This window comes from Paenibacillus oryzisoli, assembly GCF_001653565.1.
Lineage (GTDB): Bacteria > Bacillota > Bacilli > Paenibacillales > NBRC-103111 > Paenibacillus_E > Paenibacillus_E oryzisoli.
Genome location: NZ_LYPB01000090.1, coordinates 64,759 through 180,101 on the forward strand (window position 1 = coordinate 64,759; position 115,343 = coordinate 180,101).

Consider the following 115,343-nt stretch of genomic DNA (forward strand, 5'->3'; position numbering starts at 1 on the left):
GACAACATAACAAGACAACATAACAAGACAACATAACAAGACAACATTACCATTACTGCGCAAATTTGGGAGAAGCAAGATTAGTCCGAAATTTCCGAATTAAAATGAAGATTATTGGTGGGAAATCGCTAATAGTCCTAATTTACCCAACTAAATTGCCGATTCTCACTCGCTGAAGGTAATTTGGTCGATTTAGTTGGGATATTTAGGACTACTCGTACTTAAGAGTGGAGTAAAGTGAAATTAGTTCGGAAATTCCTGACTATTTGGTGTCAAGGGAGTAAAGTAACCGGCCGAAAGTCGAAAAAATCGACTTACACGTACCCAAGAGCGCCGCGCTGAAGCCGAAAGTCAAAATGCGACCTACACTCTCCGGAAATCACCGAACGTAGACACCTATCCGCTAACTTCGATTAAATCATGCCCTTCTGCTCGCTTTATCTACAAACACTTAAAATCATTGTGAATAAAACTAAGTGAAATGATCGGATTATACGGATTATATTTTCGTGAATACTGCCGGATTAATTTCGATTAATCCTAATATCTAAAATGTTTATTCCATTTTGGAGTTAAGTGGGGTATAATTGATTTACCATACAAATGGGCTAAAGGAGGAATCCATATGCGAAAGCATCACTTACATCTTTGTTTGGATATATTCTGGACATTTCTTAAGATCGGACCATCCACGTTTGGCGGCGGCTATGCCATGATTCCCGTTATTGAGCGGGAAGTAGTCGAAAAGCGAGAGTGGGTCAAACAAGACGAGATTTCCAACATCATATCCATAGCAGGTTCTGCTCCTGGTGGGATCGGTATCAATGCATCGGCATTTATTGGCTATCGAATGGCTGGTATCTCTGGTGCAGCGGCAGCCGTCATCGGCATCGCTTTACCAACATTTCTAATTGCGTTAACACTTAGCATTTTCTTGGTTTTCATGCAGGCGGATCCGAAAGTTGTGGCCGCATTCAAAGGCATTCATGGAGCAATCATTGGACTCATCGTGTTAGCGGCATATAATATGGCTCGTTCGGCGATTTTTGATAAAACGACATTAGTTACGGCAATTAGCACGGTAGCGATTCTGTTGCTGCTTCCTATTAACCCGCTCTTCATGATACTCATCGGTTTATTTATTGGTTTTGTTTTTGTCAAAGTGAAAGAAACGTTTGGCTTCCAAATTAGCTTGGAAAAAGGCAAAGAACCTGTACACACCTCCTATAATGGCTACACCTACTACGATTATTACATCGCGGATGGGATATGAGAGGGGGGGCGAAGTAGATGGTGTTATGGGAACTCTTTATTACTTTTTTGAAAATAGGATTCATGTCATTCGGCGGCGGTTATGCGATGATCCCAATTATTCAGCATGAGGTCGAGCAGCATAAATGGATGACGACAGAGCATTTTGCTCAGAGTGTAGCGGCGGCAGGAATGTCACCTGGGCCAATTGCAACGAATACAGCAACGATAATTGGCTACAAAGCAGATGGCATTCTTGGTGCTCTAATTGCAACGATTGGCATGGTATTACCGTCTTTAGTTATTGTAATTATCATTTCTTCTTTCTTTTATAAAATAGTTCAAAGTAGAGCGGTGCACACCACGTTTTATGGGTTGAGACCGATTGTAACTGGATTAATTGTCTATGCGGCCATTCATTTTGGCTTCTCGGATCGTACGCAACAGCTTTTTTCGTGGGAAGTTTTGTTCACTGTAGGAATCGCGGCTGGCGTGTTTATCGTTGTCCAAAAGTACAAATGGCATCCACTTGCCACGATTGTATTGTCGGCACTCGTCGGAATTGCTATATTTAGTTAACTGCATATTAACGAAAGTGAGAGGACGACAGTTATGGAAACGAATAAACCAACATGCTGCTCAGCCAGCCGCGCGTCATCCGATCAACCATCAGCACATCCCGAAGCGATAATGTCAGTTGAAACATTAGGGACGGCTCGCCAAATTGACAAAGATGGCATGATATTCATTCCTGGTGGAAAATTTCTAATGGGAACGGATGATCGTGAAGGTTTCCCTGCGGATGGTGAAGGACCGGTACGTGAGATTAACATAAAACCCTTCTACGTAGACGCTTGTGCAGTTACGAATGCAGAGTTCAATCAATTTGTTGATGCGACGAATTACCAAACAGAGGCGGAATCCTTTGGCTGGTCATTTGTTTTTCATTTGTTTGTGTCCGAAGCAACGGCAGCGCAAGTGCAGAATAAAGTCCAACAAACTCCATGGTGGTGGGTGGTGGAGGGGGCCGATTGGCTGCATCCGGAAGGCCCCGATTCACACGTTGAAGATCGCTGGGATCACCCCGTTATTCATGTTTCATGGAGCGATGCGATGGCTTATTGCAAATGGGCAGGCAAACGTCTACTGACAGAAGCCGAATGGGAATTTGCCGCTCGCGGTGGATTGACCCAGAAGCGCTATCCTTGGGGAGACGAGCTTAAGCCAGGCGGAAAACATATGTGTAACATTTGGCAAGGGAAGTTTCCTGACAAAAACAATCAAAGTGACGGGTACGCAGGAACAGCACCTGTCAAAGCATTCGAACCCAATGCATTCGGCTTATATAACGTGGCAGGCAACGTGTGGGAGTGGTGCTCTGATTGGTTCAGTCCTAATTATCATGTGAAGGGATCAAAGGACAACCCTGTAGGCCCTCCATCTGGAGACACGCGCGTTCTTCGTGGCGGCTCATATTTGTGTCACCGTTCCTACTGCAATCGTTATCGTGTTGCTGCACGCAGTAAAAATACACCAGACAGCTCAACCGGCAACATTGGATTTCGATGCGCGGCGGATGCCAAGTAGTTGAACTGAAAATCCACCCATCCTTAACGGATAGGTGGATTTTTGCTGTGTATTTGTATGGTGGTCGTGATAGTTTTAACTGTAAAAAGTACAGTTATTTTCCTGGGAAATCAAGTGAAAATTGACTTAGATGGAAAATGTACATTTAAATTTCCGGTAAAATATGTTTTTACAGGAAATGTTGATGTTAATTACATATTTTCCATATATTTCAATAAATAACTCTAATTTGACTGAAATAAATGTAGGTTTTCCATCTATCTGAACGGAGGAGTAGAAGTGATTCAATCGAGTACAGAGCCAGCTAGTTTGGCCCACACAGATGGCGTGTTCCATCTATCTGAACGGTGGAGTACAGCATCCTACTCCTCCCCGCGGTCCCTCCGATTAGCCAGCAGCAAGAAGCCGAATGAAATGGCAATGATCGCGCCGGCCCAGCACCAGGCTAACGTGTGATTGCCTGCCTCGACCGCGATGTAGATGGCGGTTGGCAACGTTTGGGTGCGATGCGGAATATTGCCCGCAATCATCAAGGTGGCGCCGAACTCGCCGAGTCCACGCGCGAAGCCAAGGATGTACGCTGCACGGACCGAGCGCCACGCGAGTGGCAAGGTGATATACCATAGCACCTGCCACTCGTTAGCTCCCGCGGAGCGCGCGGCGTACTCAAGATCTGCCTTGACCGAGGCGAAGCCGGTCTTCATCGTTTGATAAACAAGGGGGAAAGCGACAACGATCGAAGCGATCACGGCCGCCCCCCAGGTGAAAATAATTGATTGATGGAACAAAGTGTCCATCACAGTGCCAATCCAGCTCTTCTTGCCGAGCATAACGAGCAAGATAAATCCAACTACCGTAGGTGGCAGCACCAGCGGCAGCATAAAGGCCGTCTCGATCAAAGACTTCCCACGGAAGCTCTTCCTATTCATTAGCCATGCCGCATATCCGCCGAGTGCCAGAACGAAGATGCTGGCAACCAATGCGACTTTCAAAGACAGCATAATCGGTGAAACAAACTCACTCCATGTGATAGCGTCCATCGCTATTGAGGCATTGTGAAGCCGAATTTCACGAATATGTCTTGTGCTTCTTTACTTTTCAAAAAAGTGTAAAATTCAGTTGCTTCTTTGGTATGTTTGCTCGCTTTGACAATACCAGCAGGATATTCGATTGGTTTGTAGGATTTGGGATCGACGGTGAAGGCAACTTTCACCTTCGTAGACGTTAACGCGTCTGTTTTATACACGAAGCCTGCTTCTGCATTCCCAGACTCAACATAGGTAAGGACTTGACGGACATCTTTGCCTTGCACGATTTTGGCTTGCAGCGGATCCCAGAGCTTCGCGTTCGTTAAAGCTTCTTTGGCATAGGTGCCGGCGGGTACGGTTTGAGGCTCGCCGACAGCAATATGCGTGACACTAGGTCCAGATAGATCTTCAAGCTTTTGCACATTCGATTTGCTTTCTACGGGAACGATGACCACCAAGCCGTTAAGGAGCAAATTACTTTGCTGTGATGCATCGATGAATGATTTATCAACGAGTTCTTTCATGTTTTTGCTAGCAGCAGACAGGAAGACATCAGCTGGAGCGCCTTGCTCAATTTGCTGTTGCAGGGCGCCGGAAGCACCGAAATTAAACTGCAGTTTAATGTGTGAATGTGTCTTCTCATAGTTGGTTTGAATCTCTTTCATGGCATCCGTTAAACTGGCTGCCGCTGAAATGGTTAGTTCGACATTGGATTGTTCCACTTGCTTGGCACATCCTGTTGCTACAGAACAAGAGATAATAAGAAATAGCATAGAACGAAACATAACATTTTTTAACATAGGAACCCCTCCACAACAAATTATTTATCTATTTAATTATAAATAGTATGGTTTAGATATAAATAATTATAGTTGATCATCATAAGAACGTAAATAACTAAAGTTTGAATTACCTAGGTCTTGCGCTTATGATAGAAGGAGACATCGACGTATGGAGGAAAATGATGACAAGCGACATATCCTATACAACGGAAGACATCTCCAAACTCCTGAAAATCTCCAAGCTAACGGTCTATGATTTGATCAAGAAAGGGGATCTCCCCGCTTATCGCGTTGGCAAGCAAATGCGGGTAGATGCAGCGGATCTTGAGGCTTACAAAGTACGGGCCAAAAGCGGCCGAGGGGTTGCAATCAAGACCGAGCCCAAAGAAAGCGTTCCAAGTCAACCGCATATCACAACAAAGACCGCATCGCAGCATGCCATTGTCATAACCGGTCAGGATGTTAGTTTGGATATTTTGGCCAAACATTTGGAGAAAAAAGCCCCGCAGATCAGACCACTCCGCTCCTACGTCGGCAGCTTAGACAGCCTAATTGCAATGTATAAAGGTGAATCAGACATAGTCAGTACGCATTTATTGGACGGTGACACTGGTGAATATAACATTCCCTATATTCGGAAATTACTGATTGGATCTTCCTATGTTGTAGTGAATTTGGTTTCTCGTGCAGCAGGTTTATATGTTCAAAAGGGGAACCCTAAGCAACTTCGCGGCTGGGCAGATCTCCAGCAACCCCATTTACGGCTTGCAAATCGGGAGAAGGGCTCTGGTGCACGCGTCCTCTTAGATGAGCAACTTAGACTTCATGGCATCCCTAGTCAACTAATGGTAGGGTACGAGCAGGAAGAATCTAATCACATGGGTGTCGCAGGGAAAGTGGCACTTGGCGAAGCGAACTTCGGAGTAGGGATTGAGAAGGCGGCTTACATGGTCGGGGGGGTGGATTTCATCCCATTAATTAAGGAACGCGTAGATCTTGTCATGTTGAAGAAACCGGAGAATCTGGCATGGATTGAAGCTGTTAAAGAGGTACTGCAGTCAGAAGCATTCCATCATGAGCTTCGACCGATTCAGGGCTATGATCTTTCGCAAACGGGTCGGATTTTATTTGAAACCTAAGGGGGAAATGACATGTCGAAGAAACTAGGTATTAGCTCGTTAATATTGTCAGCAATCGCATTAATAAGTGCATTAACGATCCCATTCATTGTACATACGGGAGGCGATATGGCCAAATGGATTGCAGGATTGCTTATTTTCAGTGAGGTTACCTTCTGGACGGGGGGCATTGTATTAGGCAAAGAGGTCGCCAAGAAATACAGGAGCTACCTTAACCCGAAAAACTGGAAACGGAAGAACGATCCAGTTCAGCCAGTTCAGGTGTCCACCAAACAAGACGACGTATAAAACGAGGCTGTCGCAAAAGTCATTCTAGACTTTGTGAAACAGCCTCGTTTTTTCGTTTATGACCGATAGGGTATATACCTGCTTCGCAATTACAGGGGTTCAGCCTCTTTTTATTCTTTCGCTAACCATCTCTCAAGAGGCAGACGATACTGTGCTCGTCAGCTCTTTACGGAAAATTTCGACGAGACTCTCTGTCGCCAAGCTGAAGGTGCTGGCATTCATTTTGCGAAGTAAGCCTGTGACTAAACCGGAATCCAAATCGTCAATTGTGTTAAGAACCGTGCCAGGCGGCGTTGGTGTTGCAGAAATGACAGGAACAACGGCGATGCCGAAATTGGCTTGCACATAATATTTAAGCGCGGCCATATTGCCAATCTCCATGCCGGAGAAGGGGCTGCCGCCATTTTCGAGCAATGCATTCTCAAGCTTTTGACGATAAGGGCATTGTGAATTCGTAATTAGCAGATGCTCATGCTGCAAATCCTGTAACCGAATGGTCGGTTTGGAAGCTAATGAATGCGTTTCAGGGACGAGCAGTGAGAGTCTTTTGCTGAAAATAGGTTCGAAGGAATGGTCCAATCCCGTATTAGGCGTCGAGCAAATGGCCATATCAATGCTCCCCTCATGGAGCATTTGACCAAGCACTGTCGTGTTGCCAATGTGAATGGAAATCTTCACTTTGGGATGCTGACGCAAGAAGGGACCAAGCAGCCACGTTCCAAAAGTTTAACCCCCAGATCACTTTCAAGCTTCGGTATATGCAACGTTACGGTCGATGTCCATTTAATGATTTTGACTGGAGCGTATATCCGTTAGAAGAACCTTTCCCGGACCTCGGGGATTTTGGGGCTCGCATTTGTTGCAAATTGGGCGTAATTTGGATGCTTTAGGTGTGAAGTAAAGGCCGGTAAATAACGTGTGGAATACCAATAGGATGACGGATAGGAAGACCGAAACATGACCAAAAGAGCAATAGGATGAGCGATAGAGGCATTTTCTGGGACAACAGAGGGGTGCCTTTTTTCTTTTGTCCGCATTTCGGTTATACTAACAGGTGCAGAAGAGAAAGGGGCGGTACGATGTTTACTATTACAACCTACACCGTAGAATTAGTTCGAGATCCTTTTGGGATTTTGACAGGACAACGCTATGAATTTATCATCGATATCGAAGTTGAGGAAGATGATGAGCTATATTCCGAGAGCGGTCTATATATTCGAGCGATCTACAATGTAACGGAAGAAACGTCAGCACTTATGAAATACGAGTTGTATGAGAAAACGACCGAGCTTTATCTGGATTTTGACCTAGAAGACGATGAAGTTGCCGTCGTGGAAGCGTTCTGTAAAGAGCATTACTTGGAAGGTAATGAATAAGGGGGAGCGAAGTTAGCTCTTCTTTTTTTTATTAAAAGATCAGGCGAATAGATGGATTTCCTGTAGTTAATTCTGCTGGAACTGCGCGAATTCAGCGGATAAATGGATTTTATACAGTTAATATTACGTATATGGCGTCAATATGTGTTTTGGGGGAGAATTAACTACATAATTTCCATTTAAATGGAATTATCGCTAGAAATACAATTGAATAGCTGTATATTTTCCAGTTATTCTCGGTTGTTGAATCTAACTAACCCCAATTACCCGAATACGCGAACGAAGTACCAAAACACTAAAACACAGCACTCAAAAAGCCAAATAAGCCATCTCTAACGACAAACTCAGCTACTCAAAGAGACTAATCGCACACCAGACATATCTACTCCAACAGACTAATACCACTACCAAACTCATCTACTTAAAGAGACTAATCGCACCACCAGACTCATCTACTCCAGCTTCCTATTAAACGCAAAAACCTGCACAATGGCAGGCTTTGCATTTCACATACTATGCAATTGTTAAAGTGATTTAAGTTAGCCTTGCAGTATTGTCTCAATGCCCTTCAGCACATCATCTGTCAATTGAATGCCGCTCGCGTTGCAATTCTCAACAACCTGCTCCGGTCGGCTTGCACCAACAAGTGCGCTGGATACGTTGTTTTGACGCAGGATCCAAGCGATTGCCAGCTGGGATACTTTGATTCCTAATTCATCGGCGATGCCGGATAATTGAGCTACCTTATGCAAGGAAGCTTCATTCAGCTGCTTTTCATCCCAATTTTTACTGTTTGCACGGCTATCCGCTGCAATTGGCTGTCCTGCACGGTATTTACCGGTCAGCAGTCCTTGGGCAAGTGGCGAGAAGACAACCTGTCCGAAGCCTTTGGATTCACCGAGGGGGATAATATCTTTTTCGATATAGCGGTTGAACATATTGTACACAGGCTGATTCACGATTAGCTTATCTAGCAAGAGCCGATCCGCAATGGCGTAAGCCTCCACGATTTGCGCAGGAGTCCACTCGCTCACGCCGATATATAGCACTTTGCCTTGCGTAACGAGATCATCCAACGCTCGCAGTGTTTCTTCCAGCGGTGTTTCCGGGTCAAAACGGTGACAATAATACACATCTACATAATCTGTATTCAGACGACGAAGACTTGCTTCTGCTTGTTCTTTAATATGCTTACGGGAAAGACCGCGATCGTTTGGACCTTCACCCATTTTACCGAATACTTTAGTAGCGAGTACATAAGAATCCCTCGGATAGGCGGCTAACACTTTCCCCATCACCTGCTCGGCTTCACCGCGCTCATACACGTTAGCTGTATCGAAAAAGTTTACACCTAGATCATAGGCTTGCTCAATAGAACGAACCGCAGGATCTTCTCCCACATACCCGCCATAGGTGAGCCAACTGCCTAGACTGATTTCACTCACTTTGAGTCCACTATTGCCCAGTTTACGATATTGCATGCTGAAATGCCTCCTGCTCTAATATGGAATGTGTACGCATCGCGCATTGCGTATGTACATTCCTATTATAAAGAATTCAGGAGAGATACGTAAGGACTGAAAAGGAGGTAAGTAACTTACCTCCAGGTGGGGATGCCGGAGAATTACGGCAAAAAGAACAATTAATGTTTCGCGGTAGATGCAGTAGGAAGCTCCACGATGAACGAATGAAGCATCAGCCACGAATTGTTGCTGGCGCTCGTAAGCTTCGCGCATGGGAACCATGGTTTGTCGTGACATCCAACTGCTGAATAAGATAACCAGCGCAAGGAACAAGAACGTAATTCCGAGTAGCGCAGCCAGTAGTTTCATGATTCAGGAAAATAAAGTTTGTTAGTGATTTTTACTTTAGTAAAGTGAAATATTATTAAAACGTTGGAGCAGGTGGTTCGTCTATTTTCATACGGAGTAAACTATAAGGCTTCTGCCGCAGGTCATATCCATAATGAAATCTTGCCTGCCGATGTAATTGGTTCACGACGAAATATAAATATTGATCTGGACCAATCGAAAAAGTATCCGGCCATAAAATTCTAGGATCATGTGCGATCGTTTCCATGTTGCCATTCGGCAATATCTTTCGAATACTGTTGTTTTCGTAATCTCCAGCATAAACGTTTCCTTCTGCACCAGTGATCATGCCATCTGAAGCACCTTTTTCTCCCCAATACTTCACGTTATTCTGTAAATTCATATCCGGTATCGTTCGGTCTCTTAGGACTTCCGTTGAAATCGAGTACAGATGTCGACTGGAGAGTGGACAAAAATATAAAGTCTTGCCGTCCGGGGAAATCGCTATTCCATCAGAGGCCAATCTAAAGGGTGAAGTAGATCCATCTTTGTTTCGATTCATCAGGATTTCACCTTCAACTTTCGGTAAAAGAAAGGGATCTGGTGAAGTCGAATTTGCCCCGTTTAACCGTCTCCAGGCATAACCTGTTTCTAAATCAACGACAATAATGGCACCCGGTCCTCGGGAAGACGAATCCGTTATATAAGCATAACCTGCTTTGCCGACACGAAAATCAAATCGGACATCATTCAGATAAGTAGTTGGCAGGACAACATCCTCAGTAAATGTAAATACCCTTCTTATGCTATTTGTATTTAAATCTACAGCGACTAACTTCGCCCCCCCTTTGATGGGTTCTGAGAAATTAGGAGCCCCCGTATCCAATACCCAGAGCGTTCCCTTTCCATCAGCAACGACACTTTGGACACTAATGAAGGATGTTGTGATATTCGATTGCCTTATCAAATTAGCGTCTAAACAAGGATAAGGCTGTAATGTACCGAGTACGATTTCAGCCACCGCAAATTTAACATCATCTCCCCATTTTGGAAAGCAAATAAAAATGCGCCCAGTTTCAGAAACAGTAACGCCTGTAGGCATGGCCCCGTAAAATAGAAAAACCACTTCAAACTTACCGAAATACTTTTCACTCGGCAACATCATTTGTATTAAATCCTCCTCTACAGGTTCGAACCACTATCACCTATATATGACTGAATGTGGTTCAAATGCCTGGATAATATATATTTTATTATCCGACTGCCGCATCGCGTTGTGGTGCTGAAGAACGTCGGTATTTTAACGACAAACACGTAATAAATAGGAAGCAGAAGAAATAGGGAGGCCCCTTAAGAGCCTCCCTTTCGCTTGTCATGATTCGCTGCGCACTCTCCGAAGATTGAGAAACCGGATGATATGATCGTAAGAATCAACAGTACCGCCATTTGTGGTTCTGACCTTCACCTTATTCATGGGATGCTCCTAACCTTCAGGAGAACTAAGTCATCGGGCATGAACCGATGGGGATCGTAGAAGAAGTAGACTCCCATAAAAAGATAACAAACTACATGATGCAGCGGGGCCAATACCATCCCTAACATATATCAGAGCAAATTCACCTCGATTTGAAAAATATTAATACAATAAGGGCAGACACGCTCCTCACTTATTTTTGACCTATTTAATATAATCAATTATCGGTTTGAGTGCCTGATAATCTTGGTGAAATTTTCTATATACACGTCAAAAAGCCCCCAACTTTTCTTTAGATGAGGGTTGTCCTATAACGATCTCTATTTTCCTTGATATACATCCGGACGGTCTTTGCTTGTTCACGAGAATTTAACTACCTTGTTCTTTCCAGTCGTTTTGGCACGATACATCGCTTCGTCCGCTTGTTTGATGAGCTCTTCGGCACTTAGTCCGTTCTTGTACTTGCTATATCCGATACTAGCGGTAACGATCGTTTCCTTTTCAATGCGACTGCGAATACGTTCAGCAAAGGTATCCATTTTCACACTCGGATCAGAGACAAGCACAACCATTTCTTCACCGCCGTAGCGACCGGCAATCCCGCATTCTTCCGCTTCATCTTTCATAATTTGCGCAACCTGTTTGAGTACATTGTCACCCATTTGATGCCCTTGTGTATCATTCAGTTTCTTGAAGTTATCAATGTCACTGAACAACACATAGACAGGCAAATGGCGCTGTACATGTTGGGTAACACGATTGTAAAAGAATTTACGATTATAAAGGCGTGTGAGACCGTCTGTAATGGATGAATTATAAATGGCTTGCATGAGTTCAACAACACGATCAAAAAGCAGCATAAATAAGAGGAAATAAAAAATGATGGGCAAGAGATTTTCTGCAAAAGTAAGGACATGCTGCGCGTGATCGTAGATATAGATATTGACCAAGCGTACGGATTGATAGGTGAAATAGATCGTTAAAGCTAACTGGTATTTAAATTGTTGAGATATATAAGGTGGAATGGCATAAAAGCAAATAAAGATGAGCACGAAAACATAAAGATCGAACCCTATTGCTTGCAACAGTCGAACCTGATGCGGGTTTCCGTCATAGAGCTGAGGCACAATGAAGTGCAGCATCGAAACGACAAATCCCATCACGATCAAGCCGTAGAAAAATATGTACTGCTTCCGGTTCGTGCGATTATATAATTGATATATCCCCATATTTATAAGTACAAACGAAATAATGTTGAGCATGTTCAGAATATAATCGGTCAGACTCGTTTCCATGTCGTTAATTTTAAAATATAAGTGAGACAAATACTGAATCCCCACAAAAATGAGCGATATTGTCATAGACATATACGCTTTTTTGCGCCGGTCGAGGAACAAGCGAAGGGAAATGACGAACATGAGAGCAACGATGACAACGATGATGGCTTGCGATAAAAAGGCTGCTAAATCACCAAAAAACAAATCCAAAACGTTCATATGTTCCTCCAAGATGTCCTATTTTTCGCCATGATTAGACTCTATTATAAAGGAAAAAGCGGCGTTCGGATAGAACATTTGTGCTGTTGAGGTTGTGTTCTCTTTTCTATTCGTCTGACACAAGTTACAATAGGTATTGGTAAGCTCAAGGATTTGGGAAAGGGGCTCATGCAATGAACATATTGCAAGCATTGTTTTTCCCCCCGGAACAGCCGGGTGGGGTATCATCCATGGTTCCCTATATTTTGGAACGATTTAATAAAAAAGGTTGGGAAATGGAGCTATTCTCGCTTCCTAAACGTATTCGTGGCAAGGGAAATGAGGATGTGTCTTTCGTAACATTCGATTGGCGGAAGTATGCCGGAAACCCAATTATCGATAAATACATTCAAACCTATAGGGATTATGTATGGTGGACAAAGCTCAGAATTTCGAAAAAATTTGATATTATACATGCCCATCATCCGATTGCTGCACTGGTTATGAAACAAATTTATCCTGATACACCTGTTATTTTAACCATTCACTCCAGTTTTGAGCGAGAACTGATTTTAAACGGCCGTATTGCTGAAAATGGGATTGAGCATCAATTCCTTACCCAGATTTACGGGGAATTGGAAGCTAGGGTCGATCAGATTATTACGGTTTCTAATTCCTTTAAGCATTACATCGGCGAATATGTTCAAGATAGTGAACGTATAGGGGTTATACCGAACGGCTTTGATGAGAAGCGTTTCCGTCCGATTTCACACGAGAATGCGGTCACACAATTCATTACCGTCTGTCGTTTAGTTCCCGCCAAGGGCTTGGATACCTTGCTGATTGCTTGCGGCGAGTTGAAGAAGCGCGGACATCCATTTGTTCTGCATATTATTGGTGATGGTCCGAGCCGTGAGGAACTTGAGAAATTAGCCATTGAACATAATATTTACGAAGATACGATTTTCTATGGGTATATGCTTCATCCGGAAGAGTTCATGCCATTCTTCGATGTGTTTGTACTGCCATCTCGCGCAGAGGCCTTCGGGTCTGTATTCGCGGAAGCAGCGCTGTGCTGGTTAGCTTTGATCGGTACGAATGTTGGTGGAATCGCTGAGCAGATTGAGCATGGACACAATGGCTTGCTTGTACCTGTCGGGGATGCGATGGCGCTAAGCCATGCCTTGGAGAAAGTCGTCATAGATCCTAGCTTCCGCTATAATTTGGCGCGAGCGGCATGGGAGAAGGCGAAGAAAACCTACTCATTGAATCGTGTACTTCGTCAATTGAAAAGCGTGTATGAGCGCTATCAAATAACGGAGCAAACGAAAGAGGAAGAGGCGGGTCAACAGGAATAAAGTTGGTAAAGGAAGGCGTTAGAGCCATGAAACGACTGCGGTTTATACATGCTGCCGATTTGCACTTAGATAGCCCATTTAAAGGCATGTCGGCGCTTCCTGAACGGGTTCGAGAGCGAGTGCGAGAATCGACGTTCGAGGCCTTAAAGGAACTTGTGGCGCTTGCGATGCAAGAGCACGTGGATTTTGTATTGATTAGCGGGGATGTCTATGACGTATCAGATCGTTCGCTGCGGGCACAAATTCGTTTCCAAAGAGCAGTGGAGCAATTGGCGACGGGAGGCATTCCTGTCTATATTATTCATGGTAATCATGACCCCGAGGATGGACGTGCCGCCAAGTTGGTTTGGCCAGCAGACGTTCATTTTTTTGCGTCTGATCATGTAGAGACGTTACAGGTTGTAAAACAAGATCGTGGCATAATTGCCGAAATTCATGGAATTTCCTATGGAAGCCCAGTTGTAAGTGAGAATCTTGCCCTGAAGTTTAAAAGAGGACAGGATCAAGTGTGTCAGATTGGACTCTTGCATACGAATGTGGATGGGGACCCACATCATGATAATTATGCCCCGTGCAGCAAGCAGGATTTAATCGATGCCGGCATGGACTACTGGGCACTTGGACATGTACATACAAGACAGATTATGAACGTAAAGCCAGCGATCGTCTATCCAGGCAACATTCAAGGCCGAAGTATACGGGAAACAGGGCCTCGCGGCTGTTATCTCGTTGATATGGACGAGCAGGGACGTGCAGAGCTTATTTTCCAGGCTTTAGACACCGTTCGATGGTATCAAGAAACACTATCAGTGATCTCAATTCCATCGGAACAAATGTTGAAAGATTGCTTAGGCGAGGTATTGGATCGTCTTCGCCATGATGCTAACGGCCGAGATGGCATTGTGCGTATTGTATTGGAAGGTCGCAGCAGCATTCATGAACGTCTGCGCAAAGGCCGTGCCCTGCAGGAATTAATAGATGAATTAAGGGAAGACGAAGTGGAACGGGGCAACTTCGTGTGGATCGAATCCATTGAAGATCGAACGGCCAGCGAGATTGATCTGGCTGCTATTATGGAAGAAAAGAGCTTCTTAGGTGATCTGCTAAGGTATGCGGCGGCACTGCAAGGGGACGAATCAGCCTTGGAGAGCTTCGCTGAAGAAGCACTGGCAGCAGCCATGCAAGGACTGCCTCAGTCTGCTGGCAATCCAGCTGCCGCAACGCAGGAACAACTACGCGAATGGCTGCGTTCCGCAGAAGTGCTTGTGGCGGATCTGCTAACTACGGATGGAGGGGGAGCTGGATGAGAATAGTCGCCATACAAGTCGATGGATTTGGCTCCTTGCGCAATCGTCAGCTGCAGACCGATAGTGCGTTGACTGTATTCTACGGCGCCAACGAAGCAGGCAAGAGCACACTCATGGGCTTCGTGCGAGCGGTGCTGTTCGGCTTTCCGACGCGAACGAATCGGGCGGAGCGTTACGAACCGATGGGCGGCGGCGCCCATGGGGGCGCCCTAACCCTGCTCGATGAGCAGGGTCAGCGCATCCGCGTCGAGCGCTACGACGCGCCCGCCACAGGCGGCAAACGAGCCTCTGCGGGGCTCGTTAAGGTCACATTCACCGATGGCACCATCGGTGGCGAAGAGGAGCTGAACACGCTGCTGGGCGGCCTCTCGGCCGACCTCTACCGCAGCTTGTTCGCTTTTGGTTTAACCGAGCTGCAGGAGCTTCGCTCCCTGCAGACGGACGAGCTCAGCGGCTATCTGTATAGCGCTGGGCTCGGTGTAAGCGGCTCGGCCATCATGGAGGCCGAGCGCAAGCTGACGGCGCAGGCCGACGGCCTGTACAGACCCCGCGGACGCAATCAGGAGATGAACCGTCTCCTGAAGGAGCTCGAGGGTCTGGAGCAGTCGCTGCGCCGCAGCCGTGATGGGGCAGCCGACTACGATCGGCTGCAGGAAGAGCGCAGCGCCGCGGAGGCGCGCGCAGCTGCCCTGGAGGTGCAGCAGGAGGCGCTGCGCGCGGAGCTGCACAAGCTCGGCCTGGCCGGCAAGGCGCGCAGTGGCTGGCTGCGCTTGCGGCAGATCGGCCGCGAGCTGGAGGGCCTGCCGGCCAGGCAGGGCTTCCCGGAGCAGGCCACGGCAAGGCTGGAGGCGCTCGAGGCCGAGCTGGAGCGCCTCCAAGCGGAGCGCGACAAGCTGGAGCTTCATGTGCAGAGTATGCACAGAGATAAGGCTGCGCTCCTCTTGGAGCCCCAAGTACTCGCGCATGGGATCGAGTTGAACCATTTACTGGAACAAAGCGCTACCTATGAGGAGCATAAGCGACAGTTGGAACAGCTTGAGGTAGAAATTGCACACCAACGGTCTCACGTGGATAGAGGGCTAGCTAATTTGGATGTGCAATGGGATGAAACCGATGTCACATCATTCGCTGTGACGATTTCACTTCGCGAACAAGTGCGTACGTATAAAGAGCAATTCCGCAATCGCTCCGAACTCGAACTGCGAATGGATGCAGAATTGGACAATTTACATACACAAGTTAATCGCGCGCAAGAGCAGGTAAGTTATCTTGAAGCAGCATGCAAAGGCATACAAGTAACCTCGGAGACGATGGAAGCGGATCCCTATCTGTTATTACAGAATTTGGCTTCGGATTATGCGCGTTGGCAGCTAGTCACAAGTCAAAGATTACATCAGCAAGAACGTCAGGCTGAACAACATCTATACTTGCAGAGTCTTGAAGATGCAGCGAAAGCTGGTAGAGAAGCAACGCGTGCATTTCGTCAACGATTGATGATAGGGGCAGGCATTCTAGCGCTGGTTACTCCTTTCATAATCGGATGGCTGGGAAACTGGATTACAGCCCTTTGTGTTTTCCTTATTTTCGCAGGGGTGACGGGCTATATCTGGTGGATGGGTCGCCAAGCGGAAGGAAGCAGAGCATCTCGTGCCATGCCTTCTACCATGGCTTCTACCAATGTGCAAGATCAACGTATCGAGCAGGAGCTAGGACAACTGGAACACCGCATTCTGGAGCAGGTGCGTCAATATGAGCAAGTACAGGATCAGCAAGCCCATCTTCGAGAAGCTGCTGCTGCTTCCGAATATTCAAAGTCTGGATCCTATAGATATACTAGTATATCGATTCAAGACCTTCAGCCGCAGCTGGATGCTTGGTTCCGAGAGATTGACAAAGGTAAACACGCGCATAGTGAGCAGCTCCGTAAGCTGGAGAAATTAAGGGATGCACGGGAAAATCTACTCCTGCTTCTGGGGCAAGTTGAGCAGCGATTGCGTCATGCCGAAGACGTGAGAAAAGATACGCTCCGGGTACATACGGCCTGGGAAGAATGGCTGAACCAATTAGGCGTAGGCTCCCATTTATCGACAGATGCGCTTCTAGAAACGATTGGAGTCATCGAGAAGGCTCAGGATGGACTGCGTCAACTTCATAAACTGATCTCCAAGAGAGACATGTTAGCCGAGAACGTTCGTATTTTTGAAGAAACCGTTCGAGATCTTCTAGAATTGCCTCCATCCAGGCAAGATTATTTGTTTGCATTGAAACGATGGAAAGAAGATGAACAGCGGCAGCGTGTGCTTATTGCAGAACATAGGCAATTAGAACAAGGGATTGGCGAGTCGGAGCAAGCGCTTCTGTTAGCACAGCAGCATATGGAACGGACACAGGCACGTCTCCATCAACTTTTACAGGAAGCCACAGCGCAAGATGGCGAGCACCTGCGAATCATGGAACGGGAACTGCTCCAACGCAAGAAGCTGGAAGATGAAGGTCGGGTACTCGAATCCTCCATGGAATCGTTAGTAAGCCGTTCATTCATGGCAAGCTTTGCGGAGATGATGGAATCTCAAGGCGAAGAGGATCTGGCCCTGCAAGCTGTTTCACTGCAACAGAGGCTATCGCAGACGATTGCGCAAACGAATGAACTCAGAGAGATCATTGGCAAGCTTTCGGGCCATATTGAGAAGCTGGAGCAAGGGATGGAAGCAGCGAATCTGCGTATGCAAGCAGAAGGAATTCGAACGACGCTATCTCAGCAAGTGAACCAGTATGCGGTGGCATCATTTGCCGCGCTCCTACTGAAGAAGGCACGTGATATCTACGAAAAGGATCGTCAACCAGGCGTGCTTCTGCGGGCATCTACGTATTTTGCTATGATGACGAACGGGGCATTCGAAGCTGTTAAGGCCCCATTTGGCGAACAACGCTTAATAGCGGTAAGGTCAAATGGACAGCAAGTGGAGACGAATGTACTCAGTCGTGGGACCGCTGAGCAATTATATTTATCCATGCGATTTGCGCTTGTAGAAGAGTATGGCGGCAAAGCTATTTTACCGCTGGTTTTGGATGATATTCTCGTCAACTTCGATGAGGAACGGATGGAAAGTTGTTTGCGTGTTCTCGCTGATGTAAGTCAGCGTCATCAGGTGCTGCTCTTTACCTGTCATGGCCATGTACGTGATGCGGCAGCACGTGTAATTCCTAATCATCTATATATTCAATTATAGAAAGCATGGGATCGGAGGCCTCAAACATGGAAGGAAACGATAAGCGGAAAGACCATCGAGAAATTTCCTATCAAGTTGGATGGAAAAAAGGTAAGATTCAGTGGAAAGAAGGAGCGTCTGACGATCTCCGAGCTGATAAAGACAAGCAAGAGGATGGAGAGCTGGATAAGAAATACCTGCAACTGTTATGGTTTCCAGCGATGAAGCTTCCACACATAATGATCCTTCCGCTGCTTTATGCACTCCCTGTCATTAGCTTTGTCTGCACGTTACTGCTCATCTACGGCTTGCGTAGGCACTAGTTCAAGGTTAGATGGAAGGAGGGGTTAGGAATGAATTTGTTTTTAGCTATGCTTGGTGCTGTGGTCGGTCTATTCGTGACGGGGGCCGGCATCTATACCGCTTGGAGTGTACATCAGTTATGGAGGCAGCAAGCTGCCTCGCCAAGAGCCATCGGCCAAGCCCAGATTGCGGCTACCTATTTCGCCAGATGGACGATCATGGATTACTCCGTTGTTGGTTTATTTATCATTGGACTGCTGCTCATGGTTGCTATGTTAGTGGCTGTTGGTAGAGATCATACCGAAATTGCGAATTTTCATTGGGGTTATTTACTGACAGGCATTATCCTCGCTGGGATGGGGATGCTGCTATTGTCCATACGGTTGATTCTCGTACTCAGCTTCCCGCTGGGCAATACTTTACAACGTACTCCGACGGTTACGCCAGATCATCAATACGAGCCAAACGACACTCACCACACCAAATAGCGGGTATAAAGCGGTTAAAAGCGTTTTGAAACCGATGTGGCTGATGGCATAGCTGAGAAGTAAAATGGCGATGAGCAACAGTTTGGGAGGGATCTTAATCCGCTGCTGGAGCTGCATGGATAAGCCATAAGCATCCCCAATAAAGGTCGTGAATATTTCGCCATATATAACGAGTAAATAAGCAACTTGTGGGAAATAACCGAGTTTCGTCATAATATTTCCCATCGGAATTTCGAATTGGGCGATGCCCGGCATTTGTGCTGAGAGGGCATAATGTGCGGCAAGTAGAAGCAATCCTATGCCTGCACCTCCAAGCAAACCGCCCCAATAGAGCACGGAGCGATCGCGAATCGCGCCTCCCATTGGCACGAGGACAGCTTGCGCCATGGCCAAATTAAAGGCTGTGTAGAGAAATGGTGCAAACCAAACACGGACAAGCGAATCATCGCTTGACATACGCAGCCAGTTGCCAGACGTTGGCGAATGCCAGGTGTACACTACAATGACGAAGCTGAAGAGCAGCATAATTGGGACCACGATGGAGTTGACGGTCATGATCGCTTTGATCCCGCGCGTTAGAATGACATAAGAAAGTACGAGTGTGATCAGAAGCCCTGTCGTGTACGAGAGATGAAGCTGTTCTTCAAAAACGGTACCGGCTCCTGCTAACATGACGGTTGTAATGCCAAAAAGAACGACCATCATAAACAAGGAGATCCATTTCCCAATTTTTTCGCCAAAAAGAACTTTATTTAAATCCTCATAGGATTCTGCTTTCATTTCATGTGCCATAAGCATGAGTTGTATGCCTATCCATATGAACAACACGGTTGATAGAGCGATTGTTAATGTAGCTAGCGAGCCATAGCGAGTGAAAAATTGAAGAATCTCTTGCCCGGAAGCAAAGCCAGCCCCAACAACGGTTCCGATATAGGTGAAGGCAACACGGACAATCTGTGCATGATTTCGCATATATTGCCTCGCTTTCTTTCGTTTGATATAGTACAAGGTATGTTTGTACATAAGCTTGCATGACTGTTAGATAGGACGAGATTTGTTTAAGCCCTATTCCACAGCTACGAGGCATGTGAAGTTAAACTCAGGAGAGTGTGAGTTGTGAAGGAATTCCTGTTTGATTTTATTAGTCAATATGGCTATGTTGCCTTGTATCTCTTGTTGTCCGCTGGGATGCTTGGTGTTCCGATTCCTGATGAAACCTTGATGGTCTTCATCGGCTCTTTGACTGCTTGGGGAGGTCCTTTCGACTTCGGCCCCACACTAGCTGTTATTTATGCAGGGACAATGACGGGCATGACGGTTAGTTATTTCATCGGTCATCGTGTAGGGAAACCGTTTCTTAATCGGTATGGCAAATGGGTGAAGCTGACTCCAAGCCGAATCGAGAGAGCGGAAGGTTGGTTTAAGAAATACGGATTGTGGACGGTTTTCTTCGGTTATTTCGTTCCTGGTGTACGTCACTTTACTTGCTATCTATCAGGCGTAAGCGGTGTAAAGTTTTATAAGTACATTTTGTATGCGGGAACCGGAGCCTTGCTCTGGTGTACGACCTTTGTCACGCTGGGGAGATTTATTGGCAATAACTTTGAAAGTTTTTTACAATTGTTTCATACTTATATGGGAATTTCCTTATTCATTTTGGTCATACTAGCTGCTATTGGCACCTTGATCTACCTTCGGTTTCGCAAACATCACATTGTTATCCTGAAACGAAAACCAAAAAAAAGACCATGAAATTCAACCTCTAAGGCTGAATTCATGGTCTTCTGTTTTAATAAATGTTTTATGAATTTGCAAAAAGCTTAATGGACTGGATCGTGTTGTCATGCGGATCAATATCGATCTTAAGCAAAGTGCCTTGCGCTTTGTAAGACAGCACATAGGTAGATTTCGAATCAGGCTTGCCTAGGATGGCAATCGCATCCTGCTGACTTTGGCCTAATCGCAAGCCATGCAATCCTGGATCAATGTCAACCGAGTGCACATCTACGAATTCAAGTAACCCTTTACTATTGAAACCTACCGAAAAGTCGTTGAAATCGTAAACCTCGATGTTGTCTTCTTCCATGACGAATTGCTTCTTCACTTTACCAAAACGCTCCAACACCGAAGCTTTCGGAGTTCCAAGTTTGAGTCCCATTAAGGTCGGCTTTTCTTGCTGATAAGCATCCTCGGCTTTAACTTTTGGCTTAGATGTGGGTTTAGGACTTGTGTAAACTTGCGATGGCGAAATATCGTCTTGATCTACTTTGGTGATGCCCGCCACTTGAGCCTCATGTTTCGTGCTATCGTCTATAGCAGGTGTTGAAGTTGGCGTTGCGACGATAATCGGAGCTGTCGTTTCCTGGTTTAGCTGTGCAGGCACATATGTCGATGTTGCGTCTATGGTTGCCTTTGGAGCAGGAGCAGATGATTCTTGGCATCCAGTTACCAAGAATGATGCAATTGCAACAGGCATACATCCTACAAGAATGGGTTTTATTAGGTTGTTCATTGCCATCTTTCCTTTCCTCCGAAGAGTAGTTGAAGTGATATTTATTAGTAGTACTAATGATACTGTTTTATCGAAGGTTTTCAATGCATCTTCGTGCCTAAATGTGAGCAATTCTAGAACGTATTCCAATTGCGTGTAATGCTTATATATATATAGACACCATGGGAGCCCAAAAAGTTTCAGTGTTTTTGTTATTTTCCAAATGGACTTGAAAGAGGCAGGAGCAATATGGTAACTTACTCATAATAGATTGCAATAGGGGGCCGATTTCATGGAGTTATTAAAACAGCGGATCTTAGAGGTCGGCGTCGTTGCTTCAGATCAAGTACTTAAGCTTGATGCCATTTTGAATCACCAGGTAGATCCTGTTCTCATCATGGAGATGGGGAAAGAATTTGCAAGACTGTTTAGAGAAACGAAGCCAGACAAAGTATTGACTGTGGAATCATCCGGTATTCCTATTGCGTATACGACGGCATTGCAACTTGAAGTTCCTATGGTTTTTGCTCGTCGCAAGAAGACGTTGACGATGGATCAAGATACGTATAGTGAACGAGTTCCTTCTTTTACCAAAGGCATTGTTACGGATATTATGGTGTCTTCGCATCTGCTGGGAAAAGGGGAGCGCATCCTGCTGATTGATGATTTCATCGCCAACGGGGATGCTGCGCGCGGCTTAATTCGTATTGTGGAAAAAGCGGAAGCAGAGCTTGTCGGAGTTGGGATTGTTGTTGAGAAATCCTTTCAAAATGGCGGAAAATCCATTCGTGAGCGTGGAATCCGCGTAGAGTCACTTGCTCGAATTGCATCACTTGCGAACGGGAAGATTACTTTTGACTGATTTTACATGGCGAGAATGACTTCCCTGAAACCGATTTATCCTTTATAATGGTTACAAGGTAAGAGAGGAGGCTGACATCTATGGGTATCGAAAATGGTTCCATTGACTATTTCATGACAAAGCTAGGGGAAGCAAAGACTCACTTTGAACGTGCGCTTGATTGTAAACATACAGAGTTTGATGATCTGTATCCGTATATGATTGAACACCCGCAATTTTTCTGGTATAAGCGTTATGTAGCCTGGTCCGAGTTGTTAACGATCGTGAAGCTTTGTACGGAGCTAACCATCGAGTGGGAACAGCAGTTCTCTGTTGCACAAGCGGATTATATTAAGAAACGTGTGATGTCAAGCAAAGTCCTTGATTTCTGGTTCGAAACGAATGATTCGAAAGAGCATGTAAGTTAATAAACCATATATGACAAAAGGCCAATGAATTCCTCCAGGAATCTTGGCCTTTTTATTTTGTGTTCATTGCCACTAGATGCCGTTTTCCAAAACATTCATAGTTTCGATATGCCGTTTGGTTTGTTCAGAACCAAGGCGGTGCAGCATACGATATACTTCGGTTAAATAGTAATCATATTCCTGATTGGTTTCATTGGAATAATATACTTTCCACGGAAGCCAAGAAGTCGCGTAACTGCCTTGAGACGAATTGTCAGTTTCCTCAAAAAGCTCCTGAAGTTTGGCGATATCATCTTCAGTTGCGGATATTTCAAATTCATAATCAAGTGCTGTGCTATCTTCCAGTACTTCTCCCGTGCCTACATTGATGTAGTACGTTCTCTTCTCCATTGGAATGTCCCCCTTACGGTAGGCATGAGCTTCGTTTGTGCCTTATCGCGTGCCTCGTCCTCGTTAAGTTAACCGAAGATGTAGGGATTTATGTAAAGTTTCGCCGAATGGTAAATTGGTGTATGCTAACTATGTAGAAATAATATTTGTGATACTTATGATGGAGGTGCTACATAGATGATTACAGAAGAACAATTGGATCAATACCGCGTAGATAGCACATTGCTGCGGGTTATTCGAGATGTAAGTCCTGCGAACGATGTCCGCGGCATTGTCGTGGCTTGGGATGATGAGACGGTTCTTATTCGCAAAAAAAACCGGAGAGTCGTCAAGCTTGCCCGCGGATACGTGTATCAGCCTTATGAGAATGAAAGGCCGCCAGCGTTCATGTTGCCTCAGGAAACGATAACGCCGGATGATCTGTCCGATGAGGCTGAGTGACGGCGAGGGGGAGCGCGAGTCGACTTCCGCTAAAAGTTTGATCCCAGGTGTTGGGATGAAGCAAGTAGTATCGCCCTTCGGCAAGTATATGGCGATTACAAGTGACACTCCAATGAGGACATTAAATTCCTCTCCTTGGGGTGGAGGTTACGGTCTCCATAGGGTGTTGATGAATCGGCAGGTGGACAAGACCTATAACGAGACCGATCCGTTGTTGGAGATGGAGGCTTTCATAGCCCGAGAAGGACTCGATCCACAGGATACGGCCGGAATGCTCACCGCGGCTTGGGTGAACGATGTTGGATTCAACGAGTTAGCTTGGCCGCTGGAGGAAGAGGAAAGTGCGAAGTCGGAAGATGATGCGGCATCTGTGGGCGAAACACTTCGTGTATCCGCCTGGGTGACAGTCGGACTGGGGAATAAAGCACGAGCAGGTGCCATGCTGCCTGCTTCCTCGCTCTATCCTGGCACGATCAACACGATCGTCGTTATTGAGGGGCGACTGACAGACGCTGCGATGGTGAATGCAGTAATTACCGCCACCGAAGCTAAGGCAGCTGCTCTGCAGTCTATGAACATTACGATCAACGGCCAAATCGCAACAGGCACATCGACAGATGCTGTGTTGATCGCAGCAACGAATCGAGGAACGACATACCGCTATGCAGGTACGGCGACTACGCTGGGCTACTTGATTGGCAGGACGGTCCATGAAGCTATCCTAGTTTCTGGACAGTTGTACGAGCTTGCGATGAGCAGACGCGCTGCGGCGCAGTAGCAGGGGCAACGTGCTTAGGCAAGCTGTGGAGAAGATCGGGCGCTCCTGCGGTGAAACACGTGCTTACAGCAGGGAAAAGTGAGAGCCTCGCGCACCCTCGCCGCTGCATAAGTGCTCATGATGCTCTTGAACTTATGAGTTCATGAACTCATGATACAAACAGAGAGTGTACGACAGCAAAAAGAGGGCCACCCGCCACATTACTGGCGTAGGCCCTCCATCCCTAGTTTGCTTAGGTTACGTTCTGCGGAACACACCGAAGCCTAGACCAGTCGCTAGCGCGTCGATATCAGAGAGATCGTCATCTTCATTCTCGTTTTTGAAATTAGGATCGTGAACGATCCCCTCTGCTTCGCCCTCGGTCAAATGACGCTGATTGCCTGTATATTTCGGCTCTAACGCTTTGATTTCTTCTTCATCCATAGATCATACCTCCTTTGGGATTAGGTTTAGGAAGTCGTCATGGAATTATACCTCAGTGGCAAAAGTTTGATTGACGCGCTTTTGCGTCACATGGTATATTAATTTTGTAAACGCGATCATGGCGGAATTGGCAGACGCGCACGGTTCAGGTCCGTGTGGGCTTACCCCCGTGGAGGTTCGAGTCCTCTTGATCGCATACACGAACACCTTTTTCTGGCCTACCAGAAAAGGGTGTTTTTCATTTCCATGTCCTTTTCAATGCCTATATCCATGTCTATATCAAAATCTATGTCCAAGTCTATAAGTATTTCTATATCTGTATCTTTACTTATATCTTTACCTATAAACATATCCTACACCCACACCCAGTAGCGATTTTCATGAATTTCAATTATAATACATAAGATAGATTGTACATTTTTTTATATCTAAAGGAGCTGAATGGCATGGATAGAACAGTTACGATCACACAATCCGGCAGTTTTGCACATGTGCTTCAAACGTTTGCCATTTCTCTACTGGTCTCATTTCTTGGCACATTAATTGGTGCAATGGTTGTACCGCCATCCATGGTGATGCTATTCATCATTGCAGAGGTCGCGATGCTGGTAGCCGCTATCGTAATTCGAATTCGCGGCAAGAATATTGGCTATGGTTTTCTCTATGCATTTACAGCCATTTCGGGTGTGACACTATATCCGGTTATTATGGCGTACGGCGGACAACTTGGGGCAAGCGTGGTATCGGGTGCTTTTTTTGCAACGGCAGCGATTTTTGGCTCTTTGGCCTTCTACGCGCACCGGTCCCAACGTGATTTCAGCTTCTTAGGCGGTTTCTTGTTTGCAGGAACCATAGGACTTGTGCTCATGAGTGTGCTGGGTATGTTCTTACATTTTGGATCCATGATGAATTTGGTATGGTCCATGGTGGGTATTCTGATCTTCAGCGGTTGGGTACTCTATGATGTAGCTCAGTATCGCAATGGTGTGGCGGCAGAGGCTGTTCCACTTGCTGCATTGAATATTTATCTCGATTTTATCAACTTGTTCCTGTATATCTTGCGTTTCATCGCGTCAATCGCCGGAATCAACAGAAACTAAACATCGCATCTAGATGCGATGATACAAAAAGCACGATGGCTCCAATCACCGGGAAGGTGGGGGCGCATCGTGCTTTTTTAACGCTGTTTGGCTAAGCTTTGCCGGACAGCTTTTTCGTATGAAAAAAAGGAACATCTCCTCGAAAGCTGCGATTGATTTCCAGCAGGGTATAGATCAACTGGGTCAAATCTGTATGGTTCATACGAATTATTAGAGGTGCTGAGTCCCTTTCTGACTTGATTCGGATCTCCAGTTTGAGATTGACTTCATCCATGTAAATGTCGAGCTGCTCGGTTGCAAGCATTAGTTCCCACATTCAAACCAACACCTCTTTCTCTCTCTAGTTACTCTAGCTTATGTGCGTTGGACGAGATTAGAAGCATATGCAACGATCCGGCCATAGGCTTTTTAGGGAAATAAGCACGATTTCAGCTCTTGCCTCATACAATTTAATGATCCTATTTGAAAGAGGTGAGAAAACCTATGGCAACTTGTAGCACATGGATGTATAAAGGGATTTCGCCTTCCGTATTCAGAGCACTGCAGCAGGTAGGCAGGAGGCAGGGGTTTGCCATTCCGAACACAGCATCAGGCAAATTTACGATTTCCGTCGTCAGCATGAATGTTGGCTTCCAATACGCCTGGGATACGAATGCTCAAACGTTGCTGTTGCAATGCGATAATAAGCCCATGCTGTTAGGCTGCGGAACGATTAAATCGTTTGCTGATAAAATTATTGCGGAGAGCGGCGGAAAACCTGGTTGAATGCCAACGAGTGAGCGGCCGGCCACCTGTCTTCGTGTAGTTTAAAGCCCTGTTGCGCTGGTTACAATAAGGGTAAAAGGCAGGTGGGCGTATGGCAAAAAGCGACGATCTTGTGAAGTACATAACAGAGCAAGTCGTTACCTATATCGACACGCCGAAGGAAGTGCGTCAACAAGCCAAAGCGTCCATGAAGGAACAACGTGAGGGTTGGCAAACGCGTTGGTTTGGGATGCTTCCTTTAGCGACGCGGATGCTGTTCGGAAGGTCAAAGTCGAGAAAATGAGCATGCTACATGTACGCAAAGTGGCTGGTCCCTTGTAGAATCTTCTACTTGTGACCAGCCACTTTGCATTGTACAGCAGGTATAGTTACGATCTCAATTCCTTAGCTTCCTTCTGTTCCGTCCTCTATGGATATATCTTCCCGAGCATCAACGAAGGATCGAGTAACACATATCGCGGGCCATCGTGTTCGAGGATCAGATAGTTATCCCCATATATCCATTGTTGGTAACCTGTCACAGTCAACGGCATCGTTACTTGATCCCCATATAACTTGGTAACGTAGGTTAGATCATCTTGCTTCTCAAGAGCAACCTGGAGCTCAGGCAGAGAGGTTATTTGCAGCGGAGTGCCTGTAATCCAGGGTAAGCGCTCATATGGATCAAAAGAGGGGCGTATCAGAGTCTGAGAAGTACCATGCGATAAATCGGAAGAGGAGCTGGTATCCATCGCCATGCGGGGCGTAGGATCTTCGGTAAGCGGGAGTAACTCACCGGACTTGGCGTCGAGATAATAGGTCTCGCCACCCAGCGCTATTTTCCAAACAGAAGTAAGGGTATCCATATATAAGCGGTCTTTGGTGATCGTATCATTTGATACAAAATCGTCGTATAAGGTAGCAGAAGGGATGAGTTCCTGTTGTATCAAAGAGCGATACAACGTAGCCAGGCTAAATAAAGGAGCGGGGCCTGTCCCATATTCGGTCAAACGGAAACCGCCAGCGTCGGTAGCATGTACGATCATGTAACCTACTTCGTGACCTTGATCGGTGAGTATGACAACCCAGCCATGGGTGCCAGGTCCAAGGGAATAACTGTTCCAACGTGCGTGCAGCCAGCCTGCAAAGCCATCTTCTTTCGCAAGTATGGCTTGCCATGAACGGATCGTGGAATCGAATGATGATGTACTCGTCAAATTAGGTGTTGGTGTTGGAGCTGTTCTAGTAGGTTCATTCACTTGCGCCTGAATAAGGCTTGTCCCGCCTATGGTGTCAACTGCTGAAGTGTGTAAGGGCATAAAGCCAATACTGCACAAAATGATACAAGTGACTGTCCAAGTGGTCCACGACTTCATCTTCGTTCACCCCCCTCTCGCTAACCTCTTAGTGTATGTGACTATTGTAATGCGTATGCTTTAAAAAGAATGTTAGAACCTGTTGCGGATTATTTGCGAGGTTTTAGCGACTTGCGTCAGTTTCTGGTTGGCATTCGACTCGCATTCAAGTGAAAGAGTCCGCCATTAATGATGGATACAGCAATCCGTGGCTTATGCTGCCAATCGATCTCTTCCAAGCGATTCCGACATTGTATTTCGATCTCGTCTCTTTTGTCAGGTTCTGCTGCTAGTAGAAGGCCGTTATAGTAACTCTCCACACGATCAATTTCACTGCGATGCCGGGCGTTCGCTTCATCAGCCCACCGGTGGTCATAGGTGCTGACTTTGCGCTCAAGCGTCATCTCTAGGGCATTAATCGCCTTCGGGATCGAGATCGTATCCGGCAAAATGTGACTATTCGCAGGAAGCTTTGGCGATAGGCTTTTCGTAAGCATCCCCTTATGAAAATGCTCGCGAATTTCACCGGTGCCCAGCTGAATAGCAAGGGAATGAATTTCTGTTCGCTTCCGGTCACAGAGAAGTTCAACCTTGTAGTTCACACAGAGCCACGTATTATAGACGAGGGATGCATGAAACGTCGCCCCTGTCGGAAAGGGCTCCTCGAATAAGTGAATGAATCGACCGCGCTCGCGGACGATGCCGAATATCTGATCAAGTCGCCGGCTGCCGAAAGTGACATCGTCCTGTGGAACTCGGGCCGCGATGGTCGTCGGAACGAAACCGAAGTAACGACCTAGTATGCTGTCCGGCGCACTGCCTGCTGGAGCACCAGGACCTGGCGCTCCAGTAACGCCTGTCCCTGGGGGACCGTAACCAGTGGATGGAGGGCTTTGGACAGCGGTCAAGTTACCCGATTTGGGCTTCGTTTCGAGTTTCATTTGTTCCGGATCGATCACGAATTTGTACGTCATCGTTTCTGCTGCAGCACCAGTTCGTTCAATAAAACTCCAGTAGTAGGGACGGCCGGTCATTTCCCGGTCAGCATCGGGAGAGAGCTTAACCGTTACAGAAGCAGGTGTTTTCTCAAGAATCTGACAGTCGTAGGCTTCAAGAAAACGCATCACGAACGAATGGATATTTCGCTTATTCATGGACTGACCTCCACACCTTGTGATCCGCCTACAGCATCAAGGATATCTTGAAACTTGGCGCCGTATTGCGGATTATGTTCAATCTCTTCTCGTACTTCGGAAATGGAATGCCCGAGCTCATCAATTCTACGACGGATTTCCTCGCCAGAACCGGCTTCCATGACCATGCGGAACAGGGATGTTTCCAGCGAGCCGCGTTTCTCGATTTTCTCCAGAATCGTATCCAACTGACCAATAACTAATTCGAACATGTTAATCTTCTCGTGCAAGAGTGAAAGGATATGTTCTTCAATGGTATTCCTTGTGGATAAGTTGTAGATGTTCACATCATGTGTTTGTCCAAGGCGATGCACACGACCAATCCGTTGTTCTACGCGCATAGGGTTCCACGGGAGATCGAAGTTGATCATGTTGTGGCAAAATTGGAGATTGATGCCCTCGCCACCCGCCTCGGTCGCGATAAGTACTTGTACCCGATTTCGGAACAAATCCATCATCCAATCTTTTTTGCCGCGATTCATGCCTCCGCGATAGGGAACAGCCGTAATCTTATGTTCTTTGAGATAGTTCAATAAATACTCTTGCGATGCCCGATACTCCGTGAAAATAATGACTTTATCATTGATGTCTTGGATGAGTCGCATCGTGGTTTCCGCTTTGCTATTGGACTTTATACTGCGAATAAGCTCGACAAGCTCCCAGATTTTGGGGCGAACCGGGGAGTCCTCGGCTGTCTTTTTAAATAAATTCACCAACGTAATGAATACAGCGTCTCGCGAACTGCACACTTCACGCTGAAGCGTAATCATCGAAAGCATAGAGCTGAGATCGCCGCCACTTTCGGAATAACGCGTTCGTACGAAATTCGTTACACCATCATATAGCGCTTGCTCATCATCCGAGAGTGTGAGCGGGATATTACGCACGATCCGCTTCGTATAATGAACACCTCCGTCTCCACGACGGTTGCGGATCATTACTTTGGAAAGCTCCTGCTGCAGCTGAATCTCATTCTTCGGCGTACGCTTGCCAACTACGAAATTGCTCTTGAAGTTGTTCTGCCCGCCAAGCTGACCTGGTTTCAGCAACGTAATCAGGTTGTAGAGCTCTTTGAGATCGTTCTGCACAGGCGTAGCTGTGAGGAGCAGGCAGTACTTTTTGCGCAGCTCGTTGACGAAGGTGTAGTTGGTCGTTTTCTTATTCTTCAGCTTGTGCGCTTCATCGACGATGAGCATATCGTATTCCAGGCCCATCACAATCTCGCGATGCGGGTCCCTTTTGGCCGTATCCATCGAGGCGACAATGATGTCCGCCTGCTGCCACATATAGGCTTTCTTATGCGCAACAGCAGGAATGCCGAATTTGGTGTTCAATTCCCGAACCCATTGCAGCACAAGGGATGCGGGTACAAGGATGAGCGTTTTGCGGACCAGACCGCGGATCATGTATTCTTTTAAAATTAAGCCAGCCTCAATAGTCTTCCCAAGTCCTACCTCATCGGCCAAAATCGCCCGTCCACGCATCTCGTTGAGCACACGTTTCGCCGTATCAATCTGATGCGCCATAGGTTCTAGCGTCCCTAGATGCGCAAGGCATTGCATATCATCAAACGTAGAAATAAGCCCCGATTCTTCCGATTCGTAGGCAAGCTGATATAAGGTCCAGTCATCCCAGGGACCTCCTCCACGTACACGATTGTCCAGCTCGGTAAACCAGTCCCTCTCAAAATGCATATCCAGCTGTTTATGAATGGGGCGAATGTTCTCTTGCTGATCATGTTGACGCATGGCAGTGCCCTCCTAAAAGTTTTGCGTAGCAAAACTAGCATCGTAAGCATACGCTACGTTGTGATTCTACGCGTATCCTCGTAAATGTCGAATACTTGTTAGTATGTCCAGAGAAGAATCTTTCATAACTTTCTCATGTAAGAGTTTTACTGGGGTTGTGCCCGAGGTCGAACGCGGAACATGAATATGATATGATAGAGGTTAGTTTTGGAAAAAGGTGACGTTGTACAAGAAAGGAAGAGGAGTATAGATGATAGCTTGGCGATTTATACATACAGGAGATCGATCTCCTGCTGAAAATATGGCTTTGGACGAAGCAATACTTACCGCACACAGTGAGGGCAAAGTTCCGCCAACGGTGCGTTTCTATGGCTGGAACCCTGCTACGTTGTCTATTGGTTATTTTCAAAAAGCGGCAGAAGTGGATCAGGAAGCAGTAGCGAATGAGGGAATTGGCTTTGTGAGACGGCCTACAGGCGGCAGAGCTGTGCTGCACGATAAAGAACTAACATATAGCATCATCGTAGCTGAAGATTATCCAGGCATTCCCCGCAATGTGACGGAAGCGTATCGAGTGTTGAGTGAGGGGTTATTGCAAGGTTTTCGCGCGTTAGGACTTGCAGCAGAAATGGTGCAGCTCGCGAGCGATGAGGAAAAAGAGAAATACGCCTCCGCTGGCTCTGCGGCATGTTTCGATTCACCTTCGTGGTACGAGCTTGTTGTAGAAGGTCGCAAAGTCGCGGGCAGCGCGCAGGTGCGGCAGAAAAACGTGGTCTTACAGCACGGCTCCATCCTGCTGGATATGGATACGGATCAACTATTTCGGATGCTGCGCTTCTCGAACGAGAAAGTGGCCGATCGCATGAAACAAAGCTTCCTGAAGAAAGCGGTGGCGATTAATGAATTGCTGCGCGCACAGGGGAAGAAGGAAGTGACGATTGGCGAAGTGGAGGAAGCGTTTCGACGTGAAATCGCGCTAGGGCTTGGGGTTGAGCTAGTTGAGTCATCCTTGACGGACTATGAGGTAGAACTGACGGAGCGGCTTGTTGCTGAGAAATATGGAACGGATGAGTGGAATTTGCGACGGTAAATTCGTGAAGGGTTAGCGAGTTGAATAGATGGAATTTATACAGTTAGATGCATCCATCTACATAAAAGGACAGCCCTCAAGTAGAAGAATCTACGCAAAGGGGCTGTCCTTTTCAATTATCCAAGCACAACGCGGTCATCCGCTAACTTATTGCCGCTAATGTGTTCAAACTCACCTAGCAGCTGCGCTACGGTGAGGTCTTTCTTCCGTTCCTCGTTCACATCCAGAATGATGCGGCCTTTATCCATCATGATCAGGCGATTGCCGAGACGAATCGCTTGCTCCATATTGTGCGTGACCATGAGCGTGGTCAACTTCATTTCCCGCACGATTTCCTCGGTCAATCGTGTGATCAGTTCAGCCCGCGCGGGATCGAGCGCGGCGGTGTGCTCATCCAGCAGCAGAATCTGCGGCTGGGTGAACGTTGCCATGAGCAAGCTGAGGGCTTGGCGCTCGCCGCCGGAGAGCAGCCCCACCTTCGCGCGCAGACGGTTTTCCAAGCCGATGCCGAGGCGCTGCAGCTGCTCTAGGAACAGCGCGCGCTTCCGCGCGTTGGTGCCGAAGCTCAGCCCGCGCTTCTTGCCGCGGGCGAACGCCATGGCGAGATTCTCCTCGATGGTCATTCGAGGAGCCGTCCCCGCCATGGGATCTTGAAAGACGCGGCCGACCCAGCGGCTGCGCTCGTATTCGGGCAGATGGTGAATGACTTCACCATCGATCCTTACTTCGCCGGCGTCCGGCGTCATGACGCCGGAGATGATGTTCATCAGCGTCGATTTACCGGCGCCGTTACTGCCGATGACCGTGACGAAGTCACCGGGCTTCAGGGTTAAGTTAATGCCGATGAGCGCGATTTTCTCATCGGCGGAACCCGGATTGAAGAGCTTGGAGACATGCGAGAGCTGCAGCATTAACGCTTACCTCCTTTGTTCATTTGCAACGCGAGCTCGAGGAGCTCGGCGGAGCGTTTCTTGGCATTCGCTTTTTGTTTCAATGCTCGCTGCACGGACGGAAGAACGAGCGCGATAATAACGATAATCGCGGTGATTAACTTCAAGTCTGACGCTTTCAGCCACTCGACGCGAAGTGCTAATGCGACAACAATCCGGTACACGATAGACCCGAGTACAGCCGCTAGTGTCGCTTGGAAAACCGAACGGGCGCCAAATATCGCTTCCCCAATAATGACGGAAGCTAGTCCAACCACGATCATCCCGATACCCATCGAGATGTCGGCAAAGCCTGATTGCTGCGCAATGAGCGCACCGGATAGTGCGACTAATCCGTTCGATAAGCTTAAGCCAAGAATCGTTGTACGGTCCGTGTTGGCACCGAAGCTGCGAATCATGCGAGCATTGTCTCCTGTCGCGCGCAGCGCTAGGCCAAGGTCGGTGTGGAGGAACGCATCGAGCAATAATTTGAACACGATGACAATGATCAATACAACTACAATTGGCGACATGGAGGTAAACAAGGTATCTACCCCAAGAAGCGAAATGTTCGGCTTGCCCATGATGCGCATGTTAATGGAATACAAGGCAATCATCATGAGAATTCCGGAGAGAAGTCCGTTAATTTTACCCTTCGTATGAAGCAATCCTGTGCAAGCGCCAGCAACAAGTCCACCTGCAAAAGCGGCCAAACAAGCAAGAATCGGCGAGTAACCATTTGCGATCAGAATGGCAGCAATGGCACCACCTGTTGTAAAACTCCCATCTACCGTAAGATCGGGGAAATCAAGAATACGAAATGTAATATATACACCAAGCGCCATCAATGCATAGAGAAGTCCTAGTTCGACAGCACCCGTCATGGAATCCAACATAAATGTCCCCCCTTACTTTGAAAAAAAGGGATGAACGAAAGTGACGTTCACCCCTTTAGTGTCTGACTATTACTGAATAATGTTTTTCTCTTTATCTTTTACAGCAGCTTTCATTGCATCTGTTACTTCAATGCCTTGTGCTTTCGCTGCTTTTAGGTTTAGGATAAGATCCATTTTGTCTGGGACGGTTACTTTCATGTCAGCAGGTTTTTTACCGTTTTTCAAAATATCAACAGCCATTTGTCCTACTTGGTAGCCATGATCATAGTATTTGAAACCAACTGTAGCGAAAGCTCCTTTTTCAACGGTGTCACGGTCACTGGAGAAGAAAGGGATTTTCTTGTCGTTTGCAATTTGAATGATACCATCCACACCGCTAACAACTGTATTATCCAGTGTAATTAAGAAAGCATCGACGCGACCTACTAAGGATTGCGCAGCTTGCTTGACTTCTGACGTATTCGTTACAGGTGCTTTCACAAGCTTAATCCCGTGTTTGGATAGGGATTCTTCTGCATTTTTTGCCATAATCACCGCGTTAGGTTCTCCCTCATTGAGGACAAGGCCAACGGTTTTAATTTTAGGCATATTAGCTGCAACGAAATCCATCAATTGGGCAATCGCCATGGGATTCGTATCGGATGCACCGGATACATTGCCGCCTGGCTTATCAACATTGGTCACGATCTTAGCTGCAAGTGGGTCTGTAACAGCTGCAAAAAGAACCGGAGCCTTCTTCACTTGCTGAACAACTGCTTGTGCCGATGGCGTTGCAATACCAAGCACGAGATCGTTGTCAGCGGAAGCTATTTTTTGAGCGATGGATAGGTTATTCGGTTGATCACCTTGTGCGTTGTTGAAGTCAACTTTCAAGTTCGTGCCTTCTACGATGCCCGCATCCTTAAGTGCTGCCAGGAAGCCTTGGCGTGTCGCATCCAATGATGGATGTTCGACAATTTGCGAGATTGCGATCTTGTACGTTTTGGATGCGGCTGCCGAAGCTGCCGGAGTTGATGATGCTGCGCCGCCTGCTGCAGGTGTTGGCTCCGCTTTTTGAGCGCAACCTGCTACGACCATTAATGCTGCTGATAATACGAATGATACGAGTGCTTTCTTTTTCAACTTGATTACCCCTCTCGTAATTCACACTTGTTGCTTGGACGCATTGCTCGCCCACCACTTTAACGCTTTTGTTAAGCAAAGTATGTAGGTGCGAGGTGTCCAAGTTCATTTATAATTAACCATAGTTTAATTGGGGCATAGGGTTTCCGTCAATTGTTTTATCCGTATTTGTGATTTTTCTGTAAACATTTGGGTGGGGCTGGGATATAAGGATTTCATTTGGAGAGAGGGATATCCAGATAGTTATAGAAGAGAGCAACCTTCGAAGTCAATGGAGAGGACTAAGGTTACTCTTGCATGTGTTTGGGAAGTGTCTGGCCCTGCTACTTGAGAAATGTTCTTTCGAATTCAGCTTGCAGCCGCTGGGTCGTTGAACCGGGTGTTCCCGTACCGATTGATTGTCCATCAACTTGAAGAATTGGCGTGATTTCTACTGTTGTCCCTGTGATGAAGGCCTCGTCCGCTTGCAGAAGCTGCTCGGTCGTGAAGGGTTCTTCTTTCACTGGTATGTGTAAAGCATGAGCTAATCTAAGTACAACGGCACGCGTAATTCCATGCAAAATCAAGTGATTCGCAGGATGCGTATAGAGCACCTGATCCCTCACCATCATCAGATTCGAAGCGCTGCATTCGGTGACTGTGCCGTCTCGATGTAAGACGACTTCTTGCACGCCATGATCAAGCGCAGTTTGTTTGGCAAGAATGTTAGGGAGTAGATTTAAGGTCTTGAGGTCACATCTGAGCCAGCGAATATCAGGTTGCGTCACAGCTTGTATGCCATTATGAATCGAAGCTAGTGGACGTTTCACTTCAGAGCAGTAAGCCAGTAAAATCGGCTCAGCCTGTGTTGGAAAAGGATGTGCGCGAGGAGCCTCCCCACGCGTGATTTGCAAATACACGGTGCCTTCGACGAGGCTGTTGTGTTGAATGAGTTTATTCAATATAGTCAATATTCCATCACTTGTATGTGGTAAAGAGAGGCGGACTTCACTCGCTGTTCGTTCAAGCCGCTGCATATGTGCGCCACACTCATAAATCTGTCCATTGTAAACGCGAAAAACTTCGTAAATCCCGTCTCCGAAATAATAACCGCGATCATCCGGTGAGATTTGGATGTCTTGTTTATGTAGGAATTGGTTTTTATAAAAATACATGCGGCATGCACTCCTTTGGAATAAAATATTAATGGAACATATGTTCTAAATTGTGCTCTGTTGTGGTATCCTACTAATAGGTTAACAAAGGTTGAGAGACGCGTCAAAGCTAGCAATTCTGTGACCAGCGTGAATTTGGTTCTTTTGCCAATGGTGCATCCATATGTTGTGTAGTATAATGATTTGGCACTACCAGATATTGAGAATTGTTGGCTAATGACTCTTGTAGGGATTATCTTAATTGCAGCTGAATTTGCACTTTAATTGGGAGGCTTATGTTCATGGGGAATGTGTATGAGAGTAAGAAGCTAACAGGATTGAGTGAGAAAATCTTTCTAGATCGCTATGCACTTAAGAATGCGGACACAAGTCATGCGAAAGTGGGAGACACCGTTCTTGTATTGACAAAGGATGATCCGAAGTTCCCAGCCAAAGAAGTTGGCGAAATTATTAGTCGTGAAGGAAATACCGTGAAAGTTCGTACACGCAGTGGGGAAACCGTGGAATCTGCCGTTGAGAAACTAACGTTAAATATGGAGAAAACACCAGAAGAAATGTGGGATCGTTTGGCAGGAGCAATGGCTTCTGTGGAGAAAACACCGGAAAAGCGTCAGGAATGGACAGATAAATTTCGCTATATTTTAAATGATTGGAAGCTTGTACCTGGTGGTCGTATTGCAGCTGGCGCGGATGCGAGTGACGAGTTGACGTTATTCAATTGCTACGTGATTCCTTCTCCTAAGGATAGCCGCGGTGGCATTATGAATACATTGACTGAAATGACGGAAATCATGTCGCGTGGAGGCGGAGTAGGAATCAATCTGTCCTCGCTTCGTCCAAGACGTTCTGTGGTGAAAGGCGTAAATGGATCGTCCAGCGGGGCTGTCTCGTGGGGCGGATTATTTAGCTATACGACGGGATTAATTGAGCAAGGCGGAAGCCGGCGCGGTGCGTTAATGCTGATGATTAACGATTGGCATCCGGATCTGGAGGATTTCATTACGGTGAAGTCCACGATGGGACAAATTACGAACGCGAACTTATCCGTATGTGTCAGCAACGGGTTCATGAAAGCAGTGAAGGAAGATCTGGAGTGGGAACTGGTGTTCCCGGATACGACGGATCCAGAGTACAATGACCTGTGGGACGGAAATTTGGATGCGTGGAAGAAATTAGGCAAAGCTGTTAAGCCTTATCGCACCGTTCGCGCGCGTGATGTTTGGCATTCGATCATTGAGTCGGCTTGGAAATCAGCAGAACCGGGCGTCGTGTTCCTGGAGTATTACAATCAAATGTCGAATAGCTGGTATTTTAACCCGATTATTTGTACGAATCCGTGTGGGGAACAGGGACTTCCAGCATGGGGTGTTTGTAATTTATCAGCGATTAATCTGTCGAAGTTCTATGATGCGGAGAAGCATGATGTGGATTGGGAAGAGCTTGCTACCGTCGTGCGTTACTCAACGCGTTTTCTTGATAATGTGATCGACAAAACACCGTATCATTTCGAAGAAAATCGAGCAAATCAACAAAATGAGCGTCGCGTAGGACTTGGTACGATGGGTCTTGCGGAGCTTATGATTCTGTTGAAAATACGATATGGCAGCCCTGAATCCCTCGTGTTCTTAGACAAGATTTATGGATTTATGGCGAGAGAAGCGTATCTGGCTTCATCTGAGATTGCAGGCGAGAAGGGATCTTTCCAAGCCTTTATCGAAGATAAATTTATGGAAAGCGGCTTTATGCGCAAAATGACAGAAGTATATCCTGAGGTCGGTGAGGCCATTCATCGGAATGGCATGCGTAACGTTACCGTTATTACACAGGCACCAACCGGAAGTACAGGAACGATGGTTGGCACATCGACAGGGATCGAGCCTTACTTCGCATTTGAGTACTATCGTCAAAGTCGCCTAGGCTTCGATAAACAGTATGTGCCGATTGCGCAGAATTGGAAGGATGCGAATCCAGATCAAGATCTGCCGGACTATTTCGTCACTTCGATGAGCTTGTCCGCTGAAGATCATATTCGTGCACAAGCTGCCATTCAGACTTGGGTAGATAGCTCCATTTCCAAAACGGCGAACTGCCCTGCTGATTTCACGGTTGAAGAGACGAAGCGACTTTATGAATTGGCTTACGATTTGGGTTGTAAAGGCGTGACCATCTATCGCGATGGCAGTCGTGATGTACAGGTGTTGAGTACAAGTTCGAATTCAGATAAAAAAGAAGAAGTGAAGGCTGAGGTACAGCCGGAGGTTGCTCCAGTTGCAGTTGCAGCAGAGGCTGTAGTGGAGAAAGAAAGTTTGGCTTCCATTTCTGGTAAGTTAGCCCTAAATGTGGATGCGAAGACGGAGCAAGTCTTCGATAAGCAATATAAGCGCCGTCCGCAAATTCTGCGTGGCGCTACGTATAAAGTGAATACCCCATTCGGTATGGCGTACATTACCATTAATGATATGAACGGAACGCCAAGCGAGATTTTCCTCAACGTAGGAAAAGCAGGGTCTGATGTGTTCGCGATGTCCGAAGCACTCGGCCGCGTGTGCTCCTTGTTCTTGCGTTATGGCGATCACGGTGACAAAGTGAAGCTGCTCGTGAAGCACTTGAAAGGCATTGGCGGCTCCGGCGCCATCGGTTTCGGCAACAACCGTGTAGAGTCGATTGCAGATGCGGTTGCCAAAGCGCTCGAACAGCACGACGAAGTGATGAGCGAGCCTGACGACGCGCGGAACTACGTGACCGCGACGAGCGAGGTTGTGGAGGCAGCTCCGGCGGCAGCTGCACATAGCGGGCACTCTGCTCCGAGCGCGACGAGTGTCGCGGCGATGGACCTGTGCACGTCGTGTGGTTCCGCTTCGCTAGTGAATAGCGAAGGGTGTAAGAATTGTATCAACTGCGGGTATAGCAGATGTAATTGATGAGAATCCAGGGCGGGGGCCCTGGATTTTTTTTTTGAAATTCCATAATTCACTGGAAAAGACAATAGTAAAGTAAACGCAGCACAGCGCATACAAGCTATTCTGACAGCTATTGTTGTAAATGCGAAACGGATGGTGAAATTAGGGAACATCGAAAATAGCTTAGAAAGGAGCCTCGGCTCCTTTCTAGATGACAAAAAAGTCGTTGTGCTTTTGCTCATAGCAACAAAACAACGACTTTTTCAGTGCTCTCCCATGTGGTACAGGCTTTTTTGCTTGGAAGTATCGATATTGCTATAGGTTTAAAGCTATTCGTTTAATGGATTGTTATTCAGATTTTTCAATCTCAAAAAAATTATTGTCCATTAAAGTATGATAAGTTTTTAATCTTTTCATAATTTCAGAAATATGTTCTACTTCCTCGTTTGTTTCATCAATGTTACCGATTAAGAAAGTACGTACGCCTAAATCCATATACTTGCACAAATAATTCGAAACATCTGAATAACTTCCGACAATATATGGATCATCAACCTTATTTCCAGAGAGATATGCTCCCATCCAATAAACATCATCATATATTTCTTGCGATAATGCTAAGTTTGCCATCAGTTTTGTATTGTGAGATGAAGATTTCCCTCTTATTTTTGTAATCATTTTACCATGTCGATCTTGAATATATTTTGAATTTGCAATTTCCCATGCTTTTTCAGAACTATCCCTAGTAATAATGGAAATGCGTATAGCTAGGTTTAGTTCTTTTTTCTCGATTTTCGGTAGATATAATTTTTTGAATAATTCGATTGGATGTGGCCTTAATAAGGCAGTATCTGCAACTTCATGTGCTAGAAGTATACTTTCATCTGAAGAACCCGGGATAAAAATTTCAGGCATTAAATGAGCAGGAACTGACGCTCGGGCATCTAAATTTGAAAATTTATAATAATCTCCATGGAAATTAACTTCTTCATCTGACGTTAAGAGAGTTTGAACAACATTTATGTATTCACGGAGTCTAGCGTATTTTGTTTTCGGATCAATCGATTCATGCATTGCCTTAATTTCAGATTCATAAACCCCAGTAACGAAATTCAAACAAACTTTACGTTCATATAATGTCGCTATTGCTTTTACAATTTTGGCAGTGGTCACAGGCGGCATATAGTAGGGCTGGACTGCTACTATAAGTACTAAATGATCTGTACTATTTAATACTTTTGTTGTAAGGATCCAAGGATCAAATGAATGATTAAAAAAATATATTAACGATCCATAAAAATTGTATTTCTCAGATAGTTTACTTATATTTTCTATATCTCCAAATTCGCCGGAAATCGTATGCCAACTTGGGATTTCTGTGAAAAATCTTAATTCGCTTGCCATCTGGATTCCCCTTCCTCCGAATTAAGCTCATTTGTGCGAAGAACGTCGCTCAACAAACCGGGTGTCGACTCTGATTTTGGATGTTATTTCTAGTTCTACTTCGATAGATTCAATAACTAAATCTACAGCTACTTGAGCCATTCGCTGCTTTTCAACATGGATAGTTGTTAACTCAGGTGAAATGATTTGTGATTCCGTAATGTTATCAAATCCAATAACGGAAACATCCTCAGGTATCCGTATACCAAGCTCAGTTAACGTCTTCATTGCACTAATAGCGATATAATCACATTCGCAAAAAAGAGCAGTTGGCAGGTTACGATCTGTATCTAAGTAAGATTTGATTTGGGCTTTCAGATCATCCTGCGATGAAAGCATTGTAGGTGCCACAGAAAAGAAGTGTTCAGGCTTGATCTGTATATCATATGCCTTCAGTGCTTCCTGAAAGCCTTCTTTTCGCTCCTCGAAATTCTGGAGATGAACATTCGAAGCTATATATCCGATTTCACGATGCCCCAATTTGCATAAGTGAGCCCCCGCTTGATAAGCACCCATCCTATTATTGATCCCGACAAAATGAACAGGTAATGTATCAAAGCAGTTGTCAAGTACGACAAGACGAGGGCCTAACCGATTTGCAATATCCAATATATCGACTGAGGTTAGGTTAGTACCAAGTAGAATGACACCATCACTTTGATTTTCCTCAGAAAACACCCGAATTTCTTGTTCGAAGTAGGCCATATTGATGGTTGAAAAAAGTAAGGAGTAACCTTTGACTCGACATCGTTCTTCAATGAAATGAATCAGTTCTCGAAAGAAAGGTTGTTGGTAATACGCTTCGAGGACGATCCCTGAATTCGTAAAGACCAAAAATGTTAAGGATTTCACAGAGCCTTCATTGGCTGATAATTTCGGCTTGGGTGTATAACCGTTTTCTCGTGCGATTTCAAGAACGCGCTCTCGCGTTTCATTGCTTATTCCAGGTTTTCCGCTAAGTGCAAACGAAACAGCAGATTTGGACACGCCTGCTAGTTTGGCGATATCTTCCATTTTCATATTAATTAATCCCCATTCGCTAATACTGTTTAGTTAGTTTAGTTTATAATAAATTTACTGATTGTACAATGGGAGGCATAAATGAAACTAAAAATTATATAAAAATTAACTAAATAAAAGCTAAAATTGTAATTGACGCCTGAAAAATGCCGTGTTAGATTTGTTTTACGTTATAAAAATTGAAAATTAACTAAACTTATTAAAAATTTGTTTAGTTAATTCAGCTGGATTCAACTAAACTTAAATACTAAACAAAATGGAGGCATACAATTTGAAAAAGTTAAAACTTGGCTACGCACCTACAAGACGCTTTGTCTTTAGTGCAGAAGACGCTTTTAAGTACAAAGTACTTATTAAGGAGAAAATCCAAAGCTTTGGGCTCGATATCGACATCGTGGATCTTGAGGGAATTAATTCTGAAGGTCTTTTATACGACGACAATATTAATGCTGACCTCATTATCGAGCGGTTTCGTCAGGAGAAGGTTGATGCTGTTTTCTTCCCGCATTGTAACTTCGGTACAGAGGATACCGTTGCACGTGTAGGTAAAGCGCTAGGAAAACCTGTGCTCTTATGGGGCCCGCGTGATGAGGCGCCCCTCGAAGACGGGATGAGGCTTCGCGATACACAGTGTGGTCTATTTGCTACTGGTAAGGTTCTGAGACGTTTTAATGTGCCGTTTTCCTATGTAACGAATACACGTGTGAACGACCCTGTGTTTGAAAGAGGGTTTTCGAATTGGATTTCAGCGGCTAATGTTGTTCGTCAGTTCCGCGCACTTCGCATTCTGCAAATTGGCCCAAGGCCATCTTCGTTCTGGACAATGATGTGCAACGAAGGCGAGTTGTTGGAACGGTTTGGCATAGAGCTTTATCCGATTACACTCGTAGATATTCAGCGAGCATCCAAGCGTGTTGAGAACGGGAATTCCTCTGAATTAGCTCAAGCTATCGATTACATTAAAGCCAAACTGGATTGGACGGAGGTGACGGAAGCGGACGTAAGGCGGATCGCGGCATTAAAAGTCGCGATGAAACAATATGCATTGCAAACAGGCAGTACAGCAATTGCCATTCAATGTTGGTCTTCTTTACAAGAAGCTATGGGGATTATGCCTTGCTTAGCAAATGCCATTCTGACGGATGAACAAATTCCAGTAACCTGCGAGACAGACATACATGGGGCGATTACATCGGTCATGGTGCAAGCTGCTGCTATGAATCAAGCGCCAACTTTCTTCGCTGATTTGACAGTTCGGCACCCGGAGAATGCCAATGGTGAATTGCTCTTCCACTGTGGTAACTTCCCAGTATCACTTTCCGTGGAAGAGAAGCCTAAGCTTCGTAAGCACTTTTTGTTCGATGATCATGCTCCAGGAACGCATGAAGGAGAAATCAAAGGCGGCGGTATGACGCTGGCTAGGTTTGACGGAGATCATGGCGAATATCAACTGTTTCTTGGGCGCGCTCAAGGTATTCAAGGGCCGTATACACGAGGTTCCTATGTATGGGTAGAAGTAAATGATTGGCCGCTTTGGGAAGAGAAATTAGTCAAAGGACCTTATGTGCATCATTCGGTCGGGATTCATGCGAACGTGATCCCATCTCTATATGAGGCATGTCAATATATTCCGGGGCTGACACCTGATCCTGTAGATCCAACAGAAAGTGAAATTCAAGCATGGCTGCGAGGCAAGGGTTTGTAAGGAGGAGAAAACACATATGGAAATCAAAGCGCTGCAAGCCAAAGCAACACAAATCCGGATGGATTTACTGCAAATGATTGCGACTGCCAAAACAGGCCATACCGGCGGCTCTCTTAGCAATACAGATATATTAACTGCGTTATACTATCGCATTATGAACATTGATCCTAAGAATCCAAAAGCGGAAGATAGGGATCGGTTTATTTTGAGCAAAGGACATTCCGTAGAATCTCTCTGGTCAGTACTTGCCGATCGAGGATTTTTCCCAAGAGAAGACCTCGCCACATTCAGCCAATTTGGAACGAAGCTTATTGGTCACCCGAACAACAAAGTGCCTGGAATCGAGATGAACACAGGTGCTCTCGGCCATGGATTGGCAGTCGGGGTAGGAATGGCACTTGCTGCTAAACGTGATGGTGCGTCCTATCGGACTTTTTGCTTAATGGGGGATGGTGAGCAAGCGGAAGGCTCGGTTTGGGAAGCAGCTATGGCAGGCTCACATTATAAATTGGATAATTTAATTGCAATTATTGACCGGAATCGGTTGCAAATTAGCGGGTCAACAGAAGAGGTAATGGGGCTGGATCCCCTTGAAGATAAATGGGCAGCATTCGGGTGGCATGTTGTTTCAATCGATGGCAACGATATGAAAGATTTGGTGGATACATTTGCAACAGTTCCAGCAGTAGCCGGTAAGCCAACATTAGTCATGGCGAACACGGTGAAGGGCAAGGGCGTTTCCTTTGCGGAGAATGTTCCTCACTGGCATCATCATGTACCGAATGAATTAGAGTTAGGGAAAGCGCTAGCAGAGTTAACTGCTGCTTTGGAGTTATATGAACAGAAGGGGGAGGTACGCTAAATGAACACAATCCCTAACCGCCAAGTCATTTGTGAAACACTGCTCGAGCTTGCTAAAGATGATCGTGACATTATGGTGCTTGCTAGTGATTCAAGGGGATCAGCAGCGATGGCACCTTTCGCTAAAGCATACCCAGATCAATTCGTAGAAGTGGGTATCGCAGAGCAAAATATCGTGGGAATATCCGCAGGACTAGCTCACAGCGGTAAAAAGCCCTTTGTGACTTCCCCAGCTTGCTTTCTGAGTATGAGGAGCATTGAGCAGATCAAAGTGGACGTTGCCTATTCGGGAACCAATGTAAAGTTGGTTGGTATTAGCGGTGGAGTTAGTTATGGCGCATTGGGAATGTCTCACCATTCTGTGCAGGATATTGCTGTTGCACGTGCCATTCCAGGATTATCGGTTATTTTGCCCTCTGATCGACATGAAACAAAACGTATGACAGAAGCGCTCGTAAATCATAACGGCGGCGTTTACATTCGCATAGGCCGTAATGCTGTTGAAGATGTGTATGAATCTCACGATTACGAATTTATTATCGGGAAGTCCGTAAGGATGCGAGAAGGAACAGATATCACCATCATTGCCGCTGGAGAAACGGTTCGTGTAGCACTTGATGCGCATGAAGCGTTAAAGCAGGCTGGCGTGTCATGCAGAGTCATCAATATGCATACCATTAAACCCCTGGATGAACAAGCAATTATACAAGCTGCCAAAGAAACAGGACGTATTATCACTGTAGAGGAACATAGCGTTCTTGGCGGACTAGGTGCAGCCGTAGCTGAAGTTGTTGTTCAGAATCATCCGGTTGCCATGCGTATTATTGGCATTCCAGATGAACCCGCGATTGCTGGCAAAAGTTCTGAAGTATTCGAGCATTATGGAATTAGCAAAAATAATCTTAAACAAATCGCGTTAGAAATGCTCGGTAAACAGGAGTAAGTATGACGAATAAAACATATATGTTGGCTATTGACCAAAGTACATCTGGAACGAAGGCACTTATCATTGATCGTGAAGGTGCCATAATAACGCGTAGTACGGTTTCACATACAACATTCTATCCGCAACCTGGATGGGTTGAACAAGATCCGATGGAGATCTATAACAATGTCAAACGCTCAGCACATGAAGCTATAAACTCCGCTGGGATTGGTTATGAGGCTATTGCCGCCATGACGATTACGAATCAGCGTGAAACAGCTGTCATTTGGGACTGTGTGACGGGTCTTCCCGTCTATCATGCCATTGTATGGCAGTGCCAACGGACAGCAGATCTGTGTGCGGCTTATAAAACGGCAGGTGCGGAGGATGGGGTACGATCCAAAACCGGATTAATGTTGGATCCCTATTTCTCGGCTGCAAAATGGCAATGGATTCTTCATCATGTGGAGGGCATCCAGGATAAGTTGGCCGCAGGACATCTGCGGGCTGGAACCATGGACAGCTGGTTAATATGGAAGTTGACTGACGGTAACGTACATGCAACGGATTTCACGAATGCAAGCCGTACATCCCTATTTAATATTCATACTCTAGAATGGGATGAAGAACTTTGCAACCTATTCGAGGTTTCGATTACCTTGCTTCCTGAGGTTAAATCATCAGATGATATTTTCGGATACACAGAAGACCCTACTTTATTTGGCGAAAATCGTATTCCCATCACCGGTGTCATTGGAGATTCTCAAGCAGCCCTTTTCGGAAATCAATGCTTCGATATTGGGATGGCTAAAGCGACCTATGGCACGGGGACGTCCGTGTTAATGAATGTGGGTCATAAACCGGTTAAAGCTGAGAACGGATTAGTAAGTGCAATCGCTTGGGGAATAGAAGGCAAAGTAACGTATGCCGTTGAGGCAGTTATTCGCACCTCAGGGGATTGCATTTCATGGGTGCGTGATAACCTTGGACTTTTTCGTACTTTCGACGAAATGGAGGCATTGCTTCAAGAAGCGCCAGATAGTGAAGGTGTGTACTTAGTACCGGCCTTCGTTGGGCTCGGAGCACCCTATTGGGATTCTTACGCTAAGGCTTCAATTACTGGAATGAATCGAGGAACAACCAAAGCTCATATCATTCGAGCAGCACTTGAAAGTATCGCTTATCAGGTCGATGATGCTGTTCATCTAATAGAGAATGAAACCCATGTTGAACTTCAAGAATTGCGGGCCGATGGTGGAGCTTCTGAGAATGCAGGCTTGATGCAATTCCAATCCAATCTACTTGGCAAGAAAGTCGTTAAATCAGATGTTGCTGAATTATCACCTATGGGTTCTGCGTATATCGGTGGTGTCGGGATCGGATTCTGGCACTCTAGGGATGAAATAAGGACTGAAAAATCGATTTATCAGACTTATTTGCCATTAATTGAACCCGAATTGCGCGATGTGTACAGGGCAGGATGGCATAGAGCTGTCGTTTCGGTATTGAGAAAGAAAGAGTCTTGAGCGTTGAAAATATGAATTTATTGTTTGCGCTTACATCGATCTTAATAATGTTCGTTGATTTTTAAGTTTTTATCACTATTCATCCCAAGCGCACATCTATACAATATAAGTATAATGTCCAATTGGAATTCAGGGATGGTCAGACATGGGATTTAGAGCCAATACCAAAATGACATCACTTCAATCGGGCTGCTTGATGCAAAGGATGGCCGTTGAAATGAAGAATTTCAGGATTGTAAAGAAAATGGCGCTAGGATACCTGTTGCTTGTGATTTTGCCAATTATTGTATTCGGCTTTTACTTGTACAATCAGTTCTATATGGATGTGACAACAGAGTTTTCGGAAGGAAAGCAGAAGCTAATCATACAAGCTGGCGAGGGGTTCCGGTCGAGTCTGAACCAGGTGGAATCGATTCATGATCTATTCATGAACAATCAGCAGTTGATCGATTATCTTAGTGGCTATAATTCTTCAGAGCAACAATCTGTTTATAACTATCTCAAAGACATTCGCCCCCTATTTTTCTATGCGCAATCGCACCATAAAGAGATTTCTTCTATTAAACTGTATAAAACAATGAATGAAGTCCACCCAGTCTCCGGCGAACTTGAGGACCTAGGCCAAATGGATAAGAAGCCGCTAGGAATGCTAGGCAATGTTAAAGCAGATAAAGGTGTCTGGGTGCGCAGCAGCGGAGCCGACACCACTGAACTTCCGAACCTGAGCTACTATCAACGTGTTTATAATAACGGTTATACGAAGCTGCTGGCTGTTCTGGAGATTGTAACCAATGATTCGTTGCTGCGAAATTTTCTCAAAGCGGTCGATGTCAATCAGAACATGCAAGTACAAATTGCGCAAGGCGACGATACCGTCTACCACAGCGGTGGCATCGGGCTGAACGACAAAGATGTGGCAAACTTGCTGGCTATGGCCAAAGAAAGCAATCTAGGTTACGCCTATTTGCGCAAGCAGAGAACGCTTGTGAACACGTTGACGATCCCGGAGCTGTCTACGACGTTCTACTTTTTCAGTAAAATGGATGAAGTATTCGTCGACATCAGGACCAAGGTGCTCTTGCTCGCACTTACGTTATTAGGATCACTGGCTGTGCTGACAGGGATCTATTACGCGACGGCTTCCTCTCTCGTTAGCCGAATTCTTGGTTTGGCAAAGCATATGAGACATGTGGATGAAAACAAGCTCACCTATTACGAGGTAGGAACGTCGAATGATGAAATCGACTTTCTGACCCGATCCTACAATTCGCTTGTCCAACGAATTGACGATCTGTTAAATACCGTTCATAAAACCGAGCTCATGAAGAAGGAGGCGGACTATCTTGTGCTGCAAGCACAGATCAAGCCTCATTTTCTTTACAATACGCTTGAATCGATTCGTATGCTGGCAGAGATCAATAACGATCAAGAAGTGGTCGATGCGATATATACGTTTGGCAGGCTTCTTCGATATACGCTAAATTCGGGAGATAACGAGACGCTGCTGACGCACGAAATCGATAATGTTCAGCATTATTTCGATATGCATAAGCTGCGCTTGTTGGATCGGCTGCGCTTCTCAATTCAGATACAAACGAATATCGATGATATTCGCTGTCCGCGATTTATTTTGCAACCAATTGTGGAGAACTGCATCCATCACGGCATCGGGCGCACTCGCAAGGTTGGGGTGATTGATATCGTCGTTAGACGAGAAAACGCTGAGCTCCTGATTAGTGTCTCCGACAATGGACCCGGCATCTCGGAGGAACGTTTGGGAATAATTCGAGGCGTGCTTGGCAACGAGTTGGATCGACAAGCTCTCCAGACCGAGAATTCCGGTCACGGTTTATATAATGTCAGCGAACGCATTCGTGCGTTCTACGGCGGTCAAACGTGTATGATGATTGAAAGTCGCGAAGGAGAAGGCACGACATTTACATTGAAGCTTTCAGTACCTGAGGGCATGACGATGCTGAACGCTTTAAGTTAGGGGGAGGAAAAATATGGATCATACTAGAGATGGTGTTTCCGGTTTGCCCGATTTTGAAAATTTAACTATTTTGCAGCGAAACGCAGAGCGTCCCAGAGCCACTTCAATCCCGTTTGCAAATGCACAAGAGGCCTTCGTGAACGATCGAACGGCCTCCCCTTATTATCGATGTCTGAATGGGGAATGGAAATTTAATTACTCGGAGAACCCGTTCGAAACACCGGAACGGTTCTATGAACAAACATTTTCCTGCGAGGCGTGGGAGACAATCCCGGTTCCATCGAATTGGCAGTTACACGGCTATGGCGTGCCCTTATACAGCAGTAGCAAATATCCGTTTCCGGTTGACCCGCCGTTTATTCCGAAGATGAATCCGACGGGTTGTTATGCTCGGATGTTTACCATCCCTGACAATTGGCTCGATAGATCGGTCATTCTCGCGTTCGACGGTGTAGATGCGGCTTTTCATTTGTGGGTGAACGGAGAGGAAGTCGGCTTTGGTCAAGGCAGCCATAATCGCATGGAATTTGATATTACCTCATATATCCAGTCTGGGGAGAACAAGTTAGCTGTACGTGTTTATCAATGGTCCACAGGCAGCTATCTCGAGGATCAAGATAAATGGCGGCTGAGCGGGATATTTCGGGACGTATATTTGCTATCCGTTCCTAGCGTACATATGTTCGACGTTCGCATTCGAACTCGTTTAGACGAGACGTACCGGGAAGGTTTATTGGAGCTTGCCGTCACTTTAAGGAATCGATCTGATAGATGGGGGGAGGCTAGCGGCATTCGTGCGGTTCTGCTCGGATCGGCTAATGAACTTGCAAGCGCAACGCTTGCAACCGATGCGCTTGCTCCTCATGCGGAAGCTGTTGTCCATGCTGAATTTTCAATAAGTGATCCAGAGCTGTGGTCGGCTGAGCAGCCTGCGCTCTATACGCTCCTACTGATATTGAGCAATGCGGAAGGTCATGTAGTAGAAGCACATCGCTATACAGTGGGATTTAGGGATGTGAAAGTGGAGGCCGGATGGCTGCTCGTCAACGGCATGCCGATCATCCTTCGCGGAGTGAACCGAAATGAATTCGATCCAGATCTCGGTCATGTGACGACGATGGAGGCGATGGTTCGTGACATTACGCTGATGAAGCAACATAACATTAATACCGTTCGTTGCTCTCATTATCCGAATGATGAGCGCTGGCTTGATCTGTGCGATCAATATGGGTTATACGTTATCGATGAAGCGGATTTGGAGACGCATGGTTGTGTATTTCTCGGTGAGATCAGTCGTTGGATTAACAATCCTGACGAGAAGACGGCTTATGAAAGCCGACTGGCCGAGGATCCTGCGTGGAGGGAGGCATTCTTAGACCGGATGGCTCGTCTAGTCGAGCGGGATAAGAACCATCCTTCTATCATTGTCTGGTCCCTTGGGAATGAGTCGGGCTATGGCGGCAATCACGATGCCATGGCTGCTTGGACGAGAGAGGCGGATCCGACGCGTCCGATTCATTACGAACGGGCTAAGGATGCACCGATCGTTGACATCATCAGTTCCATGTATCCTTCCGTAGACATGCTGATCGCCGAGGGAGAGAAGGAGGAGTCACGACCTTATCTAATGGTTGAGTTCGGGCATGCGATGGGTAACGCGCTTGGCAATCAGAAGGAATATTGGGATACCGTTTACCGATATCCCCGGCTTTGTGGCGGTTTGATTTGGGAGTGGACCGATCTCGCAATTCGCCGCCGTACAAGTGACGAAAGTCTTCAATACGCCTATGGTGGCGATTTCGGTGATGAGCCTCATAGCGGCAATTTCTGCATTGACGGGTTGCTGTTCCCCGACCGCAGCCCTAAGCCCGCTTTAATTGAATTCAAGAAAGCGATCGAACCGGTCACTGTCACTCCGGTACATGCAGAGCAAGGCGTCTTACGGATAGTTAATCGGTACGACATGGTTTCGCTGAAGCATCTTGCTATCCATTGGCGTGTGTATCGTGACGGAATCCTACTAGAGCAAGGAGAGCTTGCGGCGCTGGATATTCCGGCAGGAGGAGAGGATCTCGTCACGATTCCTTTTAGCACGCGCCCGACGGATGCATGCAGTGAATACTGGCTGCATATCAGCTTCGTCTTGCGCGATTCCACGGATTGGGCGCAGGCAGGCCACGAGGTGGCATGGGCGGATATGCCTCTTAACAATTCGGCTTGTTCGGAGTCTGCCGCCGAAACGCATGCGTTAGCCAGAGTGTCAGCTGCAGAGAACGATCGATTCATTCGCATCGACGGTGACGTCTTCACATTGGCATTCGATAAACTGAACGGAGAAATAACGTCCTGGGATTATAAAGACGTTTCTTTGCTTTCGCAAGGACCTCGCATCAATTTGTGGCGGGCACCGATCGACAATGATGTCCATCTAGCGAAGCAGTGGCGTGAAGCAGGGTATCACGAACTTGACGCCTACGTTCGCAGAGTAGAGTTATTGACGCAAGAGGACCACTCCGTCATTCAGATTAAGACAGATTCCGTGCTCGGCGTAAAAGGAACCCGGCCATTATTCCAAATCGAGCAGCTATATACGATTTACGGCAACGGGGAAGTGAAGCTGGAGAACAGGCTTGAACCGTTGAAGGAAGGACTGCCGCCTCTTCCCAGAGCAGGTATTCAGTTCACGATGCCGAATCGATTCGAACGCTTCGCATGGTTCGGCCTAGGTCCACACGAATGTTACGCCGACCGCAAATCCAGTGGAAAGCTTGGCATGTACGAAGGGACAGTCGATGAGCAATTCGTGCCTTATATCATGCCGCAAGAGAGTGGAAGCAAGGCAGACGTACGCTGGGCCACTGTCACGGACGTAGACGGCTTTGGACTCCATATTGCTGGAGCGGGGATACCGCTCGGGCAAGTTGGTGCAAGCCGATACTCAACCAAGGATTTGAGCGAAGCCAAGCATCATTCTGATCTGATCCAACTGGGCGAAGTGGAAATTAATGCCGATTGGAGACAATCGGGTATTGGCAATCATAGCTGCGGCTATGCCCCAACCTTACCGTCTTATCTTCTTGCCCCAGAATTGACGGAATTTACGGTTCGACTGAAGCCATATTCAAAGGCAGGGAATGCATGATGGATATCGCCAATTGCTTGACACCGTATAAATGGAAGAAGCCTGTGCTTGTCGGATCCGGCGCGAAAGGGGCATTTGACTGCCACGCAGTTGATTGCCCATTCGTGTTTAGGCACAATGACTGTTTTTACATGATGTATGTCGGTTTTGATGGAACTGGCTATCAAACGGCATTGGCTACAAGCGTTGATCTGCTGAATTGGCAGCATCTGTCGACCATATTGACCAGAGATCAAGAAGGTAACGCATGGGATTCTCGCAATATTGCAGGTACATGGATGTTACGTGACAATGATATCCATGGTCCAGGCTATTTGAAGAAATGGAATGGCAAGTACTGGTTAGCCTATCATTCTTATCCGGGTGATGGTTACGAAGCGGGATCTGCCAAGATTGGGCTTGCATGGACAGAAGACGGCAGCCTGATGAACTGGAACCGCCTGGAGAATCCGATTCTCGTGCCCGAGGAGGGCGGGGAATGGGAGAAAGGCGGGTTGTATAAGGAATGTCTGTTGGAACATGAAGGTACTTTTTATTTATTTTACAATGCGAAGGATAAAGATGATGGTGTTTGGATCGAGCAGACGGGTCTAGCGACTTCGAAGGATCTTGTCCAATGGACGCGCCATTCGCATAATCCGGTTCTTCAAGTGACACCGAACGCATGGGACAGCGGATTCGTTAGTGATCCCTGCGTGCTGCTGGACGGATCGCGCTGGGCGATGTTTTATTTTGGATTTAATTATAAGGCGGCACAGGAAGGGATTGCGCTGTCGGATAATTTGCTGGACTGGCGCAAATATGAGGAACCGATCATTCGGATTGGCGATGGCCATGCGATCGATTCCGTTTTTGCTCATAAACCGTCGGTTATTAGCCATAACGGGATCTTGTATCATTTCTATACCGCATGCAGGCGCCCGATGGAAGGCGATGCGACATGTAATATCTTTCCTGAATTCCGCACGATTGCGGTTGCGACATCCTTGCCGCTCGCGATTGGTTCTCTGCGTACAGAAGGCAGACCTAATCCGATCGGCCTTGATGAAACGAATCCTCGCCTGGGCTGGTCGTTCCTTGATCAATTGCCGCTGGCATTTCGTCAGAAGGCATATCGGATTCAAGTTGCGACGAGCTATGTGGGACTGATGAATGGCGATGCGGATTCATGGGACAGCGGAGTGGTCAACAGCGGAGATCATACGGCTATTCCTTACAAGGGTACTCCGCTGCAGCCAAGGCAGAGGTATTATTGGAAGTTAAACATTGTAGATGAAGCGGGGACGCAGTATGACAGCGTAGTGGCCTGGTGGGAAATGGGGCAGCTGGACAGTCGAAACTGGCAGGGAAAATGGATCGCCAATCCGGACCTGACCGAGGAAACGAAAGGAGCGTCCCTCTTTCGGCGTCACTTCAATGTCGAGCATAAGGTTGCGCGTGCAAGGGTGTACATTAGCGGGCTTGGTCATTATGAATTGCTGTTAAACGGTAGGAAAATCGGCGATCATGAGCTTGATCCTGGCTGGACGAACTATGACCGTACGGTACTGTACACGACTTATGATATAACATCGCAGCTTAAGTCGGATGAAAATATCGTTCAAATAGAGCTGGGGAACGGCTTCTACCACGTTCCTGGCGGAAAGTACGCGAAGTTTAAGGATTCTTTCGGTACGCCTACATGTCTGGCCGATATCGTCATTGAGTATACCACTGGCGCTTGCGAGTGGATCCGTACGGACAGCAGCTGGCAGGCTAGTCATAGTCCACTGCTGTTCACCTGTATGTACGGCGGCGAAGAATACGACGCGACAAGAGAAGATGGGAACGCTGCTTCATGGTATCCTGCCGTTGAGATCGAGGGGCCTTCGGGCAAACTTATTGCGCAATCAGCTCCGCCGGTTAAGGTGATGCGTACATTCGAGCCTAAGTCAATTTCCAATCCCAAACCTGGCGTATATGTGGTGGATCTAGGCCAGAACTTCTCCGGGTGGCCGAGGATTCGAGTCAGCGGAGCTGCGGGCTCGAAAGTTGTATTGACTTGTGCCGAGATGTTGACGGAAGAGGGCTTAATCAATCAGAAGTGGACAGGGTCCCCGAGCGAGTTTATTTATATCTTAAGTGGCAACGGTATGGAGGAATGGCGTCCGAAGTTTTCATATACTGGCTTTCGTTATGTGATGATTGAAGGCGCAATTCCCGAGGCTTTCAGTTCCCAAGGAGAGTCTTCCTTGCCGGTGTTGTATGGCATTGAAGGAGAAATGCTGTATCCTGAGCTAGAAACCGCAGGAGGATTCGAGTGCTCAGATCCACTGCTTAATCGGATTCACGAAATGATTACGATGGCGATACTTAGCAATACGAAGAGTGTATTCACGGATTGCCCGCATCGAGAAAAGCTCGGTTGGCTAGAGCAAGTTCATTTGATGGGACCCTCAATTATGTTCAACTACGATGTTGAAGCGATGCTGAAGAAGGTACTGCAGGACATCTCCGATGCCCAATTACCCGATGGCATGGTGCCGACGATCGCACCGGAGTATGTCGAGTTCGGTGATACACTCAAAATATTCCGTGACGCTACGGCTTGGGGCGGAACGTATATCTTAACCCCTTGGGAAGTATTGCAACGGTATGGCAATATTAATTTGATTCAGAAACACTATCAGGGCATGAAGCGATATCTGGCATATCTAACGGAGAAGTCGGAGGGGTACATCATCACCGAGGGGCTGGGCGACTGGTATGACATCGGTCCGGCAGGACCAGGACACTCGCAAAATACGCCTATACCTTTCACAGAAACAGCGATCTATTATGGTATGTCCGTTGTCATGCAGAAAATAGCAGCATTGCTGCACGAGCAAGCGGATGTGCAGCAATACGAGCAGTTGACCGCATCCATCCAAACAGCATTTCAGGAGAAATACTGGGACGAACAGGCAATCAGCTACGCAACTGGCAGTGACACTGCGCTTTCCATGCCGATCGCGATTGGACTGGCTCCCGAGCAGCATCAAGCTGATCTGATTGAGAAGCTAGTGCGGCAAATTACCGAACGCGGCTATCAGACTACAGCTGGCGATGTAGGCTATCGTTATCTGCTGCTTGCACTTAGCCGGGCTGGCAGATCGGATGTCATTCACCGGATGTCGCAAGTTACGGAGAAGCCAAGCTACGGGTATCAAATCGCGCATGGAGCCACGACGCTTACCGAAGCGTGGGATGGACCGACAGTAGGCAAGTCGCAAAATCACTTTATGCTGGGACATCTGGAGGAATGGCTGTTTACGGGTTTGGCAGGTATAGATTTCCGCTATGATACAGAAACGGATCGTTACAATATCATGATTAAGCCCTATATGCCGGGTGATATGAAATGGGCTGAAGCTTGGCAGAAGCTGCGGCCAGGGTATGCGAGAGTGCGCTGGGAGAGAGATGAGAAGGATGAGCTATCGATCAGCGTAACAATTCCGCCAAATGCCAAGGGGATCGTGTACGTGACGAAAGCTATCTGCGGGCAAGATGAGCAGGCGGTATTGCCGAGAGGTGTCAAAAAACTTCGAGACGAATTGAATGATGCGGTTTTTGAGATTGGATCTGGCAGCTTTATTTTTTACAAACAAAACGTGAGTATCGTCGAGTGATTTCCGCTACAAATGCGAGCATCCGCCTTGCTTATCAGATATTGAATCGGTATCTGGCAAGCAAGGTGGATTGTTGTTGTTGAAACCTAGGATTGGACGGGAGCGGGCGATTTAAGCCCAAACAACAGATCATAATCCCACTTCATTTTTCTCAGATAGTTAAAATATTCCTCTTCCAGCGGGTGCCCCTGAGTCCAAGGTTTCCGTGGGCCACTGAAATGAATGATCGCAGGGGCGATATCCAAACGCAGCAGTAACAGATGACCTGTTGTATAGTTCCATTTGGGATCGAGCGAAAGCCGACTATCATACAATATCGCATTCAATGCGTCTTGGTCCATATGTCGTATTTTGTCAGGATTGTTGTTCAAGAAATCCCAAACGCGCTGCGCAACGTTTTCTTTTCTCCACTTCTCGAGATTGATAAGCAAGACGCCTGCATTAAAATACCCATATTGTTCCGGGATGGACAATATGCTCATCCGATTGTCTCCGAACGCCCATTCTACGGCCCCCAAATTATAATCGCTGATGTCGATATTCCACAGATCATAAATATTTTCCTTGATAATCGTATCTGGATCGATATAGATCACTTTCTTGACATCTTGACTTAACAATTCGGGGATGTGAATACGGAAATAAGCTTCCAAACTAATATGCGGCTGCTCGACTAATCCCTTATACATGGACCGGTCGACAACGACATAGTGAATCTGCAAAGGATAGTCCTGAGTGGCATCATTTAACGTATTCATGACTCTTTCAGAGAGTCCGCTGTTCAAGATATATAGATTTACCTTGTAATCCAATTTCTTATGTTCGAATAACGAACGCAGCATGACAGCTAAATGCCTGCAATATTCGTCACTAATGGCTGTTACGATATGGATAGCATTCATCTTGATCTCTCCCTGAATAAAATTTATGAAACAGGTTCTTCTGTGTGTTGATTGGACAGCACGTCTAGTAATAGTACAAGTAGTTTTTTTTCATTTTCCATGATGGAAGTAAGATTTTTGATGATTCGATCCAAGTTCAGGGAATGACTCGTGAACTCATACTTAAGGTTATAGGCTACATTGATTTTGCAAATTTTGTGCAATTCTTTATAGCCGTCAATGACGGCATTCAAATTGGAAACTCCGTGATGATCTCTTAAATAGGTTAACCGATGCACCATGAGCGATTTATGCTCCATCAGCATATGAAAGGGGCGGTAATGGGACCAGGTATTCTGAGCCTTCACCTGTTCCACATGTTGGAGCAACTTGTCGTAAATGGAGATGCCGTATATTTCATTGCAGCTAAACGTGTTAATTCTTGAATCGGAGTTCAGCGAGAATAAATAGTCATTGATTTGATCACGAATGGCGGATATGTTTAGCAAGAATCTTGGGGCTTTTTTGTTGTATAAAAAGAGTTCAACTTTGCCGCCCATTTGAATGTTTACATCATACCGGGCATTCGTTTCATAATAGGCCTTGTTTAGTTCCTCAAATGTACAAGTGGAGGTAGCATATTGACCTTCCCCAAAGCCATTATCGGCGACGAGGAACGTTTCTGTGTTTTTGTCATAGCCATAAATAAAAATGGCGTGGCTTTGATTAAAGTTTGAGTTAGATAGATGTGTATGATTGAGGCAGGTTTGCACATATTGATCGTCATCGATCGCCTTGATGACAAAATCACTGAATTTATTTTCAGTGAAATACGTATCAATCACTTTTTTGCCGATGGATTCAATAATCACGTAGGGACATACTTTTTTTAATACAGGGGAGTAATGTTTAATTGGAAAGGAGGTGCCATTATAATTTCTCGTTATGAATTGCAACTGGATAAAGTTCGTATACACCCAGGTGTGAGACTCTTCGTAATTTAACAATATCGATAACAGATTCGCTTCGTCAGGACAAGTACTGAGGAGAGGCTCAGTTCTTGGCAATACTTTTCTGTTGCTATCCATATGGTTCACCTCGTAGTTAAGGTTTACTAGTATCATAGCATGCGATTATGGCATTCGGCAGTGATGAAAATTACAATGTTAGAGTAATAAATAGTAAGATTGTTCATTTGTTTTCAACATTGACTAGAAAATTTAATATTGCTACGATCACAACATAAGAAAGATCAAGCATAATTTCCAGAAAAAAGGGGGTGTGAAATTGGTTGTGTGTAAACGCTTTCCTTGAAGTGGACGATGCTTCTACCCAGTATAAAAAGAGGTGAAATGACAATGCCGGAAAATGCGATACACTCGAATTTTCTGAAAGGTGATACGGTTGTTGGAAGAGTCAATAACTGCGTTGAAAGAGCTGTTTATTTAGCAGCAAAGCAAAATTATACAGGCGACCATGCCCATTTAACCAAATTGTTTGTAGGCGATTTGACATACAAGCTTACAACGGATCACCAGGGTGAACATATTCGTATGTATAGTGACGAATTAAATTTTTCTGATGTGATTGCGATTAATCATGTGTTTATCAATAAAGGGGATTCAGTTAAAGCACTTTCGGAAATCGAAAATTACTTAAGTAATGGCAAGTATGTACTCTTAAGAACAATCACGTCGAGACTTCCATTTTTTAAAAGATACAATAAACATTATCAGGTTAAGGAGAGTGACTATACTAGGCCAGGACATGTCATCCTTTTAATTTGGCATGATAAAGATCATATCTATTACGTGGACAGTCCTAATGATTTACATGCTGAAAATTATATACCGTTTCCGGAAAACCATGAAGTTGGCATGATCAATAAAAAAGATGTGATGGATGCGTTACATCTTTTGGCGAGTCTTTTTACAATTGATGTGAATAAGGAGAACTTACATGACTTCATCACGCATTCACATTCTGATTATGTAACTCGTATGATCCAAGAGAGTGTGCGGAAATACCGATCCTCCGACGTCGAGAAAACTAACACAGGCTATACCTATACAAACAAAGAAGCTTGCTTATTCTTAAGTGCATTGACACAGGAGCAACCGATTCTGTTAAACGATGAATTTAAACGGATTGAACAAAATAAAATTCTGATCGGTTTAAATTTAGTGCAACAGAGAAGGCAGATCCTAAGCGAATATTTAATCAGTGATTTCCCATTTGAATCTAAAAACAATGTACTGGCAGATCTTGAGACAAGCATTGAGGCCATTGAAAGTACGAAAATGTTCATGATGCATAATATGCTCAAAGGTCATTGGGCGTTTGATTCTATCTATACCGGTTTGTTGGAAAATATCATCCGTGCCGAAGATAACTTGTATGATGCGCTAGCAAGTAATTATACATAAAACAGGAGGTTATTTATGGATGCTGTTAATAAAATCGCGGATGTGATTGTGATTAAAGTGAAACAGCTATTAGAGTTTCAAGAGGACATCGACTTAGATGAAGATTTAATTGCACTGGGCTTAAATTCTATGGATTTAATGGCTTTGAGTGTTGATCTGGAGGATATTTTCAATATTGATTTTAAACCAGAAGAACTACTATTCAAAAACTTTTCTTCGATCAGAAAACTATCCGGCCTAATCGAGAAAAAAATGAATGGGTAGACTATGTTGGTTGTTCAGCGGTAATGAAAAAATAGAAGGAGGAACTGATTCATGGAGGATGGACGCAAATCCGCAGCCATAACTGGACAGGCGTTGGTCACAGAGACCGGCGTATGGGCTGCGCTTCAAATCTATATCGTACAACTGGCTTCCATCGTATTTTTTGTTGGGCTATCCCCCATTTATTACCTTAACCGCTATGATCTCTTACGTCTTAAGAAAAAGATGAAGAATCCCTTTTATACGAGTAAATTTGTTCGATTTATGTATAAGCATCCGATTATCTATGAAATTGAGCTATTGCTTCAGAATTTTCCGAAGCCTTCACGTGTATTTGATGTGCTGCCCGAAATGTCAGGCGAGGTGCTGCAAGTAGGTTGCGGACCTGGATTGCTGAACAAATATTACCGCAACAATACGAACATTCACTTTACGAATTTGGATGTGAATCTGCCATCTCTGAAGCTGGGTAAGCGCATGGGACGATTCGACAGTTATGTACATGCGGATATTTGTAAAGCTCCGTTTCCAGATGAAAGTTTCGATGTTGTGTTGTTTGCCCGTTGTTTTCATCATATTCGCCGTACGCGCAAAGCGTTGGAAGAATCCTTGCGTGTGCTGAAGGCTGGAGGTATCGTCATCGTTGCCGATCCAGTGTCGATACAGAAAACGAGTGCAGACGAGAAAATGACAGGAGCCTATATGATTAATTCTTCGATCGACGGCGTTGTCTGGAAATTCACGATAGAAAGTTTGAAGGAACATATCCTCCAAAATATGCCAGACGGTTTGGTACTGGAATCCGTGATCGAAAAGCGGCTGATTCATATGACGAATTATAATTTCAAATACCCTAATACGGATGTTGTGATGATATTGCGTAAACGGGAGGGCCATGATGAATCGTAATGTGACGATACTGTGTTCAGGCTTCGGACTTGGCTTTTATATACCAGGCATACTTGTAGCTAGAGGACTTGAGAAATTCGGCATATCAAGTGATATATATGTGTTTGAATCGGTACTGGATCCAGAGAAGCAGCGTCGAATTGATGACAGTAAAGCAGCTTATCACCATCATTTTGCTGCGGCCCAACTGGCAACCAGGCTTCCTAAGGATATACGTGACAGCATTGATGCAAGGGCTGCACAGCAATTGATTGAACAATGGGATCTTGAGGAACGCGAGCATTTCATCGCATTATCCGGGAATTGGGTATATATTCTCGATTTGTATCGAGAGCATCGCATCAGTAAAGGTCACAGAGCACCTGATGTTGATCTGCTGTATGTCGACTCGGACTACTCACCTTCTTGGAGAAGTATGAAAAAGTTTGTTTCGGACTTCAAATCCAGATACCGAGAGGTCTGGCTATACCGTGCTGAGATTGGAGAGATCGAGCGCTGTATTCCGATTGGAGAAGAGGAAACGGTACCGTATGACAACCGTAGGCTGAGCTATGTTGTACATGGCGGAGGGTGGGGCATTGGCACTTACCGGAACGAGGCCGAGGAGCTTGAACGGCTAGGCATTGCATTGGATATTGTCGCCTATCTGGAGGAAGAAGCAGGGCAAGAAATGAATGGCAACCGCTGGTTTATGAATGATCCGAAATGGAAGGCTTGGGAGACATCTCCTGGTAGTACGCCAGGCTTCCCGCCGTTTGCCGAACTTGTGCCAGATGAGACGCCTGTATATAAAGCTCCGCTAGAGCATCACGGATTGTATGGTATTATCCGTCAGGCCAGCGGGATTATCAGTAAGCCGGGAGCAGGAACCTTAATGGATTCGCTTGCCTCAGCAACGCCGCTTATCATGCTGGATCCATTCGGCAGTCACGAAGCCCATAATGCAACCTTATGGCAAAAGCTTGGCTTAGGTATCTCGATGGCCGACTGGAAAGCGGAGGGATATTCGCGAGAAGCGCTGCGTCCTCTACATGAACGGCTGCTAGCTGCCAGAGCGAATGCGAAAGATTATATCGAGGAGTATGCCCATGCTTTTGCGGCATTTAACTCGTAACGAAAGGGGAAGTGAAGGATGAACGATCCACAGTTAGCCGGGAATGTCCTCTGCCTGGGCCCGCTGTCTGCTTCAGATGTGCTGCGCGAGGACCTGTGCCACATGTTTGACAAGTTTGGCTCGATTGCCCAATTTCATGAACGAACGGTCGTCCTAACCGGAGGAGCAGGTTTCCTCGGGTATTACTTAACGCAGTTTTTTCTAGGACTCAAGTCGCACGGTATCCGCCTGCGCAAGCTTGTGCTGCTGGATCGCTTCCTGTTCGGAGAGCCCGAATGGATCAAGTCGGCACGGAGCGGACATGACGAACTAGAGGTTCATGTTTACGATGTTGCAAATGATGAGCTAAGCTCTTGCGGCTCTGCCGTGTCCGCAGACTATGTGCTGCATATGGCCTCAATCGCTTCACCTACTTTCTACAGACAACATCCACTCGAGACCATTAAAGCGAATGTGTACGGTCTCGAGCGATTGTTGAACTTCTACAAGCAGTCGGATACGCTGCGAGGCTTGCTGTTCTTCTCCAGCAGTGAGGTATACGGCAGTCCTTCGGCAGATGCGATTCCTACCCCTGAGACCTATCTAGGCCAAGTACCAAGTATCGGTCCACGAGCCTGCTACGATGAGTCAAAGCGACTTGGTGAAACATTCTGCTATGTGTATGCGACATCATTCGGTCTGCCCGTTCGAATTGTCCGTCCGTTCAATGTGTTCGGACCTGGCATGCGGCCGGAGGATCGCCGATTGCCGGCGGACTTTGCACGCAATGTGCTGCAAGGGGAAGATATCGTCATCTATTCGGACGGTCGTCCTTCACGCACGTTCTGCTACATCGCCGACGCGATACCCGGCATGTTGAAGGTGTTGACTCACAGCGCGTTCGACACCTTCAACATCGGAATGGACGCAGAGGAGCTGTCAGTTGCAGGGCTGGCCTCCATCTATGCCGAGGCAGGCAAAGAACTGACAGGGTATCGTGGCGTCATCCGTATGGAGCAAGCCGCCGATCGCGAGTACTTGACCGATAATCCGCAGCGGCGATGCCCTGATTTAACCAAGGCACGCCAGGTACTCGGCTATGCACCCGACATAAGCGTATATGATGGGGTTCGACGTTATCTGTCGTTTCTTCAGGATGCGGCAGGTGTTCGATTATGATCGCTGTCATAGGTTTGGGATTTGTCGGTCTGACGACGGCGCTAGGCTTGGCAACGCAAACAGGCAGGCTGGTGTATGCCTACGATTCGAATGCCAATCTAAGGGCGAAGCTGAAAAGCGGGGAAGTGCCGTTTCATGAGCCAGGACTTAAGGATAAACTGCATGAGTTGCTTGGAAGCGGTCTGATCATTTGCGATACGCTGGCCGAAGCGCTTGAACATACCTCAATCATCTTTTATTGCGTCGGTACACCGAGCCGCCCTGACGGGGCAGCGGATTTGGATGCGCTGACAGGTGCGATTCGTCAATCGCTTCCGCTGCTGAGGAAGGATAGTTACTGTACGTTGGTGATCAAGTCGACCGTGCCGCCAATGACGACGACAGATGTTCTCGCACCTCTGTTAAAGAACTCCGGTCATATGGTCGGCGAGTCCGTTGGACTTGCACATAATCCGGAATTTTTGCGAGAGGGGCGGGCATGGCAGGACTTTATTCATCCCGATCGGATTGTGATCGGAGCATGTGACGCATATAGTATGCGTCAGCTTGAGCAACTGTATGAACCGTTTGGTGCTCCTGTGCTTGCCGTGTCGCCTGGGACTGCAGAATTCACCAAAATGGCCTCCAACGCACTGCTGGCAACGATGATCAGCTTTTCCAACGAACTGGCTGCGCTTGCAGAAGGCAGCCCGGAAATCGATATCTCGCAAGCATTTCGGCTGCTTCATGCGGATGGGCGATGGCAAGGAGGGGGGATGGCGAGCTATGTGTATCCTGGTTGTGGTTTCGGAGGATACTGCCTGCCTAAGGATACCTTGTCCCTGTACCGATACTCCCAGAAGATAGGACGTGAGTCCACACTTCTTGGAGGGGTGCTGGCGGTGAACGTCCGCACGAAGCGGGCATTTGCGGAGCGCGTCGTAGCTGCAGCAGGGCCTAAATCTAAGGTTGCCGTGCTTGGTCTGGCGTTCAAGCCAGGCAGCGACGATGTGCGCGAGACGCCAGCAGCCGATATTATCACACACCTACTAGAGCTTGGTGTTACCGATATTGTTGCCTACGACCCGCTAGCCATTTCACGATTTCGCGATGTTTACGGTTTCCCAATCCGCTATGCGCACTCATTAGAGGAGGCGCTGGAAGGACGCGATCTGGCCGCTCTGGTGACGGCTTGGCCGGAGTTTACTGCTCGGCAGTTGCTGTTCGAACGTGTGCAGGTAATCGACGGTCGATATTGCTTGGGAAAGAGGGAATTCGTGTTGCCAACCCAATTGAGGAGGAGTTAGTCGAGATGGAACAGATAACAGGAGGAGCTACAATGGAAAAGAAAATTGCTGAAATTATTGCTGAGATGAAGGAAGATCCTTCCTTGGCTGAAACACTGTCCGCAACTTCCAGCATTACAGAAGATGCAGGATTGGACTCGTTGCAGTTAGTCAACTTTATTCTCCGTATCGAAGATGAGTTCGGAGTCGAATTCGATTTCGATGAGTTTGACCTAGAACATCTCAGTTCAATCGAGGCCTTTTGTGCATTCATTAGAGAGCGAGAATAAGATGGAGAGCTTGCGCGAGACCAAGAGTCCTCTAGCGCTTAGCGGCGTATTCAATGCGGAACGGTTTTGGCGGGAGCAGGGATTGTCGAAGCTGCCTCAAGTTGCAGACAAACAAGCAGAGCGAATTGTAGGCTTGATGGATGAACTTATGTTCAGCCTATCCCGCTCGGGCGATTATGTGTTGACGAGTCAGCCGATGCATGGTGCGCATTTGGACTATCTCGCTTCAATCGGATTTGATTTTACGAATGTCATTTGTGATACGGCAGACGAAAATATGGACATGATGAATCTTCCTAAGTTGCCGTTTAATTGTACGTTCAATTCATTCGCTGTGCTTCCCCACCATAAGCAACTGTCAGAGTTGCTGGGGATTGTGTACAGCGAGCCGGAGAATGAAATCATTCGGTGGGTGAACGGCAAACATTATTCCACAGATATGCGTTCAAGGCTAGGAATTCCTAATCCTGCGCGCATAGCAACTAGCTCAGAGGAATTGCAAGAGATGGCGCTAGAGATGCTTAAGGAAGGTCCCATGCTGATTAAGGACGACTACGGCGTATCTGGCAAGGGTATCATTCACGTATGTGAAGAGTCAGTGCTTCGACGTATTGCCAGCTTTTTGGCTGCACAGGAGAAGAAGGGGTGTCATACTCGTCTGATCTTAGAGCCCTTACTGCCGAAGACGTTAGACTTTTCCACCCTATTCCATCTCTCGGAGAAAGGTGATTTCCGGCTGGTATCCGTGCAGCAGATGATCAATCGTGATTTTGCTTTTCGCGGTATTGTAACACCAAATGATGCCTTCCACATGGAGCTAGAAGCGATTGGATACCTGGAACTCATGGAACAAATCGGAAAATCGATGTATGCGGATGGCTACTGGGGAGATGTTTGTGTAGATTCGATGCGGCTTGAGGGAAATGAATGGATGCCGATCGTGGAGATTAATGCACGCAAGTCGATGAGTCATATGAAGAATGGGATTGATGCATTCGTTGCCAGGCATGGCATGCAATCTATGTTAACGTATTACAGTATTTCTTATACGCATGAGCCATCGTATGAACAGATTCTCGATTGCCTCCGTCGTGAGAAGTTATTATGGGATCCGAAGTGTGGAATGCCTGGTATCGTGCCGTTGTCGGCCAATACTTTACTTGCGGGCAGCGCGCTCAATGTACCAGGAAAGGGCCGTTTGTATGCGGCGATTGTCTATCGAATGGAAGAAGAGTGTCTAGTAGTGGAGACCCGTCTTCAAGAGATATTTGCGGAACTAGGACTCCATATATTGAATTAAATCTGGCATACACATAGGGAGTGATGAGAATGAGTGAAGCAAAAATGGAGGCACAATCGACTAAACCGACTTTTGGAAACTCCGCCCCGCGTTGGATATTCCTGCAACTGCTGGAGAGCTGTAATCTGCGTTGTAGAATGTGCTATGAATGGGGAGAAAGCGGTGCATACAACGAGAAGGCGATTTTGTCTAAGTTGGATATAAACGTCGTTAAGCAGATTGTCGAATCGTGCAGTCACGCAAAGCCATTTTATGATCTATACGGTGGTGAGCCACTGATGTATCCGCACCTCGAAGAGTTGTTGGCATTGATTACTCATTATGGAAGTACAGTGCAAATGCCGACAAACGGGACGCTGCTAGCGAGCAAAGCGGAAATGCTTGTCAAGTACAATGTTGACCGCATCTGGGTTTCGCTGGATGGACCGGAGGAATTCAATGATGAGCAGCGAGGAAAGGGCGTTTTTGCGAAAGCAAAACGAGGTATCGAAAAGCTGTATGAAGCCAGAGAGGCAAGACCCGAATCCAATATGGAAATTGGCCTCAACATGGTTGTGACGCCTTCTAACCATAAGCAGATTACCCGTATGTTTTTTGAAAGCATCGACTTATCTAAGCTTGATTGTATCAGTATTGAAATGCAATCGTATCTAACCGAGGAGAATCATAACCAGTATGTGAAGCTGCTGGAAGAGAAATTCGATGTCAAAGGCGCTCCGATTGCCCGTGGGTTTGTACAAGATATCAGTAAATTTGCGGATATGGACTTTGAAGGGATTTTCAATCAAGTGCAAGCTGTCAAGGAAGAGTGTGATCGTAGGGGAATCTTCGTGAATTTGTATCCTAAATTCAATACAGTTGAAGATATTCGCAAGTATTTCACTGCCAATTGGCACGAGATGTCGAAGGTGAAGAAACGGTGTGTCTTTCCATGGATCAGTACGGAGGTGAATGCGCTCGGCAATGTGACGTCATGTCACGCTTTTTATGATTTGACACTCGGCAATGTGAACGAGACGCCTTTACTGGATATTTGGAATGGTCCGCGTTATAGCAAATACCGTAATCATTTGAAGAAGGAATTGCTTCCGATCTGTCAGGGGTGTTGTTTGTTCTACAACGAAAAGCCAAAGTAAGGTGAAAACGATTCCATGGAAAGAGGTGATTTCATGCAACCGACCAGCAAATTGAAAGTGGATAAAGAATTGTTTGATTCTTTGAAGCGTACCGTTCGCAACGTTGTCGTGGCGCGCAAAGGCAGGGAGATGGACAGTTTATACAAAACGGATATGCCCGAATCTATCGGTATCAAGATAACGAATCGTTGCAATCTGCGCTGTAAGCATTGCTATCAATGGAGCGAAACCGGCTATCATCATGATATGGATGATGAACAGCAAAATTTGGATATCGATGTACAGATCATCAAGAATATTCTGGATGAGACAAGGGATGCGAAATCGAGGCTTTACTTATGGGGCGGAGAGCCAATGTTCCATCGCAAGTTTAGTGAAATATTAGCCTTAGTGGCTGCCGATCGCAGGGAAACCCTTATTTGCACAAATGGCTTGCTGATTGACAAACATATGGATGGTCTTCTCGCTCTAGGTAAGGATTTGGAGCTGTTGTTCGCGATCGAAGGGTTTGAGAGGGAACATGACCTAATCAGGGGCAAAGGTTCGTTTGGCAAAACCATGGAGCAGATCCAGAAGCTGACCGAGCTTCGGGAGCAAGGCGTCTTTAAAGGCGGTATTTCCGTTCACTGCGTCATTCACGATTATATGATTGGTCGATTACCGGAATTGATGGCCTTCTTTGAAGAAAGCGGAATTGATTTCGTACTGCTTTGCTTCCCCTGGTTTATTTCGGATGAGGCTTCTCAAGAGATGGATCAGTATTTCACGAAGAACTTCGATTGGTTAACGGATATTAGCGATCGGAAATGCAACTGGCATGGATTTAAATATCAAATTAATCCAAACAATGTCCCTGCCTTGTTGGATGATTTAAAGCTGATTAAAAGCCGCAGCTGGACAACGCGCATTCGATTTCAACCGGGACTTGAGCCCGATGAAATTGAAAGTTTCGTTCGCGGCCAAGTTATGAATGTGCGTTGTGCCGATAAGTGTCTAGCATTGTCTACGCGAGTGGATGTCCTGCCCGACGGGAGTGCCTCTGCGTGCAAATTTTTCTCGGAATTCACCGTGGGCAATTTAAATAATAGCGGCTTGCGCGAGCTATGGCATTCTGACCAGTACGACCGGATACGTGGAAAAATAAATACGGAACTAACGCCAGCCTGTTCCAAATGCAGTGTGCTCTACTTGACGAGCTCTGCAAATATAAAGCATATATGAGTATCTTCGAAAACAAGGAGATCGTTGTAGCTGCTTTAGGATGTCCGGCTATTCTGCCACGTGCCCTGCTTCAACCAGCACGCGAGGTTGAGGGGGTTCGAGTCGCAGGACTGGCGAATCGGACGGTGTTGAAGGCGCAGGTACTCGCCGAGGAATACGGTATTGCGAAAGTTTATGACAATTTCGAGCAATTAGTCCATGATCCAGAGGTCCATCTTGTGTATATCGCGCTAAGCAATGAACTGCATGAGGAATGGACCGTTCGTGCTGCCAAAGCGGGCAAAGCGTTGTTGGTTGAGAAGCCGATTTGTTCGAATTTGACCGAATGGGAGAGGATCGAACGGGCGGCTGAAGAGGCAGATGTACAAATATGGGAAGGGCTGATGGTGCAGCATCATCCTTGGCAGCACACACTTCGATCCATGATCGAAGACGGCCGATACGGGCGGTTGTTAAAGACGGAGACGAGGATTAGCTTTACCCCTAAGGACAATTTCCGTGGAAATTATCGAAGCAATCCTACCAAAGGTGGCGGTGTATTTCGTGATCTTGGCTGTTATTGGCTTCAATTCATTCAGGCAATCCACGGGTTGGAAGGCGGCCGGTTCTCCGGCCAGTCCGATTTCGCAGGTCCGAATGGATGCGATTGGACTTTTCATGCGAAGGCTGCATTCCCTGATGGCCTGGAATCGACCTTCATAGGTTCATTTGAAATGCCATACAAGTCCAAGCATGTTTGCCACTTCGAACAAGCGACGGTTACTTTGGGCGATTTCTTCCGTGCCAATGTCGGACACTACAAGATCCGCCTAACGATCGAGTGGTTAGATGGCGGACATCGTGAACACATAGAGTTCGATCCGATGAACTACTACACAAATCAATTAAGCGCCATTCGCGACGCGCTGAGACAGGGAAAACCAAGCGAACCGTTCAACCAAGTGAAGGAGCGCATCGTAATCGCTGATACCATTTACCAATCGGCTTTGCAAGACAGGAGCCGAAAGGTATGACCGATTCATAGACAGAAATGGCTTCTTTGAAGGAGATGACACACGTGCCAGCCATTGTCGTAAAGGATTTGAGCAAGACATTTGAATACTACAAAAAAGAAGTGGGTCTTCGTCACTCTTTAACCAACTTGTATGCACGCAAAAAGCTGTATAAGGAAGCAGTTAACAAGGTTTCCTTCGAAATCGAAGAAGGGGAAATTGTAGGTTTTCTTGGTCCTAATGGGGCTGGTAAGACAACCACATTGAAGATGCTTTCCGGTATTTTGTATCCGAGCGCAGGGGAAGCAAGCGTGCTCGGGTACAACCCATGGAAGCGCCAAAAAGCTTTTAAACGTCAATTCTCGATCGTTATGGGCCAAAAAAATCAGTTGTGGTGGGATTTGCCAGCCAGTGAGTCCTTCCATCTCAATAAAGCAATTTATGAGGTGGAGGATAATCAATATATGCGGACACTAGGAGAGCTAACGGAGCTGCTAGAAGTGCGAGATTTGTTGAATGTACAGGTTCGGAGGTTGTCGCTTGGTGAGCGGATGAAAATGGAACTTATTGCAGCACTTCTCCATAATCCGAAAGTATTGTTTCTCGATGAGCCGACGATTGGTCTGGATATCATCTCTCAACGCAAAATTCGAGAATTTTTGAAACAGTATAATCAGGCGAGACGCACTACCATTATTTTGACAAGCCACTATATGGAGGATATCCAGTTTCTGTGCAAGCGTACGATCGTGATCAACAACGGTAGTGTTGTCTACGATGGGGATCTTGCCAGGGTGAATGACACGCTTGGAGACCGCAAAGTGATCAAGCTGCAATTAGAGGAGCCAGTGGAAGTGGGCCGCTTCCGAGCCTATGGAAAAATTCAGTCCTATGATGGTATTTATGTCCATATTGAGGTAGACCGTACGCAATTTAAGTCATGTGCACAGTCTTTGTTAGCGAATTTCCCAGTAGTAGATCTGACCATAGAGGATATTCCAATTGAAGAAGGCATAGCGCGTCTGTACGAGAGAGGAGTTAACACCGATGCTTCCACTTCCATGGAAAACGTACGCTAAATGTTTTAAAATGGGTGCGCTCAGCGCAATGGAGTATCGTGTTGATTTCTTTATTCGGCTGTTTAGCGGCGCGCTGCCGATTGTCATCCAATGTTATCTGTGGACATCTATTTTCCGCAATTCGTCATCCGCTACTGTATTTGATTATACCTATTCTCAGATGATTGCCTATTCCATTCTAGCGATTCTCACTTCTACAGTTGTAGCTGCAGGGTTCGAGCGCGAGATTGCCACGGATGTGAAAGAAGGTAGTTTGAACAAGTTCATCGTGCAACCGATCTCTTATTTTTACTTTCGTGTGTTCAAATTTCTTGGCGACAAAAGTATTCGGATTGCGGTACTGGTTGTGATTAATGCAATTGTAATTGCTATTTTGCATGTCACGCTTGACTTTCAACTCATGTGGCAGGCGGTTATCGGCTATCTCATCGTGATTCCGTTATCATTACTTTTAAACTTCTCGATCTATTATTGCATCAGCGCAATTAGTTTTTGGGTTATCGAGGCTTGGGGGATTTTTGCTACCTTTACTTTACTTGCAGGCATAGCTAGTGGAAGTATGTTTCCGATTGATATTTTTAATGCGCCAGTACAGCGGGTGCTTGAATGGCTCCCGTTTCAATATGTCATATACTTCCCTGTCAATATCTTAAGCGGCAAAGTAAGTGGTATTAGTATCATGTCTGGAATGAGCATCCAACTGATCTGGCTAGTTGTATTCCTGTTCGTTTCGAAACTGTTGTGGCAAGCAGGGATGCGCAGATATGAAGCGGTTGGAGGCTAAACAGGAGGAAACACAGATGAGCGAATTGTTGAAGCAGACGAAACGCTACTTGTATATTTACTGGCTTTTTTGCAAGAACAGTTTCATGTCTGAAATGGAATACCGTGTGAATTTTATTTTTGGGGCGTCTATTGAAGTTGGTTATTTATGTATCAAACTGCTTTATGTGCTAGTTGTCTATCGCGCAGGGGTAACGGTTAATGGCTTGACACCTGATGGCATTCTACTGTGTGTGGGGTCATTTACATTTATGACAGGTATTTATTGTTTGTTCTTTTATATTAATTTCGCCCGGCTCCCCGGACACATTCGAAATGGTACTTTGGATATGATGATTACCAAACCGGTGTCCCTCCAGTTTATTTCGACGTTGACTAAATTAAATTTTGGGTTGTCATCGACGAATATCATTGCAGGAATCATCATTATCGTGATTGCTTGGCGGCGATTGGACATGCCTGTGACGATAGATAATGTCTTGATGTATGTGATGTTTACGATCTGTGGGGTCATACTTAATTACGCATTATTCTTATTGCCGTCGCTGTTATCATTCTGGACAGTACAGTCGAAAGGAATTAATGATGCGTCTGCTCTTTTATGGGACATGAACTATATGCCAATGACCATATACAGTAAAAGTCTCCAGTTTGTCGGAAGCTTTCTGCTTCCGGTATTTCTCATCACCAATTTGTCTCCTTTCTATGTAATGGGAAGGCTGCCGAATTATATGATGATTTGGGGTTTCATTGCTCCGGTACTTTTTTTAGTTCTATGCCGATTGCTTTGGAAGCGCGCAATCAGAAGCTATACCAGCGCAAATAGCTAGCGCTAGTTTTATTCTACATATGAAAGCAGGGGAAACGACGATGACAAAGGTGGTCATTTTGTGCGGTGGGCTCGGTACAAGGCTGGCTGAAGAAACGCACGTGAAGCCAAAGCCTCTTGTCGAGATCGGAGGACTGCCGATACTGGTGCATATTATGAAGCTGTACGGCTCTCAGGGTTTCGGTGAATTCGAGCTCGCGCTTGGTTATAAAGGCGAAATGATCAAGCATTATATGCTGCACTATTCACATTATACGAGTGATTTGACGATTGATATGCGTACTGGTGCGGTTAGTAAGTCTGGTAACGGCAGCGAAGATTGGATAGTACATTTGACCGATACTGGGGAGCGGACGATGACCGGCGGACGGTTGCGTAGGTTGAGATCTAGGCTTGGAAACGAAACATTCATGATGACTTATGGCGATGGTGTCGGGGATATCAACTTAAGGGCGCTGCTGGACTTTCATCGATCACACGGTAAGCTAGCGACCGTAACCACAGTACGCCCTCCAGGACGTTTCGGCACGATGTTGACCGAGGGAGATCAAGTGAAGGTTTTCCAAGAGAAACGGGATCAGGAAGAACGCTGGATCAATGGTGGATTTTTCGTGCTGGAACCGCAGGTGTTGGATTATATCGAGGGAGATGCCGACAGCTTGGAAAGCGATGTGCTCGATCTCATTGCGCGCGATGGTCAACTGATGGCCTATCGGCATGAAGGTTTCTGGTCTTGTATGGATACGATTCGAGATCACCAGTCGCTGGAGGCGTTGTGGGCGACTGGTGAGGCGCCATGGAAGGTGTGTGCCAGTAGTTCAATGGCGTAATCGAGTTTACGTGCGAAACTCGAAATAAAGATTGAAATGTTGCTTAGAATTAGCATGCAAAACCTATATCGTAAGCTTGAGAAAACGCAAAGAATTCTGACTAATAATAGGAAAGATATAACTATATCATACTTTTGAAAGCGTTCTAATTCTGAATATTAAGCAAAAAAATTAAAAATATTCACTTCACAAATTTGGGGATTGGGAAATTTGTTTACGCTTACAAATACCTTAAAAATGAACGCTGTTATTTAAGTTTTCAACACTATTCATGTCAATTTATCGACTATACAATAAAGTCATATTCTCCAAACGGCAGATTGAGTCGGGGGAGAGAGAGGAGTGAGGTTGGTTTGGAGCAGCTAACGAAGGTAGGCACATCGCAACGGACTAAGCAGCTCACGGCGGCAAAACGATCCATCTGGCATGCAATTGTTCAACAGAAATATGCTCATTTGTTCGTTTTAACGGGAATGCTGATTGTCTTCATCTTCCATTACTTGCCGATGTTCGGCATTTTGATGGCATTTAAAAATTATTCAATCTCGACAGGCATTAAAGGAATCTTTACTAGTGAATGGGTGGGGCTTAAATATTTCAATGAATTTGTCCACGCTTACAATTTCAAGCAGATTGTAACGAATACGCTGGCAATTAGTCTTTTGAAATTGGTCTTTACCTTCCCGATGCCCATTTTATTGGCCATTATGTTTAACGAAGTGAGGTATCAGTTCTTTAAGCGTTTTGCACAGACGGTTAGTTACTTTCCCCATTTTATTTCGTGGATCGTCGTTTCTGGGTTGCTGGTTGTTTTCTTGTCGACCAACAATGGTATTGTAAACGATTTATTGAAGGGATTAGGTCTTGTGAAGGATTCGCTTCCATTCCTGTCCAGTCCGGATTATTTCTGGGGACTAGCAGTCACGACGGCCATGTGGAAAGAGGCGGGCTGGTGGGCGATTATCTTCCTCGCAGCGATCAGCGGTCTTGATCCTACGCTGTATGATGCTGCAGAAATGGATGGAGCCGGTCGACTGCGCCGCATCTGGCATATCACACTGCCTGGTATTCGTGGCACGATTATCGTCGTACTTATTCTCGCAGTTGGAAGCATGCTCGGTGGAGGCCTTGTTGGATCCAACTTTGAGCAATCTTACTTGCTCGGTAATTCGATTAATAATGAACGCTCGGAAATATTGCAAACGTATGCGTTTAAGATGGGCTTAGCGCAAGGACGGTACGCTTATGCGACGGCAATCGACTTAATACAATCGGTAATCGCTATCATTCTTGTATTCGGAAGCAATTACTTATCCAAAAAAGTCACCAAAAACAGCTTGTTTTAACAGCGGAAAGGAGTCAATTATGCATCGCAGAACGATCGAAGATCGCATTGTTGACACTGTAAATATTAGTTTGCTTGTCATCATTGCGCTGGTTACGATGTACCCCTTTTACTATTTAATTATTATTTCGTTCAATAACGGGCTTGACACCACGCTGGGCGGCATCTATTTTTGGCCAAGGGATTTTACCTTCAACAATTATGAGAAGTTTCTCAGCGACCCGAAGTGGATTAAGTCTTTTGGGGTCTCCGTGATAAGGACAGGTATCGGAGCGGCCGTCACGATCTTTTTTACGTGTTTGACAGCGTATGGTCTGGCGTATCGTAATCTGGTGTTTCAGAAGTTCTACTTTTCATTTTTTATCATTGCCATGTACACCTCGGGCGGACTTATCCCCTATTACGTTGTACTGCGCAGCATAGGATTACTCAATACATTTTGGGTTTATATTGTTCCGGGTGCAGTGACAATCTTCTTCCTCATTATTGCGGTCTCATTCTTCCGTGAGATACCTGCGGAGATGGAGGAATCGGCGCGAATAGATGGGGCTTCGGATTTAACTATTTTTTTGAAAATAATCCTACCCGTCTCCAAACCGCTGATTGCTGCAATGGGATTGTTTATAGGCGTAGGCCAATGGAACTCATGGATGGATTCGGCCTATTTTGTCAATAAGGATTCGCTCCGGCCATTAACCTACCGTATGATGGAAGTTATCAATCAGGGGATGATTCCAACGGATATGGCTTCTGCGGATTACGCTGCGGCCGTTACGGGTGTGACAACCTTTTCGATACAGGTGACAGCCATGGTTATCGCAGTTATACCGATCCTGCTTGTCTATCCTTTTTTACAAAAGTACTTTGTACAAGGAATTATGATCGGTTCTGTAAAGGGTTAAGCAGCATCCGTTTGATCTCTAGTGTATGACGTTGGTGGCGCGCGGAATAAAACCACAAATAAAAAAGAGGTTTTATTCCGTTTTACATATAATTTAAGGTAGAGATAAAAAGGAGGCAATTCAATGAAGAAGGTTTTTAAATCGACAGGGTTGATAGCGCTTGCAGGGATGATGTTACTTACAGCCTGTTCAAGCGCCAACAGTGGCAACAGTACGGAAACTAGCAATGCGAGTACCGCACCAGCTGCCACGCAAGAAGCTAAGAAAGCTGACCAAAAACCTGTAGAGCTTACGGTGTTCGTCAATATGCCATGGTGGTCACTGAAAGACTGGAGTGGCAAGGTTCCGGAAGAAATTACTAAGAAAACCGGAATTAAGCTGAACGTTCAGGTTGCTACGGACGATAAACAGCTTCCGCTTCTGATCGCTTCAGGGGATTTACCTGATTTGGTATATACAGCTACTGATCTGACGCGCATGGCCGTCAGTAATGTATCCTATCCATTGGGGGACTTAATCAAGAAGTATGCGCCGGATTTCAAAATTAGTAAAGAACGTATGGGCGTCAACACGATGCCAGACGGCAACTTCTATACGATACGAAATGCATACTCTACGGAGCAAGAGTGGAAAGAAAATCCAAAAGCAATACCAGGTACGAGCGGTTTGACTTTCCGTCAAGATATTATGGAGAAAATTGGCAATCCCCCACTGAATAACTTGGATGATCTCACCGCGGTTCTGGGCAAAGTGAAAGCTCAGTTTCCGGATATGACGCCGCTCGTGTGGGATAAAGATCAAATCGGTCAAAATCTACGTATCAACTTCGGATTGAAGAAAGCCAAAGGCTTCGTGGACATAGACGGTGCTGCGAAATACTACTTGAAAGATAAAAACTATTTGAATTACTACCTGTACATGAACAATCTGTACCGCAAAGGATATATGACGGCTGAGAACTTCACCTTTAAAGACGCTCAGCAAGATGATCAATTGGTATTAAACGGTAAAGCTTTTGCCCATGGCCACGGTAATGCGGATGCGACCAACGCGCAATTGGAAAAACTTGGGGCAGCATTCAAAATGACGCAAGTGACGAAACTGCTTAGCGACCAAGCGGGTGTTCCGATGGGTGGATCCGGCTGGGCAGGCATGTATATTACGAAAAAGAACAAAAACCCAGAAGCTTCAATTAAATTCTTGCAGTTCATGTACAGTGAAGAAGGACAAAAGCTTGGACTTTACGGTATTAAGGGCGAAGATTGGGAATATAACGAAGCAGAGAAATATCCGGTTATGAAATATGATTTCAACAACGCTGAAATTCAAAAGAAAATGGGTGTTGTTTGGTGGGGTCTGATTGGCAGCAGCGGCGTTAACGAAGCACTACAACGTTATAGCCCGACTTCTCAAATGACGAAATGGGGCCTTGCTAATAGGGACGCTCTTAAGTTCAACCCTGCACTGGGTCTAGTTGCTACAGAACCAGATACAGAAGAGCAAGTGATTGAGGCTCAAATCACAAACATGGTGACGACAGAGGAATTGAAAATCTATTTGTCTGCTTCAGAAGCAGAAGCCAAAGCGAATTACGAAGCGATGATGAAAAAGGCCGAAGGTATGGGACTGGCGAAGTTGGAAGATTGGGCTACGAAGAAGTATAAAGAATATCAGAAAAACTTTTAATCGTATCTTGATGTAAACGCTACAAAAGTGAATGCTTGCCGATATGGCCGAAATGCGCACGCATTTCGGCCATTGAGTCGAGTCATTTATTTTTAAATTTTAGGAGGATCCTCACATGAATTACAAGAATCTGCGCGAGAGCTTTGCTTCACCGGATCCGGATTTCGGTCCAGTGCCTTTCTGGTGGTGGAGTGCGGAGGAAGTAACACCGGAACGCATTCGATGGCAATTACAGAAATTCCGTAGCGGAGGCTTGCGCAATATCGGCATTATTAATATTGCGCCGACGGGTCCTCAATATGGAAGCGTTGCCGACGATCCGCCATACTTTAGCGAGCGCTGGTGGTCTATGTTCGAAGTGGCTCTGCGTGAAGCACAAAGACTGGGTATGCGCATTTTCTTCTACGACCAAATTGGTTTTTCGGGAACCAATTTCCCAGCTCATCTTGTCGCAGAGCATCCGGAATGGGCCGGTTACCAGCTGCGGAGACTTGCGCACGGTGAGGAGCTGACTGAAGGCGCAGTGTTGCTAACTGAAATCGGCGGCTACCGTTACATCACGGTTAGGCAAGGATTTAATTGGCTCGACAAGAGCGCGACAGAGCAATTATATGATCGGATTTACGGCGAGTTTGAACGGCGTTTTCCGAATGAGCTAGGCCGGACAATTGGCGGCAGCTTTCAGGATGAGCTTCCATCGATGCCGTTATGGACGGATAGCCTTCCCAAGCTGTATGACCAGCGGTATGGAGAGGACTTGATTGCCGCATTGCCGGCACTGTTTGAGGACATGGAAGGGGCTTCGCTTATACGCAGGCGAGTTTACGAACTAGCGACCGAGCTGGCGGAGGAAGCGGTATTCAAATTGCAATATGAGTGGCACAAGCGCCATAATATGCTGCAGTGCTGCGACCAGGCCGGACCTGCTCGTCGCGCCGATCTGCACGGTGCGCAACGGCTTTATCTGGATTATATGCGCACGCATCGCTGGTATAATGCAGCTGGTAGCGATATGGACGGCGAGATCAAGCCACATGCTTCGATGGTTCATTTGCATGGAGGCAAACGCGTGTTTCTGGAGTCTTTCCATACGAGCGGTTGGGGCGGAACGATGGAGGAGACGATGCACTGGTTGGTGCCTTGGCTGCAGTCTGGTGTGACGCTTTACAGTCCTCACTCGGTCTATTACAGTACGCGTGGCGGATGGTGGGAGTGGGCACCACCCGACACGGGATGGCGTCAGCCGTATTATGAGCATTACGGCGTGTTTGCCGACACGGTCAGCCGTGCGTGCTGGTTGTTAACGCAAGGAACGCATGTTGCCGACGTTGCGGTTCATTATCCTTCGCACGCGGCATGCGGCTGGATGTCGCTGTCAGACGGAGGGCCACTCCAGCATCCAATGGCCGTCGCCAATATGATGCCGCATAAGCGGATCGCGCATGTTCAAGAGGTTTACCAATCGCTGACGGGCCGTTGGAATCGCAAAGAGCGAAATCAACCGGGTGCGCTTCGCTCCGCATGCATCGACTTTGATGTGACGGACGATTCCGCATTGGAGATTGCAAAGGTGTCGGATGGCAAGCTCCGAATTGGCGACGAATCGTTCTCAGCACTTTTGCTATGCGGGACAACTCTGATGGATGATGCTGCCTTGGCGAAGGTGGAAGATTGGGTTGCAACCGGTGGGTTGGTTATTGCTGTACAGTGTGGAGAGGATGATCCCGTGCTGGAGGGAGCTATCTATGTCAGCTCCACCCAAGAAGCGTTGGAAATACTTAAATCGAAATCACTGGGTCGCGTAAAAGGGCCGAATATGCCGTTGATGCGCAGGACAGAGGACGCTGATATATTCCTTCTGCTGCCGGAAGCGGGAGAGCTGCTGCCGATGCACGAACCATCAAGTGAGGGGGCACGGCCTCTGCAGAGCGCGCGCTATCGTCTGCGCACTGCAGGCTATCCGCAGCTGTGGGATCCGGTGAGTGGGCAGGTATCCCCCATTTCCTATAGCAGGGACGGTGAATGGGTTGAGCTGGAAGTGGAGTTCGACGACTGGCCAGCTGCATTCGTCGTATGCCCATGGGATCATAAGGAGGCTGAAGTGTTCAGCCAATCCACGCCCCCATCGGACAGATTGGCGCAGCCGGCGGAAGTACCCGCACTTCCTGCAGAGCAGTGCCCGATGGCGGAACTGCATAACTGGGAGGTACTCGCAGTGTCCACGCTGGATAATCGTTATGGGGATTTTGATTTACATGGCGGGCAAACGGCTTTTGCGCCGATCGAGCGCCGTGAGCTGCTTGTCGCGTGCGAGGAGAGCGAAGCAGACGGTATAGCAGCTAACTGGCATGTGAGTAACTTTGACGATTCGGTCTGGAAGAAGCGACTATGGAGCGAGGCTGCTTACTGGGAAGCATCTCGGGATCAGAGCTTTGATGAAAGCAGCATATGGCGGGTCGTCTACAGCAATACGCTGGGAGATCTGTCGTTCCGAACATGGGCGGGACGTATGGGCCGAGTTCCCCGTAAGTTTTTAAATTTGGGCATGGCGGATCTTGGCAATAAGATATGGGCGAGAACGCATGTCGTAACGCCCAAGGCCGGGACGTATTGGCTGCGCACGGAGAGTAATGCGGCAATAGCCCTATGGGTGAATGGAGAACGGATCACATTCAGAGGCGGTCCTGAAGAGCAAACTTCTGCTGTGAACCTGAAGCACGGAGCTAATTCGCTGCTGCTGTGTGCGGAGGCTTTGGCCAATGGATTGATCCGTACAGGGGTTACCTTATGTGAGGAAGAACAAGAGCCGCTGCCGAAGTGGATTTATTCGCCAACCCCTAATCCGAAAACGCGGTTGTCGTACACGATTTCTGAGAAGGGGAAAGGTGCTATCAGTCGCGTACGAGTCATTTTCTGTGCGAAGGAACGCGTTGCGCTCTATGTGAACGGCAAGCAAATGTCTGAGCATGGCGATTTCAATCCTTATATCCGACAGGGTCAAGAAGAGATTGATCTGACGCAGTATTGGCATGGCGGCGATAATATCATCGAGCTTGTCATGCCAGAGGGCCAAGGTGTGGCCATGGTAGACGGCGTGATCGAGCGTGTGGATGGAAGCAACCAAATGTTCTGCACGGGGCCATTGTGGTTGAATGAACAGGGACAGTTCTCCGAAGTTCTACATGAAGCCGTGCTACAGTTTGCGGAGACGGAGACGATGTGGCTTCCAGGCCGCACCCATCCTTTGCCGAATGTCGGCTGGCTGATGCCGGATGCCAAACCGACGTCTCAGCCATTGCCATTCGTCCGCGACACATCTCAGCTTGGGAAAGCGATCTGGCTACGCTTCCTACTCCCGGCGGGCGCCACGGCGCTTCAAGTTATCTGCGCTGGAGCGTGTGAATGTTGGATAGACGGCGAGCAGAAAGCAATACGTGACAGCCAAGCGCGGTTCGAAGCGCAATTGGCCGGTACAATGGCTGCACTTCGCATCGTGCCAAGTGATATGAGTACAGAGACGGACGTGCTTCTCGCTCCGATTCGGTTCGAGGTTGCGAAGGTGCAAGGCCAACTCGGCGATTGGAGATCTGCACTGTGTCTGCCCCATCATAGTGGCGTAGTTGAATACGAGTCGATGCTCGAATGGCATGAGGGCAATAACGCGGTACTAGAGCTGGGGCATGTTCGCGGCACGGCGGAGATATGGCTGAATGGCAAACCGCTCGGTGTACGCGCATGGGGCCCCTATCGATTTAAGCTTGATTGCGGCCCGGGAACGCATCATCTGCGTATTCGAGTGACGAACACGTTGGGTACCCATTATGAAATCGGCCGCCCGTCAAGTAATGTCGGTGGATCAACGAATCCGAAAGTGTCGTACTGGCAGCCAGATTCAATGCCTGAGCATTGGGAAAAGGCGTTTGCGGCCGGCGGCCTGTATGGTCCCGTTCGCCTGTACACCGACAAATAACCAATTGATCATATTGCTTAAATTTTAAGCAGAATGCTAAAATTAAATAGATAGAATAAAATTCCAATAATGGGTACAGCGGAATCGAACCAAATCGATCCGAATCGATCCGTATGTACAGCTAATGCTTACGAAGCCAGTTTTCTTACGAAAACTTTGAGGAGGGATAGCATGCTTAACTTGATGATCGTAGATGACGAGCCCTTTATGTTAAAGGGGCTAATTAATATCATTGAGAAAGGGCAAACACCATGCTCGCGGATTGTCAGTGCGTATGATGGATTTGATGCGCTTGAAAAGCTGGAGAGTTTCCGTCCCGATTTGCTTATTACGGATATTCAGATGCCGGAGATGAACGGACTAGAACTGATACGAAAAGTGCGTGAGCGCGGCCTATGCGATCGCTTCATCATTCTGACTGGATACGATGATCCCGCCTATCTGCACCAAGCCATACGCTGTAGAGTGATTGATTATCTGTTGAAGCCGATTAATAAGGCAGAGCTTTATGATGTGATGACGAATCTGTCGCTCGAGCTGCTGGAAAGTGAAGATGAGGTTAACTCTCATGCCTCATCAGACTGGGAAGAAACGGTCCCGGGCGTTGACTACGATCAAATGTCCAAAAACGTCAAAAAAATTATCCGTCATATCGAGACACATTATAGGGAAAATATTTCACTCGATCAAATTGCCGAGCATGTATACTTGCATCCCAATTATATCTCCTCGCTCTTTCGTAAAGAGACTGGGCTGACGCTGATCAATTACTTACATCTGTACCGCATTAAGAAGGCGAAGTTACTGATGCTGGGCGATTCGATGGATTCCTTACACCGTATATCCGAGCAAGTTGGCTACGAGAGCGTCCGACACTTCTTCAGCGTTTTCAAAAAATATTGCGGTCTTACACCGAGCGAATATCGGCAGCATTACAAAATGCAATAGTCCTTACAAATGCATTTACTGGCGTTGCACTATGGCGTTGTTACCGAGACGAGAAGGAGGGTGAAATGACTGTGGATTCACTATATACCAATTATGATGCGATTAAGGATAAACTGGCGGATGTCTTGAAACTGGATCAGGAGACGGTACTTGGATTAAGTGAGGATGAAGATCTGCGAAACTATGGTTTAGGTTCTCTTGCTGCCGTGGAACTCGTTGTAGCCTTGGAACTGATGTTTAATATCTTGATCGAAGAGGAAGATATGCTGATCGAGAATCTGTGCACGCTGAACCAAATCGCGACACTTGTTCGACGTCTAGAGGAGGAGCAAGCTTGAATGTATGTATTGAAGATATTCAGGTAAAAAAAGGCTATGACTGTATATTCGCGAACATGCAGGAGGCACTTCGTGTTTCGGGGAGTAATCTGACGGAGGCGGCGCTATTCTTTCTGTGCGGCGGCATGAATACTCCTTATCTTGGGGACCCAAAGACGTTCTGGTTTGAAAGGATGGAGCAAATTACGACGCCATTCGTACAGATTCAAACGCAATTTTCCTTCCATAACACCTCACAGGAATACCCTGTGAATCTTGTGAACGACTGCATCGACAGTTTGGCACAAGGATATCCTGTGTTGTTATCAGTACGAACCCGATGTTTGAGTTATCACAGGGCTTATACAGAGAATGCAGCCCGCGGTCATATTGTTACGCTTTATGGATTGGACGTCGAGCGCAATGAGGCCTATGTAGTTGACCCTCATTTGCGCGACAAATCTGGCTGCATCCATACGTACCAAGGACCAGTCGCATTGGATGAGTTGGAAAAAGGCTGTACGTGCATCACCTTTTACCGCCCGATTTCCGACAATCGGACGACACCCAATGCGGTGGTAACGCGTGCTTATATGGACCATATCGCTTCGTTCCTGGATTGGGACAGAGCACTTGAAACAGGGGGGATCAACGCTGTCAGACATGTGATCTCGGATTTGGCGGAGTGGGTTACCATGAGTAAAGAGGAACTGCAGGAGTCCTGTGAGGAAGTGTATTACGGCTTGCGTGTTGGTTGCATTCTGAGCCATATCGAATTTATACAGATGTATGCGGAGGAAGCAGGTCTTGTGCTTCGTCCCGGCTATCACGAAGCGATGTTCCTGCTTGAGCAGATTTATAAGGAATGGAAGATGTTTTTATTGATGTTATACAAAATCGGTGTTCAAGGGCGCTCTGAACGCATGAAAGAGCTCTCCGTAAGTGGTCTGAAACTGCTGGACAAATATGCCGAGGCGTTGGGCGGATATTTGCGATGGCTAGGGAACCAGGTAGAGAGATAGTCAGTTTATTTTAAATAAGCGAGCTTGAGCGTAATTGCGCATCAGGCTCTTCATGCATGCCATTTTTCAACTTTATGCGGGGTTTGTGAATGATCATTCGGCGCTGCTTGCGCAATATTTCTGAGACACACGCATTGCATTTGCAGTTTTAATAGGAGGTAATTGAAATGAATAATCATAAATCTTGGGATAACGGAAGACTCGTTGTTTCGGAAACCGGACGCTTTTTGCAGCATGCTGACGGTACTCCGTTTTTTTGGCTGGGCGATACGGCATGGCTAATCTTAAAGCGGACGACGAGGGATCAGGCGCTAATTTATTTGCGTGACCGGAAAAACAAAGGCTACAACGTCATCCAGATCATGCTTGTGCATGATCTGAATTCTGCGAACGCGTACGGGAGAGTGCCGTTCCGGGATCTTGATTTGGACCAGCCCGATGCAGAGCTTTCTACATCTTTTACAAGTTATTGGTCCTATGCGGATGAGGTGATCGATATGGCCGAGCGTGAAGGGCTGTATGTTGCGCTTGTCCCTGTATGGGGCAGTGTTGTTGAGTATTATTCTCCCAATGCCGAGGCAACGGAGCGTTACGGCGAATGGGTTGGTAATCGCTACAAGGATCGTCCTAACGTGATCTGGCTGAATGGAGGCGATATCCGTGGCAACGATCATAAGGATGTATGGCTCCATATGGGCCGCGCGATACGGAAGGCTGCTCCAGATCACCTGATGACGTTCCATCCGTACGGACGGACACAGTCCTCGACGTGGTTCCATAACGAGGATTGGCTCGACTTTAATATGTTTCAGTCGGGGCATCGCAGCTATGACCAGATGGATGAGGCCAATCCCGACACGTTAGTCGGTGAAGACAACTGGCGATTTGTGAAAAAGGATTGGGCAGAAGTACCAGCGAAGCCGACGATAGATGGCGAGCCGTCTTATGAGGGAATTCCGCATGGCTTGCATAACCTGGAAGCGCCAAGATGGACGGCTGACGACGTGAGGCGTTATGCCTATTGGGCCGTGTTCGCAGGCGCATTCGGACACACATACGGGCACAATGCGGTCATGCAGTTTCATACAGAGGAGCGGGGAGTCGGCGCATACGGCTGCACGCGGAGTTGGATCGATGCGCTTAATGATGACGGCGCGAAGCAGATGGTCCATTTGAAGCAACTGTTCCTCTCAAGACCGTATGAGGAGCGGATGCCTAACGAAACGGCGATTTGCGGCGATCCGGGTTACCGATACGATCGCTTATTCGTGAGCTTGGGTAAAAGCTATTTGATGGCGTACACCTATACGGGCCGATCGATCACCTTGCGTCTTGGTCAATTCTCCGGCAAGCGGGCCGCGGTTTGGTGGTTCAATCCTCGAACAGGAGAGAGTGATTCCGCTGGTGTGGTTGACAACGAGGGAACGCGAGAGTTCGTTCCGCAAGCGGTAAGCGCACCTGGAAACGACTGGGTGCTGGTGCTTGACGATGTCGATCAAGGATATGCGGCGCCAGGCCTCCCTCTTTCACGCTAATTCTGTGCATCACGTATTAGTCTCAAATTATTCATTAAAGTCAACAGGACGAATAGCTCATGATTACGGATTTGAATTATTAATTTTAGAGAAGAATTTAGAGAGGCGCTGAAGCATATGACGCAATGCAAGACGATTCTGTTCCAAGGCGATTCCATCACTGACGGTGGCAGGGGACGCAACGGTGATCTTAACCATGTACTAGGACATGGCTATGCTTACATTATAGCCAGCAAGCTGGGGCATGAACTGGCCGAGAAGCAGCCCTTGTTTATCAATCGGGGTGTCAGCGGAGACCGCGTTTTCGATCTGTACGCCAGGTGGAACGAGGATGCCATAAGTCTCCGGCCCGATGTGATAAGCATCCTGGTCGGAGTCAATGACGCTGGGCGGATCATCAACGGAGAACACGGTGGTGCAACGGACCGGTTCGAGAGAGCTTATCGACATCTGATGGAGGAGACGTCTGAAGTGCTTCCGGGAGCAGGTATCGTGCTGTGCGAACCATTTATACTCAAAGTTCCTCCAGTCTCGGATAGATGGGAAATCTGGCAGGAACGGATCGTGCGCTATCAAGATATCGTAAGGAAGCTTGCAGACGAATTCGGAGCCGTCTTCGTTCCACTGCAGTCCACTATTAATGAGGCATGCATGTTGGCAGAACCGTCCTACTGGATGTGGGATGGCGTTCACCCGACGGCGGCGGGACACGGTTTGATCGCTAAACAATGGCTATCTGTCGTTCAACAAAGCGGTCTTCGCATTCAATGAAGGTTATCTGTGCAAAATCTAAAGCAAATTGATTAATAATGAACGCTGTATTGCTGCCATTCTGCGATTACAATTAAAGGAAAAGATAGCGCTTACCAAATATGTAATAGCACTAATTATTCTTTGAAGCCAAGGGGACGAATCGCTAATGTTTATGGAGAACTTACCGAAAATCATGTACGGAGGAGACTATAACCCGGAACAATGGCCACGCGAAATCTGGGATGAGGATATGCGGCTGTTCCAGATCGGCGGCGTTGATATTGTCACGCTCAATGTTTTCTCGTGGGCACTTAATCAGCCAGATGAGAACACATATCGTTTCGACTGGCTGGACGAGATGATGGATAAGCTTCATACACAGGGGATTAAGGTTTGCCTAGGTACATCGACTGCGGCACATCCTGCATGGATGGCGACGCGATATCCCGATGTCACGATCGTCGAGTTTGACGGCCGCAAGCGCAAGTTCGGACGACGGCATAATTCCTGTCCGAACAGCCCGACATTCCGGCTGTATTCGGAGCGTATGGCGCGAAAACTTGCAGAGCATTACAAAGATCACCCAGCATTGCTGTTGTGGCATGTGAATAATGAATACGGTTTGAGATGTTATTGCGACAACTGCGAGAAGGCATTTCGCGTATGGCTGCGCGACCGATACGGCACGCTTGAGGAGCTGAATCGCGCTTGGTATACCCGATTCTGGGGCCATACATTCTATGACTGGAACGAAATTGTGCTGCCAAGCTCACTCAGTGAACACCTTAGTTTGATCAATCCGGATGAAACCGCCTTCCAAGGCATTTCGCTCGACTATGACCGCTTTAACTCGGATGCATTTCTTGCCTGTTACAAGCTGGAACGGGATGCGATCAAGGCTGTAAGTCCGGATGCGGTAGTGACGACGAACTTTCAAAGCAATGGCACGTACAAGCCGCTTGATTATTTTAAATGGGCGAAGGAACTGGATGTCATTGCGCTTGATATGTATCCGGCAGATGATATGACACCAAGCCAGATGGCGATGCGCTACGATTTGATGCGAGGATTGAAAGGCGGAGCCCCGTTCATACTGATGGAATCGTGTCCGACCCAGCTTAACTGGCGTCCCCGCAATGCAGTGAAGCGTCCTGGCGTGAACCGTCTTTGGAGTTATCATGCCGTCGCTCGCGGTGCGGACGCGGTTATGTACTTCCAACTGCGACGTTCGCTTGGCGCTTTCGAAAAGTTCCACGGGGCCATGATCGATCATGCCGGCCATGAGAATACCAGAGTCTTCAGGGAATGTGCCAAGATCGGCAGCGAGCTTCAGCAGCTCGGCGATACTTTGGTAGGATCGCGCTCTGATGCGCGGGCGGCGATCGTGTTCGACTGGGATAACTGGTGGGCCATCGAGCATTCCAGCGGGCTTACCGTGGATCTACGCTATGTCAAGGAAATAGAGAAATATTATGACGCCTTCTACAGCCGGAATCTTCAAGTCGATTTCATTAGCGTGGACATGGATCTGGCTGATTATCAGATTGTGGTCGCACCGGTGATGTATTTGCTTCATCCGGGCTATGCCACACGATTGGAGCAGTTCGTGGAACAGGGCGGTACGCTGGTTACAACGACATTTAGCGGCATCGTTGGAGAGAGTGATCTGGTTACGCCTGGCGGCTACCCAGGTGAGCTTCGCGAGCTGCTTGGGATATGGGTGGAGGAGATCGACGCGCCTATGGAACATCAGCGAAATCGCGTCGTCATGACATCGCAGCTTGGCAAGTTGGAAGGCTCGTACGATTGCGGCGTGCTGTGTGACGTGATTCATGTCGAGGGTGCAGAGACGTTTGCTGTATTCGAACGTGACTTCTATCAAGGATTCCCTGCACTCACGCGTAACCGACGCGGATCAGGAGAGGCATGGTACGTAGCGACTTCGCCGGAGCCATCCATGCTGAGCGGACTAATTGGGCATTTATGTGAAACACGAGGTATACAACCCTTGTTGGATACGCCTTCCGGTGTGGAGGCGTCCGTCCGTGTCAAAGACGGAAGTGATTTTCTGTTCTTGCTCAATCATAACGAGGTAGTGGCGGAGGTTCAGCTAGGTGCAGGCACCTATGTTGATTTGTTAAGTGGCACTTCGCATGAGGGCAAGCTGCAAATGGGAGCGTTGGATGTGCGGATTTTGGCAGTCGTTCAAGTGTAAAGCATGAAGTGTTAGATCATATACAACTATAGGGGGAGCTGAACCAATGAGAGACAATACAGGCGGCAATCATATGAAACTGTGGTACCGCCAGCCGGCTGAAGAATGGGTCGAGGCGCTGCCTGTCGGCAACGGCCGCTTGGGCGGCATGGTCTACGGCGGTATCAAAGGTGAGCAGATTGCGCTTAACGAGGAAACGCTGTGGTCAGGTACGAAGCGGGGGGGAGAGCGCGAGGAGCCGTTGCGTCATTTGGATGAGAGCCGCAGGCTCATCTTCGCAGGCCGCTACAGCGATGCTCAAGCGGTGATTGAAGCACATATGCTGGGACCGGCGGGCAATGCGTTTCAGGCGATGGGCGATTTGGAAATCGTCATGAGCCATTCTTCCTCAGTGGAAGATTACCGGCGTGAACTTGACCTACGCACCGGATTGTGCCGGACCGACTATGTGTCTAACGGTGTGGGCATAAAGAGGGAAATATTCGTGTCAGCAGTCGATCAGGTGATGGTGGTGCGGCTTGAAGCCGACCGTTCGGGGGCAATCGAGTTGGAGGCGGCGCTCACCAGCCGGCTTAATTACGGTGTGAAAAAATGTGGTATCGATCGCATCATCCTTACTGGCGCAGCGCCAAGTCTGCTGGATCACGAGAAAGAGCTGTCGGAAGATACTGTCGTCTATGAGGAAAATCAAGGCATCCAGTTTCAGGTTCATCTACAGGCGATTCTTGATGGCGGAATTGTCGAGACGCATGGCGGAAGACTAGTCGTGAAGGGAGCGGATGCCGTAACGCTGTTGCTGACAGCAGCGACCAGCTTTAACGGTTTCGATCGCGATCCCGCGCTCGAAGGGTTGGATCCGCGCCCGCGTTGCGACGCATGGCTGAACGAAGCGGCGAAGCTGAGCTACGCCGAACTGCGTGAACGCCATATCTCGGACATCACGCTGTACTTCGATCGCGTGAAACTGGAGCTGGACGCGCCAAGCCGTGAGGACATCCCGACCGATGAACGGATCGCAGCCGTACTGGCTGGTCAAGCAGATGAGCGGCTTACTGAGCTATTCTTTCAGTTCGGCCGCTACCTGATGATTAGTGCTTCGCGTCCAGGAACACAGCCGACAACGCTGCAAGGCATCTGGAACAACATGACGAAGCCGCCATGGTCTTGCAACTATACGACGAATATTAATACGCAGATGAACTATTGGCCGGCTGAGGTGTGCAATCTCGCGGAGTTCCATGAACCGTTATTCGAATTGCTTGAAGATTTACGAATTGCCGGAGCGCGGATGGCAAAGGCGTATTACAACTGTCGGGGCTGGGCTTCGCACCATAACGTCGATCTGTGGCGCAATACGACGCCTTCCCCAGGCTCAGCCAGCTGGGCGTACTGGCCGATGGGCGGCGTATGGCTGTGCCAGCATTTGTGGGAACATTACGCTTACGGCCTCGATCAGGACTTCCTAAGAAACAAGGCGTATCCAATTATGAAGGAAGCGGCACAGTTCTGTCTCGATTACTTGGTGGAAGATGAGGAAGGCAATCTCGTCTCCGTGCCATCGACCTCACCGGAGAATACATTCATTGCTCCTGATGGCCAACGCTCTGCGGTTAGTATGAGCTCGACGATGGACATCGCACTTATGCGAGAGCTGTTCACGAACTGTATCGAAGCTGCGCGTGTTTTGGAAATGGATGCGGCGTTCAGTCAATCCTTGCAGGAAGCGCTGGAGCGGCTGCTTCCGCTGCGGATCGGTCAGCACGGCCAATTGCAGGAATGGTTTCGCGACTTCGATGAAGCGGAGCCGGGCCATCGTCATACCGCTCACCTGTATCCGTTGCATCCGGGCAATCAAATTACGGTTCGCGGTACGCCTGAATTGGCTAAGGCCGCCCGTGTCAGCCTAGATCGCCGTCGCATACACGAAGGGGAGGATACGATCGGCTGGTGCTATTCATGGAATATTAGCATGTACGCACGTTTGGAGGATGCGGAGACCGCACATTCGTATTTGACGAAACTGCTTGGCAATCCATTTCCAAACCTATTCAATGCGCACCGCCATCCGAAAATCACCTTCTATCCGCTCACAATCGAAGCCAACTTCGCCGCTTCGGCAGGCATCGCCGAGCTGCTCATGCAAAGCCATGCTGGCGAATTACATTTGCTGCCTGCGCTTCCGAAGGCTTGGCCATCCGGCCGGATAAGCGGCATCCGCGCACGCGGTGGCTACGAGCTCGATCTAGACTGGGCAGATGGGAAGCTGCGTAGTGCAGCTATCCGAGCTACACAGTCTGGTCGCTGCCAAGTGCGCACAGCAGTGCCAATTGCGGTTGAAGCCGCAGATTGGGAGCAGGTCGAAGATGGGGTGATCGCTTTCACGGCCGAAGCTGGCCGAAGCTACACAATCACGGCAGACGTTGCACACATGATTGCCAAAGGGTCATCCACGCAAAAGAAGTCGTAAAGTCGCTGCTATTGATAGGGGATGACATAAAAGTTTGCCAATGATCCGGCACTTTTGCCTAGGTAGTTGTTGGCATTCTTTTTATTTTCCAGAAAGAGAAAGTAAAGATACCGTAGTTGGAGGTTATCGAACCATGATACGAGTCGCAAGTTGTAAAACCGAATATACACATAACCCCATTGGCCTTGATGTCCGTAAACCCCGGCTGTTTTGGCAATTGGACGCTGCATACAGCGGTGCGGTGCAGAGCGCCTATCAAATTAGGGTTGCTACTTCTCCTGATAAGTTTGCGCATGACCAAGCCGACATGTGGGATAGTGGAAAAGTTAGCACAAACGCTTCAACCCACGTGGAATATGGGGGTAAACCGCTTCAATCAGAAGGCGCGTACTATTGGCAGGTTCGTGTCTGGGACGGTGAGGATGAGCGATCGGATTGGAGCGAGACAGCATACTGGATGATGGGGATTTTATCACGAGGTGAATGGAAGGCGAAGTGGATCGGGCGCAAGTCCGAGGATGGACTGCTCATGCAGCCATCCCCCTATTTTAGAAAACAGTTTGAAGTTAAAAAAAAGGTGCGAAGGGCTATTGCTTATGCGACAGCATTAGGTGTTTATGAGTTGAATCTGAATGGTGAGCGGATCGGTGATCGATTTGCGCCAGGATGGACGGATTATAATGTCCGCGTACAGGTTCAAGCTGTAGATCTGACAGATCAAATCAAGGTGGGCGAAAATGTTTTTGGCGTTATTTTGGGAGATGGTTGGTATGCCGGAACCGTTGGTTTTCTCGGAGATAAGGTATATGGGGAAAGACCCTTTTTCCTCATGCAGGTGAGCATAGATTACGAAGATGGAACCGTGGATAGGATCATAACGGATCATTCATGGGCTACGAATAGAGGACCTATTCAATATTCCGATATGATCAAAGGGGAAACGTACGATGCAAGAGAGGAATTAATCGGATGGCATGAGGTTGGCTACGATGATTCGTCTTGGGAAATGCCAGATGTTCGCGCCGGGTATAACGGGCTGCTTGTGGCAGCCATAGAACCGCCAATCCGCATAACACAAACGATAAGAGCGATCAGCATGAACAAGACAGCAGCAGGCACCTATATCTATGATATGGGGCAGAATATGGTCGGTTGGACCTCAGTGAAGGTGCAAGGTGAACGTGGAATAGCGGTGACGTTAAGTCATGCCGAAATGTTGAATCCCGACGGCAGTTTATATATAGAGAACTTGCGCGAAGCTTGCCAGCAAAATCATTACATTTTGAATGGAAATGGTCTAGAGAGCTATGAGCCTCACTTTACGTTCCACGGCTTTCGTTATGTGGAGCTGATTGGATATCCCGGAGAGGCCAATCTGGATACGATTGAAGGCAAGGTTGTCCATTCCGATACGCCTGTGACGGGGAAGCTGGAGACATCGGATCCGATGGTGAACCAGCTTTATTCCAACATTACATGGGGGCAGCGAGGCAACTTCTTATCGGTGCCGACGGATTGTCCGCAACGGGATGAGCGGTTAGGTTGGACGGGGGACGCGCAAATTTTTGCCCGTACCGCAGCTTACAATATGGATGTATCCCGCTTTTTCAGTAAATATGTGTGGGATATGGTGGATTGTCAGCAGCCTTCAGGTGCCTTCACAGATGTGGCCCCGGATGCAGGTTGGATTCGCTATAAGAACTGGAGTACAAGGCTGAATTGGTTCGCGCCTGACAACTCCGGTTGGGGTGATGCCGGCGTCATTATTCCATGGACGATCTATTTAATGTATGGCGATATACGAATTCTTGAAACACATTACGAGGCGATGGTCAAATGGGTGAACTATTTAACTAACACGACCGATGAGCTGGTACGACCGGGTTATGCAAATTATGCCGACTGGCTATCGATTGGTGCTGACACGCCGAACGAAGTGTTGGCTACCGCTTACTTTGCTTACAGTACGAAATTGCTTGCGCAAATCGCAGGCGTATTGGGGAAAACCGAGGACGCGAACCAGTACCAGGTGTTATTTGACGATATCGCAAAAGCTTTCCGTAAAGCTTTTGTTGCGGAAGATGGCCGCATTCACGGCCATACACAAACGGTTTATGTGTTAGCGCTACAATTCGGAATCTTAACGGAAAACCAGTCTAAACAAGCGCTTGAGCATCTAGTAACGGATATCCAAGGGCGCGGGAACCGATTGTCGACGGGCTTTCTCGGCGTAGGCTACTTATTGCCAGCGCTAACGGACAACGGCAGTCTGGACGTCGCATATAACTTGCTTCAGCAAGAAGCGTTTCCATCTTGGATGTATTCGATTAAGCACGGCGCAACCACGATCTGGGAACGCTGGGATGGGTGGACGGAGGATCAGGGCTTCCAGACCCCTACGATGAATTCATTCAATCATTACTCCCTCGGCTCCGTTGGTGAGTGGATGTTCCGATATATGGCCGGTATTGAAGCGGATCCTGAGCAGCCTGGTTTTCAGCATGTGATCATTAGACCGAAGCCTGGCGGGAACTTAAACTGGGTCAAGGCAAGCTATGAGTCGTTGTACGGGTGCATTAAGGTGGAGTGGCAACTCTCGGCTGAAGGAAACTTCCGTTTACATGTCGATGTACCTGCCAATACGACAGCAACGATCCATATGCCTGATCAAACAGCGTCGTCACAAAGGATCGGATCAGGAAGTTATGTGTTCGAAAGTTCAACCAAATAATAATGAGGTCGCGCAAAAGGTCGACTACGAGGCTCGACCTGGCGGATCTACAAGGAGCGAAACATAGATGTCTGAACGTCGTTTAATTCCCGATACACTTATGCTGGAGGAACGTGCCGCTCACGCCATTAATGCCATGATTGGCATGGCGGATCGCGATCATAATTTTATTCCGTTTTTTGCAGCTGATTTGATGCATAAACCTGCCTTCATGACACATGGCGATTGGGATTACGGTTCATCGCATGGACGAATGATCGATGGTCTCATCCTTGCTCGGCATATGTCAGGAGAGGAGTTCGGCAAGGAAGTTGAAGAGCGATATCGCGCGAATCTGTTGTCTTTTTTCAAAGAAGACGGCATGAGCTATAGACAGATTAACCCAACGCATGATTGGGAGCCTAATGCTAATTTGATTGATCAGCGGGCTGTCATTTTATCCTTGACGTCATGGTTTATGGAATCAGGCGACCTGAAGGTGAAAGAAGTTGCTGATCGCCATGTGGCGGCTTTAAAACGTATCGCGATTAAAGAGCGCGATGTTTGGTATTATCCGGCTTCCGAATATAAAGAAACGGGTTGGCCTTCGCGCAATGCGATTCAGCTGCGTTTAGCGCCCGATCCGGCAGCATTTTGCGGTCGATTGGTGATGCCTTTATTGAAATATCATGAGTTGACGGGCAACCAGGATGCTTTTGAACTGTGCCAATTTTTCACAGCGCTGATCATCGAACGAAGCGGCGTATTTAATCAAGACGGAAGCTTCAACGATTCTCTCGCGTATCGAAGTGGGCATTTCCATACACGCATTGGTACGCTTGATGCAATCGCGAGATTTGGTGCATGGACAGGTGATGCTGCCATGTTGGCTTGGGTCAAGAAAAGCTACGATTGGGCGCTGACCAAATGTACGACTTTTGGATGGACACCAGGTGACTTGCATGAACAAGCCTACGAACATGAGACATGCTCGCTGGTTGATTTGATTGCTACAGGGATTACTTTAGCGCAAAGCGGTTATGTGGAATATTGGGGCACGGTGGAGCGGTTCTTGCGCAACCATCTGGCAGAATCGCAATTGCTAGATCTGGATTGGGTAGAAGAAACAGACGATAAGTCCTGTGACATTCATGCGAACAAAAGCTTCTATAAAGTAGCGGAGCGCACGCGAGGTTCATTTGCCGGGTACTCGGCGCCTAATGATTTTGTTTGCGATGTGATTGAAGGGCGCGGTCATATGAACGATTTACAGATCTGTTGTCTAGGCTCTGGAACGCGCGGTCTCTTCATGGGTTGGAGTCACACGATCACGGAGAAAAAAGGTACGATCAGTGTCAATTTCCTTTTGAACCGCGGTTCGAAATGGCTGGATGTCAGCTCCTACCTGCCTCACGAAGGGAAAGTCGTCCTCGATATTCACACGGATATTTCAAGGCTGCAGATTCGAATTCCAGAGTGGGCTGGCTTTACGAAAATCAAGTATGTGCGTGAACGTAATGGCGAAGTGATCGAGGGGAAGGGAAGCGAAGCGAGCAGCTGGGTGAACAAGCACTTTCTCTTACTTGGTTCCGCAGTCGCAGGCGAGAAAATTACGGTGACCTTCCCGCTAAGCTTACGCAAAACGTTAGAGAATGCGGTTGGCCAAACATTTGAAACGGAATGGCGCGGGGACGATGTTGTGAATATCACGCCAAAAGGCAAGAAAAAGCCGTTGTACAGCGGACGTCAAGTGTTTGAAGAGGCGCCAATGCGTACTGGGGATTATCGCCGATTGGATAAGGAATTTGTCTGGTAAGGCATGGAATCATTCGCAGTCTGCTCATCTTGCTGAGCGGATTACACAAGGAGGAGTACGATGCAAACGGTAGTTGCAATCTACACAGGCCAGGGCTTAGCAGAACCTTTGAAAAAGGTGTTTCAAGAGCTGCTGCCGGATATTCGCCTTATTAGTATTATTGATGATAGCTTAATCGGTGATGTGAACCGTGCAGGGCACATTCCGGATCTCGTGTCTCGCCATCTGGTTCAGTATTATCGGCATGCAGAGGAACTTGGAGCTGACGTCATTCTCAATACGTGTTCCTCTGTTGGGGACGTAGCAGAGGTTGCGCGTACAGTCATCGGGATACCGATTGTTCGAATTGATGATTCGATGGCCGCCAGAGCGGTAGCCAGCTATGCACGGATTGGCGTGTTGGCAACGCTGCCGTCAACCTTGGAACCGACATTACGACTCATTCAGAGTAAAGCGGATGAAGCAGGAGCTCAGGTACAGCTTGTGAGCGGACTCGCGGAGGGGGCCTTTGATGCTCTGATCAGAGGTAACCCGGAAGAGCATGACCGTCTATTGCTGGAAACGGCGAAGCGGGTTGCGGAAACGGCCGATGTATTGGTATTGGCGCAAGGCTCGATGGCGCGTATGGAGCAAGCGCTGGCCGAGGCGACCAGCACGCCAGTTCTTTCCTCGCCTAGATCGGGCGTCGAGCAGGTGAAGGCGCTGCTAACTGCTGCCTTGGAGGCGAAAAAAGCATGAGTCAAGATCGCGTAACAGCTGTTTATTTGGTAGAAACAGCGTACACCTTGGAACGGGCAGCTGCTTGTATTGCTGGCGAACAGTCAACCGGGACGTTCACCTCTGTCCCGGGAGAGACGTTGACACTTAAGGACTTATATGGCGCAAAAATAGAGAATATTGAACCTCTCGAGGAAGTGAACGCCCCTTCACTTCCAGGGGCTAAGACGCCAGCCAATCATGACGGTCGATATCGGCGTGGACGTGTGACGGTGTCGTTTCCTCTCCATAACTTCGGACCCTCCATGCCTAATTTAATGTCTGCTGTTGCTGGCAATTTATTTGAACTTCAGGAACTGTCAGGGCTTAGATTGCTAGATCTGGAGCTGCCGGACGCGTTTGCGGCGAGATATCCAGGTCCAAAATTTGGGATAGAAGGAACAAGGAAGCTGACAGGCGTCTATGATCGACCGATTCTTGGGACGATCGTTAAGCCGAGCATCGGCTTAACAACAGACGAATTATCAACATTAGTAGGGAAGCTGGCGAGAGCTGGCATGGATTTCATTAAGGATGATGAGTTGAATGCGAATCCACCTTGCGCACCTTTGGCTGATAAAGTGGAAGCGGTCATGGAAGCTGTTGAAAGGGCTGCAGATGCCACAGGCCGCAAGCTTATGTATGCATTTAACATTACAGGTGATTATGATGAGCTTCAAAGAAATCATGATTTGGTCGTAAAAGCAGGCGGTACCTGCGTGATGGTTAGCATCCTGAGCATCGGGTTGTCGGGGCTTGCGTTTTTGAACCAGTTCAGCGAAGTTCCGATCCATGGACATCGCAATCAATGGGGTATGCTGACTCGCTCACCGTTGCTGGGGATAGAGTTTACGGCCTATCAAAAGCTATGCCGATTAGCCGGCGCAGATCAGTTGCACGTGAATGGTCTAAATAGTAAGTTTTACGAGAGTAATGAATCGGTCGTTCGCTCTATAAAAGCTTGTACTTCCCCTCTCTTTGGCGGCTACAGCTCGCTGCCAGTCGTATCCTCAGCCCAGTGGGCAGGGACCGCTCCGGCTACCTATGCAGCAACGGAAACTGTGGATGTCATGCACTTGGCCGGCGGAGGCATGTTGGCGCATCCAGATGGTCCTGCAGCAGGTTTTGAGAGTATGAAGCTAGGTTGGGAAGCAGCGGTTCAGGGCATCCCTCTTGACACCTATGCGGCTCAGCATCCTATTTTGCAAAGGGCGATTGAGAAATACGGGAAGGGTGAGGGTTAGTGGACGAATCCCCGGTAGTAATAGGTCACAATGCCGTAAGTTCAGTGATGAAAAGGCTGCTCTGTTATTATGGTGATGATTTTACTGGTTCCACGGATGTACTCGAATCATTGTTTCATTCCGGATTAAGAACTGTCTTGTTCTTAGAGCCGCCAGCACCTGAAGTGCTTGAGCGATTTCCGGATGTTGCGTGCTTCGGCGTGGCTGGGGTGGGACGTTCCTTAACGCCGGAGGAAATGGAGACGGAACTGCGCCCAATATTTACAACATTAAAAGCAGCTGGAGCTGCCGTCGTGCATTATAAAGTTTGTTCAACCTTTGACTCTTCGCCTGGCACTGGCAATATCGGCAAAGCAGCGGAAATTGGGCGGGATGTGTTCGGCGGCCGATTTATTCCGCTGCTGGTTGGTGTACCATATTTGGGCCGTTATACGCTGTTTGGCAACCATTTTGCCATGGGTGGAGGGACGGTACATCGGCTTGATCACCATCCAACGATGTCCAACCATCCTGTTACACCAATGGCGGAAGCAGATCTGCGTAAGCATTTGGCGAAGCAGACTGCTCTGAGAACAGCTCTATTGGATATTTTGGCGCTAGACGGCACTGATGCCCAGGTACGAGAGCGCCTTGAGAAGGTCATCCAGCAAGAAAAGCCTGATCTGCTTCTATTTGATGTCTTGGATGAGCGGCGATTGGAAGCAGCGGGCAGACTGATTTGGGATGAGGCAGCGGAGCGAGAAGGAATATTTGTCATCGGCTCCTCCGGGGTTGAGTATGCGCTAGGAGCAATTTGGCGCAAAGCATTAGGGACATCAGCTGGGGCAGGGACTGAAACGCCAAAAAGAGAGAGTAGTCAAGTGTCTCCATCTCCCCTGCTCGTAATTTCAGGCAGCTGTTCGCCAGTCACAGAAGAGCAGATTCAACATGCCTTGGAAGCAGGATTTGTAGGGATTCGTGTACCAACAATTGAACTGCTCATGGAAGAAACGCAAGAGGCTGCCCGCGTAAAGCTGCAGCTGGAAGCTGGGCAATGGCTGTCCCAGGGGAAGCATGTCATGATGTATTCGGCAAGGGGTCCAAATGATGAGAGCATCGCAGCCCTACGCGAGGTTTTGGCCGATAAGGGAATTAGGGCGGAAGAGAGCAGCAGATTGTTAGGCGTGGCTCTAGGCTCTATAGCTAAAGAGCTAGTAAAACAGCTTGGCATTACTCGTATTTTAATTGCAGGAGGAGACACCTCAGGGTATGTGACGAGGGAGCTAGGGGTGTATGCGATTGAATGTATAGCTGCACTGGATCCGGGAGGGCCGCTCTGCCGTGCTTATGCGAAAGACCCTCAGTTTGAGGGTCTTGAACTAGTGCTCAAGGGCGGACAGGTGGGCACTGCGAATTTTTTTGAAAAGGTTGCCGGTTACAGATAAGGCATTAGTAGGGTCTAGTCGTACAACTACGGACAAATGTAAAGGTGGGCTAACATGGACGTTAAAGATCACACTTCATGGTTGGATCTAGACTATAAACCGAAGCTGCCCAAGAACAAATCTTTCGGTATCGGGATCGTGGGCGCTGGTGAAATCGTAAGCGAAGCGCATCTTCCGGCCTACCGTATGGCAGGGTTTAATGTTGTCGGGATCACCAATCGAACAAGAAATAAAGCGGAAATCGTCGCAAACAGGTATGACATTCCCAAGGTATACGATACCGTGGAAGAACTGATTTTCGACCCGGAAGTCGAGATTGTTGACATTGCGCTAACCGCGGATTTACAACCGGATATCGTGAGAATGGCCGCTGCGGCCGGAAAACACGTCCTATGCCAAAAGCCGCTTGCAGACAGCTTTAGCTCCGCTAAAAGCATCGTCGACATGTGTGATCGCGCAGGCGTCAAGGGAGCGATCAACCAGCAAATGCGGTGGGCTCCCGGCATAAGAGCGAGTCACTCGATCATTCAGCGGGGCTGGCTCGGAGAAGTGACCCAGGCTACCATTCAGGTGAATGTGAACACGAATTTTGCCAACTGGTCATTTTTACGGGAAGTCGATACGCTCGAGGTCATGTACCACAGTATACATTACATGGATGCCATTCGATTCTTGTTGGGTACACCCGAATATATTTATGCGGATGGGGCCAAGTATCCGGGACAAAGTGTGAAAGGCGAGACCAGAACGATGCTGCATATGAAATTTCCTGGTGAGACAAGAGGACTCGTTCATGACAACCATAATAACTGGGCAAATGTGGAGGATTGGTTCGCGACTTTCCGATTTGAAGGGACAAAAGGAATCATTAATGGGACGAACGGCGCGTTGTATAACTATCCTGTTGGCAGAGAGGATACAATCAGCTTTATTTCGAAAGAAATTGACCCCAATTATTGGTTCAGCCCAACGCTTGAGGGCAAATGGTTCCCGCATGCATTCATGGGGACAATGGGAGAATTGATGAGAGCAATTGAGGAAGATCGCGAACCTGAGAATAGTGTTCGAGATAATTTGTTAACGATACAGATGTTATTTGCGGCCTATCGGTCCATGGCTGAAAATCGGCCCGTCCGTTTGGATGAAATTCAATAAATGTTGAGGTGTAAGTGATGAGACCATTGGAAGGATTAGTGGTGCTAGAGTTTTGCCAGTATTTGTCCGGACCCTCAGCGACACTTCGTCTGGCCGATCTGGGTGCAAGGGTCATTAAAATTGAACGGCCAGGTTCTGGTGACGGCTGCCGCCAACTGTTGTTGAACAATCTTGAAACGGACGAAGGCGGCGTTCTGTTTCAAACGATTAATCGTAACAAAGAAAGCTACGCCGCCGACTTGAAAAATCCGCAGGATCTGGCCAAGCTCATCAAGCTGATCGGTCAAGCGGATGTATTGGTTGAAAACTTTCGTCCTGGGACCTTGGAGAAAATTGGGCTTGGCTATGAGGATGTGAAGAAAATAAATCCTCGTATTGTCTACGGAACGGTTACCGGTTACGGAAAAGAGGGACCTTGGAAAAACAAGCCAGGACAAGATCTTCTCGTTCAATCCTTGACGGGCCTCGCTTATTTGAATGGGAATGGCGATCAGCCTCCGATGCCGTTCGCGCTTGCGATAGCTGACATGATCACGGGCGCGCAGTTAGCGCAGGGCATTATGGCCTGCCTGGTTCGACGCGGACGGACAGATGAAGGCGGGCTTGTCGAGGTAAGTTTGCTAGAATCGATGCTTGACTTTCAGTTTGAGGTCTTGACTACATATTTGAATGATGGTGGTCAATTGCCTGAGCGCAGCCATATTAACAATGCCCATGCTTATTTGGGTGCGCCATACGGCATTTATGAAACGCAAGACGGTTATATCGCACTAGCGATGGGTTCCATCGTCCGTCTGGGACAATTGCTCGAATGTCCAGAGGTGGCGGCGTTTACCGATCCGAAGGAATGGTTTACGCGCAGGGATGAGATTAAGGGACTTCTTGTCGAGCATTTGAAGCAGCGAACGACGGAGGAGTGGCTTAGTGTATTAGAACCTGCGGATTACTGGAGCTCTGACGTGTTTACTTGGGATAAATTAATGAATCATGAAGGGTTCAAAATACTGGATATGATTCAGGAGGTAGGCCGTCCCGGTCAGCAACCGCTTAGGACGACACGTTGTCCAATTCGGATTAATGGTGAACGCATCAAATCCGCACAATGGGCGCCCTCCATCGGTGAAAACAATGCGAAGATTGAGAGCGACTTCAATCTGAATGCGTAATGAGAGCGGTGACAACATGAGCGGAGTTACTTTTACAAAACCTCTTGAAGGCATGCTGGTTCTCGATTTCAGTCAATTTCTTTCCGGCCCCTCGGCGGCGCTGCGTTTAGCTGACTTGGGGGCTCGCGTGATCAAAATTGAACGACCAGTGGTCGGGGACATATGCAGGACACTATATATATCGAATCTGGAGCTTGATGGTGATAGCACGCTCTTTCATTCGATTAACCGTAACAAAGAAAGCATTGCTGCTGATTTAAAGGATTCGGAAGATGTTCGACTGGTCAAAAGGCTGATCGAGCAAGCGGATGTACTCATTCAGAATTTTCGGCCGGGCGTGATGCAAAAACTTGGTTTGGACTACGAAGCAGTGAAAGCGATCCATCCAAAGTTGATTTACGGTGAAATCACAGGTTACAGCAATGAAGGTCCATGGGTTGGAAAGCCGGGCCAGGATTTGCTTGTCCAATCACTCTCAGGTATGACTTGGTTAAATGGTGATCAGGGGCAACCGCCGACGCCATTTGGCTTGGCCCTTGCCGATATGTCGGCAGGCGCCCATCTTGTTCAAGGTATTTTAGCTGGACTGTTACGAAGAGGAATTACGGGGGAAGGCTGCCATGTTCAGGTTAGTTTGTTTGAATCGATACTGGATTTTCAATTTATGGAACTAACTACTTTCCTGAATAATGGCTGCCATTTGCCGGTTCGAAGTGAGATTCACAATGCTAATCCGTACATGGGAGCGCCATACGGAATTTACCGGACGAAGGACGGCTTTCTGGCATTGGCGCAGGGATCTGTAACGGAGTTAGGAAAGCTGCTGCAATGCGAAGGTTTGCTAGGTTATGCGGATCCCCATTCTTGGCTTACCGAAAGAGACGAGATTAAAAGAATAGTGTCTGATCATCTCCTAAGAAAAAGCACCAGAGAATGGTTGGATTGCCTTGAACCGGCTGGCTTTCCCTGCGCGGAGGTATTGAATTGGAACCAGCTTATGCAGCAGGAAGCTTTTCAAACGTTGAACATGATGCAAGAAGTAAGGCGCAGTAACGGCTCCGCTATGATCACGACTCGTTGTCCGGTGCGAATAGACGGTCAGTTGCTTCCTTCAGCTAAAGGTTCGCCGCGAATTGGCGAGGATACGTTGAAAGTACGTAATGAATACCAACTGTAATATATCAAGTTTTCCAGAGGAGTGACGATGAGCATGCGATCCATTTTTTTCGAAGATTATGAAGTTGGCGCTAGCCGAGAAACCTTTGGCCGTACGATAACTGAAACTGATATTGTGGTGCACGCGGGGCAAACGGGTGATTTCTATCCTCACCATATGGACGCAGAATGGTGCAAAACTCAAGATTTCAAGCAGCGAATCGCGCATGGCACTTTGATTTTTAGCGTCGGTGTCGGCATGAGCGCAGGCGAAATTAATCCGGAAGCGTTCTCGTATGGATATGATCGATTGCGTTTTATCAAACCGGTTTTTATCGGGGATACGATTCGTGTACGAATTACAATTAAAGAGAGAAGAGCTTATGCGAAGAGAGAAGATCACGGTATTGTTGTGGAACAAGTGGAAGTGATCAATCAGCATGGAGCCGCCGTATTGGTCTGCGAACATTTACTATTGGTAAAGAAGAAATCGTTGCAAGGGTAGAATGGAGGATCTAGATGATAACGATTCGAGGGATGACTTGGCAGCATGAACGGGGAGTAAATCCACTGGTTGCCGCAGCTTCCGACTATAACCGAATGCATCAGTGCGTCAAGATTGAATGGGATGCCCGTTCTTTACAGGACTTTGAAAATTATCCATTGGAGCTTCTCGCTGATCGATATGATTTGATCATGATTGATCATCCTCACCTTGGTGCGGCTATTTCCGAGAACCTGCTGCTGCCGTTAGATGATCTTCTATCTCCTTCGTATATAGCCGATCAAAAGTTACATCGTGTTGGATTAAGCTTCGATAGCTACACCTGGGAGGGACGGCAATGGGCGCTTGCGGCAGATGCTGCGGCCCAGATTGCTGCTTATCGCGAAGATCTGCTCCAAGCCGCAGGATTAGAGGTACCACGCAGTTGGGACGATGTGTTTGCGTTAGCTAAGAAGCTTCCGAAAGGAAGTCGGATTGGACTTCCGCTGGTACCTGTACACGCATATGCCAGTTATTTTACGTTATGCGCACAAATTGGCGGTGAAGCCTTCTGGAGCCAGGATGCGGATATTCCATATACTGTTGGAGAAGAGGCGCTTAGCGTACTTATGAATTTACTGGCTGTTTCGCATCGGCAATCGGCCACAGTCGATCCGATCGGTATGTACGAATTGATGTCAACCACTAATAAGATTGCTTATGTTCCTTTGATTTACGGGTACTCCAATTATGCAAGAGAAGCTTTCCGCCCTAGTCTTATCCGCTGCACGAATATTCCTTCCTCGAACGGAAGCCCGAGTGGGAGTATGATCGGCGGGGTCGGCTTGGCCATCTCCTCACGTTGCAAGTATCGTGAACATGCTGTCAACTTTCTCCAGATGACCGTAAGCGGTGACTATCAGAAATCATCTTTTGTTCAAAACGGTGGACAGCCTGGGCATTTGCGTGCATGGAAAGATGCTGAAGTAAATCGGGTCACAAATGGATTTTTCAAAGATACGCTGGAGACGCTTGAGCTTGGTTCTATGCGACCGCGGTTTAATGGCTATATTGGATTCCAAGACCGTGCAGGCGCAGAGATCCAACAGTTTCTACTTAAGGGAACCGAAAGTTCACGTACGCTAGTTCATCGACTTAACCAATGGGTTCACGATTATAAAAAGTGAGAGATGGGAGGAACCTGTGTGAAGGTTGATTCACATCAGCATTTTTGGAATTTTGAACGTATCCCGTACCACTGGCCGACTGCGGAGACGAAATCGATTTACAGAAATATTGAAGCGCCTGAACTTGAGCCATTCTTGGTAGCGTGCGGCGTAGACAAAACCATTCTTGTCCAGGCAATGAATCATTATGCGGATACGGACTATATGCTTGAGGTGGCCGAACAGTATTCTTGGGTCGCCGGTGTTGTTGGTTGGGTTCCTCTTGATCGGCCGGATGAGGTTTCGAGAAAGCTTGAAACGTATCTCAAGAACCCCTTTTTCAAAGGTGTGCGGCATCTCAACCACGAAGAGCCAGATCCCGATTGGGTGATTCGTCCTGATGTGATGGAAGGGCTGAAAGTGTTAGCAGCAGCAGGTGTTCCGTACGATTTGGTGGCTATTTTCCCCGAGCACCTCAAACATGTTCCAACATTGGCAGAAAACATTCCGAATCTCAAGTTGGTTATTGATCATTTGGCAAAACCGCCGATTCGGGAAGGTTTATTTCAACCATGGGCGGATGGCATGGCGATCGCTGCTCAGTATCCAAATGTGTATGCGAAAGTATCGGGATTAAATACGGCAGCGATCTGGGATCGATGGTCATCCAATGACATTAAGCCTTATATCAATCATGCAATGGACGTCTTCGGATCTGGACGGTTAATGTTCGGCAGCGACTGGCCTGTGGCCAATCTTGCCGGGGATTACTGCAAAGTGTGGAACGAAACGAATCGCGCGATAGCGGACTACAGTCAGGCAGATCGCGAAGCCATTCTGGGCGGGACTGCAGCTAGGTTCTATCATTTGTGATGAAGAAAATATTGCCGATGAAATATCCAGAGATCACTTCCTATAGCATCCAGTCAAATGTACTTTCAATAATCGCAAATTATGAAGAGACATTGCCGTGGTACCACTCACATTTCGTACAACTCTGTTGTGATAAACAATCATTAATGATAGGTTTTACAGACTGGGCTCATAATGACACGATATTTGTCCCCCGGCAACATGTCGATAATAGTTTAATAAAAATTAAATGGGAATCAAACATCTGCGAGTTTCTAATTAATTCAATTAATCTTGATTTTTATAATTATTTTTATATTGATGAATATTACATACCTGACTCAAATGCATATCAATCATATAAATTTGTTCATAACGTCTTTGTTTATGGCTACGACATTGAAGAGGAAATATTTTTTATTGCCGGTTCCTTGAAAGATGGCAAGTACATGTTCACTAGATGTACTTTTACTGAATTGGAGAATGCTTATCAAAGCGTTAGTCCAATCGAAGACTTGTTGGGAGGAGTATCTATGTATAAATACAAGAAGATCTCCGTTGATTTTGACCTAAACTTTGTCGTCAATTCAATAATTGAATATCTCTATTCGAAAAATTCCTTCCAATACGATAAACGACTTCATATTTATAAAGACCAATTCATTTACGGTATATCTGTATATCAGCATCTAGATGATTATTTAAGCCGTCTACTGCACGGTGAAGATAAAAAAATTGATAAACGACCTTTCCATGCACTTTGGGATCATAAAAAATGTATGCTTTCTAGAATAAAATACATGGGGACCAACAACTTACTTAAGAACGCTGATCGTTTGTTTGTAAAATACCAAATAATTGAAAGAGAAACATTGTATCATAGAAACTCGATTTTGAAGTACTCCTTAACTAAGAATAAAGATGTGGTAGAAAAAATAAGACATGGAATAAACAGGCTTGTAGAAAATGAAATGACATTATTAAATTGTTTTTTGGAATCGATTACTCCGCTATAAATGTATGACAGAGGCTTGTAGTGAATAAAACTGTTCTCCCACCCAAGTAGAATACAATCTCACAAGTTCTATGAGGTTGTGATCTCTGAGTGTTATAGCCCCGATGAGCTTGTATAGTCATCGGGGCTTTTTTTATGTTTGCTTTTACGTAATAAATGATATCAAGCTCAAGAATAGCCACTGCCATCGTATTTCTATATGATCGTTGAAATGTACCATTGCAATTGTTGAACCGTCGTTATATATATATAGTATATTTAAATAGGATAGGAAAAATGGTGTTCCCTACACACTAACAATGATCGTTCGTAAATTTATGTATGCGCTTTATTTATAGGAGGTGATGCCCAAATGAATCCGTTTAAAACACAAAAAGGGTTTTACAAAATATTAGTGATGTTTATCGTAGCCATTAGTATTCCAGCTATCACAATTGGCTATTTGGGTATTCGTAACAGTACGACACATATTATTAGACAGGTAGATAAATCTAGTAATTTTCTCTTGCTTGAAAAGAAATTGTTTATCGAGCAGCAGATGTCCGAAATTGAAAATGTGATGAAGCAAATCATGGCAAGTGATGAAGTGTGGAAAATGTTCGAGCCGAATGTGACGTATGCAACCCGATCTCAAACCATGGTAGAAGTAATCAAGTATTTTAACAAACTCGTAGGTACGAACAAAATGATTACTTCCATTTATCTAATAAATAAAGAAGAAGATTATGTAATCACCGATTCCAAATATAGTTTGAATGACTTCTATGACCAAGATATCTTACGGACTGATCCAAGAGGGATTTTCACGGTTTTGCAGCCGCGTAAAGTTATTATGCTTAATGGTATCCAAAGGAATCTGCTTAGCACTGTTCGAACTTTTAAGGATGTATCCAGTAATGCCGCGATGCAAATTGTCGTTAATATGGATTACCGTGATTTTTTGAGCAGTCTTCAAACGAGTGAGAATCCGAAACCAATGGACCTGCTAATCTTCAACGATAACAACCAAATCATAGTAAACAATACGGGTATCGAACAGGAACTGTTACAGAAAGAGTTAACAATTATCCGGAATGCGGAAGGTTCCTCACTACAACATACAATAAATGACTCGACATATTTCATGAGTAAAACACATTCAGACTTGCTAGGATGGTCAGTTGTTTACGAACAACCTTTTGAGCAAGTTGTCGATTCAACCAAGCTATTGAGGAATGTTCTTATTTATTCGTTATTGATCGTGTTGCTTTTATCATTCGTAATGGCTTATTTATTTTCTTACTTTTTGTACAGACCGCTCGCACGGCTTGTTTCTGATATTCGTAAAAGGATGAAGATAGGAAAGGGAAGAGATGAATACACGCTTATCGATGGCGCGGTTAATACCTTATTTCAAGAAAATCATACGTTGCAGTCTCAATTCGGTCTAGCTTTTCCTTTCATGAAGCAGCACTCTGTGTTTGAATTGTTGAGTGGTAAAGTTTGGGATGATGAAAAATTCCATGCGATTGTCCAATTACTTGGTAAGTCGTTTGATATGTCGCGATTTGTAGTCGGAGTTTTTGATTTCGAAAATAAGGAATTGACAGATAGTTTAATTGAGAAAGTCGAACTATTCTTTGATGAGCGATTTCAGGCAACCCTGCATTCTTCGATGAGTGAGCGTCGACTAGTTATCATTGTGAATACAGAACTAGAAAAAGATGATATCTACGAGTTATTTGGGGAACTGAAGGAAACGCTGAATGAAGCTGACGTAGAAATTACTTTGGCCATTAGCCCGGTTTTTGAAAGTCTGGATAAGTTATTTCTTGCCTATCAAGAAGCGCTGCAGCTTCTTAACCGTAAATTCTTTATTGGTAAAAATGAAATGATTGTTAAAGAAACCGTGGATGTCACGGAGTCGAACGGTAGATTTTACGATAAGAATCTTGAAGAAACTTTACTGGATAGTATCCGGTCTCAGAACCTTGAAAAGTCAATGGAAGTGGTAAGTGACTTAGTTCGAATGTTAGCCAGTCAGCCCTACTCAATCGCATATGTTAAATACGCGATATTCCAAGTTTGTACGAATATTATTGGCGCTTTGGCAGAGGTAGGGGGCCGTTTAGAAGAAGCAGGAATTGATGGTCCGAGCATTTGGAATAGTGTGCAGTCAGCAGATACGCTCGCAGAACTTGAGCAACTACTCATACGCTTTATAAGCCAAAGTATGAATGTGACAGCAGATTTAAAGCATAAACAACATACGGAACTCGTAGGAAAAACAATGGAATTCATCCAGAGGCACTATCACTTGGATTTATCTTTAAAGGATGTTTCGACGAATGTATATTTAAGTCCCGGCTATTTAAGTTCAATTTTCAAAATGGAAACTGGGATGACCATTTTGGATTATATAACGCAAGTTCGTATGGAAGAGGCAGTTAAGTTGATTATGAGCTCAGATGCGAAGATCCAGGATGTCGCCCTAGCGGTAGGTTACAATAATACGCAAAGTTTTATCCGTCTATTCAAGAAAGCATACAAAATGACACCTCTTGAGTATCGCAGGAAGATCATTTTGACGTAATTGAAGATGAAAATGCTCCCTCTACTTGGAGAATTTCGGTGGAGGGAGTATTTCTTTTGTTTAACAAGAGCATTTTTTTAATTCTGGAAAGTTTCTTACAAAGGTGATTTCCGGAAATGTAAAGGGGATATCGGGCAATTCGATAAAAATATGGGGAAAATACCATTGAGATTCCTTGTATTTCATATTGATCGTTAGATTGGTTCATTTACGATGCCCTGAAAAGATCTATATACTTGGGGTGTAGCCATCTGAAAGCCCTTTCAATATTAGGATGTGCTATGAAGAAAATATACAGGGGGGATAAAGAAATGAAACTGCTGCACATCGGTGAAGCCGATTCCCGACTTCCAACAGAGGGACCGTTCTTAGATGCGCTGCGGGAGGTTGGGGAGCTAATGGTCATTCGTAACGATGGCACGATGACGGATGAAGAAATGGCATCGCACATTCGGGAGCATGATGTCCTTCTTACGATTTGGGGGTCAAGTCCTGTGCCCAAACAGATCGCAGAGAATCCTGGTCGGCTATCTTACATCTGCAACATTTCGGGAGGAATCAAAGGTTGGATACCACTTTCAATTATTGAAGCAGGCATACCGGTAACCAATTGGGGAGATGCCATTGCAGCGGATGTAGCGGAAGCTGCATTTACACTCCTACTGGCTTCATTAAAAGAATTGCTTCCACAACAGTTGTCGGTACGATCAGGCGGTTGGCATCGAAATGACCGTCGCGTGGGCATGATGTATGGCTTAAGAATCGGGATTTATGGTATGGGCGTAATTGGAAGAAAGTTTGTTGAATTTCTTCGCCCATTCGAATGCCACATCCATTATTATGATCCATATTTGTCTTCAACTACAACACTAGAGGGCTGTAAGCGTTACGACGGTCTAGTGGAGCTTGCTGCTGATTGCGACGTGCTTGTCATTCATGCTGGTTTGACGGAAGAAACCCGGAATTCGGTTAACGCAGAAGTATTGTCGCATTTGGCGGACTATAGTATTGTCATTAATACGGCTCGCGGAGACATTATTGATCAAGATGCACTATTTGCTGAACTGCGAGAAGGGAGATTACGAGCTGGGCTCGATGTCATTGCGGATAATGATAGGCTCGCAGATGACCATCCGGCACGTATGTGGCCAAATGTACTATTTACGGCACATGATCTCTTCTATGCAACTTGGAATATGCCACAGTTACAAAGATACGAACGGATATGCTTGGATAATTTACAACGCTTTCGAGATGGCAAACCGCTGCTGTTCAAGTTCGATCGGGATCGGTATCTGCGAAGCACATAATTAAGCCGTATCTTGTATGAACAGCAGGAAACAATAAAAAAGATCTGGGAGACGGACATTATGAAGCTATCGTTCACAACGCTTGGATGTCCGACATGGTCATGGGAGCAAATCATCGACGAAGCGGTTCGTTACGAGTATGACGGTGTTGAACTTCGAGGTATTTCAGGGGAACTGCGATTAAGTCAATGTGATGCTTTGCGTGGTGATCGCTTAGAGGCTTCCATAGCCTATGCTGCAGCGCAAGGAATCAAGATCATTTGTCTGGATACTTCGTGTGTATTCCATAATGATAGTAATTTCGCTGCAGCCATTGAAGAGGGTATGGAAACTATAGACTTGGCTGTTAAAATTGGCGCTCCTTATATTCGCGTATTTGGCGACTTAATTCCGATCGACCAGAAAGAATCCATGATCGTTCGCCAAGTTGCCCGAGGCTTGCAGATGTTAGGACTTTATGCCGAAAACAAAGGGATCAGTGTGCTTCTAGAGACACACGGCGATTTCTCTTCATCCCAACGGATTCTTGATGTCCTTCGGCAAACATCGTCGCCGGCTATAGGGATCATTTGGGACGTTCATCACACGATAAAGTATGGTGTCCAAGAAACACCGTTTGAAACGTGGCGTCAACTACGGCCTTATATCCGGCATATCCATCTCAAAGATGCACGGGGGGAAGGTAAAGACATTACGCCAGTTCTTGTCGGTAAAGGAGATTTGCCTCTACCAGACATTATAAAACTCCTTTCTGAAAGCGAATACAAGGGATGGCTTTCATTTGAATGGGAAAAAAAGTGGCACCCTGACATTGAGGAACCTGAAATTGCACTACCGACGTTTATATCATACATGCGCCAGCACAATCATTTATTCGGCTAAAAAATAGGAGGTTATTTAAATGTCCAATAAGAAAGTACAGAGCCTTACCGTTGCATCGGTTCTAACCTTGGCTATGATCACTGGCTGCTCATCCAATAACGACACTTCTTCTTCACCATCAGCTGCATCCACAGCATCAGCTGCGGCAACAAAACAGCCGACTGTAACACTAAAAATGGCAGTTCTCGAGACGTATCCGGGTGTCACTTTAGACAACAAAACGACTCATTATATTGAGGAGAAGACCAACACAAAATTAGACATCACAGTTATTCCTAGCGGGGATCTTGAGAATAAGCTGCAAGTTATGCTGGCTTCTGGCGACAAACCGGATATCATCCAGTTGAGTACGGATACGCTAGAGATGAAGCTGACCAAATCAAATGTGTTGCTTCCCCTTAATAACTATTTCGATAAAGCGCCTAATCTTAAAAAATTTGGCGATGGCGGCCTATGGGACATTATGAAGCACAGCGATAACAATGTGTATACGATTCCAATTCGCGGCAGCGCGATCGACAATATCCCTATCTATCGCAAAGACTGGCTGGATAAAGTTGGATTGAAGGTGCCAACAACATTGGATGAGTATTACGCTGTAGCCGATGCGTTCACAAACAAGGATCCGGACGGTAACGGTAAAAAGGATACGTATGCGCTAAGCGCCTATACGGCCGGCGGCAATGTTGATTTAGCGTCCATGGATATGGTCTTCAGTGCATTTGGAACGTTACCAGGGAACTGGATTCTGCAAGACGGTAAGCTTGTTCCAGGGGCAGTGGCGCCTGGGGCACTGGATGCGCTCAAATTTTTAAATAAAATGTACAAGGAAAAAATGATTGATCCCGAATTCATCACTGACAATGCGGCTAGATTTAAGGACAAAGTCATAAAAGGTACCGTCGGTGCACCGGTCTACCGGTATTTTTTAATGGATACATCCAATATTAACAATTACTACACACCGCTCAAGCAAAACAATCCAAATGCTGAATTCGTTGAAGGCGGGATTCTCAAGGGACCACAACAAAATGGCATTGGCTACCGTATGCTAACGCAACGCGGTTGGCTCAAAACGGCGATTACAAAGGACTCTAAAAACATTGATGCTGCGATTCGAGTACTTGATTTCTTGACATCGGATGAAGGAAATATGTATGAGAATTACGGTGAAAAAGGCAAGGATTACACCATGGATAACAATATTGTGAAGCCGCTGATCAAGGACGAGGAAATAAAGGCAGCAGGCATTGGACAGTTAAAACTTGCATTCAATTTCATGTATAACCACACCTCACAGCGTTTCCAAGAGTTGTATAAATTCGCTCACACGATCGGTTATCGTAATCCTGCTGACGGACTGGTTATCGAAGACAACTCGAAAGCGACGGAGCTTAGCCAGTTTACTTCTCTCCAGTTTACGAAAATGATCTTGAATGATGGTCCAATCGATGACTTATACAAAGACTTTGTAACGGAATATTACAAACGGGGTGGCACCGACTACACCAAAGCTATGAATGACGCTTACCTGGCAAAAACAAAAAAATAGACGAGTTTGTTACGGAGTACTGGAAAGAGCGGAAGATCGTTTGAATTCCGCTCTTCGCCAGACCGGACAACGGAGAGGGGTGCATCATGGAAACAACGCAAGTAACTGAGAGGAAAAAAACCATCTGGAAGAATAAAACTGTCCTTCACGATCTGAGAAACGATAAATATTTGTATCTAATGCTGTTGCCAGGATTATTGTATTTCCTTATTTTTAAATATGCTCCTCTATATGGCATCGTAATTGCTTTTAAAGACTATGATATTTTTCAGGGGATATGGCAAAGCGATTGGGTTGGATGGAAAAATTTCCAGGATGTCTTTCAATACTCGGATTTTTGGAATATCTTCCGAAATACAATTCTAATCAGTGTATATAAAATTATATTCGGTTTCCCAGCACCGATCATAGTTGCACTATTGCTGAATGAGTTAGGCAACCGTTTCTTTAAGCGAGCGATCCAAACGATTTTATATTTACCTCATTTTATTTCGTGGGTTGTCATTTCAGGATTTATTTTGGCCATTTTATCTCCGAACAATGGCGTCGTTGCACTCGTTTATGAATGGTTTGGCCAAGAACCGCGCAATTTGCTTATTGACCAAGATCTGTTTCGAAGCATACTTGTTGCCTCTGATATTTGGAAGGATCTTGGATGGGGCACGATTATCTATTTGGCGGCGTTGACACAGGTGGATCCCTCGCTTTATGAGGCGGCTATCATGGATGGAGCGGGCAAATGGAAGCAAACGTGGCACATCACGCTTCCATCTATACGAAATGTCATTGTTTTGCTTCTTATTTTGCGTATCGGCTTCTTGATGGGAGCTGGTTTTGAGCAAATATTAGTCATGCAGAACTCTGCTGTAGCAGAAGTCAGCGAAGTTTTGGACACATTTGTTTTTAAATACGGTCTGCAGCAAGGGAACTACAGCTTTGCTACTGCAGTCGGCGTGTTTAATTCTGTTATTGCGCTAATTCTCGTACTTGCAGCGCAATGGGTGAGCAAGTTATTCGGGGAAGAGGGGTTGAGCTAGATGAAACGGCATCGTAATCGTCGTCTATACCCACTCGTCCTCAATATCGGTTTTGTACTTCTTGGCCTGATTATGTTATATCCTTTCTGGTATGTGTTGATGTTCTCCTTAAGCGATCCGACACATGCTTCTGTCAACAAGTTGAATCTATATCCCGAGCATTTTTCATTATCGACATACAAATACGTGCTTTCCCAGAAGTTCCTGTACGTTGGTTTTAGAAATACGTTGATCGTCACGATTATCGGGACACTAATAAGCATGGTGCTTACAATCGGTTGTGCCTACCCGCTGGCTAAAAGCAGTTTGCGTTGGCGCAGTCCTATTTTTTCAATTATTTTTTTTACAATGTTGTTTCATGGCGGTTTGATTCCTACCTACCTCGTCATCAAGCAATTGCATCTGGTTGACACACTGTGGGCGTTAATGTTGCCGTCGGCCGTTAGTGTTTACAACATGCTGATTATGATTAAGTTCTTTAAGGGAATTCCCACTGAATTGATCGAATCGGCAAAAATGGACGGCGCTAATGATTTGTTCATTCTATTGCGCATCATATTACCTTTGTCGGGAGCCGTTAATGCTACGATTGGCTTGATTTACGCGGTAGCCAGGTGGAATGAATATCTGCCAGGCATCATCTACATTCATGATCAGAAAAAACGAGTCTTGCAGGTCGTGCTAAATGGGATGCTTAAAGAGGAATCACTTGCGAATCAACCTGGATTAAGTGATATGGCATCGTCGCCGGAAAGCATTAAGATGGCGGCCGTGGTAGTCAGTATGGTGCCAATTCTGCTCGTCTATCCCTATTTGCAAAAGTATTTCGTCAAAGGCATGCTCATCGGTTCAGTCAAAGGGTAGTGACTACGGAAAATTACACTTAGGTACTGCTAATTGCCTTTACTCTGTAAGGAGGTGATCATAAAAACCCATTATTTCTATTGGTAAAGTGGTGGAATGCATGGTCCAAACTTTTAAGAGGGAAAGGAAGTGTTGCATTTGATAGGAAAGAGATCTAGCAAAACAATCGTTTCTCGATTTCTGATTGCCTTATTACTGTTCACACTAGTACCTGTTTTTCCAAGCCTAACGTCTGAGAAAGCTCACGCGGAAGCCGCATTGCCCTATAGTGAAAACTTTGAAAGCGGAACTGCCGCAGATTGGTCTGTTGTGAACGGCACATGGGCAATCACGAATGATGGCTCAAAGGTTTATCAGACAGTAGCAACTGATTCCATTGCACGAAGTGTATATGGTGATCCAACATGGGATAATTATTCAGTTTCGGCCGACTTCAAGGTTAACAGTTGGGGCTCGACCCAATTTCAAACGGTCGGTTTGTTGACCCGGTATATCGATACTAATAATTATTATTTGTTCACGTATGACCTAGGCGTACTGAATATCAAGAAAAAGGCAGGTGGTGTCATCAGCGTACTGGCGAGCACACCTTTTCCCCTTACTATTGGCTCATGGCATATAATCGAGGCTGTGAGTGATCATTCTCGCCTTAAATTGATGATGGATGGGGTTGAAGTGCTGTCCACAGTGGATTTGACCTTCTCAGCAGGGCCTGCTGCACTTATCACCGCATATGGGAATGTCAGCTTTGATAATATCTCTATAGCGGCTACAGCGCCTTCCTCGGATGGGACAGTTCCGAGTGTTCCGACAGGTGTGGCAGCCCGGGAGACAGCATTTGGCCGTGTCGATATAGACTGGAATGCCGCAACTGACAATGATGCAGTGGCTGGTTATGGTGTATATCGTGATGGCATCCTGCTGGCTAATACATCTAATCGTTATTTTACAGACACACAAGTGGCTCAAGGTACGACATATCAATATACCGTGAGGACGATTGACGCTTCAAATAACTTCTCAGCTTTTAGCTCGGCTGTGGCTGTGACAACGGTGACAACCGCATCAGCGAATACAGTAGGATTACCTTTTACCGACAATTTTGAGCAAGGTGATTCTCATTATTGGACGCTTGTTAACGGCAGTTGGAGCGTAATGAACGACGGAACGAAAGCATTGCGAACGTCTGCGAGCGATTCGATTGCCCGAACGCTGCACGGGTCCAGTACATGGGATAACTATACGGCAGAAACGAAGTTTAAAGTAGAAAGCTGGGGCTCAACAAGTTTTCAGACGGTTGGCTTGATGACCCGTTACAAGGACACGAACAACTACTATCTCTTCACATACGATTTGGGTGTTCTGAACATTAAAAAGAAAGTTGGAGGTGCCATAACCGTATTAGCCAGTATGCCATTTACACTTACTAGCGGAACTTGGTATACACTCCAAGCAGTAACGGATCATTCTCGATTACGTTTGCTGGTCAACGGAAATGAACAATTGTCGGCTGTCGATACAACGTTTACTGTTGGGCCAATGGGACTCATTACCGCGTATGGAGCTGTAAGCTTCGATGATGTGGCGATCCAAGCAGCTGCATTGTCATCGGATACGACTGCACCGAGTGTACCAACAGGCGTTACAGCAACAGAGACAGTGCCAGGACAGGTAACGGTGTCTTGGAATAGCTCAACGGATAACGACGTAGTTGCGGGATATGAACTTCTGCGCAACGGTACTGTGATTGCGGTCAATTCGTCGCTTACTTTCATAGATAATCAAATCGTACCAGGCAACTTATATAGCTATACGGTAAAAGCTTTTGATGCGTCTGGAAATTATTCAGCCCCTAGCAGTGCAGGATCAATTACGACAGCACCTTTCACGAATAATACCTCATTCCGTTCAAACTTGATTGGCGTACACCCAAGGCTGATTGTAAATCCGGGCATGTCGGCTGAGCTACAGCGTAGAACAACGGCTTCTGGATATCAAGGGTTCTATAGCACTATGCTGACACAAGCGAACAACGCGCCTGATACGATAAATTGGTTTTCTTCGGCTGTTGGAAACGATAATAACTGGGAGAATGTGTCCTTTCGGTTACCGACGTTAGCGATGGCTTATAAAGTAACTCAAAACACTGCCTATAAAAACAAGCTGCGTACCTATGTGCTCGATTTGATTAACCGGCCGCAGTGGGGCGATGAAAACACCGATTATGGTGGTTCAGCAGCTAATGCTACCGGATTAATTGGCATAGGGTATGCCTATGACTGGGCTTACGATGCCTTCAGTGAAGCTGAACGCTCGCAAATTGCGGCGAAGCTGAAGCAGCAGTCGAAGAAGCTGTACGACGAGTTTTTCAATCATTTATCAGGCACGCTGGCCTACTGGAAAAGTGATTATCAAAACAATCATCGCCATTTCCGTATCGAAGGTCTTTTGGTTGGCACAAGTGCGATCTTAGGCGATATCGGAGATTCGGAAGTTGCAACGATGTATAGTTTTGCAGAGCAGGAGCTGCAAACACTTGTTGCTCAGATCGCGCCTGATGGTTCCCAACACGAAAGTCCGCATTATATGTCTTATGGAGATGAACATGTCGTTCGTGCAATTGCGTCCTATGCGTCCGTTACAAATAACTCCTCTCTGTGGACCGCATCTGTACACAATATGGGGCAGTTTAAGACATACTTATACGGCCCAGGATATACGACACTTGCTCGCTATGCAGATGACTATAATGGTCGAGGATATTTTAATAACTTCCTATTCAAGCTCGCTTCCCAATATCAAGATGCCAAGCTGCAGGCAATGGCTCTGGCTGCCTATGCTGTCGATCCAATTTCTTACTCCTGGCATGTATGGGACTTCCTGTATTACGATGACACGCTCGTCCCTGATACAACATCGCAGAATCAGTGGGCCTATTTCCCTGATCTGGAAATGGCGAATTTCCGAAGTGGTTGGGAAACGGACGATCTGAGTGTAACGTTGAAGAGCGGGCCACCAGGAGGTCACAAATTAAATGAATGGCGTGATCACATCAGCCCTAATGGAACTTATATTAACATAGGACACGATCGCCCGGATGCCGGTCATTTCAGTATTGATTTTGGCGATAAACATTGGGGAGAGTATCCACCCTATGACAAGATTGACAGATGGACGAAAGATATTAATACGTTGCTAGTCGACGGAGCTGGTCAGAGAGGGGAAGGGAATATCGCTTACTTTCAGCCGTACTCCGATATGAGAGATGTCGCCCAAATCAGCGAGTTTTTTGGAACACCGGGATATGGCTTTACGACGGGCGACTTGCATAAATCATATGTTGACATGAGTCGTATGGATCGAAATGTGATGCTCGTCGACAGCG

The 115,343-nt window shown here is 46.6% G+C and carries 95 protein-coding genes and 1 tRNA gene (1 of these 96 running past the window's edge); 74 read left to right on the forward strand and 22 right to left on the reverse strand.

Annotation, left to right across the window (positions count from 1 at the left end):
• The first annotated feature begins 625 nt into the window (after positions 1–625).
• The 3 genes from A8708_RS29590 to A8708_RS29600 are packed head-to-tail and all read left to right on the forward strand — an operon-like array spanning position 626 to position 2,838.
• Positions 626–1,273 carry a chromate transporter gene (locus tag A8708_RS29590; RefSeq protein WP_068669784.1) on the forward strand — a complete coding sequence of 216 codons (648 nt, stop codon included), beginning with the start codon at positions 626–628 and terminating at the stop codon, positions 1,271–1,273.
• Positions 1,274–1,290: 17 nt separating this feature from the next.
• A complete protein-coding gene (locus A8708_RS29595; RefSeq protein WP_068669786.1) occupies positions 1,291–1,830 on the forward strand; it encodes a chromate transporter in 540 nt (179 codons plus the stop codon).
• A 33-nt stretch (positions 1,831–1,863) separates the two neighbouring features.
• Positions 1,864–2,838, forward strand: a complete 975-nt coding sequence (locus A8708_RS29600) for a formylglycine-generating enzyme family protein (protein WP_068669788.1) — start codon at positions 1,864–1,866, stop codon at positions 2,836–2,838.
• A gap of 362 nt (positions 2,839–3,200) precedes the next feature.
• Here A8708_RS29600 and modB read toward each other — a convergent pair whose 3' ends face one another.
• Positions 3,201–3,839 carry a molybdate ABC transporter permease subunit gene (modB, locus tag A8708_RS29605; RefSeq protein WP_420848633.1) on the reverse strand — a complete coding sequence of 213 codons (639 nt, stop codon included), beginning with the start codon at positions 3,837–3,839 and terminating at the stop codon, positions 3,201–3,203.
• 41 nt (positions 3,840–3,880) lie between these two features.
• Positions 3,881–4,666: a molybdate ABC transporter substrate-binding protein gene (gene modA / locus A8708_RS29610; protein ID WP_068669792.1), complete on the reverse strand. Its 786-nt coding sequence runs from the start codon at positions 4,664–4,666 to the stop codon at positions 3,881–3,883.
• A 164-nt stretch (positions 4,667–4,830) separates the two neighbouring features.
• On the opposite strand from modA, the gene A8708_RS29615 reads away from it, so the two are divergent.
• Together A8708_RS29615 and A8708_RS29620 are read left to right on the forward strand one after the other, a co-directional pair.
• Complete coding sequence (locus A8708_RS29615; RefSeq protein WP_068669794.1) at positions 4,831–5,787, forward strand: helix-turn-helix transcriptional regulator; 957 nt, start codon at positions 4,831–4,833, stop codon at positions 5,785–5,787.
• A gap of 12 nt (positions 5,788–5,799) precedes the next feature.
• Positions 5,800–6,075, forward strand: coding sequence for a transporter suffix domain-containing protein (locus tag A8708_RS29620; protein WP_068669796.1), 276 nt, complete (start codon positions 5,800–5,802; stop codon positions 6,073–6,075).
• A gap of 132 nt (positions 6,076–6,207) precedes the next feature.
• Here the strand turns inward: A8708_RS29620 and A8708_RS29625 are convergent, their stop codons facing one another.
• Positions 6,208–6,786 carry a LysR family transcriptional regulator substrate-binding protein gene (locus tag A8708_RS29625; protein ID WP_082927892.1) on the reverse strand — a complete coding sequence of 193 codons (579 nt, stop codon included), beginning with the start codon at positions 6,784–6,786 and terminating at the stop codon, positions 6,208–6,210.
• Positions 6,787–7,154: 368 nt separating this feature from the next.
• On the opposite strand from A8708_RS29625, the gene A8708_RS29630 reads away from it, so the two are divergent.
• Complete coding sequence (locus A8708_RS29630) at positions 7,155–7,451, forward strand: DUF6509 family protein (RefSeq protein ID WP_068669800.1); 297 nt, start codon at positions 7,155–7,157, stop codon at positions 7,449–7,451.
• A gap of 539 nt (positions 7,452–7,990) precedes the next feature.
• Here the strand turns inward: A8708_RS29630 and A8708_RS29635 are convergent.
• The 3 genes from A8708_RS29635 to A8708_RS29645 form a co-directional block, all read right to left on the reverse strand.
• Complete coding sequence (locus A8708_RS29635; RefSeq protein WP_068669802.1) at positions 7,991–8,932, reverse strand: aldo/keto reductase family protein; 942 nt, start codon at positions 8,930–8,932, stop codon at positions 7,991–7,993.
• Between the two features lie 406 nt (positions 8,933–9,338).
• Positions 9,339–10,427, reverse strand: coding sequence for an L-dopachrome tautomerase-related protein (locus tag A8708_RS29640; RefSeq protein ID WP_204787670.1), 1,089 nt, complete (start codon positions 10,425–10,427; stop codon positions 9,339–9,341).
• Positions 10,428–11,095: 668 nt separating this feature from the next.
• Positions 11,096–12,232, reverse strand: coding sequence for a GGDEF domain-containing protein (locus A8708_RS29645; RefSeq protein WP_068669806.1), 1,137 nt, complete (start codon positions 12,230–12,232; stop codon positions 11,096–11,098).
• A gap of 173 nt (positions 12,233–12,405) precedes the next feature.
• Between A8708_RS29645 and A8708_RS29650 the strand changes: the two genes are divergently transcribed.
• The 5 genes from A8708_RS29650 to A8708_RS29670 are packed head-to-tail and all read left to right on the forward strand — an operon-like array spanning position 12,406 to position 18,876.
• Positions 12,406–13,569 carry a glycosyltransferase family 4 protein gene (locus tag A8708_RS29650; protein ID WP_068669807.1) on the forward strand — a complete coding sequence of 388 codons (1,164 nt, stop codon included), beginning with the start codon at positions 12,406–12,408 and terminating at the stop codon, positions 13,567–13,569.
• Between the two features lie 26 nt (positions 13,570–13,595).
• Complete coding sequence (locus tag A8708_RS29655) at positions 13,596–14,876, forward strand: metallophosphoesterase family protein (protein WP_068669809.1); 1,281 nt, start codon at positions 13,596–13,598, stop codon at positions 14,874–14,876.
• Positions 14,873–18,106 carry an AAA family ATPase gene (locus tag A8708_RS29660; RefSeq protein WP_068669811.1) on the forward strand — a complete coding sequence of 1,078 codons (3,234 nt, stop codon included), beginning with the start codon at positions 14,873–14,875 and terminating at the stop codon, positions 18,104–18,106. Before A8708_RS29655 ends, A8708_RS29660 begins: the two co-directional genes overlap by 4 nt.
• Positions 18,107–18,132: 26 nt before the next feature.
• Positions 18,133–18,408 carry a hypothetical protein gene (locus A8708_RS29665; RefSeq protein ID WP_068669813.1) on the forward strand — a complete coding sequence of 92 codons (276 nt, stop codon included), beginning with the start codon at positions 18,133–18,135 and terminating at the stop codon, positions 18,406–18,408.
• 30 nt (positions 18,409–18,438) lie between these two features.
• Entirely contained in the window at positions 18,439–18,876 is a 438-nt protein-coding gene (locus A8708_RS29670; RefSeq protein ID WP_068669816.1) for a hypothetical protein, read from the forward strand.
• On the opposite strand, the gene A8708_RS29675 is transcribed toward A8708_RS29670, so the two are convergent.
• Positions 18,808–19,848: a YkvI family membrane protein gene (locus A8708_RS29675; protein ID WP_068669818.1), complete on the reverse strand. Its 1,041-nt coding sequence runs from the start codon at positions 19,846–19,848 to the stop codon at positions 18,808–18,810. The genes A8708_RS29670 and A8708_RS29675 overlap by 69 nt on opposite strands.
• Before the next feature lie 144 nt (positions 19,849–19,992).
• On the opposite strand from A8708_RS29675, the gene A8708_RS29680 reads away from it, so the two are divergent.
• On the forward strand, positions 19,993–20,628 hold the full coding sequence (locus A8708_RS29680) for a DedA family protein (protein ID WP_068669820.1): 636 nt from the start codon (positions 19,993–19,995) through the stop codon (positions 20,626–20,628).
• 49 nt (positions 20,629–20,677) lie between these two features.
• Here the strand turns inward: A8708_RS29680 and A8708_RS29685 are convergent, their stop codons facing one another.
• On the reverse strand, positions 20,678–21,394 hold the full coding sequence (locus tag A8708_RS29685) for a hypothetical protein (RefSeq protein ID WP_082927894.1): 717 nt from the start codon (positions 21,392–21,394) through the stop codon (positions 20,678–20,680).
• 265 nt (positions 21,395–21,659) lie between these two features.
• Between A8708_RS29685 and A8708_RS29690 the strand changes: the two genes are divergently transcribed.
• A complete protein-coding gene (locus tag A8708_RS29690; protein ID WP_057309823.1) occupies positions 21,660–22,229 on the forward strand; it encodes a xanthine phosphoribosyltransferase in 570 nt (189 codons plus the stop codon).
• 80 nt (positions 22,230–22,309) lie between these two features.
• Positions 22,310–22,636: a hypothetical protein gene (locus tag A8708_RS29695; RefSeq protein ID WP_057309824.1), complete on the forward strand. Its 327-nt coding sequence runs from the start codon at positions 22,310–22,312 to the stop codon at positions 22,634–22,636.
• A gap of 72 nt (positions 22,637–22,708) precedes the next feature.
• Here the strand turns inward: A8708_RS29695 and A8708_RS29700 are convergent, their stop codons facing one another.
• Positions 22,709–23,026: a hypothetical protein gene (locus A8708_RS29700; protein ID WP_068669822.1), complete on the reverse strand. Its 318-nt coding sequence runs from the start codon at positions 23,024–23,026 to the stop codon at positions 22,709–22,711.
• Between the two features lie 177 nt (positions 23,027–23,203).
• Between A8708_RS29700 and A8708_RS29705 the strand changes: the two genes are divergently transcribed.
• Together A8708_RS29705 and A8708_RS29710 are read left to right on the forward strand one after the other, a co-directional pair.
• Positions 23,204–23,467 (forward strand): hypothetical protein, encoded by a 264-nt coding sequence (locus A8708_RS29705; RefSeq protein ID WP_068669824.1) that lies wholly within the window; start codon positions 23,204–23,206, stop codon positions 23,465–23,467.
• Entirely contained in the window at positions 23,454–24,245 is a 792-nt protein-coding gene (locus tag A8708_RS29710; protein ID WP_068669826.1) for an adenosylcobinamide amidohydrolase, read from the forward strand. The genes A8708_RS29705 and A8708_RS29710 overlap by 14 nt, the downstream gene beginning before the upstream one ends.
• A gap of 237 nt (positions 24,246–24,482) precedes the next feature.
• Here the strand turns inward: A8708_RS29710 and A8708_RS29715 are convergent, their stop codons facing one another.
• Positions 24,483–24,668 carry a hypothetical protein gene (locus A8708_RS29715; protein WP_068669828.1) on the reverse strand — a complete coding sequence of 62 codons (186 nt, stop codon included), beginning with the start codon at positions 24,666–24,668 and terminating at the stop codon, positions 24,483–24,485.
• Positions 24,669–24,780: 112 nt separating this feature from the next.
• On the opposite strand from A8708_RS29715, the gene A8708_RS29720 reads away from it, so the two are divergent.
• Together A8708_RS29720 and A8708_RS29725 are read left to right on the forward strand one after the other, a co-directional pair.
• Positions 24,781–24,864 (forward strand) — tRNA-Leu (locus A8708_RS29720).
• Positions 24,865–25,114: 250 nt separating this feature from the next.
• On the forward strand, positions 25,115–25,768 hold the full coding sequence (locus A8708_RS29725; RefSeq protein ID WP_068669830.1) for a Bax inhibitor-1/YccA family protein: 654 nt from the start codon (positions 25,115–25,117) through the stop codon (positions 25,766–25,768).
• Positions 25,769–25,859: 91 nt separating this feature from the next.
• On the opposite strand, the gene A8708_RS29730 is transcribed toward A8708_RS29725, so the two are convergent.
• A complete protein-coding gene (locus A8708_RS29730) occupies positions 25,860–26,084 on the reverse strand; it encodes a hypothetical protein (RefSeq protein WP_068669832.1) in 225 nt (74 codons plus the stop codon).
• Between the two features lie 167 nt (positions 26,085–26,251).
• On the opposite strand from A8708_RS29730, the gene A8708_RS29735 reads away from it, so the two are divergent.
• Both A8708_RS29735 and A8708_RS29740 read left to right on the forward strand, forming a co-directional pair.
• On the forward strand, positions 26,252–26,533 hold the full coding sequence (locus tag A8708_RS29735) for a hypothetical protein (protein WP_068669834.1): 282 nt from the start codon (positions 26,252–26,254) through the stop codon (positions 26,531–26,533).
• Positions 26,534–26,624: 91 nt separating this feature from the next.
• Complete coding sequence (locus A8708_RS29740; RefSeq protein WP_068669835.1) at positions 26,625–26,816, forward strand: YqzE family protein; 192 nt, start codon at positions 26,625–26,627, stop codon at positions 26,814–26,816.
• 124 nt (positions 26,817–26,940) lie between these two features.
• Here the strand turns inward: A8708_RS29740 and A8708_RS29745 are convergent, their stop codons facing one another.
• The 3 genes from A8708_RS29745 to A8708_RS29755 form a co-directional block, all read right to left on the reverse strand.
• Positions 26,941–27,888, reverse strand: coding sequence for a hypothetical protein (locus A8708_RS29745; protein WP_068669837.1), 948 nt, complete (start codon positions 27,886–27,888; stop codon positions 26,941–26,943).
• 116 nt (positions 27,889–28,004) lie between these two features.
• Positions 28,005–29,021 carry a YqhG family protein gene (locus tag A8708_RS29750; RefSeq protein WP_068669839.1) on the reverse strand — a complete coding sequence of 339 codons (1,017 nt, stop codon included), beginning with the start codon at positions 29,019–29,021 and terminating at the stop codon, positions 28,005–28,007.
• The gene (locus tag A8708_RS29755) at positions 29,018–30,808 is read right to left on the reverse strand and encodes a DEAD/DEAH box helicase (RefSeq protein WP_068669841.1); all 1,791 of its coding nucleotides are present in this window, start codon (positions 30,806–30,808) and stop codon (positions 29,018–29,020) included. Before A8708_RS29755 ends, A8708_RS29750 begins: the two co-directional genes overlap by 4 nt.
• A 250-nt stretch (positions 30,809–31,058) precedes the next feature.
• On the opposite strand from A8708_RS29755, the gene A8708_RS29760 reads away from it, so the two are divergent.
• Positions 31,059–31,898: a lipoate--protein ligase family protein gene (locus A8708_RS29760; RefSeq protein ID WP_068669843.1), complete on the forward strand. Its 840-nt coding sequence runs from the start codon at positions 31,059–31,061 to the stop codon at positions 31,896–31,898.
• 116 nt (positions 31,899–32,014) lie between these two features.
• Here the strand turns inward: A8708_RS29760 and A8708_RS29765 are convergent, their stop codons facing one another.
• The 4 genes from A8708_RS29765 to dat form a co-directional block, all read right to left on the reverse strand.
• A complete protein-coding gene (locus A8708_RS29765; protein WP_068669845.1) occupies positions 32,015–32,809 on the reverse strand; it encodes an ABC transporter ATP-binding protein in 795 nt (264 codons plus the stop codon).
• Complete coding sequence (locus A8708_RS29770; protein WP_068669847.1) at positions 32,809–33,723, reverse strand: ABC transporter permease; 915 nt, start codon at positions 33,721–33,723, stop codon at positions 32,809–32,811. Before A8708_RS29770 ends, A8708_RS29765 begins: the two co-directional genes overlap by 1 nt.
• Positions 33,724–33,792: 69 nt before the next feature.
• Entirely contained in the window at positions 33,793–34,800 is a 1,008-nt protein-coding gene (locus A8708_RS29775) for an ABC transporter substrate-binding protein (RefSeq protein ID WP_068670021.1), read from the reverse strand.
• Positions 34,801–35,168: 368 nt separating this feature from the next.
• The gene (gene dat / locus A8708_RS29780) at positions 35,169–35,999 is read right to left on the reverse strand and encodes a D-amino-acid transaminase (protein ID WP_068669849.1); all 831 of its coding nucleotides are present in this window, start codon (positions 35,997–35,999) and stop codon (positions 35,169–35,171) included.
• A gap of 281 nt (positions 36,000–36,280) precedes the next feature.
• Here dat and A8708_RS29785 point away from each other — a divergent pair, with 281 nt between their 5' ends.
• Complete coding sequence (locus tag A8708_RS29785) at positions 36,281–38,920, forward strand: adenosylcobalamin-dependent ribonucleoside-diphosphate reductase (protein WP_068669851.1); 2,640 nt, start codon at positions 36,281–36,283, stop codon at positions 38,918–38,920.
• Between the two features lie 327 nt (positions 38,921–39,247).
• Here A8708_RS29785 and A8708_RS29790 read toward each other — a convergent pair whose 3' ends face one another.
• Together A8708_RS29790 and A8708_RS29795 are read right to left on the reverse strand one after the other, a co-directional pair.
• Positions 39,248–40,303, reverse strand: coding sequence for an LLM class flavin-dependent oxidoreductase (locus A8708_RS29790; protein WP_068669852.1), 1,056 nt, complete (start codon positions 40,301–40,303; stop codon positions 39,248–39,250).
• Positions 40,304–40,330: 27 nt separating this feature from the next.
• Positions 40,331–41,362 carry a LacI family DNA-binding transcriptional regulator gene (locus A8708_RS29795; RefSeq protein ID WP_068669855.1) on the reverse strand — a complete coding sequence of 344 codons (1,032 nt, stop codon included), beginning with the start codon at positions 41,360–41,362 and terminating at the stop codon, positions 40,331–40,333.
• A 271-nt stretch (positions 41,363–41,633) separates the two neighbouring features.
• Between A8708_RS29795 and A8708_RS29800 the strand changes: the two genes are divergently transcribed.
• The 7 genes from A8708_RS29800 to A8708_RS29830 all read left to right on the forward strand — a co-directional run bounded on the left by A8708_RS29800 (position 41,634) and on the right by A8708_RS29830 (position 55,161).
• Positions 41,634–43,067, forward strand: coding sequence for an L-fucose/L-arabinose isomerase family protein (locus A8708_RS29800; RefSeq protein ID WP_068669857.1), 1,434 nt, complete (start codon positions 41,634–41,636; stop codon positions 43,065–43,067).
• A 16-nt stretch (positions 43,068–43,083) separates the two neighbouring features.
• Positions 43,084–43,929, forward strand: a complete 846-nt coding sequence (locus A8708_RS29805) for a transketolase (protein WP_068669859.1) — start codon at positions 43,084–43,086, stop codon at positions 43,927–43,929.
• Positions 43,930–44,871 (forward strand): transketolase family protein, encoded by a 942-nt coding sequence (locus tag A8708_RS29810; protein ID WP_068669861.1) that lies wholly within the window; start codon positions 43,930–43,932, stop codon positions 44,869–44,871.
• Positions 44,872–44,873: 2 nt separating this feature from the next.
• On the forward strand, positions 44,874–46,379 hold the full coding sequence (locus tag A8708_RS29815; RefSeq protein ID WP_068669863.1) for an FGGY family carbohydrate kinase: 1,506 nt from the start codon (positions 44,874–44,876) through the stop codon (positions 46,377–46,379).
• Positions 46,380–46,596: 217 nt separating this feature from the next.
• Positions 46,597–48,372 carry a sensor histidine kinase gene (locus A8708_RS29820; RefSeq protein ID WP_167355943.1) on the forward strand — a complete coding sequence of 592 codons (1,776 nt, stop codon included), beginning with the start codon at positions 46,597–46,599 and terminating at the stop codon, positions 48,370–48,372.
• 13 nt (positions 48,373–48,385) lie between these two features.
• Positions 48,386–51,514, forward strand: a complete 3,129-nt coding sequence (locus A8708_RS29825; protein ID WP_068669865.1) for a glycoside hydrolase family 2 TIM barrel-domain containing protein — start codon at positions 48,386–48,388, stop codon at positions 51,512–51,514.
• On the forward strand, positions 51,511–55,161 hold the full coding sequence (locus tag A8708_RS29830) for a family 78 glycoside hydrolase catalytic domain (protein WP_239696896.1): 3,651 nt from the start codon (positions 51,511–51,513) through the stop codon (positions 55,159–55,161). The genes A8708_RS29825 and A8708_RS29830 overlap by 4 nt, the downstream gene beginning before the upstream one ends.
• Positions 55,162–55,247: 86 nt before the next feature.
• Here A8708_RS29830 and A8708_RS29835 read toward each other — a convergent pair whose 3' ends face one another.
• Both A8708_RS29835 and A8708_RS29840 read right to left on the reverse strand, forming a co-directional pair.
• Positions 55,248–56,063 carry a glycosyltransferase family 8 protein gene (locus A8708_RS29835; RefSeq protein WP_068669867.1) on the reverse strand — a complete coding sequence of 272 codons (816 nt, stop codon included), beginning with the start codon at positions 56,061–56,063 and terminating at the stop codon, positions 55,248–55,250.
• A gap of 23 nt (positions 56,064–56,086) precedes the next feature.
• Entirely contained in the window at positions 56,087–57,130 is a 1,044-nt protein-coding gene (locus A8708_RS29840; protein ID WP_068669869.1) for a hypothetical protein, read from the reverse strand.
• Between the two features lie 270 nt (positions 57,131–57,400).
• On the opposite strand from A8708_RS29840, the gene A8708_RS29845 reads away from it, so the two are divergent.
• The 45 genes from A8708_RS29845 to A8708_RS30065 all read left to right on the forward strand — a co-directional run.
• Positions 57,401–58,468 carry a hypothetical protein gene (locus tag A8708_RS29845; RefSeq protein ID WP_068669871.1) on the forward strand — a complete coding sequence of 356 codons (1,068 nt, stop codon included), beginning with the start codon at positions 57,401–57,403 and terminating at the stop codon, positions 58,466–58,468.
• A 15-nt stretch (positions 58,469–58,483) separates the two neighbouring features.
• On the forward strand, positions 58,484–58,732 hold the full coding sequence (locus A8708_RS29850; RefSeq protein ID WP_068669873.1) for a phosphopantetheine-binding protein: 249 nt from the start codon (positions 58,484–58,486) through the stop codon (positions 58,730–58,732).
• Between the two features lie 51 nt (positions 58,733–58,783).
• On the forward strand, positions 58,784–59,641 hold the full coding sequence (locus tag A8708_RS29855; protein WP_068669876.1) for a class I SAM-dependent methyltransferase: 858 nt from the start codon (positions 58,784–58,786) through the stop codon (positions 59,639–59,641).
• On the forward strand, positions 59,631–60,755 hold the full coding sequence (locus A8708_RS29860; RefSeq protein ID WP_082927896.1) for a hypothetical protein: 1,125 nt from the start codon (positions 59,631–59,633) through the stop codon (positions 60,753–60,755). Before A8708_RS29855 ends, A8708_RS29860 begins: the two co-directional genes overlap by 11 nt.
• Before the next feature lie 18 nt (positions 60,756–60,773).
• Positions 60,774–61,913 (forward strand): NAD-dependent epimerase/dehydratase family protein, encoded by a 1,140-nt coding sequence (locus A8708_RS29865; RefSeq protein WP_068669880.1) that lies wholly within the window; start codon positions 60,774–60,776, stop codon positions 61,911–61,913.
• Complete coding sequence (locus tag A8708_RS29870; RefSeq protein WP_082927897.1) at positions 61,910–63,199, forward strand: UDP-glucose dehydrogenase family protein; 1,290 nt, start codon at positions 61,910–61,912, stop codon at positions 63,197–63,199. The genes A8708_RS29865 and A8708_RS29870 overlap by 4 nt, the downstream gene beginning before the upstream one ends.
• Before the next feature lie 32 nt (positions 63,200–63,231).
• The gene (locus tag A8708_RS29875; RefSeq protein ID WP_068670027.1) at positions 63,232–63,468 is read left to right on the forward strand and encodes an acyl carrier protein; all 237 of its coding nucleotides are present in this window, start codon (positions 63,232–63,234) and stop codon (positions 63,466–63,468) included.
• Between the two features lies 1 nt (position 63,469).
• The gene (locus A8708_RS29880; protein ID WP_068669884.1) at positions 63,470–64,768 is read left to right on the forward strand and encodes an ATP-grasp domain-containing protein; all 1,299 of its coding nucleotides are present in this window, start codon (positions 63,470–63,472) and stop codon (positions 64,766–64,768) included.
• Between the two features lie 29 nt (positions 64,769–64,797).
• Entirely contained in the window at positions 64,798–65,904 is a 1,107-nt protein-coding gene (locus A8708_RS29885; protein WP_239696897.1) for a radical SAM protein, read from the forward strand.
• Positions 65,905–65,937: 33 nt separating this feature from the next.
• Positions 65,938–67,125: a radical SAM protein gene (locus tag A8708_RS29890; RefSeq protein WP_068670031.1), complete on the forward strand. Its 1,188-nt coding sequence runs from the start codon at positions 65,938–65,940 to the stop codon at positions 67,123–67,125.
• Positions 67,122–68,138: a Gfo/Idh/MocA family protein gene (locus tag A8708_RS29895; RefSeq protein WP_068669886.1), complete on the forward strand. Its 1,017-nt coding sequence runs from the start codon at positions 67,122–67,124 to the stop codon at positions 68,136–68,138. The genes A8708_RS29890 and A8708_RS29895 overlap by 4 nt, the downstream gene beginning before the upstream one ends.
• Positions 68,139–68,182: 44 nt before the next feature.
• Complete coding sequence (locus A8708_RS29900) at positions 68,183–69,196, forward strand: ABC transporter ATP-binding protein (protein ID WP_068669888.1); 1,014 nt, start codon at positions 68,183–68,185, stop codon at positions 69,194–69,196.
• Positions 69,165–69,980, forward strand: coding sequence for an ABC transporter permease (locus A8708_RS29905; protein ID WP_068669890.1), 816 nt, complete (start codon positions 69,165–69,167; stop codon positions 69,978–69,980). Before A8708_RS29900 ends, A8708_RS29905 begins: the two co-directional genes overlap by 32 nt.
• 16 nt (positions 69,981–69,996) lie before the next feature.
• Entirely contained in the window at positions 69,997–70,809 is an 813-nt protein-coding gene (locus A8708_RS29910) for an ABC transporter permease (protein ID WP_068669892.1), read from the forward strand.
• Between the two features lie 40 nt (positions 70,810–70,849).
• Positions 70,850–71,638, forward strand: coding sequence for a glucose-1-phosphate cytidylyltransferase (gene rfbF, locus A8708_RS29915; protein WP_068669894.1), 789 nt, complete (start codon positions 70,850–70,852; stop codon positions 71,636–71,638).
• 353 nt (positions 71,639–71,991) lie between these two features.
• Positions 71,992–72,984, forward strand: a complete 993-nt coding sequence (locus tag A8708_RS29920; protein ID WP_068669895.1) for an ABC transporter permease — start codon at positions 71,992–71,994, stop codon at positions 72,982–72,984.
• A 19-nt stretch (positions 72,985–73,003) separates the two neighbouring features.
• Positions 73,004–73,885 (forward strand): carbohydrate ABC transporter permease, encoded by an 882-nt coding sequence (locus A8708_RS29925; RefSeq protein ID WP_068669896.1) that lies wholly within the window; start codon positions 73,004–73,006, stop codon positions 73,883–73,885.
• A gap of 123 nt (positions 73,886–74,008) precedes the next feature.
• On the forward strand, positions 74,009–75,571 hold the full coding sequence (locus A8708_RS29930; RefSeq protein WP_068669897.1) for an extracellular solute-binding protein: 1,563 nt from the start codon (positions 74,009–74,011) through the stop codon (positions 75,569–75,571).
• A gap of 115 nt (positions 75,572–75,686) precedes the next feature.
• Complete coding sequence (locus A8708_RS29935; protein ID WP_068669899.1) at positions 75,687–79,541, forward strand: hypothetical protein; 3,855 nt, start codon at positions 75,687–75,689, stop codon at positions 79,539–79,541.
• Positions 79,542–79,712: 171 nt separating this feature from the next.
• The gene (locus tag A8708_RS29940; protein ID WP_068669900.1) at positions 79,713–80,489 is read left to right on the forward strand and encodes a response regulator transcription factor; all 777 of its coding nucleotides are present in this window, start codon (positions 79,713–79,715) and stop codon (positions 80,487–80,489) included.
• Positions 80,490–80,554: 65 nt separating this feature from the next.
• Entirely contained in the window at positions 80,555–80,827 is a 273-nt protein-coding gene (locus tag A8708_RS29945; RefSeq protein WP_068669902.1) for an acyl carrier protein, read from the forward strand.
• Positions 80,824–81,828: a BtrH N-terminal domain-containing protein gene (locus tag A8708_RS29950; RefSeq protein ID WP_068669904.1), complete on the forward strand. Its 1,005-nt coding sequence runs from the start codon at positions 80,824–80,826 to the stop codon at positions 81,826–81,828. Before A8708_RS29945 ends, A8708_RS29950 begins: the two co-directional genes overlap by 4 nt.
• A 167-nt stretch (positions 81,829–81,995) precedes the next feature.
• On the forward strand, positions 81,996–83,363 hold the full coding sequence (locus A8708_RS29955; RefSeq protein ID WP_068669906.1) for a glycoside hydrolase family 140 protein: 1,368 nt from the start codon (positions 81,996–81,998) through the stop codon (positions 83,361–83,363).
• Between the two features lie 117 nt (positions 83,364–83,480).
• Positions 83,481–84,134 (forward strand): SGNH/GDSL hydrolase family protein, encoded by a 654-nt coding sequence (locus A8708_RS29960; RefSeq protein ID WP_068669909.1) that lies wholly within the window; start codon positions 83,481–83,483, stop codon positions 84,132–84,134.
• Between the two features lie 148 nt (positions 84,135–84,282).
• Positions 84,283–86,331, forward strand: a complete 2,049-nt coding sequence (locus tag A8708_RS29965; RefSeq protein ID WP_068669911.1) for a beta-galactosidase — start codon at positions 84,283–84,285, stop codon at positions 86,329–86,331.
• A 73-nt stretch (positions 86,332–86,404) separates the two neighbouring features.
• Positions 86,405–88,798, forward strand: coding sequence for a glycoside hydrolase family 95 protein (locus A8708_RS29970; protein ID WP_239696903.1), 2,394 nt, complete (start codon positions 86,405–86,407; stop codon positions 88,796–88,798).
• 133 nt (positions 88,799–88,931) lie between these two features.
• Complete coding sequence (locus A8708_RS29975; protein ID WP_068669915.1) at positions 88,932–91,529, forward strand: glycoside hydrolase family 78 protein; 2,598 nt, start codon at positions 88,932–88,934, stop codon at positions 91,527–91,529.
• 67 nt (positions 91,530–91,596) lie between these two features.
• Positions 91,597–93,324: a glycoside hydrolase family protein gene (locus A8708_RS29980; protein WP_068669917.1), complete on the forward strand. Its 1,728-nt coding sequence runs from the start codon at positions 91,597–91,599 to the stop codon at positions 93,322–93,324.
• 60 nt (positions 93,325–93,384) lie between these two features.
• Positions 93,385–94,062: an aspartate/glutamate racemase family protein gene (locus tag A8708_RS29985; protein WP_068669918.1), complete on the forward strand. Its 678-nt coding sequence runs from the start codon at positions 93,385–93,387 to the stop codon at positions 94,060–94,062.
• Positions 94,059–95,324 (forward strand): ribulose-bisphosphate carboxylase large subunit family protein, encoded by a 1,266-nt coding sequence (locus A8708_RS29990; protein ID WP_068669920.1) that lies wholly within the window; start codon positions 94,059–94,061, stop codon positions 95,322–95,324. The genes A8708_RS29985 and A8708_RS29990 overlap by 4 nt, the downstream gene beginning before the upstream one ends.
• On the forward strand, positions 95,324–96,748 hold the full coding sequence (locus A8708_RS29995; RefSeq protein WP_239696898.1) for a four-carbon acid sugar kinase family protein: 1,425 nt from the start codon (positions 95,324–95,326) through the stop codon (positions 96,746–96,748). Before A8708_RS29990 ends, A8708_RS29995 begins: the two co-directional genes overlap by 1 nt.
• 54 nt (positions 96,749–96,802) lie before the next feature.
• Positions 96,803–97,903, forward strand: a complete 1,101-nt coding sequence (locus tag A8708_RS30000) for a Gfo/Idh/MocA family protein (protein WP_068669922.1) — start codon at positions 96,803–96,805, stop codon at positions 97,901–97,903.
• 17 nt (positions 97,904–97,920) lie between these two features.
• On the forward strand, positions 97,921–99,069 hold the full coding sequence (locus A8708_RS30005) for a CaiB/BaiF CoA transferase family protein (protein WP_068669924.1): 1,149 nt from the start codon (positions 97,921–97,923) through the stop codon (positions 99,067–99,069).
• Positions 99,062–100,246 carry a CaiB/BaiF CoA transferase family protein gene (locus A8708_RS30010; protein ID WP_239696899.1) on the forward strand — a complete coding sequence of 395 codons (1,185 nt, stop codon included), beginning with the start codon at positions 99,062–99,064 and terminating at the stop codon, positions 100,244–100,246. The genes A8708_RS30005 and A8708_RS30010 overlap by 8 nt, the downstream gene beginning before the upstream one ends.
• Before the next feature lie 33 nt (positions 100,247–100,279).
• Positions 100,280–100,729, forward strand: coding sequence for a MaoC family dehydratase (locus tag A8708_RS30015; protein ID WP_204787671.1), 450 nt, complete (start codon positions 100,280–100,282; stop codon positions 100,727–100,729).
• 14 nt (positions 100,730–100,743) lie between these two features.
• The gene (locus A8708_RS30020) at positions 100,744–101,895 is read left to right on the forward strand and encodes an extracellular solute-binding protein (RefSeq protein ID WP_068669929.1); all 1,152 of its coding nucleotides are present in this window, start codon (positions 100,744–100,746) and stop codon (positions 101,893–101,895) included.
• 18 nt (positions 101,896–101,913) lie between these two features.
• Positions 101,914–102,747, forward strand: a complete 834-nt coding sequence (locus A8708_RS30025) for an amidohydrolase family protein (RefSeq protein ID WP_068669931.1) — start codon at positions 101,914–101,916, stop codon at positions 102,745–102,747.
• Positions 102,744–103,742, forward strand: a complete 999-nt coding sequence (locus tag A8708_RS30030; RefSeq protein WP_204787672.1) for a hypothetical protein — start codon at positions 102,744–102,746, stop codon at positions 103,740–103,742. The genes A8708_RS30025 and A8708_RS30030 overlap by 4 nt, the downstream gene beginning before the upstream one ends.
• A gap of 351 nt (positions 103,743–104,093) precedes the next feature.
• On the forward strand, positions 104,094–106,313 hold the full coding sequence (locus A8708_RS30035; RefSeq protein ID WP_068669936.1) for a helix-turn-helix domain-containing protein: 2,220 nt from the start codon (positions 104,094–104,096) through the stop codon (positions 106,311–106,313).
• 311 nt (positions 106,314–106,624) lie between these two features.
• The gene (locus A8708_RS30040) at positions 106,625–107,623 is read left to right on the forward strand and encodes an NAD(P)-dependent oxidoreductase (RefSeq protein ID WP_068669938.1); all 999 of its coding nucleotides are present in this window, start codon (positions 106,625–106,627) and stop codon (positions 107,621–107,623) included.
• A gap of 60 nt (positions 107,624–107,683) precedes the next feature.
• Complete coding sequence (locus tag A8708_RS30045; RefSeq protein WP_068669940.1) at positions 107,684–108,505, forward strand: sugar phosphate isomerase/epimerase family protein; 822 nt, start codon at positions 107,684–107,686, stop codon at positions 108,503–108,505.
• Positions 108,506–108,524: 19 nt separating this feature from the next.
• Positions 108,525–110,057, forward strand: a complete 1,533-nt coding sequence (locus A8708_RS30050) for an extracellular solute-binding protein (protein WP_068669942.1) — start codon at positions 108,525–108,527, stop codon at positions 110,055–110,057.
• 86 nt (positions 110,058–110,143) lie between these two features.
• Positions 110,144–111,094: an ABC transporter permease gene (locus A8708_RS30055; RefSeq protein WP_068669944.1), complete on the forward strand. Its 951-nt coding sequence runs from the start codon at positions 110,144–110,146 to the stop codon at positions 111,092–111,094.
• Positions 111,095–111,958, forward strand: coding sequence for a carbohydrate ABC transporter permease (locus A8708_RS30060; RefSeq protein WP_068669946.1), 864 nt, complete (start codon positions 111,095–111,097; stop codon positions 111,956–111,958).
• A gap of 129 nt (positions 111,959–112,087) precedes the next feature.
• A protein-coding gene (locus A8708_RS30065; protein WP_068669948.1) for a family 16 glycoside hydrolase crosses the window boundary here: on the forward strand, positions 112,088–115,343 show its 5' portion. 1,829 nt of this gene lie beyond the right edge of the window; only the first 3,256 of its 5,085 coding nucleotides appear in the window; it begins with the start codon at positions 112,088–112,090; its stop codon lies off the right edge, out of view.

Bases quoted from the DNA above. Each gene is read 5' to 3' on its own strand.
- A8708_RS29590 (WP_068669784.1), top strand. From the start codon at position 626: ATGCGAAAGCATCACTTACATCTTTGTTTGGATATATTCTGGACATTT.
- A8708_RS29595 (WP_068669786.1), top strand. From the start codon at position 1,291: ATGGTGTTATGGGAACTCTTTATTACTTTTTTGAAAATAGGATTCATG.
- A8708_RS29600 (WP_068669788.1), top strand. From the start codon at position 1,864: ATGGAAACGAATAAACCAACATGCTGCTCAGCCAGCCGCGCGTCATCC.
- modB (WP_420848633.1), bottom strand. From the start codon at position 3,839: ATGCTGTCTTTGAAAGTCGCATTGGTTGCCAGCATCTTCGTTCTGGCA.
- modA (WP_068669792.1), bottom strand. From the start codon at position 4,666: ATGTTAAAAAATGTTATGTTTCGTTCTATGCTATTTCTTATTATCTCT.
- A8708_RS29615 (WP_068669794.1), top strand. From the start codon at position 4,831: ATGACAAGCGACATATCCTATACAACGGAAGACATCTCCAAACTCCTG.
- A8708_RS29620 (WP_068669796.1), top strand. From the start codon at position 5,800: ATGTCGAAGAAACTAGGTATTAGCTCGTTAATATTGTCAGCAATCGCA.
- A8708_RS29630 (WP_068669800.1), top strand. From the start codon at position 7,155: ATGTTTACTATTACAACCTACACCGTAGAATTAGTTCGAGATCCTTTT.
- A8708_RS29635 (WP_068669802.1), bottom strand. From the start codon at position 8,932: ATGCAATATCGTAAACTGGGCAATAGTGGACTCAAAGTGAGTGAAATC.
- A8708_RS29640 (WP_204787670.1), bottom strand. From the start codon at position 10,427: ATGATGTTGCCGAGTGAAAAGTATTTCGGTAAGTTTGAAGTGGTTTTT.
- A8708_RS29645 (WP_068669806.1), bottom strand. From the start codon at position 12,232: ATGAACGTTTTGGATTTGTTTTTTGGTGATTTAGCAGCCTTTTTATCG.
- A8708_RS29650 (WP_068669807.1), top strand. From the start codon at position 12,406: ATGAACATATTGCAAGCATTGTTTTTCCCCCCGGAACAGCCGGGTGGG.
- A8708_RS29655 (WP_068669809.1), top strand. From the start codon at position 13,596: ATGAAACGACTGCGGTTTATACATGCTGCCGATTTGCACTTAGATAGC.
- A8708_RS29660 (WP_068669811.1), top strand. From the start codon at position 14,873: ATGAGAATAGTCGCCATACAAGTCGATGGATTTGGCTCCTTGCGCAAT.
- A8708_RS29665 (WP_068669813.1), top strand. From the start codon at position 18,133: ATGGAAGGAAACGATAAGCGGAAAGACCATCGAGAAATTTCCTATCAA.
- A8708_RS29670 (WP_068669816.1), top strand. From the start codon at position 18,439: ATGAATTTGTTTTTAGCTATGCTTGGTGCTGTGGTCGGTCTATTCGTG.
- A8708_RS29675 (WP_068669818.1), bottom strand. From the start codon at position 19,848: ATGCGAAATCATGCACAGATTGTCCGTGTTGCCTTCACCTATATCGGA.
- A8708_RS29685 (WP_082927894.1), bottom strand. From the start codon at position 21,394: ATGGCAATGAACAACCTAATAAAACCCATTCTTGTAGGATGTATGCCT.
- A8708_RS29690 (WP_057309823.1), top strand. From the start codon at position 21,660: ATGGAGTTATTAAAACAGCGGATCTTAGAGGTCGGCGTCGTTGCTTCA.
- A8708_RS29695 (WP_057309824.1), top strand. From the start codon at position 22,310: ATGGGTATCGAAAATGGTTCCATTGACTATTTCATGACAAAGCTAGGG.
- A8708_RS29700 (WP_068669822.1), bottom strand. From the start codon at position 23,026: ATGGAGAAGAGAACGTACTACATCAATGTAGGCACGGGAGAAGTACTG.
- A8708_RS29705 (WP_068669824.1), top strand. From the start codon at position 23,204: ATGATTACAGAAGAACAATTGGATCAATACCGCGTAGATAGCACATTG.
- A8708_RS29710 (WP_068669826.1), top strand. From the start codon at position 23,454: ATGAGGCTGAGTGACGGCGAGGGGGAGCGCGAGTCGACTTCCGCTAAA.
- A8708_RS29715 (WP_068669828.1), bottom strand. From the start codon at position 24,668: ATGGATGAAGAAGAAATCAAAGCGTTAGAGCCGAAATATACAGGCAAT.
- A8708_RS29725 (WP_068669830.1), top strand. From the start codon at position 25,115: ATGGATAGAACAGTTACGATCACACAATCCGGCAGTTTTGCACATGTG.
- A8708_RS29730 (WP_068669832.1), bottom strand. From the start codon at position 26,084: ATGTGGGAACTAATGCTTGCAACCGAGCAGCTCGACATTTACATGGAT.
- A8708_RS29735 (WP_068669834.1), top strand. From the start codon at position 26,252: ATGGCAACTTGTAGCACATGGATGTATAAAGGGATTTCGCCTTCCGTA.
- A8708_RS29740 (WP_068669835.1), top strand. From the start codon at position 26,625: ATGGCAAAAAGCGACGATCTTGTGAAGTACATAACAGAGCAAGTCGTT.
- A8708_RS29745 (WP_068669837.1), bottom strand. From the start codon at position 27,888: ATGAAGTCGTGGACCACTTGGACAGTCACTTGTATCATTTTGTGCAGT.
- A8708_RS29750 (WP_068669839.1), bottom strand. From the start codon at position 29,021: ATGAATAAGCGAAATATCCATTCGTTCGTGATGCGTTTTCTTGAAGCC.
- A8708_RS29755 (WP_068669841.1), bottom strand. From the start codon at position 30,808: ATGCGTCAACATGATCAGCAAGAGAACATTCGCCCCATTCATAAACAG.
- A8708_RS29760 (WP_068669843.1), top strand. From the start codon at position 31,059: ATGATAGCTTGGCGATTTATACATACAGGAGATCGATCTCCTGCTGAA.
- A8708_RS29765 (WP_068669845.1), bottom strand. From the start codon at position 32,809: ATGCTGCAGCTCTCGCATGTCTCCAAGCTCTTCAATCCGGGTTCCGCC.
- A8708_RS29770 (WP_068669847.1), bottom strand. From the start codon at position 33,723: ATGTTGGATTCCATGACGGGTGCTGTCGAACTAGGACTTCTCTATGCA.
- A8708_RS29775 (WP_068670021.1), bottom strand. From the start codon at position 34,800: ATGGTCGTAGCAGGTTGCGCTCAAAAAGCGGAGCCAACACCTGCAGCA.
- dat (WP_068669849.1), bottom strand. From the start codon at position 35,999: ATGTATTTTTATAAAAACCAATTCCTACATAAACAAGACATCCAAATC.
- A8708_RS29785 (WP_068669851.1), top strand. From the start codon at position 36,281: ATGGGGAATGTGTATGAGAGTAAGAAGCTAACAGGATTGAGTGAGAAA.
- A8708_RS29790 (WP_068669852.1), bottom strand. From the start codon at position 40,303: ATGGCAAGCGAATTAAGATTTTTCACAGAAATCCCAAGTTGGCATACG.
- A8708_RS29795 (WP_068669855.1), bottom strand. From the start codon at position 41,362: ATGAAAATGGAAGATATCGCCAAACTAGCAGGCGTGTCCAAATCTGCT.
- A8708_RS29805 (WP_068669859.1), top strand. From the start codon at position 43,084: ATGGAAATCAAAGCGCTGCAAGCCAAAGCAACACAAATCCGGATGGAT.
- A8708_RS29810 (WP_068669861.1), top strand. From the start codon at position 43,930: ATGAACACAATCCCTAACCGCCAAGTCATTTGTGAAACACTGCTCGAG.
- A8708_RS29815 (WP_068669863.1), top strand. From the start codon at position 44,874: ATGACGAATAAAACATATATGTTGGCTATTGACCAAAGTACATCTGGA.
- A8708_RS29820 (WP_167355943.1), top strand. From the start codon at position 46,597: ATGAAGAATTTCAGGATTGTAAAGAAAATGGCGCTAGGATACCTGTTG.
- A8708_RS29825 (WP_068669865.1), top strand. From the start codon at position 48,386: ATGGATCATACTAGAGATGGTGTTTCCGGTTTGCCCGATTTTGAAAAT.
- A8708_RS29830 (WP_239696896.1), top strand. From the start codon at position 51,511: ATGATGGATATCGCCAATTGCTTGACACCGTATAAATGGAAGAAGCCT.
- A8708_RS29835 (WP_068669867.1), bottom strand. From the start codon at position 56,063: ATGAATGCTATCCATATCGTAACAGCCATTAGTGACGAATATTGCAGG.
- A8708_RS29840 (WP_068669869.1), bottom strand. From the start codon at position 57,130: ATGGATAGCAACAGAAAAGTATTGCCAAGAACTGAGCCTCTCCTCAGT.
- A8708_RS29845 (WP_068669871.1), top strand. From the start codon at position 57,401: ATGCCGGAAAATGCGATACACTCGAATTTTCTGAAAGGTGATACGGTT.
- A8708_RS29850 (WP_068669873.1), top strand. From the start codon at position 58,484: ATGGATGCTGTTAATAAAATCGCGGATGTGATTGTGATTAAAGTGAAA.
- A8708_RS29855 (WP_068669876.1), top strand. From the start codon at position 58,784: ATGGAGGATGGACGCAAATCCGCAGCCATAACTGGACAGGCGTTGGTC.
- A8708_RS29860 (WP_082927896.1), top strand. From the start codon at position 59,631: ATGAATCGTAATGTGACGATACTGTGTTCAGGCTTCGGACTTGGCTTT.
- A8708_RS29865 (WP_068669880.1), top strand. From the start codon at position 60,774: ATGAACGATCCACAGTTAGCCGGGAATGTCCTCTGCCTGGGCCCGCTG.
- A8708_RS29870 (WP_082927897.1), top strand. From the start codon at position 61,910: ATGATCGCTGTCATAGGTTTGGGATTTGTCGGTCTGACGACGGCGCTA.
- A8708_RS29875 (WP_068670027.1), top strand. From the start codon at position 63,232: ATGGAAAAGAAAATTGCTGAAATTATTGCTGAGATGAAGGAAGATCCT.
- A8708_RS29880 (WP_068669884.1), top strand. From the start codon at position 63,470: ATGGAGAGCTTGCGCGAGACCAAGAGTCCTCTAGCGCTTAGCGGCGTA.
- A8708_RS29885 (WP_239696897.1), top strand. From the start codon at position 64,798: ATGAGTGAAGCAAAAATGGAGGCACAATCGACTAAACCGACTTTTGGA.
- A8708_RS29890 (WP_068670031.1), top strand. From the start codon at position 65,938: ATGCAACCGACCAGCAAATTGAAAGTGGATAAAGAATTGTTTGATTCT.
- A8708_RS29895 (WP_068669886.1), top strand. From the start codon at position 67,122: ATGAGTATCTTCGAAAACAAGGAGATCGTTGTAGCTGCTTTAGGATGT.
- A8708_RS29905 (WP_068669890.1), top strand. From the start codon at position 69,165: ATGCTTCCACTTCCATGGAAAACGTACGCTAAATGTTTTAAAATGGGT.
- A8708_RS29910 (WP_068669892.1), top strand. From the start codon at position 69,997: ATGAGCGAATTGTTGAAGCAGACGAAACGCTACTTGTATATTTACTGG.
- rfbF (WP_068669894.1), top strand. From the start codon at position 70,850: ATGACAAAGGTGGTCATTTTGTGCGGTGGGCTCGGTACAAGGCTGGCT.
- A8708_RS29925 (WP_068669896.1), top strand. From the start codon at position 73,004: ATGCATCGCAGAACGATCGAAGATCGCATTGTTGACACTGTAAATATT.
- A8708_RS29930 (WP_068669897.1), top strand. From the start codon at position 74,009: ATGAAGAAGGTTTTTAAATCGACAGGGTTGATAGCGCTTGCAGGGATG.
- A8708_RS29935 (WP_068669899.1), top strand. From the start codon at position 75,687: ATGAATTACAAGAATCTGCGCGAGAGCTTTGCTTCACCGGATCCGGAT.
- A8708_RS29940 (WP_068669900.1), top strand. From the start codon at position 79,713: ATGCTTAACTTGATGATCGTAGATGACGAGCCCTTTATGTTAAAGGGG.
- A8708_RS29945 (WP_068669902.1), top strand. From the start codon at position 80,555: ATGACTGTGGATTCACTATATACCAATTATGATGCGATTAAGGATAAA.
- A8708_RS29955 (WP_068669906.1), top strand. From the start codon at position 81,996: ATGAATAATCATAAATCTTGGGATAACGGAAGACTCGTTGTTTCGGAA.
- A8708_RS29960 (WP_068669909.1), top strand. From the start codon at position 83,481: ATGACGCAATGCAAGACGATTCTGTTCCAAGGCGATTCCATCACTGAC.
- A8708_RS29965 (WP_068669911.1), top strand. From the start codon at position 84,283: ATGTTTATGGAGAACTTACCGAAAATCATGTACGGAGGAGACTATAAC.
- A8708_RS29970 (WP_239696903.1), top strand. From the start codon at position 86,405: ATGAAACTGTGGTACCGCCAGCCGGCTGAAGAATGGGTCGAGGCGCTG.
- A8708_RS29975 (WP_068669915.1), top strand. From the start codon at position 88,932: ATGATACGAGTCGCAAGTTGTAAAACCGAATATACACATAACCCCATT.
- A8708_RS29980 (WP_068669917.1), top strand. From the start codon at position 91,597: ATGTCTGAACGTCGTTTAATTCCCGATACACTTATGCTGGAGGAACGT.
- A8708_RS29985 (WP_068669918.1), top strand. From the start codon at position 93,385: ATGCAAACGGTAGTTGCAATCTACACAGGCCAGGGCTTAGCAGAACCT.
- A8708_RS29990 (WP_068669920.1), top strand. From the start codon at position 94,059: ATGAGTCAAGATCGCGTAACAGCTGTTTATTTGGTAGAAACAGCGTAC.
- A8708_RS30000 (WP_068669922.1), top strand. From the start codon at position 96,803: ATGGACGTTAAAGATCACACTTCATGGTTGGATCTAGACTATAAACCG.
- A8708_RS30005 (WP_068669924.1), top strand. From the start codon at position 97,921: ATGAGACCATTGGAAGGATTAGTGGTGCTAGAGTTTTGCCAGTATTTG.
- A8708_RS30010 (WP_239696899.1), top strand. From the start codon at position 99,062: ATGCGTAATGAGAGCGGTGACAACATGAGCGGAGTTACTTTTACAAAA.
- A8708_RS30015 (WP_204787671.1), top strand. From the start codon at position 100,280: ATGCGATCCATTTTTTTCGAAGATTATGAAGTTGGCGCTAGCCGAGAA.
- A8708_RS30020 (WP_068669929.1), top strand. From the start codon at position 100,744: ATGATAACGATTCGAGGGATGACTTGGCAGCATGAACGGGGAGTAAAT.
- A8708_RS30035 (WP_068669936.1), top strand. From the start codon at position 104,094: ATGAATCCGTTTAAAACACAAAAAGGGTTTTACAAAATATTAGTGATG.
- A8708_RS30040 (WP_068669938.1), top strand. From the start codon at position 106,625: ATGAAACTGCTGCACATCGGTGAAGCCGATTCCCGACTTCCAACAGAG.
- A8708_RS30045 (WP_068669940.1), top strand. From the start codon at position 107,684: ATGAAGCTATCGTTCACAACGCTTGGATGTCCGACATGGTCATGGGAG.
- A8708_RS30050 (WP_068669942.1), top strand. From the start codon at position 108,525: ATGTCCAATAAGAAAGTACAGAGCCTTACCGTTGCATCGGTTCTAACC.
- A8708_RS30055 (WP_068669944.1), top strand. From the start codon at position 110,144: ATGGAAACAACGCAAGTAACTGAGAGGAAAAAAACCATCTGGAAGAAT.
- A8708_RS30060 (WP_068669946.1), top strand. From the start codon at position 111,095: ATGAAACGGCATCGTAATCGTCGTCTATACCCACTCGTCCTCAATATC.